Below are 115,343 nucleotides of genomic sequence, written 5' to 3'. Positions count from 1 at the left end.
GCCGGTACGCCGGACAGCCGGAGGCGGTGCACGATCAGGGATCGGGCGAACGTCGCGGCGGCGATGACCGGCTCAGAATCGCTCGCGGCCCGCACGCTCAGCAGCAGATCCAGATGCCGGTCGCCGCCGAGCAGGCCGAGCAGCGAGGCCGCCCGGATGGCCACGGTCTCCTCCAGGCCCTGGCGGGACAGGACGTCCTCCAGTTCCCCGACGGCCAGCTCGCCCGGCAGCCGCCGCAGGGCGAGCACGGACAGCGCGCGGACCGGCGGGGCGAGCCCGGCGTTGCCCAGCGCCTCCCGGAGGATCGAGTGGTGGCGCTCCAGGGTGATGTCGAGGTGCGGGAGCATGGCGAGCGCGGCGGAGGGCGGGAGGCCCTCGACGCGTCCTTCGAGGGCCGGGAGCACGAGCTCCGCCCTCTTGAGCCGCTCCGGTATCTCGATTTGCGCCATCACACACCTACCAGCGGGACGAATCGGGAAAAGTCAATGGAGGAAGCAATGGGTATTCATCCTTCGTCCCTGTGATTGGGTGAGTTTCTTGCCGTTGGGGACCGTGTAGTGCATCAGATTGCTTTTGTCGTATTCGTCGTCGTCCAGCCCGAGGTAGTGGCCGATCTCGTGCGCGAGAACGTTGCCGGTCGACGGTTCCGACAGTTGCATGACCACGCCGCTGACGAACACGCATCCGTACTTCTGGCAGGTGCCTCCTATGGGCGAGGCGCCCAGCATCCAATCGGCGGTCGCCGACACGACGAACACGTCGATGGCCCGGCCGGGGGCGGTCCACTTCTTGGTCAGTTCGAACGCCTCGTTCTTATCCCTTATGACATTCATTCCGGCTATGTGGTGCGCAGGGACATCGAAGCGCTTGACCTGTCCGAGCGATATGTTCACCTGCGCGAAGATGTCGTTGGTGGTGGCCAGCGCCCTCTGGATGATCGGATCGGCCGGATCGCCGACGCCCACGCGGATGATGTTGAGATCGATTCTTCGCACCGGCCCCCCTCGTCGATCCCATGCATGCTCCTGCGGCGAGAACGCGGCGTCAACGACGCGTCATGGCCGAATGTGGCCACACGGGTGACCGCCCGGTTTCGGGGGAGGAGAAAACGGTTTTCGGGCGGACAAAATGGGGGTTCGATGTCGTCTTCGGGACGGCGGGGCGGCGCCGCTCAAGATTTTCCCGGCCGCGAAAAAATATCGGCCGGAACTCCAGGGGAGCTGTCATACTGCATTTGTTCTCCATGTGCAGGCGGCCCGGATCTTCGCGGGGGGCGGCCGTCGCCGTTATGGAGAGGCGTGATGGAGGTGAATGGAGGTGACGCCGCTCGTCCCGGGGGACCCCTGGCGATTGGGGGAGTACGCCTTGGCCGGACGCTTGGGCGCGGGCGGTCAGGGGGTGGTTTACGAGGCGTACGACCCGTATGGCCGCCGCGTCGCGATCAAAATGCTGCGGGCCGACCTGCTCACCCGGCCGGACCTGCGCGCCAGATTCGTCAAGGAGGTCCTCGCCGCCCAGCGGATCACGCCGTTCTGCACCGCCCGCGTGATCGCCGCCGAGTTCGACGGCGACCAGCCGTACGTGGTCAGCGAGTACGTCGAGGGCCCCACGCTGCAGCAGGCGGTGCGGGATCACGGCGTCTACCGTGGGGGCGAGCTGTACCGGCTGGCCACCGGCATCGCGACCGCGCTGGCCGCCGTGCACGAGGCGGGCGTCATCCACCGCGATCTCAAACCGGGCAACGTCATCCTCGGCCCCGACGGCCCGCGAGTGATCGACTTCGGCATCGCGCGTGTCGAGGGCACCACCCTCACCGACAACGACGGGCAACTGATCGGCACGCCGCCGTACATGTCCCCCGAGCAGGTGAACGGCGAAGGCGGCCCGGCGTCCGACGTGTGGGCGTGGGGCGCGGTCGTCGTGTTCGCCGCCACGGGGACGCCGCCGTTCGGCACCGACACCCCGGCCCTGCTCCACCGCATCCTGACGCAACGGCCCGACCTGTCGAAGCTGGACGGGCCGCTGCGCGAGCTGGTCGGCGCCGCCATGGCCTACGACCCGCGCGACCGGCCCACCGCCAGGACCCTGCTGCTGCGCCTGGTCGGCGGCCGGGACCCCGCCACGCCGCTGCTGGAGGCGGGCAGCGCGACGGCACGCGGCGTGCGCGTCTTCCCGCAGATCCACGCGAACGAGCCGGGAACCCGCGCGAACGGGCCGATATACCGTACGGGCGGGCCGGTGAACCGCGCCGACCCCTCCCTTGGCGATCTGGCGGAGGCCGTCTACGCCCGCCTCGCCCCCGCCGACCAGGCGCTCGTGCCGGGGCTGCTGCTGCGCCTGGTGTCGCCGGGCGACGGCGCGGACGTCGACCTCCGCCGCGTGCACATCGACGACCTGCTCGCCGACGGGACGGGCCCGGCCGACGTGGCGCGGGTGCTGGCCGCTTTCGCCGACGCCGGAATCGTGGTACGCGACGGCGACCAGGTACGCCTGGCCAGCATCGCGGTGATCCCCGCCTGGCCCCGCCTGCGCGCCTGGTGGGAGGCGTCCCGTGACCTGCTGCGCGTGCACAGCCCGCTGGGCCGGGCGGCGCGGGCGTGGCAGGCCGGCGGCCGCGACCCCAAGGACCTCTACCGGGGCGCGGCGTTGCGCGCGGCCCTGGAGCTGAACGGCGGGCACGCCGGCGACCTGCTCACGCTCAATCGCCTGGAACGGTCCTTCCTCGACGCCTCCGTCGCCCGCGAACGCCGCCAGGAGCGCCGTCGCCGCCAGATCAAGGCCGGCGTCGCGCTGCTGGTGGCGCTGACGCTGGTGGCCGCGGGCGTCCTGATCCGGCGGGGCCAGCTCCAGCGCAACGTGATCGCGGCGCAGGGCGCCGCGAAACTCGCCGACACCCTGCGGGCCACCGCGCCCAGGGAGGCGATGCTGCTCAGCGTCGCCGCCTGGCGGCTGGCCCCGCGGGAACCGGAGGCCGTCGCCGCGCTCTACCGCTCGGTCGCGCAGCGGGAGCTCGACGTCTTCAGCCGCCCGTCGGGCAGCGGCGCCGCCTTCGCCCTCGGCCCCGGCGACCGGCTCGCGGTGGCCGACGTGGGGACGGCGACGCTGTGGGACGTGGCGTCGGGCCGGCGAAGCGGAGGCGCCGAGGGCATCGGGCGAGGGGACGTGGAGATCGCGCTGAGCCCGGACGGCCGCAGGCTCGCGGTCGGGTCGCGGCGCTCCATCCGGCTGTGGAACCTCGGCACGGGACGGCCGGTGGGCCCGCCGTTCGGCGTGGGCGCCACGCGGCTGTCGTTCAACGCGACCGGATCCGCGCTGGTCGCGCGGACCCCGGCGGACGCGTGGCAGGTGTGGGACGTGTCCGGCGTTCCGGCGCTGCGCACGGCCCGGGAGGCGAGCGCCGACGTGGTGGGCCTGGAGGTGTCCGGCGACGGGCTCACCACGGTCGACGTCCGCTACGACGGCGGTTACCTCCTGAGCTCCCCGCTCGCGCGTGCGCCGCTGGTCGTGCCGGGGGCTCCCGACCCCGCCGAGGGAAGGATCGCCGCGCTCAGCCCCGACAACCGCACCCTCGCGCTGGCCGACGGCGCCGACGTGCGGTTCTGGGACATCCCGACCGGCGAGTGGAGCGAGGTGACCCTGGTCGCCGCCAACGCGATCGCCGTCAGCTACAGCGCGAACGGCGACTACCTGGCCACGTACGACGGCGCGCAGATCAGCCTGTGGACCTCCGGCGGCATCCGCCTGCTGCGCCACGCCGCGCCCGTGCTCAAGAGCGACGTGCGCTTCGGCGCCCGCAACCGCACGCTGAACTACCTGTCCGGCGACGGCACGGTGACCAGGCTGGACATCGCCGATCTCACCCGGCGCGGGGTCCTCACCCCGCGCGCGGAGATCGCCGCCCTCAGCCCGGACGGGCGGTACGCGGTCACGGCCGGCCGTACCGTCGAACTGCTCGCCGTCTCGCCCCGGCGGCGGCTCAGGACCCTGCGGAACGCGGCCGGGACCACCCGCGCGCTCGCCTTCAGCGCGGACGGCCGGTCGCTGGCGGTCGGCGGCGTGGACCCGGCCCGGGTGACCGTCTGGAACGTGCCCGCCGGCACGCTGCGCACGTCGATCGAGATCGACGCGGCGGTGGTCGGCGGCCTCGCCTTCAACCCCGTGGACGGCACGCTGGCCGTCGCGCCCCTGGATCGGAACTGGCACAAGGTGCAGATCTGGGATCCGAGGCGGGGCCGCATGCTCAGGGAGCTTCCGTACGCGGGCGGCGGCCGGATGGCCTTCAGCCCGGACGGGCGGACGCTCGCCGTCAACGGCGGCGACAACGGCGCGGTCATCGACCTGGCCACCGGCAAGGCGCGACCCCGGCCGTTCGGCGTCAGCGAGGACGGGGTGCTCGGGCTCGCGTACGGCAGGACCGGCGGCGTGCTGGCGACCGGCTGGACCGGCACGGGCGTGGATCTGTGGGACGCCGCGACCCTGCGGCCGCGCAAGCGCCTGCGGCTGCCGCCGGGGGACGCCGACCAGTTCGGCGTCGTCGCGTTCGGCCCGGACGACCGGCTGCTGGCCGCGGGAGGACCCACCGGACGGGTGTGGCTGTGGGACACGGCCGTGGACGAGCCCGTCGGCATCCCGCTGCCCGCGCACGCCGGCGACCTGCTGGCGCTGGCCTTCGCCCCCGACGGGGGCAGCCTCTACAGCCTGGGCGTGGACGGCGTGCTTGAGCGGCACGACATCGATCCCGAGCGGGTGGCCGCCGCCGTCTGCGCGCGGGCCGCGTCCACGCTCACCGAGCGGCAGTGGGAGCAGCGCATCCGTGACGCCGCGTACATCAAGGTCTGCTGAGCCGACACCAACGAAGGAGAACAATGTCGCGGACGCAGCAAGCGCCGGACGAGACCGAATCGTCCCTCGAAACGCCGACCCCTCCAACGCCGGCCCCCTCGACGCCGACTGCCGAAAAGTCGTTCCTCGAAACCATCAGGATCCTGCCGAATCCGATCATGCTCGACGGCCGGAAGGCGCATGTCGTCATCGAGGTCGTCACGATCGACGGCCGGCCCGCCGAGGGACGTCTGGTGGCGCCGGACGACTCGTCCCGGGCGCTTCGGTTCAAGCGGTGGCGGGGCGGCCGGACCTGGCGGGCCGAGCACGACTTCCAGCCCGGCGACCCGCCCGGGCCGTGGCTCCTGGAGGCGAGGGTCGGCGAGGAGGTCGCCGAAGCGCTCCTTCACGTCATCGGCCGGCGGCCCGCCGCGTCCGTCTGGTTCGCGGACGATCTCACCGTCGAGCCCGCCACCGTCCTGGAGGGGGAGCCGGTCGCCGTCTCGGGGCGGCTTGAGCTGGTGGACGAGGACACGACGCTGCCGTTCGGCGACCAGCTCGTGCTGCTCGCCTTCCGCGAGCGCGGCACCCAGACCTGGGACTACGTCGGCGAGGCGCGGACGGAACGCGACACCGGGCGGTTCACCGCCGAGATCGGCCTCGGCACGTCGGGGGAGATCCGTGCGGAGCTGCGCTTCGTCGACGGGCACGTGGACAGCGAGGCCGTCGAGGTCCAGGTCCTGGGCCTGATAGACAACGTGCGCTTCATCCCCGAGCGTCCTTCCCCGGTACGAACGACCCACGGCGGCAGGTCCTGTTATCGCTTCTCGCTGAAGGTCAGAAGGCAGGACACGAACGGCTTCGTGCCGTCGGGCCGGGTCTACATCCAGTACCGGCCGAGCAGCGGCGGCACGTGGCGGTCGGCGAAGGCGCACACCGGCCGCGGAGTGGCCGAAGCGCAGATCAACAACGGCACGGCGGACGTCTTCACCTATCCGCACACGGGGGTCGGGGGATGGAGGGCCAGGTACCGGAACTGATCGGCGCACTTGATCAGCGCGACATCGGTGCGACGTCGGTGCGCCACCGGTGCCCCACCCGTACGCCGTCAGGGCGACGCAGCGCGGGCAGCGGGCCGACCGGTCACCCGGAGGGCAGATAGACGGTGCGTGACTCCGTGCGGGCGCGCCGAGCGGCCGGGAGACGGGGCGAGGTGGCGGCGGAGAGCATCCCGGCGGCCTCGGACCAGGGGAAGAAGCCGTAGTCGTCCAGCTCCGACTCCTGCAGCGTGATCGGCGTGTCGGCGGGGATGACGCCGCCGTCGAAGAGGAAGTTCACCATGCTCTTGGGCCGATCCCCCTCGGGCAGCGACCAGTGGACGACGAGCAGGTGACGGGCCTGGACGCTGAGGCCGATCTCCTCCTCGACCTCCCGCTCGGCGCTGCGGTGCGGGAGCTCGTCGGGTTCCATGATGCCGCCGGGGATCAGCCAGTACGAGCGGTAGTTGGGCTTGACGAGCAGGACCCGATCCTCCTCGTCGGTGATCAGCATGCAGGCGGAGGCGTAGAAGTCGGGCAGGGTCGCGAACCACTCGGCGGCGGGCTTTAAAAACGTCTTGCTCACCCCGTTCACGCTACAGCCACCGCCTTCTCGCACAGGCCGCGCGGGACCCCTGGGATCCCGTCCCGCGCGGCCGTCGATCGCGAGGGCGTCGATCGTGGGGGCGTCGATCGCGGGGCGTCAGGCCGGCAGGGCCGGAGACGTCACCGTGACCTCCGCGGTCATCACCCGGTCGAAGCCGACTTCCCGCCGAGGGCCGGTCATCTGGACGGTGATGGTCTTGCGGATGTCGGCGCTGGAGGCGCCGACGCGCAGCTCCACCTCACCCGGATCGACCTGGCGGCGTCCGGCCGCCCCCGTGTAGGAGGTCTGGTCGGCGTGCAGGGTGATGGTGACCTCGCGGGTCTCGCCGGGGGCCAGGTCCACGCGGGGGGCGGCGAGCAGGGACTGCACCGGGCGGGCCACCTCGGCGACCGGGTCGTGCAGGTAGACCTGGACGACCTCGGAGACGGGGGTGGCGGCGTCGTTGCTCAGCACGACCCGCACGTCGAAGGTGCCGTCGGTCGCCCACGCGCCCCCGGCCTCGCCGGAGATGTCGCCCCAGGTGGCGGGGGCGTACGAGAGCCCGTGGCCGAAGGGGAACAACTGGGTGGGGTCGCTGGTGCTCACCTGGCTGCGCTGCCCGAGCGGCGCGGCGAGGTAGGTGGAGGGCTGGACCGAGCCGTCGCCGGGGAAGCCGACCGGGAGCCGGCCGGACGGGTCCACGCGGCCGGACAGCACGTCGGCGAGCGCCCGCGCGCCCTCCTCGCCGGGGAAGAAGGCGCAGACGGCGGCCGCGAGCCGGTCGGCCTGCCGGGCCAGCTCGTACGGCCGGCCCGCCAACAGCACGAGCACGACGGGCGTGCCGGTGGCGAGCACCGCTTCGAGCAGTTCCTCCTGCCGCCCGGGAAGCCGCAGGTCGGCGGAGTCACACCCCTCCCCGGAGGTGCCGCGCCCGAACAGCCCCGCCTCGTCCCCGAGCACGGCCAGGCACACGTCGGCGTCCGCCGCGAGCCGCGCCGCCTCGGCGATGCCCTCGTCGTCGCCTCCGACCACCGGGCAGCCCTGGGCGTACCGCACGTCGTACCCGGCCGGGTCGCCCCGCAGCGCGTCGACGACGGTGGGCACGTCGATGCCGACCCCGACCTCGGGGTGGTGCACGCCGACGTGCAGCGGGAACGAGTAGCAGCCCATCATGGCGTTCGGCGTGTCGGCGCGCGGCCCGACGACGGCGAGCCGCAGCCCCGGCCGCAGCGGCAGCGCGCCGGTGTTCGACAGCAGCACGACGCTGCGCCGCGCCACCTCGGCGGCGATCGCCCGCGCCTCGGCGTCGTCGAGCACGACGTCCTCGAAGTCGGGGTCCTCGGCCGCCGCGCGGGCGGCCTCCTCCAGCACCTCGGGCTCGGGCGTCCAGCCCTCGTCGAGCAGGCCGAGCCGGCACTTCTGCAGCAGCACGCGGCGCAGCGCCCGGTCGACGAGCGCCTCGTCCACCTCCCCGGACTGCACGGCCTGCACGAGGTCCTTGCCGAAGCAGTTCACCGTGGGCAGCTCGACGTCGACGCCGGCCTGCAGCGCGAGCCTGGCCGCCTCGGTGGGGGATCCGGCCACGTTGTGCAGCGACTGCAGGAACGGGATCGAGAAGTAGTCGGCCACGACGGTGCCGGTGAAGCCGTAGGTGTCGCGCAGCAGGTCGGTGAGGAGCCGCCGGTCGGCGGCGACCGGCATGCCGTCGATGTCGGCGTAGGAGTTCATCACCGAGTCGGCCCCGGCGCGCAGCGCCATCTCGAACGGCGGCAGCAGTACGTCGGCGATCTCCCGGGGCCCGGCCGACACGGGGGCGAGGTTGCGTCCGGCGCGGGAGGCGGAGTAGCCCACGAAGTGCTTCAACGTGGCGATCACCCCCGCCGACTGCACGCCGCGCACGTAGGCGCTGCCGATCGTGCCCACCAGCAGCGGGTCCTCGCCGATGGTCTCCTCGACCCGGCCCCAGCGCAGGTCGCGGGCGACGTCGAGGACGGGGGCGAGGCCCTGGTGGACGCCGAGCCGGCGCATGGCGGCGCCGATCCGCGCGCCCATCCGCTCGATCAGCTCGGGGTCGAACGTGGCGCCCCAGCACAGCGGCGACGGGTAGACGGGGGCCTTCCAGGCGGCGAGCCCGGTGAGGATCTCCTCGTGCACCAGGGCGGGGATGCCCCACCGGCCCGCCTCGACGATGGAGCGCTGCGCGGCGGCGAGCGTGGTCGCGCCCTTGACGACGGCGACGGGCGTGGTGCCGAAGGGCCGGGTGAGCTGGCCGATGCCGTCGCGCACCAGCTCGTCCCAGCTCACCGTGAGCAGGCCGAACTCGTGCTGGTGCGGGGCCATCTCGCCGTCTTCGTTGTCGATGCCCACCCACACCCCGTAAAGCTGGGCGATCTTCTCGGCCACGCTCATCCGGGACATCAGCGCCTCGACGCGGACCTCGTCCGGCAGGCTCGCGTCCTTCCACACCTCGGAGGAGGTGCCGCTGTTCTCAGCCATGGGTCAGTCAACTCCGTTCGGTCGGTCCAGCCGCCCGCCGTGCGGCGCGCCGGGTCCGGGCCGGTGCCGCCTCATCGCGCCACCGATCCGGATCGCGTCAGCGCCTCGCGGGCGCGGTGGTGGGCTTCGACCAGCCGGTTCAGGAGCGCGTCGGCGGTGGGGTCCGGGCGGGCGTGCCCGGCGTGGGCGGTGCGCCACGCCTGCGGCCGCCGGACTCCGTCCGACCAAATGATCACGGGCCGGTACGACGGGACAAAACGTTTTACCTTGCTGTTGTCGAAAACGGCGCTGTGCGCCGGATCGCCGAGGATCAGGCCCGACCGGGGCCGGTCCGCTCCGACGGCCTGCGGGTTGACCGGGAAGCCACGCTCGTCGTAGGCGCGGCGCAACGCGTCCTCGGCCGCGATCTTGTTCCGGTCCACGGTCGCCGCCGCGTCCCGCTCGGTGCAGCCGAGGAAGTCCACCACGCGGTCGAAGTCCGCCCCGCCGTGGGCCGCGCGCACCGCCTCGGGGTCGCGCGCGTCGGCGACGATCGGCCGGACGCCCGGCGGAGGCGGCCGTCTGCGGACGGTCCGGCCGCGGGTGAGCACGTGGACGTCGTGGCCGCGGGCGACCGACCCGGCCACACAGGCCGAGCTGATCGCGCCGGTGCCGCCGATGCAGAGGACTTTCACTACCGGGCTTCGATCTGAGCCATCGGCAACGGTTGCTCCTTCCGGCGGGTCTCGACCCGATGCCCGGGCGCCGAGGCGGGAAATGCGACGGACCGGGTCGAAAGTTTTCGGCGTACTTACGAAAACTTCAGCATCGCGGCAACAAGGTAGAACGGCACGTCGGTAGACGTCAAGGTCGATCGCATCACCCCAGCGCGGATGCGGTTCCGCATCATGGCCCGATAGTGCTGACCGAAACCCGGGCAGCCCCGAAGACCCTGCCCGTTCGGCGCCCGTTCGGCGTCCCGCACGCCCCGGCGCGCCCGCCCGCGCCGCCCGTCCGGACGGGCCGTCGATGAAATGCCCTGCTCGTGGACGTCCGCCCTCGTGATCTCGCCCTCTGGGGGCAGGGGGACGGTCGGGCGTACGGTGGTTTGACGGCTACAGAATCTCAGAGCCAGGGAGAGCGGTATGAGCGAGAACCGCGCTGTTCACGAAGGCGCCGACCGTGAGCGGGAGATCGTGGACCGGGTGCCCAAGGAACTGTTCGTCGGCGGGACGTGGCGGCCCGCGACCGGGGGCCGCACGTTCGACGTCGAGGACCCGTCCACCGGCGAGGTGCTGTGCGCGGTGGCGGACGCGACGCCCGAGGACGGCCTCGCCGCGCTCGACGCCGCCGCCAAGGCCCAGGAGTCGTGGGCGCGGCACGCCCCCCGGGCGCGGGGCGAGATCCTCCGCGCCGCCTTTGAGATGATCATGGCGCGGCAGGAGGACCTGGCCGTGCTCATGACTCTGGAGATGGGCAAGCCGCTGCCGGAGTCGCGGGCCGAGGTCGCGTACGCGGCCGAGTTCTTCCGGTGGTTCGCCGAGGAGGCCGTACGCGTCGAGGGGGGCTACGCCGTCGCGCCCAACGGCCAGGGGCGGCTGCTGGTGATGAAACAGCCGGTCGGGCCGAGCCTGCTGATCACGCCGTGGAACTTCCCGATGGCGATGGGCACCCGCAAGATCGGCCCGGCGGTGGCGGCCGGCTGCACCATGGTGATCAAACCGGCGCGGGACACGCCGCTGTCGATGCTGGCGCTCGCTGACATCCTGCGCGAGTGCGGCCTGCCCGACGGCGTGCTCAACGTGATCACCACGACCTCGACGGGCCGGGTGATGGAGCCGCTCATCCGCGACGGCCGTACCCGCAAGCTGTCGTTCACCGGCTCCACCGAGGTCGGCCGCAGGCTGATCGAGCAGTCGGCCGGGCAGGTCCTCCGCACCTCGATGGAGCTCGGCGGCAACGCGCCGTTCCTCGTCTTCGACGACGCCGACCTCGACGCGGCGATCGAGGGGGCGATGATCGCCAAGATGCGCAACATCGGCGAGGCGTGCACGGCGGCGAACCGGTTCTACGTGCACTCGGCGGTGGCCGAGGAGTTCGCGCGGCGGCTCGCCGACCGCATGGGATCGCTGCGGATCGGGCGGGGCGTCGAGGAGGGCGTGCAGGTCGGGCCGCTGATCAACGCCGACGCGCGGGAGAAGGTCGGGGAGCTCGTCGCCGAGGCGGTCGGCCGGGGCGCCAAGGTCCTGGCGGGCGGCGAGAAGATCGACGGGCCCGGGCACTTCTACCGGCCGACGGTGCTCACCGGGGTGCCGCGCGAGGCGTACCTGGTCCACGAGGAGATCTTCGGGCCGGTGGCGCCGGTCCTGACGTTCGAGGACGAAGACCAGGCCGTCGCCGACGCCAACGACACCGAGTACGGGCTGGTCTCCTACGTCTACACCCGCGACCTCAACCGGGCCGTGCGGGTCTGCGAGCGGCTGGAGACCGGGATGATCGGGCTCAACCAGGGGCTGGTGTCGAACCCGGCCGCGCCGTTCGGCGGGGTGAAGCAGTCCGGGCTGGGGCGCGAGGGCGGACGCGTGGGCATCGAGGAGTTCCTGGAGACGAAGTACGTCGCGCTGAACCTGAGCTGATCGGCGGCTGATCGGCGGCTAGATGTGAAAAAGCGAGAAAGGGGCGGGACCGCAACGGCGTGATCACGCCTTGCGCCCGCCCCTCGGGCCGGACCAGGCCGGTTCTCCAACGTCCCGACCGGCTTGGTCCGGTGCTGCACGCCTTCGGGTCAGGCCCGCTGGCGGGTCAGCCGGAAGGACGGTCTGCCCTGGGTGCTGACCTCGGCGTCGAGGGTCTTGTCCTCGACGATGCGGGCGGCGTCCGGGGCCAGGAAGACGCGGACGTCCTCGCGTGAGATCACCTCGTCGCCGGTCTGCGGGCCGCTGGTCAAGGACAGCTCCAGCGAGCCCGGGTCGCTCTCCACGGAGGCGATGCGCATTCCGGCGTCCTGCGGCAGGTCCTCGCCGACCATGAGATCGCGGATTGCCTGGACGGCGTCATCGGTCAACGTCAGCACGAGCGGCTCCTTTGAGCTGATGGTGGGTTGGCAATGGGCCCGGCCGCCGTACATCGGCGGTCCGAATTGCCCGGCTCGGGCGACCGTGTCACGATTCTGCTGATCGTCCCCTGCCGGTTCGCCCCTTTTCTTCATCTCTCCTTCAGCGCGTGCCCTCATCGCCTTGGCCCAAACACGCCCCCCGTACGTGAAACGCCACCGAGGTGCAGGCCATGAACGATTTACTGTGGGTGCAAGGCGCTCCTACTGGCTGAAGGCAGGACGGTGTGCTCCAGATTCCGCTCGCAGAATCGTTCCGGTATGTCCATGAGCCGCTGCATGTGGACGAGACGGCCGTGCCGCTGCTCGGCAACGAGACCTCGATCGAGCAGCTCAAACAGCGGCTGCGCAGGTCCCGGGGCGGCACCTTTCTGATCACCGGATTCCGGGGCGTGGGCCGGAGCACGGTCGTGACGCGAGCGCTGGAGGAGATCGCGCGAGAGGGCGGCGGGGACGAGATCATCGTCCCGGTCGTGGTCGACGCGTCCCGGCCGTCCACGCCGGAGGAACTGCAGTCGGTGCTGGTACGGCGCGTGCAGGAGGCGCTGCAGGACCAGGGCGCGCTCCCGGTGATCGGTGCGGCCGCGCGGCAGGCGCTGCTGCCCGCGCGGACGGGCGACGCCCACGACCTGGCCAGGATTCTCGCGCTGCTGAACGGGCGGGTCCTGCCGCCGGAGCCGCCGCGCGGCGTGTTCCGCGGGCGCGGCGCCGTGGAGCGCAAACGCGTCCATATGGTCATCGTGCTGGACGAGTTGGACAGGCTCACGGGCCCGGACGGATTCCTCCAGGTGCAGAGCCTGTTGTCGGGCCTGAAGAGCACGCTGACGGCGGGGGACGCGCACTTTCTCGTCATCGGCGGGCCCGACCTGCACGATCACGCGATCGGGGAGGCGGGCCGGGGCAACGACGTCTTCGAGAGCGTCTTCGCCTGGCGCATGTACGTGCCGTGCACGTGGGACGCGCCCGAGCGGCTGGTCCACGCCGTCACCGGGCTGCCGCCCTACGGCGGCGGGGACCCGAACGTGGAGCGGCTCGTACGGTATCTGCGGTTCAAGGCGCGCGGGGTGCCGCGGAGGCTGCTGCGGGAGTTCGGCGACCTGGTGGTGTGGCGGGACGGCCGGCCGCTGCTTGAGGCGTCCGGGCCGGACCACGACCGGATCACCTTCTACGCCAGGCTTGAGGAGCTGATCGACGAATACTTCCGCCAGGGCGGGCGGCAGCGGCTGTTCCCCGTGGCGCTCGACGAGGATCGCTGGCGGCTCGGCGGCTACGCGGTCATGGACTGGATTCTGCGCAGCGAGGGTGAGCCGTTCACCGCCCGCGACATCGCGGCCTCGCCCGAGCGCGGCGGACCCTTCCCGCTGCCGCGGATCGCCCAGCCCGCCGTCGAGCGGCTGCTGCGTCACCTGGCCCGGCACGGCATGCTCACCGTGCTGCGCGAGCCGGGCATCGACTCCACGCTGTACGGCGACGCGGAGGTGTCCCGCCTCGCCTCCTACAAGCTGGCCGACGACCTCAAGGAGACCCTGCTCGGCATCGCCTTCGGCAACGAGACCGAACGCGCGGCGCTCGATCTGTCCGCACCGCCGGTGGCCGTCACGCAGACCGGCCCCATCGTGGTCCGGCCGGGGGAGGCCGAACCGGTGACGACGCCTCCGGGATACGCGGCCTACCACCACGCGTGGGCCTCGCCCGCCCCTGCCGTACCCCCAGGCCCGGTCCCGACCCCGGTCCCGGCTCCGGCCCCGGCGATCGCGCCGTCGCGTGGCGGCCCCCCGGACCCGCGATCCACGGGGTGGTTCGCGGCGCAGCGGGCGCAGGCCGCCCCGTCCCCCGGCATCCGGCTGCAGCTCCGGGCCCCGCACCGTACGCTCGCCGACCGGTACGACCTGCTGGAGGTCATCGGGCAGGGCGGGATGAACACCGTTTACCGCGCGTACGACCGGCATCTCGGCCGGGACGTCGCCGCCAAGCTGCTGCGGGCCGATCAGCAGGACAACGCGGGGATGGCGCGGCGGTTCCGGCGGGAACTGAAGATCGCGCAGCGGCTCGACCATCCCGGCGTCGTGCGGACCCACGAGGTCGTCGAGGACGCCGAGGTCGGGCCCGTGCTGATCATGGAGTTCGTCGAGGGCCGTACGCTCAGCGAGGTGGTGCGCGCCGACGGCCCCCTCTCCCCGGCGCAGGCGGTGCGGCTCGTGGCCACGCTCGCCGAGACCCTGGAGTACCTGGAGGCCGAGAACCTGACCCGGCTCGACCTCAAGCCGTCCAACATCATCATTCACCCGTCGCGCGGGCCGGTGATCATTGATTTCGGGATCGCCAAGAGCGCGGTGGACGCGACCGTCGCCACGGACGCCGGGGAGCTCGTCGGCACGCCCTCGTACATCTCGCCGGAGGCCGTACGCGGCGATCGCGTCGACATCAGGTCCGACATCTACGCCTTGGGCGTTATCACCCACTATGCGCTCACCGGACGCCTGCCGTACCCGGCCGACTCGGTGGCCGCGGTGCTCCACGCGATCGTCAACGGCGATCTCGACCACACGCGCCTTCCGGTCACTCCCGAACTGCGGGATGTCGTCCGCCGCGCCACCGCGAACCTGCCCGAGGACCGCTACCAGCATCCCGCCGACCTGCGCGCCGCCCTGCTCGCGACCCCCGAGGCCGACGAGGAGCCCCCGACCCAGGAGATGCCGAACCGCAAGGACGCGATGATCGACGCGGTCGTGCCCGCCGTGTCGTCCGGGGCGGAGGGGCCGGAGGAACTCGGCGAACCGTTCCCCGACGACATGCCGACCCGCAGCGTCCCCCGCAACATCCTGCCCTTGGCGATGGCGGAGCCGGAGGCGCTCGCGGAGGAGGCCCGGGACCTCGCGGAAACGCGAGAACCGGCCGAGGAGCCGGGACCGCCTGTGGAAGAGTCCACGGATCCGGACCCGGCGACAGACGTCATGACCGACGAGCCGCAGGAAGACCACGAGCCTTCCGGCGTCATGGGCGGCGTGCCGTCGGCCGACGACGGCGAGGCGGAGGAACCGGAGGCGAGCGGGGACCACGCGCCCGCCGAACCCGAGCCCGAACCCGAGCCCGAGCCCGAACCCGAGCCCGAGCCCGAACCCGAGCCCGAGCCCGAGCCCGAACCCGAGCCTGAGCCCGAACCCGAGGCCGCGGGCCCGTCGGTGTCCGGCGTGGTGTGCGAGGAGGGGCACTTCAACGACCCGCGCCTGTCGTACTGTGCCGTCTGCCGCAAGCCGATGCCCGCGCAGTCCCTTCCCGTGCAGGGGCCGAGGCCGCCGCTGGGCCTGCTGTGGCTGGACGACGGTCAGGTGCTGTCGCTGACGCGGAACTACGTGATCGGCCGCTGGCCGGAGGAGACGCCGGAGGCGACGACCGGCGGGTACGCCCCCTTCGCGCTGGCCGACGAGGGGCAGTCGGTCTCCCGCCGCCACGCGACGATCACGCTGAACGGCTGGGACGTGCTGCTCACCGACCTCGGCTCGGTCAACGGCACCTACGTTCAGGTGCCCGGCGACGAGAACTTCTACGAGATCCCGCCGAACGAGAGCGTCCCCGTCGGCCCGGGATGCACGATCCGCATCGGCATCCGGCGCACCCTCTACTTCGACGACCGGCGCGAGCCGGGGAACCCCCGTTAACAGCCTCCCCACCTGGGCAGGGGGTCGATGACCGAAGATCGGGGAGGGACGCCGTGAGCAAGAACACGCCGGAGCACGACCCGTACTCGCGATTCGAGGACGAGGGAATTCCGGATCTGCAGAGCGGGACGCCCGGGCAGCAGTGGGCGGTCGATCCGGAGGAGGAGCCCCTGCCGGGCGACCGTCCGGTGGCCGTGGACGACTTCGGCACCACGATCGAGGAGCAGCTCGAAGGGGAGCCGCTCGGCGGACGCCTGGCCCGCGAGATGCCGGAGGAGCAGGCCATGTTCGGCCCGGACGAGCGATTCGGCGGTGGCACCCGCGTGCCCGAGGAGGCCGAGGACGTCGAGTATGAGCCCGCCCCGGGCGCCGAGGAGGGCTGGGCGGCGCAGCCCGAGGAGCCGTCGGGCGCCGTCTGGGACGAGCCTCGCCGCGCGGGCCGCCTCGTCGCCCCCGACGAGGGCGCGCGTGGCGATGACGAGTCCGATGAGATCGCCGAGGAGGTCGGCCCGGACGCGGGCGGCTACACGGCCGAGGAGGCCGCGATGCGCATCGAGCCCGAGTAGCCCGGGCGGACCGGGTAGCCCGGGTGGTCCGGGTAGCGGCCTGGGTGATGGGGGCTGAGCCGTTCAGGCCGGACCCGGCGCGGCCTGCGGCTGCGCGTCGAGGCGTGCGACGAGGGTCTTGGGGGCCACCGTCCGGTAGGCGTCGGTGACGATCTCCTCGATCTCCGCCCAGTCCACGGGGACGTCGAGGTAGACGCCGAGCCAGCCCCGATGGCCGACGTACGGCGGGCGGAAGAACCGGTCGGGCGCCGAGGCGACCAACGCCTCCTGGGCCCCGGGCGGCGCGGCGCACCAGAAGGCGACACGGTCGTCATGGTGATGATCGGCGAAGGTGACGAACGTCTTCTTGTCGCGGATGAACCAGGTGGGTTCGCCGTGGCTGAGCCGTTCGGTCGTCTCCGGCAGCGCGCGGCACAGGCGGCGAAGGGTCTCGAGCGGGTCCACGACGCCACCATAGGACATCGATCGTGCGTTCGAAAGGCATGTCGGCGTGCGTCGGGCGTACGGCGCGACTATTTCCGGCAAATACCCCTCACTGGGGTTATTCCATGATCTTTCACTGTCAGTTCGGTTATCATCTGAAATAAGATCTTTACTGCTGGATGGAGATGGCCGAGTTGGACCGTGAGCCGGCACCGCGAGGTGTCGATCCGACCGTCCCGAACGTGGCCCGGATGTACGACTACTACCTCGGCGGTAAGGACAACTTCGCGGCCGATCGCGAGGCGGCCGAGGAGGTAATGAAGATCGCCGCGCGGCACGGCGCCGACGTCCGGCACATCGCCCGCGCCAACCGCGCCTTCCTGGGCAGGGCCGTGCGGTACCTGGTCGAGTCCGGGATCACGCAGTTCCTCGACATCGGCGCGGGGCTGCCGACCCAGGAGAACGTCCACCAGGTGGCCCGGCGGGTCACCCCGGACGCCAAAACCGTCTACGTGGACCATGATCCGGTCGTGCTCGTCCACGCGCGCGCCCTGCTCGCCGACAACTCCGGCACCATCGCCGTGCACGGCGACGTGACCGACCCGCAGAGCATCCTGGACGCCCCCGAGGTGCGCAACCACCTCGACCTCGACCGGCCGTTCGCCATCCTGCTCGCCGCCATCCTGCACCTGCTCCCCGACGACGCGCAGGTGGAGCGCATCGTCGCCGTCCTCCGCGAGGCACTGCCGCCCGGCGGGTACCTGGTGATCACCCACGCCTACACCGAGACGCCGCCCGCCCCGGGGGAGAGGCAGGAGGAGGCCGCGAAGGTCTACAACAGGACCAGGCTCGGCTCCATGAGACTCCGCACCGCGAAGCAGGTCGAATCGTACTTCTCCCAAATGGAGCTCATCGAACCCGGCGTCGTCCCCGTCCAGTTCTGGCGCAACGACGACCCGTACATCGACCCCGGTCTGAAGCCCGGCGGCGTCCTCGGCGGGGTCGGCCGGGCCCGCTGAGGACGCCGCGGTCAGGACGCTGCGGTCAGGACGCCCCGGTTAACGGTTAAGACGCCGACGGCTGGTAGCGGTAGTAGCCGGCGACGGTACGGCCGGCGAGCTTGTCGACGCGGACGAAGGTGCCGGTGCGGGCCGCGTTGATCATCTGGCCGTTGCCGATGTAGACGCCGACGTGATGGGTGTTGATCGTGCGCGAGTTGATCGTTCCGAAGTAGACCAGGTCGCCGGGGAGCGCGTTGGCCGCGGTGACGCGGGTCAGCTTGCGGACCTGGCTGTTGGTGTTCCCCGCGCCGAGCACGTCGGAGCCGAAGGCGAGCCGGTAGACCCATCTGCTGAGGCCGGAGCAGTCCACGCCCACGGTCTTGTCGGCCGGGCAGGGGCGGATCGAGCCGGTGTACCCGGTGCAGGTGCCCTTGGACGGGCCGGGGACGCGCCCGTGCCCGCCTCCCCAGGAGTACGGCACGGCCCCACCGGGCCACGGCGGCTGCGCCTGGCCGTTCATGATGCTCTGCGCGAGCGGCACGAGCCTGGCCCTGGCGTTCGCCGCCGTCCGCAGGTCGGCCTCGCAGGAGGGCTCGGCCGTACCGAAGAACGGGGCGTCGTGCGTCAGGACCGCGCCGTCGCGGGTGAGCTGCCAGTAGCCGGAGCCGGTGGGCGTGCTCGTGATGCCGATCACCTGGCCGGATCCGGCGGGGGCGCCGGGGGCCGGGGCGTCGCCCCGCGCGTGGACGGCGCCGTCGGCGGTGGTCAGCCAGAGGCCGTGGGTGTTCCCGGCGCGCGTGGCGGCCACCACCGGCTGGGACGGCGGGAGGGCGGCGTCGCCGGTGATCGGGCGGGCGTCGCCGAAGGCGAGGACGCGTCCGTCCTGGGCCACCAGCCAATAGCCCTTGCCGCTCGGACTGGAGACGATCGCGCTGATCGGCCGGGAGAGGCCGGTTCCGGCGGCGGAGCCGTACAGGGCGGCGCCGCCCCTGGCCCGTACGGTGCCGTCGGCGGCGGCCAGCCACAGACCTCCGGACGTTCCGGCCCGCGCGGCGGCGACGACGGGCGCGGCCGACGAGGCGTCGGACGGCCCGGCGGCCGCCTTGGCGGCGTCCCCGTAGGACACGACCTGGCCGTCGCGGCCGACCAGCCAGTACCCCTTGCCCGTGGCGCTGGGCACGAGCGCGACGACCGGGGCGCTCGGGCCCGTCGTGGACGCCGTGCCGTACAGAGGGGCGTCGCCGAAGGCCGTGACCTCGCCGTCGGCTCCGGCCACCCAGTACCCCGCGCCGCCGGGCGTCGGCGCGAGCGCGACGAACTCCCCGGGTGAGCACGGCACGCCCTGCCGTACCACCGAACCCTGCTTCACTGAGACCTGCTCCGCCTGCGCGGCGGCGGGCGACGCCCCCACCCCGAGCGGCGCCAGCAGAAGCGGCAGCAGTGGCACGAGCATCCTGCCCAGCGATCGGCGCGAACGGGGCGATCGGCTCGCGCGGCGGTCGGCGGGCATGCTGACGGGGTCGGTGTTCACGAACGAGCTCCGAGGGACGGGGACAATTGTCAAAGCACGCATGTTTCACCACATGAGTGGAAATTGTCCCCATCAGTACCAATTGCTTAAGAGGGTTGCGCCCGCACCGCGCCGACTGCTACGAGCCGACTGGTACGAGCCGACCGGTGCGCCGGAGACGTCAGGGACGATCCCAGGGAACCGAATCGTACGTTTCGGATAAAAGTGCAATCAGATCCGAATCCACCGCGAAACGCACGTCGTCGATCGAGGCGATCGGACGGCCCGGCGTGATCGAGTTGACCGCGAACGCCGACCGCAACTCCGGCAGATCCCCCAGCCGGATCTCCCGGAACTCGCAGCGGCCGTCGAGCGCCTCGCCGAGCAGGCGCATGGTGATCCCGGTGAGCATCGGCGCGTCGGGCCAGATGATCCGCTCGCCGTCGAAGAAGCCGACGTTCCAGATCGAGCCCTCCGACACCCGTCCGCCCGCGTCGGTGAAGAGCACGTCGTCGAAGCCGTCGCGGCGGGCCATCCGCCGCTCGTGCATGAGCCCGAGCGTCCCCATGTGCTTGAGGTGGGGGAGCACCCGCTGATGGACGGCCGAGCGCACCCGCATAGGCGAAAAATCCGGATATATCGGTGTGGATGTCGTCACGAGCACCTCCGGCGCGACCCCCACCCCCGCCGTCGCCGAACCGCCGCGATCGAACACCGTGATCCGCACCGTCACCTCGGGCGCGACCCGATCCAACGCCCACCGCAGCCGGTCGCACACCAGCTCCCGGTCGATGCCCGTGCCGAACAGCTCCCGATTCGCCCCGTCCAGCCGATCGAGATGATGCGCGAGCCCCCGCACCCGCCCGCCCCTGGCCTGCATCGTCGTGTAGTGCCCGTAGTTGACCAGCGCCGGCCGCAACAGCTCCTCCGCGGTGGCGGGAGCCGTACCGACCATCGCCACCTCAACCGGCAAACCGCCCACTTCACCCGATTCCACCGCCATAACCCGCATCATGGCATGCCCGCCCGCCCACTACCCTTCCGTGTGTGGCATCGGACGTGACCGTGGTGGTCCGCTATCGCAAGGCCGTGACGTACGGCGTACACGCGCTGCTCGCCGCCCTCGACACCGCCGCCGTGGACTGCGAGACGCTCCTCGGCGGCACCCCCGAGGAGACCGCCGCCCACATCGCCGCGAGCGACGCCGACCGCGTGCTCGTGCTGTGGTCGTTCTACTCCCCGGACGCCGACGCGATGGCCGCCGAACTGGCCGCCGTCCGCCGGATCGCCGACGGCGACCACGTCCTGCACATCGCCGGCGGCGTCCACGCCACCGCCGAACCCCAGCACATCCTCGACTCCGGCTGGGACCTGGCCGCGATCGGCGAGGGCGAGTCCACGATCGTCTCCCTCGTCACCGCCCTCCGCGACGACACCCCGCTCACCTCGGTCCCCGGCCTGGCCCTGCGCGACGCCGACGGCGTCGCCCTGCGCACCCCACCGGCCCCGCAGCTCCCGCTGGACGCCTTCCCGTCCTTCCCCGGCCGCCGCCGCCACTTCGGCCCCATCGAGATCACCCGCGGCTGCCGCTACACCTGCCGCTTCTGCCAGACCCCCTTCATGTTCGGCGGCAGATTCCGCCACCGCTCCCCGGCGAGCGTCCGCGAGCACGTGCGCCTCATGGCCGACCACGGCCTGCGCGACGTCCGCTTCATCACCCCCACCTGCCTGTCGTACGGCTCACCCGGCCCCGACCCGTCCCTCGACGCGGTCGAGGAGCTCCTCGCCACCGTCCGCGCCGAACTCCCCCCGAACGGCCGCGTCTTCTTCGGCAGCTTCCCCTCCGAGATCCGACCCGAGCACGTCACCCCCGAGGCGATGCGCCTGCTCAAACGCTACGTCGCCAACGACAACGTGATCATCGGCGCCCAGTCCGGCTCCGACCGCGTGCTCGCCGCCGCCGGCCGCGGCCACGGCGTCCAGCCCGTACGCGACGCCGTCCGCATCGCCGTCGAACACGGCTTCCGCCCCAACGTCGACTTCATCTTCGGCATGCCCGGCGAAACCGAGGAGGACCTCCAGTCCTCCCTCCGCCTCGCCGCCGACCTCACCGACCTCGGCGCCCGCATCCACACCCACACCTTCATGCCCCTCCCCGGCACCCCATGGCGCGACGCCGACCCCGCCTTCATCCCCCTCGACACCATGCGCCACCTCGACCGCCTCGCCCAGCGCGGCGACGCCTACGGCCACTGGCGCAAACAGGCCGACCACGCGGTACGCCTCGCCGAGACCGCCAAGGCATACCCGCGCCGCGCCCGCCGTCGCCGTACCGGCGAATAGCGGCCACCGTATCGTCGGGGCGACGCCGAACGCGGGAGTGGCCATCCGCGGGCTCTCATCGAGTTCTCATGTGCGGACCCTAGCCTGGGGGAATGGGCGACGGTGCGGCGGCCAGGCTGCTGGTGGTGGACGATGAGCCGGCGTTGCGTGAGGCGTTGCGGAGCAGTCTGGAGTTCGAGGGCTACCGGGTGGATCTCGCCGGGGATGGTGCGGAGGCGCTGGAACTGCTCGCGCGGGGGACGTACGGCGCGGTGCTGCTCGACGTGATGATGCCGCGGCTGGACGGGCTGACCGCGTGCCGCCGGTTGCGGGCGGGGGGTGATCAGGTGCCGGTGCTCATGCTGACCGCCCGGGACGCGGTCGGCGACCGGGTGTCGGGGCTCGACGCGGGGGCGGACGACTACCTGGTCAAACCGTTCGAGCTGGACGAACTGCTGGCCCGGGTGCGGGCGCTGCTGCGCAGGGGGGCGCTGAGCGTCCCAGCCGACGACGGCGTGCTGGCGTACGGCGATCTGCGCATGGACACCGCCACCCGCGAGGTCGTCCGGGGCGATCGGGTCCTGGAACTGACCCGCACCGAGTACCTGTTGCTGGAGTTGCTGCTCGCGCATCCGCGCCAGGTGCTGACCCGCGAGCAGATCCTCGGCGAGGTGTGGGGGTTCGACTTCGAGCCGTCGTCGAACTCGCTCGACGTGTACGTGATGTACCTGCGGCGCAAGACCGAGGCGGGCGGCGAGCCACGGCTGATCCACACCGTGCGCGGCGTCGGCTACGTGTTGCGGAACGCGCCGCGATGAGCGGGGCGCGGCGGGCCCTGCGGCCGCGGCTCACGGCGGTGATCGCGGTCACCGTAGCGGTCGCGATCGCGGCGGCGGCCCTGGGGTGCTGGTTCATCGTCCAGGGCCAGCTCATGCGGCAGGTCGACGCGTCGCTGCGGCACTCGGGGCCGCCGAAGGACCTGGACACCGCCCCCATCGTGGAGACCTGCGGGCGTCCGCCGCCGCCGGACGAGTGGTCGCGTGACTTCGCCAGGCCCGTCCAGTTCGTCAAGGCGGACGGGACGCCGTGCCGTGCCGGGCGGGCCGGGGTGCGGGTGACCGAGGTGGACACCGAGGTCGCCCGTACGCCGGGGTCGCTCGTGATCCGGGACGGGGTGACCGAGGACGGGGAGTCCGTTCGGGTGATGACCCGGAATGTGGGGGCCGGGCTGGCCGTCAGCGAGTGGCGCGGGTACGGCGACGTGACCGACACGCTGCGGGTCATCGCGATCCTGCTCGCGGGCGTGGCCACCCTCGGCGTCGCCGTGGCCGCGACGGCGGGGACGGTGATCGCCCGTACCACGCTCCGGCCGGTCGAGAACCTCACCGCCGCCGCGGAGCACATCGCGCAGACCGAGGACCTGCGGGTCAGGATTCCGGTCGAGGGCGAGGATGAGATCGCCCGGCTGAGCCGCTCGTTCAACGCGATGACGGCCGCGCTGGCCGCCGCGCGGGAGCGTCAGCAGCGGCTCATCGCCGACGCCGGGCACGAGTTGCGCACCCCGCTCACCAGCATGCGTACCAACGTGGATCTGCTGTTGCGCAGCGCGGCCACCGGCAGGGAGCTGGCGCCCGGCGCGGGGCATCGGCTGCTGGTCAACGTGAAGGCCCAGCTCGCCGAGTTGTCCGACCTCGTGGGTGACCTGCTGCAACTGTCCCGCCCGGTGCGGGCGGCCGGCGCCGCGGAGGTGGTCGGGCTGCACGACGTGGTCGAGGCGGCGCTCGGGCGGGTACGGCTGCGCGGGGGCGGGTCGCGCTTCGAGGCGGACCTGCGGGAGTGGTACGTCCACGCCGACGAGGCGTCGCTGGAACGCGCGGTCGTCAACCTGCTGGACAACGCGGTCAAGTTCGGCCCGCCGGGCGGCACGATCACGGTACGGCTCGCCCCCACCGACGCGGGCACGGCCGAACTCGTCGTGCGGGACCAGGGGCCGGGCATACCGGAGGAGGACCTGCCGCACGTGTTCGAGCGCTTCTGGCGGTCCCCGGCGGCGCGTGGCATGCCGGGCTCCGGGCTGGGCCTGGCCATCGTGGCGCAGGCCGTACGGGACGCAGGGGGCACGGTCGAGCTGGCCGGCGCGCCGGGCGGGGGGACGCTGGCCCGGGTGCGTCTGCCCGGTTCCGCGACGCCCGGCCGTCTCTGATCGGTCTGTGCGGCGGAGGCGACGGGCGCGCCCAGCCCGGCTTCGACGCGGCCTGCCGACGCATTTTCTCATCCGGCCTTCATGAACGCCTCAGAGTCGTTCAACGGTGGCCGTGGAGCGTGGCGGGCATGAAAGCGGATGAACAACTCACCGGGGTCCACCCGGGAGGGGACGGCCGGTCATCGGCCCGGCTCGCGCAGGCGCCGCCGCGTACGCGGCTGGTCGAGGTCGTGGTGCCCGTCCACAACGAGGAGCGCGTGCTCGCGGACAGCGTGCGCAAGCTGTACGACTATCTCGCCGCGACCTTCCCGTACGCCTTCCGGATCACCATCGCGGACAACGCCAGCACCGACGCCACCTGGGCCGTGGCCGGACGGCTCGCCGGCGCGCTTCCCCAGGTGCGCGCGGTGCGCCTGGACCGCAAGGGGCGGGGGCGGGCGTTGCGGGCGGTGTGGTCGCGGAGCGACGCCGACGTGGTGGCGTATATGGACGTGGATCTGTCCACGGGCCTGGAGGCGTTCCTGCCGCTGGTGGCGCCGCTGCTGTCCGGGCACAGCGACGTGGCGATCGGCACCCGGCTGTCGAAGGGCTCGACGGTGGTGCGCGGGCCGAAGCGGGAGTTCATCTCGCGCGTCTACAACCTGCTGCTGCGCGGCACCCTGGGCGCCCGTTTCTCCGACGCCCAGTGCGGGTTCAAGGCGATACGCGCCGAGGTCGCGCAGGCGTTGCTGCCGGCGGTCGAGGACGAGGAGTGGTTCTTCGACACCGAGTTGCTGCTCCTCGCCGAGCGTCACGGCCTGCGCATTCACGAGGTGCCGGTGGACTGGGTGGACGACCCCGACAGCCGGGTGGACATCGTCAGGACCGCGCTGGACGATCTCAAGGGGATGTGGCGGGTGGCTCGGGCCGCGCTGTCGGGAGCGGCCCGCGTTCCGGTGCCCGCGCGCGGGGCGAAGGGCAAGCCGCGCGGGCTGGCGCGCCAGCTTCTCAGCTTCGCGGGGATCGGCGTGATCAGCACGCTGGCGTACGTGGTCCTGTTCTGGCTGCTGCGCGGCGGGCTGCCCGCGTTCGCCGCGAACGCGGTCGCGCTGCTGGTGACGGCGATCGCCAACACCGCCGCCAACCGGAGGTTCACCTTCGGCGTCACGGGCGCGGCGGGCGCGGTCCGGCACCAGTTCGAGGGGCTTGTCGCGTTCGTCACCGGGTTGGCGCTGACCAGCGGGATGCTCGCGCTGCTGCCCGGCACCGCCTCCCGGCTCACCGAGCTGGTGGCGGTCGTGGCGGCCAACGGCGTGGCCACCGTGGTCAGATTCATTCTGCTTCGTGCTTGGGTGTTCCACCCTCGCCGCTCTGGAGGGCCGATCCGATGAACTCGCGCGACTCGTATGCGGGCTGCGGGCCGATCCCGGTCGTGGCCGTCGCGCCGGTCGGCGCCGGTGGCTCCGATCGGCGCGGCGGTCACCGCGATCAGGACGAGGCCGCCGGGGGCGGGCGCTCGCCGTTCCGGGACACCGGGCCGGAGACGGCGGCCGTGGAAGCCAGGGCGGGCCGTCACGCCGCGCGCCGCCGAGGGCCGGGGCGGCTCCTGTTCGGCCCGCCGGAGGATCCGCGCTGGGCTCGACCGGCGCTGTGGGCGGTGCTCGCGGTGGCGGCCGTGCTTTACACCTGGGCGCTTGGCGGCAACGGGTACGCCAACCAGTACTACGCCGCCGCGATCCTGTCGGGCACGGAGAGCTGGAAGGCGTTCTTCTTCGGCGCCATCGACTCGGGGTCGTTCATCACGGTGGACAAGCCGCCGTTCGCGCTGTGGGTGATGGGGCTGTCCGCGCGGATCTTCGGGTTCGGCGCGTGGAGCATGCTGCTGCCGCAGGCGGTCGCGGGGGTGGCCGCGGTCGGTCTGGTCTATTCGGCGGTACGGCGTGCCCTCACCGGCGGCGTCGCGGGGCCCGCCGGGGCCGAGCCCGGCGCATGGCGCGGCGGGCCGGTCCTGGATCGGGCCGGGGCCTGCGCGGCGGCGCTGGTAGCGGCCGTCGTGATGACCCTGACGCCGATCACCGTGGCGATCAACCGGGACAACAACCCCGACACGGTCCTGGTGCTGCTGCTGGTCGCGGCGGCGTGGTGCTGCGGGGAGGCGGTCAGGACCGGCCGGGTGCGCACGCTGGTGGCGTCCGCCGTGCTCGTGGGGTTCGCGTTCAACACCAAGATGCTGCAGGCGTACCTGGTGGTGCCCGCGCTGGCCTCCGTCTACCTGTACGCGGCGCCTGGCGGGGTGGCGCGGCGGCTGGGTCGGCTGCTGGTGGCCGGGGTCGCGCTCGTGGTGTCGAGCGGGTGGTGGATGGTCGTGGTCGACCTGTGGCCCGCGTCCGGCAGGCCGTACGTCGGCGGGAGCGAGGACAACACGGTATGGGACCTCGTGATCGGCTACAACGGGCTGGGCCGGGTGTTCGGCCAGGGCGGCCCGGGCGGCGGCGGGGCGGGCTTCGGGGGCGAGGCCGGTGCGGGGCGGCTGTTCAACGACATCATGGCGGGCCAGATCTCCTGGCTGCTTCCGTTCGCCGCGGTGGCCCTGGTCGCCGGATCGGTGTTGATCGGGCGACGGCCGCGTACCGACCTGACGCGGGCGGCGCTGCTGCTGTGGGGTGGGTGGCTCGGAGTCCACTTCGCGATCTTCAGCTTCTCCTCCGGTACCTTCCATCCGTACTACTCGACGGCCATGGCGCCGGCGGTCGGCGCGGTGACCGGCATCGGCGGGCTCCTGGCGTGGCGGGCCTCCCGCCGGTCGCGGGCCTGGACGTGGGTCCTCGCGACGGGCGTCGTGATCACGGGGGCGTGGGCGTTCACGGTGCTTCGCCGTACTCCGGACTGGGTGCCCTGGCTGCCCTGGGCGGTCGCGGGCGCCACGGTCGTGGCGGTGATCGGCCTGATCCTGGTACGGCCGCGCGACCGGCTCGCGACGGGCTTGACGGCGGTCACATTGGTCGCGGTCGTGTTCGCGGGACTCGCCGGCCCGGCCGCGTACGCCATGACGCCGCTGTCCGGCGGGGTCAACGGCACCAACCCGACGGCAGGCCCGGCGGGCGGCGGCGGTTTGGGCCGCATGGGCTTCCCCGGCGACCCGGCTGCCGGCGGTGACCGGATGGGTGGTTCTCCTCGCCGCCTGCCGAGCGGCGGAGACGCCGCGCCAGGGCAGGGCGTGGGCGACGCGGTGGGGCGGACTCCCGGCGGCCCGGGAGGATCCGGCTTCGGCGGCGGCCCCAATGGGGGTGTGAGCGACGAGTTGATCGCCTATCTCAGGGCCAACCGGGGCGACGCCAGGTGGCTGGTGGCCGTCGGCAGCGCCCAGAGCGCCTCGTCGATCATCCTGGCCACGGGCGGCGAGCCGGTCATCGCCATGGGCGGTTTCACCGGCGGCGACCCCGCGATGACCGTCGAGAAGCTCAAGGGGTACGCGGCCTCCGGCGAACTGCGATACGTGCTCGTGGGCGGCGGGCGGGGCGGTCCCGACCGGGGCGGCGACGAGGTCACCGAGTGGATCGAGGCCAACGGCACCCGCGTCGACGCCGCCGACTACGGCGGCACCGACGACACCGGCCAGACCCTCTACAGGCTGGCGGGCTCATCGGAGTGACGCGTCGCGTGGGCCGGTCACCGAGTCGGGGCGGGAGAGGGAGGTCAACTAGAGCGCTGGTGGGAGTAGAGTGCCAGAAACTAAAGTGACCGTGGCGGGGTGGAGGCGAAGATGGGCGTGCACCGGCCGTTTTCCGACTGGGCGTACGCGCGATTCGGCGAGCATGTCGACGAGGTGCGGCAGGCGGTCGCCGAGGCGCTCGTCGAGGCGATGAACGATGCGCAGGACGCGCAGCGGTCCTCTCGTAGCGACAAGCAGTACGCCTATGGCGCCACGCTCATGGCCCGGCGGTACGAGACGATCGCCGCCCGGCTCGGCAACCGGTCGGACGTGCAATTCGTCCGCCCGTACGGATCGCCGCACGAGTTGACCATCGTCGACGGCAACCTGCTGTTTCCGTTTCGGTACTCCAAGGACGGGCGGACGCCCATCTCCGAGGCGCGCGTCGGGGACCGGCGGGTGTCCGGGCTCATCCGCGAGCTGTTTCGCCGCTTCAGCCCGGAGCCGACGTACGAGCAGGAGGCGCTGGCGCTGTTCGCCGAGGACGAGACCGATTTGGCGCCGCTGCGGCCCGCGCTCGAACAGCTTCCCGACAGCACTCACCTGGTGCTGATCGCTTACGCGGGGAACGCGCAGGCCGGGCTGTTCAACGTCTACTGGGGCGAGGCCGAGCTCATCGACGAGTTCGGCCGCATCCGGTGGACGCACCATGAGCCCATACCGCTGCTGATCCCCGTGCCGCACAGCGGACGGCATCTCGCCGTCGTCGACGCCGATGCCGCCGCCGGTGTTGCTGGGGCGGGCGACGGCGGGCGCATGCCGACCGTTGCGATGACCTCCCGCCCTGCGGTCGCGCCGGGCGGGTTCCCGCTGGGCGAGGAGCCCGCCTCGATGGACGCCGGTCAGGCACGAGAGATTCCGGCTGTCGGCGGCGATGAGCGTCGATGACCAGCTCCCGCTGTTCGGCGTCCCGGGCGGGCGTACGCCGACGGGCGGGCCGAGCCCGCAGGTCGTCGCGGACGCGTTCGACCAGGCGCGGCTGACGCAGGCCCGGCTGCTCGCCGGGCTGACCAAGAAGGAGCTGGCCGAGCGGGTGGGGGTGACGGCGGCGGCGGTCGGGCAGTACGAGACGGGCATGACCCGGCCCCGGCCCGAGCTGATCCCGCGGCTGGCCGAGGCGCTCGCCGTACCGGCGGCGTTCTTCCTGTCCGGGCGCCCGCACGGCAAGCTCGACGGGTCGATGGCGCACTTCCGCAGCCTGCGCTCCACGCGGGCGCATCAGCGGGCCAAGGCGGTCGCGTTCGTCGAGCAGGTGTGGGAGCTGACCCACGCCCTGGAGCGCCGGGTACGGCTGCCCGCCGTGGATTTGCCCGGTTTCTCCGGCGGTGAGGTCCACGTCGAGACCCCCGGCCACCCGGCGCAGGCCGCCCGCGCCCTGCGCGCCCGCTGGAACCTCGGCACCGGCCCGATTCACCACCTGGTGCGGCACATGGAGGCGCACGGCATCGTCGTGGTCGTGCCGCCGCCCGACCCGGACGCCGACACCGTGGACGCCTTCTCCACCTCGCACCTGCCGAGGCCCGTCGTGGTCCTCACGGCCAACCGCTTCGACGACATCCACCGCCACCGCTTCACCGCCGCCCACGAACTCGGCCACCTGGTGCTGCACGGCGACGTCGCGCCCGGCGACAGCCAGCAGGAACGCGAGGCCGACGCCTTCGCCGCCGAGTTCCTCACGCCGCGTGACAGCATCCTGCCGCGCCTGCCCGGCCGCGCCGATCTGCGCCGTCTCGCCGAGCTCCGCGACGTGTGGGGCGTCTCGGTGGACTCCCTGCTCTACCGCTGCCGCGAACTCGGCCTGCTCTCCGACTCCTCGGCCGGGCGCGCCTACCAGCGGCTGAAGTCCCTGCGCGGCCAGCCCGGCTTCACCGGCGAACCCGTCAGCCTCTACCCGGGCGAGCAGCCCATCCTCCTGCGCCAGGCCTTCGACCTGGCCGCCAGGGAGACCGGGCTCACCGAGCACGTCCTCGCCGCCGAACTCGCCTGGCCTCCCGCCCGCGTACGCGAACTCCTGGGCCTCCCCGACCCCCGCCCCACGCTCCGCCTGGTGCCATAGCCAAGCCGGATCTCCTCTGGCCTCCCGCCCCCGCGCGCCCGCGACCTGCTGCGCCGCAGCTCGATCCGCTCGATCAAACCGCTTCGCTCCGCCGGTCCGGCGGTGTCTTCGCCCGCCCATCCGCGAGCCGCCGTCCGCCGGAGCAGGGGAGCCGCGCCCAGACCGTCTTTCCGCCGGTCGGCGGCCACCGCACGCCCCAGCCCGCGCACAACGACTCGATCAGCCACAGGCCGCGCCCGCCCTCGTCATAGACATCGACGTCCCGCCGCTTCGGAGCCTCGTGCTTCGGATCCCACACCTCGACGACCAGGTCGTCCCCGTCGAGGAAAAGGCACAGACAAATCACTTCAAGCCGGTCGTACAGCTCCGGATAGCCGACCGGCCCGGTAATCATGTTGATCGCCTTGATCGCGTTCGTCACCATCTCGCTGACGACCACCTCGGCATCGTCCACCACGATCATCCGGTCCCATTTCTCCATAAGCGCCCGCGTGTGCACGCGCGCCGTCGCGACCGATGACGCCATCGCCGGAAGGGCGACGCAGCTCACGAACCGACCGTTGACGCTCCCACCGAAGCCGCTCACGAGTTCTCCCGCCTGGTACGCCGGGCCGCCGCGCTCCCGGCAACCCACCGCTCGCGCTACTGCGACCACCATGTGCATGATCACCTGTGTCGCTCATCCGGTAACCTCCCGATCGGTATTCGACATATGAAATTCGGGCGCATTGCCCAAATTTCACAACAGTTGTCCGTCGGATGCCCGCGACACTTCGAATCCTGCGGGTAAAGCGCTTGTCAAGCCCGAGAGTAGTCGGCAAGATGGCGCACAAAGATTTTCACGTGCTGGGGCTATGCGTAGTAACCCGCGAGTACGCGTGCACCCCGTACCGAAGGCTTCGGGGAAAATCATGGCAAACGACATCGACCCACGCCTGACGCCGGCCCAACGCTTCGGCCGCGAACTAGCGCGAATCCGGAAAGATACGGGTTTGTCCCAAGTGGCACTCAGCAAACACTTGGAGTGCTCGTCCTCCCTGGTCGCCCACGTCGAACTCGCCGCCCGCAACCCCAGCGCCGACTTCGCCAGACGCTGCGACGCCTACTTCGGCACCGACGACCACTTCACCCGCCTCCAGCGCCACATCGCCTCAGCGGGTGCAGCGCCAGGCTGGTACATCCGCTGGTCAACCGAAGTCGAGCCTCGTGCCAGGGCCCTCCGCAGTTGGGATCCCCTACTGATCCCCGGCCTGCTCCAGACCGAGGACTACGCGCGAGCTCTCTTCGCCGGAGGACTGGCCAAGAGCATGGATGAGATTGAGGCGAAGGTGACCGCGCGGATGCGACGCCAGTCGATCCTCGAAGGTGACAACCCTCCCGTAGTCTGGGCGCTCATCGAAGAAGGCGTATTGCACCGCCGGATTGGCGGACCAGAGGTCATGTTCGGACAGATGACTCATCTCGCGACCATGGCTGAACGGCCAAATATAACGATTCAGTTGGTCCCTTCAGACACACAATGCACAGTGGGCTACTCGTCGGGCTTCATCCTCGCCGAGCTGCCCGACTCGCCAACCGTGGTATCGGTGGAGTCGCTGGAACGAGGAGTGGTTTCGTGCGAACATGACCATGTCTGTCACGTCTGGGATAGGTATGACAAACTGAGGTCCGAGGCGCACCGTGCTCCGGAGTCGCTCAACCGAATCAGAGAGGCCCAAGACCAGTGGAAGGCAAAAATGTGATTCAGGTGGATCTGGCGGCAGTGGTCTGGAGAAAGAGCAGCCATAGCGGCGAGGAGGGCGGGAACTGCGTCGAAGCTGCCGCGCTTGCGAATGCGGTCGCCGTCCGTGACAGCAAGAACCCGTCCGGTCCTGTCCTGATGTTTACCCGGGATGAGTGGAAGGACTTCTTGTACACCGTGATGCGCGGATAGCCCGATTCACAACTCTGACCACCCTGCCTGGGCAAGGGAGGTGATGCATTGGCCGACTTGGACTTGATCGCGGTGAGGTGGAGGAAGAGTTCTCGAAGCGGGGAGAACGGCGGGAACTGCGTAGAGGTTGCCGTGATCTCGAAGGTTGTGGCTCTCCGCGACAGCAAGAATGCTGCCGGCCCTGCCCTGTTGTTCTCATTCGAGGAGTGGAAGGGCTTCCTCCAGAGCGTCAGAAGCGGGCAAACCAATCCACAACTCTGACAACTCTTCCTCACCGACCCACCTGGCGAGGCGGCTTCAGTCGCCTCGACCGACACCGCGGTCGGGTGCGCTCATGTCCCCGGTCCCAGGCGTCCCATCGGCCAGCCCGTAGCGCAGGTACACGGTGCCCTTCGTGCTGGCCACCGGCGGTTCGAGGAGCGTGACGTTCGTGGGCACCGCGCCACCGTCGAACACCTTCTTCCCGACGCCGAGCACGTTCTCCCGGTCGGAATGTAGACCCGTGGGCACAGCGAAACTCATCGCCGCGACGACACCGACACGACGACGGCCGACTTCGTACTCGTCGACCGCTCGCCGGGATTGCACGGTCTTGGCTGGACACGCCCCGTGCCGGTGGGGATGCGGGCGTCGCGGCAGTCGTTGGGGGTACGGCGCGAAAATTTGTCGCGCGGGGCGGGAACATGTGGGGACCGTTGTTGGTTGTGATAGACGTGGCCGGTGTGCTCAGTGTCCCCGGGCCTCACCTAATTTGCCTTCGCGGACTACCGTTCGGCTGGAGCCGCGTTGAGCCTTCGCCGCGAGGCGACACGCACACCGGTACGCGAGCGTACGAGGGCCTCACCGACTCGGTGGGGCCCTCGGCGTGCTTTCGGGCGCATGTGGTCTAGGGCATGTGCTTCAGGGGGTTTGGTCTCTAGGGTCTGTCGCCTTCGAGGGCGGTGAGGATCGAGGCGGCGATGCGTTCGGGCGGGGAGGCGGAGACGTCGAAGGCGAAGTCGGCGACGGCCTGGAAGGCGGGGAGGCGGCGGGCGCGCTGTTCGATGAGCATGAGCTTGAGGTCGTCCTTGTAGTGGGGACGGTGGCCGCTGGAGAGCATGCGCTGGGCGAGGACCTCGGGTGGGCCGTCGAGGAAGACGACGGCGGCCGACTCCATGGCCTTGCGGGCCTTGGCGTTCTCGACGGTGCTGGCGGCGGCGGCGATGACGGGGGCGGGGCGTTCGGTCAGGGCGGAGCAGAGCAGGGCCGCCTCGCGGTCGTGAAGGATGTCGGCGCCGTGCCGGGCGGCGATCTCGGCGGCGGTCATGCCGTAGCGTTCGGACAGGTCCTCGTCGCTGTCGCGTACGCGCCGGTCGAGGGCCGTGGCGAGCAGGTTGGCGATCGTGGTCTTGCCGGCGCCCATCAGGCCGACGACCACGATCGGGGTCTCTCCTGGGACGTACGTCAGCAGCCGCTTCATCCTGATCCTTTCTGCCCCCGCCACCCGGCTGGGGGTCAAGGGCCGCTCCAAGATGACCAAGGACGAGCTCGTCGAAGCCATCAAGAAGGCGAATCGCCAAGCCACCGCCAAGGCCCGCTGATCCTCGTGCCCGCTACGCGGTCCAGCGGAAATACGACCGGTGCGGCGCGGTTCATGGAAGAGCCGAGGGTCAGAAAAGAGGTCCGGCCGACCGGAGAGGCCGGTCGGCCGGACGCCGTGATCAAAACAGGTTGTGATCAGGACAGGTTGTGATCAGGACAGGTCGTGATCAGGACAGGTTGTGATCAGGACAGGTTGTGATCAGGACAGGTCGAACCGGTCCGCGTTCATGACCTTGTTCCACGCGGCGACGAAGTCGTTGACGAACTTCTCCTTCGCGTCGTCGCTCGCGTACACCTCGGCGAGGGCGCGCAGCTCGGAGTTCGAGCCGAAGACGAGGTCGGCGCGGGTGCCCGTCCACTTGACCTCGCCGGTGGCGTAGTCGCGGCCCTCGAAGAGGTTGGCGTCCTCGCTCGTCGCCTTCCAGGTCGTGCCCATGTCGAGCAGGTTGACGAAGAAGTCGTTGGTGAGGACGCCGGGGGTGTCGGTGAGGACGCCGTGCGGCGTGTTCTTGTAGTTGGCGCCGAGGACGCGCAGGCCGCCGACGAGCACGGTCATCTCGGGGGCGGACAGGTTGAGCAGGTTGGCGCGGTCGAGCAGCAGGTACTCGGCGCCGAGCCGGTGGCCCTTGCCGACGTAGTTGCGGAAGCCGTCGTACGTCGGCTCCAGGGCGACGAACGACTCCACGTCGGTGTGCTCAAGGGTCGCGTCCGCGCGGCCCGGCGTGAACGGCACGACGACATCGAAGCCCGCGTCCTTGGCGGCCTTCTCGATCGCGGCGGAGCCGCCGAGCACGATCACGTCGGCGATCGACACCCGCTTGTCGCCGGTCTGGGCGGCGTTGAACGCCTCCTGGACCTCCTCAAGGACGCGCAGCGCGTTCCGCAGGCGGTCGGGGTCGTTGACCTCCCAGTTGATCTGGGGCTCCAGGCGGATGCGGGCGCCGTTGGCGCCGCCGCGCTTGTCGCTGCCGCGGAAGGACGCGGCCGACGACCACGCGGTGTACACCAGGTCGGACACCGACAGGCCGGAGGCGAGGATCCGGGCCTTGATGTCCGCGATGTCGTCGGCGTCCACGAGCTCGTGGGTGACCTCGGGCAGCGGGTCCTGCCAGATCAGCACCTCGTCCGGGAGCTCGGGGCCGATGTAGCGGGAGATCGGGCCCATGTCGCGGTGGGTGAGCTTGTACCACGCGCGGGCGAAGGCGTCGGCGAACTGGTCGGGGTTCTCGTAGAACCGCCGGGAGATCGGCTCGTAGATCGGGTCGAACCGGAGCGCGAGGTCGGTGGTGAGCATCGTCGGCGCGTGCCGCTTCGACGGGTCGTGGGCGTCGGGGACGGTGCCCTCGCCCGCGCCGTGCTTCGGCCGCCACTGCTTGGCGCCCGCCGGGCTCTCGGTCAGCTCCCACTCGTAGCCGAACAGGTTCCAGAAGAAGTTGCTGGACCACTTGGTCGGCGTGGTGGTCCAGGTGACCTCCAGGCCGCTGGTGATCGTGTCCCCGCCCTTGCCGGTGCCGTAGGTGCTCTTCCAGCCCAGGCCCATCTGCTCGAGCGGGGCGGCCTCGGGGTCGGGGCCGACGTTCTCGGCCGGGCCCGCGCCGTGGGTCTTGCCGAAGGTGTGGCCGCCCGCGATCAGGGCGACCGTCTCCTCGTCGTTCATGCCCATCCGGCGGAACGTCTCGCGGATGTCCCGGGCCGCGGCGAGCGGGTCGGGGTTGCCGTTCGGGCCCTCCGGGTTGACGTAGATGAGGCCCATCTGCACCGCGGCGAGGGGGTTCTCCAGCTCCCGGTCGCCGGTGTAGCGCTCGTCGCCGAGCCAGGTGGTCTCCGGGCCCCAGTACACGTCCTCGTCGGGCTCCCACACGTCCTCGCGGCCGCCGCTGAAGCCGAAGGTCTTGAAGCCCATCGACTCCAGGGCCACGTTGCCGGCGAGGATCATCAGGTCGGCCCACGACAGGTTCTTGCCGTACTTCTTCTTGACCGGCCACAGCAGGCGGCGGGCCTTGTCCAGGTTGGCGTTGTCCGGCCAGCTGTTGAGGGGCGCGAAGCGCTGCTGACCGGCGCCGGCGCCGCCGCGGCCGTCGTGGATGCGGTAGGTGCCCGCGCTGTGCCACGCCATGCGGATGATAAGGGGGCCGTAGTGCCCGAAGTCGGCCGGCCACCAGTCCTGGGAGGTGGTCAGCACCTCGGCGATGTCCCGCTTCACGGCCGCCAGGTCGAGGCTCTTGAACGCCTCGACGTAGTTGAAGTCCTCACCGTACGGGTTGGCCGCCGGCGGGTTCTTGGCAAGGATCTTCAGGTTGAGCCGATCCGGCCACCACTGCCGGTTTCCGCCGCCCTGCGTGGGGTGCGGGGCGCGGTGTGCCACCGGGCAGCCGCCTTCGCCTTCCGACTTGGCGTCTGTGACGATCGCGTCATGGTTCTCGGACATGGGAATCCTTCCGGACTGGGCATCGCGGTATTTTTATCGGCAAATAGGGCAAAGAAGCTTAAGTACGGCCTTGCGCGGTGGCCGTCGAGCAGTCAGGGCACAGACCCCAGTAGATGACCTCGGCCTCGTCGATCGTGAAACCCTGGGCGTCGGACGCGTCCAGGCACGGCGCCTCGCCCACCGCGCAGTCCACGTCGGCGACGACACCACACGACCGGCACACGATGTGATGGTGGTTGTCGCCCACGCGCGACTCGTACCGCGCCACCGAGCCGGACGGCTGGATGCGGCGCACCAGCCCCGCGGCCGTCAGCGCGTGCAGCGAGTCGTAGACGGTCTGGTGGGAGACCTCGGGAAGTTCCTGACGCACGGCACGGATGATCACATCCGTCTCGGCGTGCGGATGCGCGTACACCGCGCGAAGCACCGCGACCCGGGGCCGGGTCACGCGCATCGCCGCGCCGCGCAACATCTGCTGGAAGTCCGAGCTTGTGGCCACGTCGCACAGACTGGCCCATTTTCTGGAATCAGTCAAGAATGAGATGTCGCGTGGCGGAAACAATCTTCGCACGGCGCGGGCGGACCACCGACCGTGACGGCGTGTTCGCCCTGTGAGAAAACCCGCGCGTCAGGACGTGGCGACGGCCAGCAGGTCGTGGACGGCCTCGCGGATGGCGGCGTGGTCGATGCCCGCGTCCCTGAGCTGCTCCTCGGTGGTCGCCGAGCCGGGCATGACCCGTACGGCCAGCTTGACGACCTTGGCGTCCATGTCGGCGAGCGCGTCGAGCACGGCGTCGCCGAGGCCGCCCTCGGGCCAGTGGTCCTCCACCGTGATGACGAGCCGGGTACGGTCCGCCGCCTCCCGGATCGTCGCCGCGTCGAGCGGCTTGACGGAGTACGCGTCGATCACCCCCGCCGCCACGCCGTCCCCGGCCAGCGCGTCGGCGGCGGCGAGCGCCTCGTGCACGGTGATGCCCGCCGCGACGATCGTGACGACGTCGCGCCCGGAGCCGCGCAGGACCCGGGAGCCGCCGACGGGGAACTCCTCGCCCGGCCGGTAGATGACCGGGGTGGCGTTCCTGGTGGTGCGCAGGTACGAGACGCCCGTGATGTCGGCCATCGCGGCGGTGAGCGCGGCGGCCTGGTTGGCGTCGCACGGGTAGAGCACCGTGCTGCCGTGCACGGCGCGGAACGCGGCCAGATCCTCCAGCCCCATCTGCGAGGGGCCGTCGGCGCCGATGGACACCCCGGCATGGGATCCGACCAGGCGCACATCGGCCCGGCTGATCGCCGCCATGCGCACGAAGTCGTACGCGCGGGTGAAGAAAGCGGCAAATGTCGCCACATAGGGGACCCAGCCGCGGCGCTGCATGCCGATCGCCGCCGCCACCATCTGCTGCTCGGCGATGTAGAACTCGAAGAACCGCTCCGGATGCGCCCCGGCGAACGCCTCGGTCCGCGTCGAGTCCGCGACCTCCCCGTCGAGGGCCACCACGTTCCCGCGCGCCGACCCGAGCGCCTCAAGCGCCGCCCCGAACGCGTCCCGCGTGGCGACCACGCCCCCGATCTCGTACGCCGGCCCCCGATACGGCCCGCCGACGAACCGATGCGGCCCCCGCGACGACTCCGGCGGCGGCGCGACCCGCACGACCATCTCGCGCACCTCGCCCAGTTCCTCGATCGCCTGCTCGGGGTCCTTCAGCGGCTTGCCGTGGAACCCCTCGCGGTCCTCGACCGCCGAGACCCCCATGCCCTTGCGCGTACGCGCGATGATCGCGGTGGGCCGCCGCCGCGACATCGCCGCGTCGGCGAGCGCGAAGTCGATCTGCCCGGGATCGTGCCCGTCGATCTCGATGGTGTGCCACCCGAAGGCGTTGATCCGGGCCGCGTACGCGGCGAGGTCCCAGCCGTGCCGCGTCGGCCCGCGCTGCCCGAGCCGGTTGACGTCCACGATCGCCGTCAGGTTCGACAGCCCCTCGTGCCCGGCGTGCTCGAACGCCTCCCACATCGACCCCTCGGCGAGCTCGCTGTCCCCGCACAGCACCCACACCCGGTACGGCAGGCGGTCCAGCCGCCGCCCGGTCAGCGCGAGACCCACCCCGACCGGCAGCCCGAACCCGAGCGACCCGGTCGCCACGTCCACCCACGGCAGCCGCGGCGTAGGATGCCCCTCCAGCCGGCTGCCGTGCCGCCGGAAGGTCAGCAGCTCCTCGTCGGTGATCGCCCCGGCCGCCTTGAGCATCGCGTAGTACAGCGGCGAGGCGTGGCCCTTGGAGAAGATCAGATGGTCGTTGGCCGGATTGCCGGGGTCGTCGACGTCGTAGCGCAGGTGGCGGGCGAGCAGCACCGCCATCAGCTCGGCCGCGGACAGCGAGGAGGTCGGGTGCCCCGACCCGGCCGCGGCGGAGGCGCGGACGGAGTCCACGCGCAACTGCGCGGCCAGCTCGCACAGGAATTCCAGATCCTCGACGACCATCGGGTCCTCACTCCTTCGGGTCTTCGTTCGGTTCAGCGGCGGGCCAGGGGCACGGCGGTGCCAGGAGACCGGCTCCGCAGGCTGAGAAATCCCTTTCGTCGGGATCGTCGTCGGCTATTCGAGCCCGTCCGCGCTGCCGCCCATGCGGCGCTGCCGCCGTACGGCGAGGACGATGTCGATGATCACGAACAGGGCGATCGCCCACAGGACGATGCTGAGCACCGGTGCGCCGATGACGAACGCCAACGCTCCGAACGCGAGGGTGAACAGGAGGACGAACGACCCGAGCCGGATGTGCACGACGTCGCGCGGGGTGGCGGGGACCATCGGCTTGCCGGTCTCGGAGCGTTCCTCTGGAATCTGGCTCATGGTCGCCTCCAAAAATGGGCTGGCGGACATATGAAGCGGACATCTCGGTTCACTAGGCGATAGGAGACCTCCCACTACCCCCGCCGCCCGCCCCTATGTGCGTTCCCGGATGCGATTGACGATGGCGGTGGTGGAGCGGTCCGGCACGTACTCCAGCACCCGCACCGTGCCGCCGAGCGCGCGCACCAGCTCCGCCTCGGGGAGCAGGTCGGGGTGGTAGTCGCCGCCCTTGACGTACACGTCCGGCCGCACCAGCCGGATCAGCTCGCCCGGATCGTCCTCGTCGAACACGACGACGTAGTCCACGCAGTCGAGCGCCGCGAGCACCGCCACGCGATCCTCGCAGGCGTTGATCGGACGGTCGGGCCCCTTGAGCCGGGCCACGCTCGCGTCGGCGTTCACCGCGACGATCAGCACGTCGCCGAGCGACCGCGCCTCCTCCAGGCACGCCACGTGCCCGCGGTGCAGCACGTCGAAGCAGCCGTTGGTGAACACCACGCGATCGCCCTGCTCGCGGTGCTCGGCCACCTTCTTGACCAGGATGTCGGGCGGTACGGCGAGCCCGCCGGAGCCGAGCTCCTGGATGAGCTCGTGCCGGGTGCAGGCGGCCGTGCCGGGCCTGCGCACCACGACGCGGGCGGCGGCCTGCCCGAGGTCGGCGGACTCCTCCGGGGTGCCGCCGGCGGCGAGGCCGAGCGCGAACGCCGCGGTGAAGGTGTCGCCCGCGCCGGTGCTCATGTGGTCGGGGGCGGGCACCGCATAGGTCCGGTACGGCTGCCGCCCCCGCCGGTGCAGCAGCGTGCCCTCGCCGTCGAGGGTGGTGACGACGATGTCGGCGCGGGCCGAGTCGAGGATCCGCTGGGAGCTGCGGGTGAGGAACCCGATCCGGTCGGCGTGGCCTGCGGCGCCGTTCCCGGCGGGGGCGCCGTCGCCGAGCAGCCGCGACACCTCGGCGAAGTTCGGCAGGATGGCGGTGGGGCGGCAGTCCGCCCAGGGCCGCACGTCGTGCGCGTCCACGACCAGCAGCGGCAGTCCGCACAGGGCCGCGCGCACCGCCTCGGTGCACACGCCCGCGCCGTAGTCGCAGGCCACGACCACGTCGGCGCGGGGCGCGAGACGGCGGAGCCGGTCGATCAGCCGGCGGGCGAGGTCGTCGGGGATCGGGCTTCGGTCCTCCTCGTCGTACCGGGCGACGAGCTGGTGCCCGGCCATGATGCGGCGCTTGACGGCGGTGCGGCGGTCGCCTTTGAGCAGCCCGGTGACGCCGTGACGGCGCAGGACGCGGGTGAGCAGCGCGCCCGGCGGGTCGTCGCCGACGACGCCCAGCATGTGCACGTTCGCTCCGAGCGCGGCGAGGTTCACCGCCGTGTTCGCCGCGCCGCCGGGGGCGTCCTCGCTTCGCTCGACGCTGACCACCGGTACGGGGGCCTCCTGCGCCATGCGGGTGGCCGGACCCTGGAGCCAGGAGTCGAGCATCACGTCCCCGACGACGACGACCTTCAGCTTCGTGAAGCGCTCGATCATGAGAAGCGGCTACCCGGAGAAGTAGCAGGAAAACGGATCGGAGCCGCTTCTCCCCGAGGCTTGGTCCAAAACGGAACAAAGTGCATGGACTAGGACAAGGTGCACCTCCTGCACGGTGGCCGTGCCCGCCGCCTCGACCGCGATCGCGTCGTCACAGGCCGCGCCCAGCGCGTTCGGGGCCGGGCCGGTCATCGCCCACGTGGTCATGCCCACCTCGCGCGCCATCGCGGCGGCGGCGACCACGTTCGGGCTCGCACCGCTGGTGGACAGGCAGACCAGCACGTCGCCGCGCCGTCCGTGCGCCCGCACCTGCCGGGCGAACACCTCGTCCGGCCGGTAGTCGTTCACGATCGCGGTGAGCGAGGAGGTGTCCACGTGCAGCGGGATCGCCGAGAACGGCCGCCGCTCCTTCTCGAAGCGGCCCACCAGCTCCGCCGTCAGGTGCTGCGCCTGCGCGGCGCTGCCCCCGTTGCCGCACGCCAGCAGCCGGCCGTCGGCGTACAGGACCGACGCCAGGCGCTCGCCCCACGCGCCGATCGTGGCGAGCGCGGGGCGGATGTGCTCAAGCGCCGTCTGCAGTCGATCGATGCACTCTTCCATGACGGACTAGTACCGCTCAATTTGTACAACAAACTGCGCCAGGGGAGTTTGCTCGTCACCACCATCGGACGTGGTTTTCTCCCCACAGGGAAATTCCGCCCGGCGCGCAGGCGACCGACGCGACGCACGCGATAATCACCAGGATCCGGCGTATTACGAAGTAAACGCCTGGAAAAACCACGCGGACCATGGCCGGGCCGCAGGGTAATGACCGTGTTGCCTGGTTTATCCAGGTGCCCCAGGGGTAGCCGAGAGCCGTGTTCGCGATGCCCCGCCTCCAGACCGACGGGCAGACCGACGGGCAGACCGACGGGCAGACCGACGGGCAGACCGACGGGCAGACCGACGGGCGCCGCCCCGACGGCCCGGGCGGCGATATCGCCCAGGCCACCTGCGTCGATGTGCTCGTGCCCACCCGGGACCGGCCCGACGCGCTGGCCGTCACGCTGACCGGGCTGGCGGCGCAGAGCGCGCCCGGGTTCCGGGTGATCGTGTCGGACCAGTCCACGGCCCCGGTGCGCGAGGAGCCCGTCGTGGCCGCGGCCATCCGCATCCTCGAACACCACGGGCATCCCGTGGAGGTGCACCGGCACGTGCCGCCTCGGGGCATGGCCGAGCAGCGCGCCTTCCTGCTCGCCCGCGCGGACCGGCCCGCCGTGCTCTTCCTCGACGACGACGTCTGGCTCGACCCGCACGGCGTCGCCGTGCTCGCGCACGCGCTCGGGGCGCTCGAATGCGGGTTCGTGGGCTTCGCCGTGCAGGGGCTGTCGTATCGGGACGATCTGCGGCCGGACGAGCTGGTGCCGTACGAGGAGTGGCGGCACGGGGTGCGCCCGGAACGAGTACGCCGGGGGAGCCCGGCCTGGGCGCGGCACCGCCTGCACAACGCGGCCAACCCGCTGCACCTGGCCCGCAAGCACCGCCGCGACGAGCGGTCGTGGTGGGCGTACAAGGTGGCCTGGATCGGCGCCTGCGTGCTCTACGACCGGCGCCGGCTCGTCGAGTGCGGCGGCTTCGGCTTCTGGCCGAGGGTGCCGCCCCGGCACGCGGGCGAGGACGTGGTCGCCCAGCTCAGGGTCATGGAGCGGTACGGCGGGGCGGGCCTGCTGCCCAGCCGCGCCTACCACCTGGAGCTGCCCACCACGATCCGCGACCGGGACGCCGAATGCTACGACTACGTGATCGCGGACGAGGGGCCGTGAGGACACGCCACTGGGTACCGGAGGTGCGCAGCATCGCGGTGCTGCGGGCGAACGCGATCGGCGACCTGCTGCTCGCCTACCCGGCGTTGGAGGCGCTCAAGGCCGCCTATCCGCAGGCCCGGCTGACGCTGCTCGCCCGCGAGTGGCACGCCCGCTTCCTGCGCGGCCGCCCGGGACCGGTGGACGAGGTGGTCGCCCTGCCGCCGATCAAGGGGGTCTCGCTGCCCGACACCGAGGAGGGCGAGGCGCCCGAGGAGTTCTACGCGGGCCTGCGCCGCCGCCGCTTCGACCTGGCGCTGCAGATGCACGGCGGCGGCCGGTACTCCAACCCGTGCGTACGCAGGCTGGGGGCCCGCGTCACGGCCGGGCTGCGCGCCGCCGACGCCGAGCCGCTGGACCGCTGGGTGCCGTACGTCTACTACCAGCACGAGACGATGCGCTACCTGGAGGTCGCCGGCCTGGTCGGCGCCCGGCTCGACGGCCCGCCCGAGCCCCGCCTCGCCGTCACCCGCGACGACTGGGCCCAGCTCGCCCGGGTGCTCGGCCCGCTGCCGCGCGGCCTGGTGGCGGTGCACCCGGGCGCGAGCGACCCGCGCCGCCGCTGGCCCGCCGAACGCTTCGCCCGCGTCGCCGACCGGCTCAACCGGCCCGTCGTCGTCACCGGCACCGGGTCCGAGCGGGACGTCGTCGCCCGCGTCGTCGCCGCGATGCGCACCCCCGCCCGGGCCGTCGTGGACGAGCTCGGCATCGGCGGCCTCGCCGCCCTGTACGCCGCCTGCGACCTGCTGATCAGCAACGACACCGGGCCCCGGCACCTGGCCGCCGCCGTGGGCACCCCCACGGTTGGCATTTACTGGTGTGGAAACCTCATCAACGCGGGACCGCTGACCAGGGCACAGCACCGCCCGCTGCTCTCCTGGACGCTCGCCTGCCCGGCGTGCGGCGGAAACCGCGTCGACATCGGCATGAAGGACTGCGGGCACCGGGTCTCGTGGGTGGCGGACATCCCGGTGGACGCGGTGGCCCGGGAAGCGGCCGACCTACTGACATGAGCCAGCCATGAACACCTCACACCTTATAGAGATCTTCGAACCGGCCCCGATCGACCTGCGTCCGAGCAACCCGGCCGAGCCGGGCATCGTACGCCGCCGCCGGGGCAGCGGGTTCAGCTATTACGACGCCCGGGGCCGCCGGATCCACGACCACCGGACCATCAGGCGGATCAAATCCCTGGCGATCCCGCCCGCGTGGACCGACGTGTGGATCTGCGCCGACCCCACCGGGCACATCCAGGCCGTCGGCACGGACGCGGCGGGCCGCCGCCAGTACCGGTACCACGACGAGTGGCGCCGGCAGCAGGACCGGGCCAAGTTCGACCGCGTCCTGGAGATCGCCGAGCACCTGCCGGACTTCCGCGCCCGCGTCGCCGAGCACCTTGATGGCCGCGGCCTGACCAAGCGGCGCGTCATGGCGACCGCCGCCCGCATGCTCGACGTCGGCTTCTTCCGCGTCGGCGGCGAGGAGTACACCGACTCCTTCGGCCTGGCCACCCTGCGCGTGGAGCACATCACCTGCGCCAACGGCACGGTCACCTGCTCCTACCCGGCCAAGGGCGGCAAGCAGCGCGAGCAGGTGCTCGCCGACGAGGGGGTCTGCGCGGTCGTCCGCGCGCTGTGCTCGCGCGGCGAGGGCGAGCTGCTGCGCTTCAAGGAGGACGGCCGGTGGCGGGACGTGCGCAGCGCCGACATCAACGCCTACCTCAAGGAGACCTTCGGCGAGGAGGTCACCGCCAAGGACTTCCGCACCTGGCACGCCACCGTCCTCGCCGCCGTCGGGCTCGCGGTCTCCTCGCCCGCGCGGGGGAGCCGGGGGCAGAAACGGGCGGTGTCGCGGGTGATGACGGAGGTGGCCGAGTACCTCGGCAACACCCCCGCCGTGGCCCGCGCGTCGTACGTGGATCCGCGGGTCATCGAGCTGTACGAGCACGGGCACACGATCGCCCCGGCGCTGGGGCACATCGGCGACGACACCGCGACGCTCGCCACCCACGGCGAGGCGGAGAAGGCGGTCATCGAGCTGCTGCGCCGTACGCGGCGGCGGACCTGACGGCCGGTCAGCCCGCGCCGACGTAGAGGCGGCCGGTCCTGGCGTCGTCGAGACGCCGGAACCTCGCCGCCGCCGCGCGGCGTGCCGCGAGGCGGTCGCCCACGTGATCGCGGGCGTAGTTGCGCAGGGGCTCCTGGTAGCGGTAGCGGTCCGGACCCGCGGATTCGAGCAGGTGCACGTCGACCAGGGACTCCAGCAGGACCGCGGCGGCGGCGTGGGGCAGGTTCAGCACGGCCGACGCGGTGGCGAGGGAGAAGTCCGGCTCATCCAGCAGGGAGAGGAAGTAGAAGGCCTCGACCTCGGCGAGGGAGAGCCGCTCCACCGCCGACTCGTACGGGCCCACGATGGCCTCGCACTCCGGCGGGACCGGCAGATCCGGGCCGGACGGACCGAGACGGCCGACCGCCTCCGCGATGCCCCAGCCGGGGCGGGACGCGATGCGCGTGCCGACCGCCTGGATGATGTGGGGGTGGCCGCCGGTCCGCCGGATCAGCTCGCGGACGGCCGCCGGCTCCCGGCGCGTCCGGTCGGGGCCGATAAGCCGCTCCAGCATGGGCGATCGCGTCGTCCGAATCATGCGCCGTGCACGACGCGCCGGCTCCTCGCGCATCGGCTCCTCGCGCGCCGGTCATCACATGATCTATGCACCCGAACAATTACTATGCACGTTCGCCTACTATGCACGTTCGCCGGCACCATGCGTTATATGGCCGAATGTTCGGTAATGGCAGGACCGCAATTTCGATGTCTTCTGGGAGTGGAGCGGGCGCGTGTCCTCAGTTTTGTCGTTTTTAATCACTTCCGGCGCTTGAAATGGTGGCCGGAGAGTTCTTGAAGGTTTCCGCCCCGATCCGTCGCCGCGGCGAGCACCTCGGCGACGGTGACGGCGCGCGGGTCCGGGCCCCTGTGCAGGACGCGGTGCTGCGGCCGGTCCGGGGGCGGGCCCCAGCGGGACGGGGACTCCGGGCCGAAGACGACCACCGAGGGGGTGCCGTACGCCGTGGCCAGGTGGGCGATGCCGGTGTCGGTGCTGACCAGCAGGTGGGCGTCGGCGACCAGGGCGCACAGCTCGCGCATCGAGGTGCGGCCCGCCAGGGCCGTGCTCAGGGGGAGACGGGCGGCGGTGGCGACCTGGAGGGCGAGGGGGCGTTCCCGGGCGTTGCCGGTGAGGACGACGGGATGGCCGCGGCGGCTCAGCTCGCGGGCGACCTCGGCGAAGCGCTCCGGCGGCCAGCGGCGGGCGGTGCCCTTGCCGCCGGGGTGGACGACGACGGTGCCCGGTTCGGGGCGGCGCAGGCGGGGGCGGCGCAGGGTGAGGTCGCCGGGGTCGGCGGCGAGGCCGTACCAGGTGAGCAGGCGGCACCAGCGGGCGACCTCGTGTTCTTCCTCGTCCCATTCGGGGCCCTTGACCTCCGGTACGTCGGGGTGGGCGTAGGCCCAGAGGCGGTCGGGGGCGAGGGCGAGCAGGCGCTCGTGGCTGCGCGGGCCCTTACCGTGCAGGTTGACGGCGAGATCGACGGGTCCATGCCACGATAAATCCGTCATGTCGGCGGTGGGGAGCAGCACGCTGACCGCGTCGGTGAGGTCGGCGATCTCGCGCAGCCATGTCGGCGCGGCGAGCACCACGCGCATGCCGCTCCGCCGCAGCGCGCGCAGGGCCGGGACGGTGGTCAGCAGGTCGCCGAGGCCGAGCGCGCGCAGCGCCAGGGCCGTCACGGCCACGAGGTCTCCTGGTCCGAGCAGATCACCAGCTCGCGCAGCTCGCACCCGGCGGGACGGCTCAGCGCGAACATGACGGCCTCGGCGACCTCGCGGGGATCGTTGAGCCGCAGGTCCGGCGGCGGCTTGTACCTCTCCTCGCGGTTGTCGAAGAAGGGCGTGTCCATGCCGCCCGGCACCACCAGCGTGACCCCGACGCTTCCGGCGGTCTCGGCGGCGAGGGCCCGGGTGAAGCCGACCACGCCGAACTTGGACGCGCAGTACGCGGTGGCGTCGCTCACCGCCCGCAGGCCCAGCGTGGAGGCGACCGTCACCACCCGGCCCCTGCTCTCGCGCAGGTACGGCAGCGCCGCCCGCACCACCGACGCGGTGCCGAACAGGTTGACCCGGATCACCCGCTCCCACTCGGCGGCCGGGACGTCCTCCAGCCGCCCGCAGGCGTCGATGCCCGCGGCGGTGACCACCGCGTCCAGCCCTCCGGCGGCGCGGGCCAGGTCGTCCACGGCCCGCTCGGCGGCGAGCCGGTCGGCGAGGTCGGCCTGCACCTGTTCGACCATCACCTGCCCAACCACCTGCCCGGCCATCTGGTCGGCCACCTGCCCGACGGGCGAGCGGTCGATGACGAGGGGACGGCCGCCGTCCTTGGCGACGGCCTCGGCGACGGCGGCGCCCAGGCCGGACGCGCCGCCGGTGATCAGCACTCTCATGATGCCCTCCGTTCCGGTCGGCGGCCTCGCGCGGCCAGCACTCTGCCGTACGCGGCCAGGGTCTCGGCGGCGATGCGCGGCCAGCCGTACCGGGAGCGGGCCCGGTCGGCGGCGGCGATGCCGTACGCGGTGCGCTGCAGCGGCTCGTCGAGGAGCCGCTTGGCCGCGCGGGCGACCGCGGCCGGATGCCGGGGCGGCACCAGGATGCCGGTGACGCCGTTGACGACGGTCTCCTTGTGCCCGCCCACGGCGGAGGCCACGACGGGCACGCCGCACGCCATCGACTCCAGGGCGACCATGCCGAACGGTTCGTACCAGGGCACGCAGACGGTCAGCGCGGCCGAGCGCAGCAGCTCGGGCACCCGTTCCCGGGGCACCCGGCCGAGGAAGCGCACCCGCGAGGCGACGCCCGCCGCCTCGGCGACGGCGCGCAGCCGGGCCACCTCCGGGTCGCGGTCGAGCTCGCCCGGCTCGGGACCGCCGGCGACGACGAGCTCGGCGTCCTTGATCCCGCACAGCGCCTCGATGACGGTGTCGAGGCCCTTGCGCGGCACCAGCCGGCCCACGCTCACCAGGCGGCGGGGCTTGGGCGTGCTCTTCGCCACCGGCTCGGGCACGAACAGGTCGGTGTCCACGCCGCACGGCACCACGCACGCCCGCCGCCGCGGCACCCGCATGCGCAGCAGCTCGGTGACCTCGTCGCCGCAGGTGGCGATCACCGTGTCCACGTTGCGGCCGATCATGGTCTCGGCGTTGATCCGCTCGGGCGGGCTGGTGTCGTCCGCGCCCTGGTGGCGGCGCTTGACCGCGCCGAGGGCGTGGTAGGTGTGCGCCACCGGCAGATCGAGCTCGCGGGCGGCGGCGAGCGCGGCGAGCCCGCTCATCCAGAAGTGGCTGTGCAGGATGTCCGGCGGGTCGGCGGCGAGGTCGGCGGCGAGCCACCGGCCGAACTCCGGCACGTACGGCAGCATGCCGTCCTTGCCGACCGGCTCGGCGGGCCCGGCGGGCACGTGCACGACCGTCACCCCGTCGCCGAGCGGCACCCGCTCGGCCAGGCCGGGATCGTCGCGGCGGGTGTAGACGCGCACCTCGTGGCCCTTGGCGGCGATCGCCGCCGCGAGCGAGGCCACGTGCACGTTCTGACCGCCCGAGTCGACGCCGCCGAGCGCGGCGAGCGGACTGGCGTGTTCCGAGATCATCGCGATCTTCACCGGGTCACCTCCAGGAGCAGCCGATCCCAGTCGCCCAGGAAGCGGTGGAGCGAGTAGCGTTCCAGGGCCGCCGCCCGGGCGGCCTTGCCCGCCTGCCGGGCCAGGGCCGGGTCGGCGATGTAGGCCCGCACCGCCTCCGCCAGCACGTCGGGCCGGGTGGACAGCACCCCGGCCTCGGGCGGGACGGCCTCGACGGCCTCGGTGGCGGCGAGCACGACGACCGGCATGCCCATCGTCATCGCCTCCAGCAGCGACAGGCCGAGCGAGGTCCACCGGTTGGGGTGCACGTACACGCGACGGCGGGCCAGCTCGCGGTGCATGCGCCGCTGCGGCAGGTCGTCCTGCGGGGTCAGGCCGTACTCGGCGAGGGGCGCGGTCCGCATGCCGAACACGTCCACGGGGGCGAAGCGGGAAAGCAGGTCCGTGCCCGCCACCCGGAAGCGGCGGATCGGCTCGTTGATCACGGCGGCGGCGCGGGGCAGCTCGCCGGTGTAGAGGTGGCCGGGGTCGGGGACGCCGTGCTCGATCACCGTCGCCGGCGTACGGCCGGAGTCCCAGAACAGGGCGTTGAAGTGGGTGACGTGCACCAGGACCACATCGTCCCGGTCGGCCATGGGGTGGCGGCTCTCCGGCACGTCGCCCTTGGGGGTGTTGTGCTCCACGTAGATCATGGGGACGTCGCGCCCGAGCCACTGCCGGGCCAGGTCGATCTCGTGCGGCCGCTGCAGCACGACGACGTCGACGTGCTCGTCGCGGAGCCGTTCGGGGGGGACCTCCAGGGCGTTGTCCGGCCACTCGTAGGTGGTGGCGCGGCCGAGCCCGTTCGGGCCGCGGTTGGGTGTGACGGGAACGAGGTACTCGTGCCGGCCATGCACGAACGCGGTCATCCAGGAGCCGTGCACGTGCCAGACCAGGATTCTCACGCGGCCTCCTTGACTAGTCGGACCACAGCGGCGAGTACCTGGCTCGGGGTCACGGAGCTCAGGCAGGGATGCCCGGGAACCGGGCAGGTGCGGGCCCTTGACCCGGCGCACGGCGCGTCCGGGTCGCCCAGGAGCACGCACGGCACCCCGTACGGCGCCCACCGGGCGGCGGGAACCGTCGGCGCGAACAGCGACACCACCGGGGTGCCCACCGCCGCGGCCAGGTGGGCCGGGCCGGTGTTGCCGGCGATGAGGGCCGACGCCCCGTCGAGCACGGCGGCCAGCTCGGCGAGCGTCGTCCCGCCGCCCAGGTCCAGCCCGTCGTCCCCCGCGACGAAGGCGGTCAGGTCGCGGTCGGCCGGCGCGCCGGTGACGACGACCCGGAAACCCGTCCGGGCGAGCAGGCGTACGGCCTGCGCGCAGTGGCCGGGCGGCCAGGCCCGGGCCGGCACCGAGGTACCCGGGTGAAGCACGACATACCCGTCATCTCCGACAAGATGCCGGACGTCGGGTAGGGGTTTCCTCACGGCGGGTAGACCATCGTCACAGCGGGGGAAGCCGGCCGCGGCGGCGAGCGACAGGGCGCGCTCCACCTCCGGCGGGTCGCCGTCCACGTGATGGCGCAGGTCGAGCAGGGAACCGGGGTAGTCCTCGCAGATCGCCCCGATCCACTCCACCCCGGCCAGCCGCAGCAGCAGCGCCAGCGGCAGCGGGGACTGGTGGAAGGAGGTGAAGATGAGCGCCGTGCGTACGCCCTCCGCCTCGATCTCCTCGATCAGGGCGCGGACCTTCGGGCGCTCGACGGGCTCGGGCTCCTGGTCGATCCAGGGGGCGTGCCAGGTGATGACCCGGTTCACGCCGGGGAGCAGCTCGGCCGCGTCCCGTCCCCGGGGGCCGGCGAGCATCACGACCCGGGACGAGCGCGCGGCGACCGCGCGGATCGCGGGGCCGGTGATGAGGACGTCGCCGACGTTGTCCAGGCGGGCGACGAGAACGGGCGGTCCGACTCCGGCCACGGGATCGAGAACGGGCAACGCGACACCTCACTCAGGCAGCTCAAAGCCGAGGGAGGTGCCTGCGTCTTAGGCACCGGCTCTCTGCTGTCCGTTTTTCCGCCGTTTATGCGCCTCAAACCTGGGCGCTTTGCGCGACCCGGATGTACGGCGCGGTTTCACCGGGCGGTCAACGGGCAGGCGCAGGCCGTACCAGGGCCCGGAACACGGGGTCCCGAACGCGGGTTCCGGACGGGGTTCCGAACGCGGGTTGCGGACGGGTTGCGGACGGGATCTCGAAAGGGGGGAGCGCCATGCCCAAGCAGGCGCACCAGGAGAGGACGCAGGACGCGCCGCACTACGTCGCGGCACGCGTGCAGCAGGCGCTCGCCGAGGACGAGCGCACCAACGAGCTCGGCATCAAGGTGGACGTGCACGGCGACCAGGTCTTCCTGCGCGGCAGGGTGGGATCGGTGGAGCGGCGGCGTCACCTCACCGAGGTGGCGAAGGAGGCGGCCCCGGGCGCGCACGTGCACAACGAGGTCGATGTGGTCAACATTCGTGCGGCGGAGGAGGACGAGCGACTGTGAGCCCGGTGAGGGTCGCCGCGGTAGGTGACGTGCATCTCGGCAAGGACACCAAGGGGTGGTACCGGCCCCGGCTCGACGGCATCGAGGAACGCGCGGACGTGCTGCTGCTCGCCGGCGACCTGACCCGGCACGGCACCGTCGAGGAGGGCAAGGTCGTGGTCGGCGAGTTCCGCGACCTGCCGATCCCCGTCGTCGCCGTGCTGGGCAACCACGACTACCACTCCGACGTCCAGGGCGAGATCGCCTCGATGCTGCGTGAGGCCGGGATCTCGGTGCTGATGAACGACTCGGTCGTGATCAAGTGCGACGGTACGAGGCTGGGCATCGTCGGCGGCAAGGGCTTCGGCGGCGGCTTCGCGGGCAAGTGCGCCAGCGAGTTCGGCGAGCGGGAGATCAAGGACTTCGTCGGGCACACCAGACGCATCGCCGGGGAGTGGCGCGAGGCGCTCAAGAACGTCGTCGCCGACCGCAGGGTGGTGCTCAGCCACTACTCCCCGGTCAAGGACACCCTGCTCGGCGAGCCGCCGGAGATCTACCCGTTTCTCGGCAGCTACCTGCTCTCCGAGGCGGTGGACGCGGTGGGGGCCGATCTGATCGTCCACGGGCACGCGCACGCGGGCGTCGAGAAGGGCATGACCCCCGGCGGCGTACGGGTGCGGAACGTCGCGTTGCCGGTGATCCAGCGGGCGTACACGGTCTATCGGCTGCCGGAGGACGAGTCCGAGGAGAGCTGGATCGAACCGTGAGCCCGGAGCGTGCGGGCGGTTGCTGAGAGGGCCAGCTCGACGGCGGCGCGCAGGTCGGGAGCCGTCTCGGCGGCGGCCTCGACCTCGGCGGGCAGGGTGACCGGGGTCGGGACCAGGATGCCGCGCGCCCCCGCGCGGGCCGCCGCCTCCACGTCGCGGCCGATGTCGCCGATGACGACGCAGCCGGACGGCGCGACGCCGAGGCGGCGCGCGGCCCGCAGGATCATGCCCGGACGCGGCTTGCGGCAGGGGCAGCCGTCGGCCTCGCCGTGCGGGCAGATCTCCCACACGTCGAAGGGGCCGAGCAGCTCCTCCACCCGCCGGTTCACCGCGGCGAGCCGCGCGGGGGAGATGACGCCCCGGGCGATCCCCGACTGGTTGGTGACGACCGCGATCGGCACCCCGGCTCGCCGTACCCGGTCGAGAGCGGCCGCCGCGCCGGGCATCGGCCGTACCTCATCCGGATCCCGGTTGTACGGCACGTCCAGGATCAGGGTGCCGTCGCGGTCGAACAGGACGGCCGCGGGGCGGGTCACCCGCACGGGTTAGGGGTTGAAGATGCTGACGCCGCCGGGGCCGACGAGGAAGCCCACGACGATGAGGACGATCCCCCAGAGGATGTCCCTGCGGGCCAGGATCACGTAGATCCCGGCGATGACGAGTACGACTGCGATGATCCAAAGCAAAGTGGCCATGGCCCCGCCACTGCCCTGGCGAATCGCGATCTAACGCGGGCAACCCTTCCTGTGCCGTCGCTTGACCATCGAGGCGGGATGTCCTGCCTGGTCAGCGGGCCCGATGAGCGGGTCGGGCAACGCGGCGGACGTTTGCCGGTTTCCCCTCCGGATAGTGGGGTGACACGACGGCCCGTCCCGTCGGAGAGGGGCGCCACCAGGGCGAATGCTGGGACGACGTGGAGTTTGACCTTGATTCGTGCGGGTAGACAGGCGTCCGCCGATGTCAGGAGGCCGGATACATGGGCAGTCACAGCCACGAGGTGACCGACGCGATCCTTGAGACGCTCAAGCGCGCCGGTACCGGGCTCAAGGACGTCGGCGTGCGCTTCGCCCTCGCCGGTGGCTGCGCCGCCTACGCGCGCGGGGCGGCCCCCTCGCTGCATGACGTCGATTTCGTGCTGCCCGAGGAGGACGTTCCCACCGCCCTGGGGCGGCTGCGCGAGCTCGGCTTCCGTACGGTCAAGCCGCCGGAGGACTGGCTGGTCAAGGCGTACGACGAGGGGGACAGGCTGGTCGATCTGATCTTCCGGATCGCCGAGCGGCCGATCACCTCGCTCATCGTCGAGCGGGCCGAGCTGCGGGCCGCGGCGGCGGTGAACCTGCCGGTGCTCGAGGCCACCGACCTGGTGGTGAGCTGGCTGCTGCCGCTGTCGGAGCACGGCTGCGATTTCGGCGCGCTGCTGCCGATGGTCCGCGCCATGCGCGAGCAGGTGGACTGGGACCGGGTGGCGGCGGTCACCGCGGAGTCGCCGTACTCCTATGCGTTCCTCACGCTGCTGGATCGGCTCGGGATCGCCAACCCCAAGCTGCCGCCGCCGTACACGGCGGAGTGGCCCTGAAGCGACCGGGCCGCGATGTGGTCCGGCGGAAGCCGCCGAGAAGAACGCGCAGATTTTCGGTGCCGCGGTATTTGATGGCGATTCTGTGACAGAACATTCACAGGCAGGACTTGGACCGGTAACATTGTGGGAGCGCTCCCATTCCCCTGAGGAGGAGCTGTGACCTGCTTCCTGGCAGCGGATCAGCCGCGTGAGGCCGGCGTCTCGGTCTCGTCCCGGACCGCGGTTCCGCTGCGCACGTACGATCGCCCGCTGGCATGCGACGCCGCGAGCGCCGGCGAGGCGCGTCGCGCCGTCCGCCGGGAGCTGCGCGACTGGGGCGCCGCGGACCTGGTGGACGACTGCTCGCTGATCGTCACCGAGCTGGTCACCAACGCCGTACGGCACGGCGACGGCGTCATCCACTTCCGGCTCGGCACCAACGGCTCCTGGGTGTACGGCGAGGTGTTCGACGAGGGGACCGCCCTGCCGCGGGTGTGCCAGGCCGACTCCGACTCGCCCGGGGGACGCGGGCTCGTCATCGTCGACAAGCTCGCCGACGAGTGGGGCGTGGCCGAGCTGCTCGGCGGCGGAAAGATCGTCTGGTTCCTCCTCGGCACGCGCGCGGGCCTCCGCCTCCTGTAGCCCTCCCCTAGCCCCTAGTAGCCCTCCTGCGGCCTCCTGTAGCGTCCTGTAGCCGCGCCGCCCGATCGGCTTCCTCGCCCGCGCGCCGGCCGCGCGGCAATTTTTTCCACTGCACCCGCAACTTCGGCCGCCTTTTGTGCATCTACTGATGTGACGGAGGTTCGCCTCGGCGTAATCGGGGGGTGTCGGGCGGGCCTCCGATCCGTATGCTCAGCGGCGGATGCGAGGAAGGCCGACCACGATGCCCCAACTCCCCGAGCCCTCCTTCGGCTATGGCCTACCGAGGGCTTTTCCCTTCTATATCGTGTGCGACGTCAGCCACAGCATGCACGCGCCCCGCCCGGACGGCCGCCAGACCCCCTTCGACATCCTGTCCAACTGCGTCGGCGAGCTGCTGTTCCAACTGGAGGTGGGCGACCCCGGCGTGAGCGAGGCCGCGCACGTGGCCATCCTCGCCTTCCACGACCGCGCCGAGCTGGTGCTGCCGCTCACCCGGCCGTGCGACGCCGGAGCGATCCCCGCCCTCCCCAAGGGCGGGCAGACCAACTACGAGCAGGTGTTCATCACGCTGCGGCGGCTCATCGAGGCCGACTGCGCGCGCCTGTCCGGGCAGTACCAACTCAAGACCCCCGTCGTGTTCTTCATCACCGACGGCGACGCCTACGTGGGCAAGAGCCGCCAGCCCGCCGAGGTGTGGATGCGGGCCCGCGGCCTGCTCACCGACCCCGCCTTCGCGTACCGGCCGCACATCACCGCGATGGGGTTCGGGCGGGTCACCCAGCAGACGCTCTGCCAGGTGGCGACCGAGTTCAACGGCGAGCCGCTGGCGTTCGTCGCCGACGAGTCGATCCAGGCGGTGAAGGTCGTCGAGGCGATCGCGCAGGCGGTGCAGGACAGCATCGGCAGCTCGGTCCGCAGCTCCGACTTCGTGCTGCCCATCCCCTCCGGCATGCGCCGCCTGCGGCCCAGGGCCGTCTGATGCGGGCACGCCACGGCACGCGACGCCTCGCCCGCGCCGCGGGGCTCTGCGGCCTGATCTGCGGGATCCTTCTCCTGGGTACGGCGACCGCCGTCGCGGCGAACCCCGCCAAGGAGAAGATCTACGTCAAGTCGGGCGGCGGTGAGACCGAGCGGCTCGTCGCCGAGATCTACGCCGCCGCGCTCGACGGGCCCGCGACCGACGGCATCGTGCAGAAGGTCGCGAACGACCAGGAGTTCTCCGTCCAGGGCGACAGCGCGTCCGTCGTCGTCGCCTACGACGCCAACCTGGTCGCGGCCAACCCCGCCCTGCAGGGGCAACCCGGCACGATCGCGGAGAAGGCGGCCAAAGCCGTCGCCGGGCACCGGCTCGTCGGCCGGACCCGAATTCAGGACCGGCCCGTGATGGCCTTGGGCGCCGCGCTCGCGAACCGGCTGAGGGGCGCGGGCAAACCGGTCACGACGATCGCCGACTTCGGCCGGGCCGTGCGTGAGAGCCGGGCCGAGCCGACGATCCTGGTCTCCCCCGAGTACGGGCGGATCTTCGACGGCGCCCTGATCGGCATGGGCCTCAGCGCGACCGTCTCCAACTCGAGCGGCGACCTCGACAAGCTGGTGAAGGACCCCGCGTTCGACCGGGCGGTGCTCGTGCCGGCCGGCGACCCGCGTCTGGTCGCCGCCGGCGCCACCCCGGCCGTCGGCACACTGCAGCCCCTCGCCGACACCGAGAACGCGCTGCCGTCGCGTACGCTGATCGTCCTCGCCTCCGACCAGATGGCGCAGCGCGACCCGGAGGGCAGGCGACTGCTGGAGGAGGTGACCGGCAAACTCACCCCCGAGGAGGTGCGCAAGGTGCGGCAGCGAGCCGGATCCGGCGACCCGGCCAAGGCGGCGCGGGACTGGGTGCAGCGCGCCGGCCTGCGGCGCTCGGCCTCGTCCTCGCCCACGCGGCCGAACCCCACGCCGACCGAAACCGAGACGGGCGGGGGGGACCAGGTGGACTCGGGCCTCTCCCTGCCGTCCCTGCTGCTGGCGCTCGCGGTCGGCGGCACGCTCGCGGGCGGGCTGCTGTGGACGTTCGGCTGGCGGCCCGCGCCGGTGGGCGCGGCCGGGCGCGGCCGGATGCCCGGCGGCCGGGGACCGCGCGGCGAAGCCCCCGCCCCGGGCACCTGGGCGGACGCCGGCGCACCGGGCGAGGCCGGGCCGACCCGCCGTTACCGGACCGTGTCGCCGCCACCGGCGGGGGCGGCGGCGCCGTCCGGCGCGGAAGGACCGCTGGTGGTCGGCCCGGAGCCCCGGCCCATCGCCGTCCACCTGCCGCGCCAGGCCACCTCGACCGCCTGCGGCCTCGCCCTCGACGGCGGCCTGCTCGGCGGCCTCACCGTGCGGGCCGCCAGCGTGCGCGGCCGTACCCACAGCTACCGGGGGGAGACCCGGCAGGACGCGTACGGCGTGCGCCTCAGCGGCGACGAGCAGTGGGTGATCGCGGCGGTCGCCGACGGCCTCGGCAGCGCCCGGCACGCCGACGTCGCCGCCGCCACGGCGATCCGGGCCGCGCTCGACGGCGTCGACGGCGCGCTCCGGTCCGGCGGGTCGCCGCACACGTGGGGCTGGCGGCCGCTGATCACCTACGTCTCCGACGAGATCAGGCAGGCGACCGAAGCGCTCGGCCCGGCCCGCCAGGGCACCAACACCAACCGCACGCCGATCGCCCGGCCCGCCACCACCCTCACGGTCGCGGTCCTGCCCGCCGACGGCGCCGGCACCGGCGTCTGCGCGGCGGTCGGCGACTCGCCCGCCATCCGGGTCGACGGCGGCCGGTGGCAGGCGCTCGTCGGGGCGGTGCACCGCGGCGGCCTCAGCGACAACATCACCACCGCGCTGCCGGGCGACCCCGGCAACGTGGAGGTCCAGACGTTCGAGTGGGGCCACTCCGACCTGCTGATCCTCACCAGCGACGGCTTCGCCGCCGGGATCGCCGGCGGGCACACGCCGCTCGCCCAGCGGCTCGCCGAGACCTGGCGCACCCCGCCGAGCCTCACCGACTTCGTCCGCGAGGTCGACTTCCGCCTGTCCACCTTCGACGACGACCGCACGGTGGTGGCCCTGTGGGCCGGACGGCACGATACGGCGGTGAGATGACGGGCCATGACGAGGGGATCGCGGAGCGGGAGAAGGCGAGCCGCGACGCGACCGCGCCCGGCGCGGGACGGCGGGAACTCCCGCTGATCGTGCCCACGGCGGAACTGAACATCGTCGATAGCGGGCCGGCCCTGCGCGACGGCGGCCAGACGGACGGCCTGCGCCTGTGCGTGGCCCCCGACCTGGAGACGTACCTATTCAAACGGTACAACTCCGCCACCGCCGAGCACGTCCGCGTCCCACCGCTCCTCGACATGATCCGCTGGCGGCGGGAGCTGCCGGACCACGAGCGCGCGGAGCTCGACGCCAGGTGCGCCTGGCCGATCGCCGCCGTCGGCACGCCCGACCGGGTCGAGGGCATCCTGATACGGCTCGCCGACCCCGCCATGTTCGAACGCCGCGTCGCCCCCACCGGGACGGTCACCGATACCCCGCGCCACCTCGACGAGCTGGCCCGCGGCCCGGAACGCGCCCGCCGCATCGCCGAACGCTACGGGATCAAGAAGGCCTACTACGAGCCGCCGTACAAGCTCGCCGTGCTCGGTGAGCTGCTGGACATCGTCACCTGGCTGCACCGGCACGGGTACGCGGTCGGCGACCTGCAGTTGCGCAACGCGGTCTTCACCATCGAGCCGCGCCCCCGCGTCTTCCTGCTCGACTGCGACTCGTGCGTGCCGCTGGAGGGCGAGGGGGCCATGCCGCCCGTCGACCCCGAGCAGTGGAAGCTGCCCGCCGAGCAGCAGGGACGGCCGTTCGACGCCACCTCCGACCACTACAAGTTCGCCTGGGCGGTGGTGCGGTGCGTGCAGGAGACGATCGAGACCTGGCATCCCGACCGCGAGGTGCTGTGCCGCGTCATGCGCTCCGACACCGTCGACATGCTCATCGAATGCGCTCGCACCCTCCCCCCGCCGGGCGTCGGCGAGCGCCTGCGCGAGGCCGCGGCGCTGTGGCCGCGCATGGTCATCGGCGACCGCATGTACGTCAGCGTGGACGACTACCTCAAAAAGCCCTGGCCGGCGGGCGAGTCCGCCGTCGCCGCAGCGTCGGGCGAGCCCGCCGTCGCCGCGGCGTCGGAGCCGTCGCCGCCCGCCCCGACGCGACCGGCCGAGGTCGCGGCCCGGCCGTCCGGGAACAACAAGTGGCTGGTGGCGGCCATCGTCCTGGCCTGCGTGCTCGTCCTGCTCCTCCTGCGCGCCGTCGGAGGCGGAGGGTGAGCCGCCCCGTGATCGAACCGCTGGGGCCCGAGGACCCCGGCCGCGTCGGCCCGTACGAGCTCCTCGGGCGGATCGGGCGCGGCGGTCAGGGCCGGGTCTACCTGGGGCGGCGTCCAGGCGGGCCCGAGGTCGCGGTCAAGGTGCTCGGCGTGACGCACAGCACGCACGACACCAAGGCGCGGCAGCGGTTCGCCCAGGAGCTGATGGCGGCGCGGCGGGTGCCGCAGGCGTGCACGGCCGTGGTCCTCGACGCCGACCTCGCGGGGCGGTTGCCGTACATCGTCAGCGAGTACGTGCCGGGGCCGTCGCTGCAGCAGACCGTGGACGACGGGGGAGTGCTGGCGGGGGCCGCGCTGGAACGCCTGGCCACCTACACGGCGACGGCGCTCGCCGCGATCCACGGGGCGCGGGTGATCCACCGGGACTTCAAGCCGGCGAACGTGCTGCTCGGCCCCGACGGGCCGCGGGTCGTGGACTTCGGCATCGCGCAGGCGCTGGAGAGCACCTCGGTGCACACCACCGGCATCATCGGGACCATCCAGTACATGGCCCCCGAGCAGATCCACAAGGAGCTGCTCGGGCCCGCCGCCGACGTCCACGCCTGGGCGGCCACCATGGTCTTCGCCGCCACCGGCCGCCCGCCCTTCGGCGAGGGCGAGGTCGCCGCCCTGATGTTCCGCATCCTGCACCAGCCGCCCCGGCTGGACGGCGTCCCCGAGCCGCTGCGCACGCTGGTCGCGCGCTGCCTCGCCAAGAACCCCGACGACCGTCCCACCGCCCTGCAGGCCCTGCAGTTCCTCATCGGCCACGACACCACCGCCGACCCGGCCCCGGCCCAGCTGTGGCTCCCGCCCGCCCCGTCCGGCGATTCCGGCTCGTCATCCGGTGACTTGTCCGGTGGCTCGTCCGGTGGCTCGTCCGGTGGCTCGTTTGGCGGATCGTCCGGTGGATACGGCCAGAGCCCGGTCGAACACTCGGCCTCGGCCGGCCCCTCGCCCACAAAACGACTTCCGGATGCGTCGCCGGGCTCGACGAAGCGGTTTCCGGACGCCCCAGGATCGACGAAGCGACCTCCGGATGCGTCGCCGGGCTCTACGAAACGGTTTCCGGACGCCCCAGGATCGACGAAGCGACCTCCGGACCCGTTGCCGGGGTCCACGAGCCGGTTGCCGGACACGCCGCCGGAGGTGACCGAACGGGTCCCCGCCCCACCGGTGCCGTCGGCGGGACGCCCTCCCGACGCGGACCCGGCGATACGCCCGCCGGACGCGGATTCGGCCTCGCCTCCGCCTCACCCGCATCCGACGGCCGGGATCGCTCAGGCTGCCGCGGATCACGTCCGCCTGCCCGGGGACCAGCTCCAGCCGCCCGCGTCGTCCCCGGACCAGCCCGCGACGGCCGATCGTCCGCCCTCGCTGCGGCCCGGCGCGCCGCTCGCCCATCCTCTCTACGTCACCGTGGGCGACGTCGTCCACACGCTCGACGGCGACCAGGCGTACACGATCGGGGGACCCGGCAGCACGATCCCGGTGCCCGGCCTCGCGGCCCCCGACGACCTGATCTACATCCGCCACCGCGGCGTCTGGCGGCTCAACGTCCGCCTGCCCGGCGCGGAGATCAGCGTGACCGACGCCAGGCGCGACGACCGCACGGTCGCGTTCCCCGAGCCGTCCGGCCTCTGCGTCGTGCGCGGCGAGGTCGGCGGGGTCCCAATCGAGGTGCGGATCTCCCCCACCCCGCCTCCAGCCCGCACCGGCCCTCGCTTTTCCCACCATCCGACCTCATCCGACACGGGACCCGGCTCACCGGCCGGGCCCGCTCACGTCGGGGGTGGCCTCGCCCGACCCGCCCGCGCCGCCCCTGCGTCACCGTCCGGAGCGGTCGCCCGCCACTCCATCGGCGCGGTGACGGTCCTCGGCAGCGGCGCGGGCGCGGACATCCTCGTGACGGGCGTCGACGTGGCGGCCGAGCACGCGACGCTGCTGCGCACGGCGAGCGGATTCCGGCTGCGGGACCACGGCAGGGGCGGCGGCACGTACGTGCGGGGACGCTCGGTGCTGTGGGCGTCGCTGGCCGTCGGGGACGACTTCGCCATCGGCGGGACCATGTTCCGGCTGGTGTCGCAGGACACGCTGGAGACGCGTCCGGAGCCGCGGGCCGACCTGCTCGTGCACGAGCTGAGCGCCCGGTACGGGAAACTGCCCGCGCTGTCGGGGCTGTCGTTCGCGCTCGGCGACGGCCAGTTCATGGCGATCGTGGGCCCGTCGGGGTCGGGCAAGTCGTCGCTGTTCCGCGCGCTGCTCGGACAACTGCCGATCACCGGCGGCACGCTGGTGTTCCGGGGACTCAACCTGGTGACCGACGCCGAGCGCATCCGGCACCTGCTGGGCTACGTGCCGCAGCAGGATCATCTGCACCGTTCGCTGACGGTCCGGCAGAACCTGCGGTACGCGGCCCGGCTGCGTCTCCCCGCCGACCTGACCCGCCGGGCCCGGGAGGAGCGCATCGCCGAGGTCTGCGAGCGGCTCGGCCTCGGCGACCACCTGGACGCGCGGGCCGACACCCTCTCCGGCGGCCAGCGCAAGCGCCTGTCCATCGCCCTGGAGATCCTCTCCGAGCCGCTGCTCCTGCTGCTCGACGAGCCCACGTCGGGCCTCGACCCGGGCCTGGACCAGGAGGTCATGCGCCTGCTGCGGGAGATCGCCGACCGGGGCTGCTCGGTCATCGTCGTCACGCACACCCCGGACAACCTCGCGCTCGCCGACCAGGTGCTCGTCATGGGCAACGGCGGCCGGGCCGCCTACGTCGGCCCTCCGGACGGCGTCCTCGCCGCGCTGTCGGCGCGGGACTTCCCCGAGCTGATGCGCGAGCTGGCCGCCCGGCCCGCCGTACCGGGGGATCCGGGAGACACGGGGGACACGGAGGATACGGGGGCGCGCTCCGCCGCCACCGCCCCGACCACCCCGCCGATGCCCGCTCTGCCCACCGGCGACACGGTACGGCCCCGCCGCCCGGGAGCGCCCGCGCCGCGCCAGTTCCGGGTGTTCGCGGGCCGCGAGGCGGCGCTGCTGCGGGCGCGCGGAGCGGTGGGCCTGCTGATGCCGTTCGCCCTCGCCGTGATCGGCGCGTTGATCATCGCGGCGCTGGCGGGCGGAAACACCGAACCCGCCGGGCTGAACCGGGGACAGGTGCTCACCACGCTGGTGATCGTGAGCGCGCTCGTCGGGCAGGCCCTCACCTACAACAACCTGGTGTCGGAGTACGAAATCACGGCCCGGGAGTACCGCACCGGCCTGTCGCCCGGGGCGCTGGTGCTCGGCAAGTTCGCCGTCTTCGCCGTGGTGGCGATCATCCAGGGAGCGCTGGCCGCCGTCGTGTACAGCGCGGCACGGGGGAGCCCGCCCGCGGGCCTGCTCCCCATCGAACCGCTCGCCGAACTGGCGATGCCGCTCAGCGCGGTCGCCCTATGCTCGATGGCGCTCGGCCTGGCGCTGTCCGCCCTCGCCCCGACGACCGAGAAGGCGGTCGGCCTGGTCACCGCCGCCGCGATCGTCCAGGTCGCACTGAACGGCTTCGCGTTCACCCTCACCGGCCCCCTCGCCATCATCGGCGCGATCGTCCCGAGCCGCTGGGGCGTGGCGGCGGGCGCAGCGTCGCAAAACCTGCGCTCGGGCGTTCGCGACGACCCTCTATGGACGCACACGACCGAACAGTTCGCCGTCGACCTGGCCGTGCTCGGCGTACTCACCGTCGTCTTCACGATCGCCGCGTGGCTGATCCTGCGCCGCCGCCTCTCCCACGCGCGATGAGGCCGGCGACGGTCAGCGCCTCCAGGGGGCGTAAGCGTCGATCAGCGGGATCTCGGCCGACGGCTGCCCGGACCTGGCGGCCTCGGCCGCGTCGCCGGTTCCACAGACCGCGCCGAAGGTGTGAATAATCCAGGCGTTCTGTCCCGGCTCGCTGCCGGGATGCCACGTCGTGTTCAGCCCGGAGGACGCCTGCCTGCCGCCGTCCAGCGTGGCGACGGAGAGCGTGACCATCCCGATGACCCCGCCGTCGTGGCCCCACAGCCTCCCGCACGGCACGTCGTAGGCGACGAGCCCGAGCCCGTACTCGAACGTGTCGGTGACTCCGGCCCCCGGGGTGATGGGCACGGTCGTACGCATCTCGGCGAGCCGGGCCTGGCTGATCAGCCGACCTGCGAACAGCGCCTCGAAGAAGCGGTTGAGGTCCTCCATCGTGGAGACCATCGCGCCCGCCGTCCCCGCCCAGGACATGTTGAACACGCTGAAGTCGCGCAGCGGGAAGGAGCCGAAGGCGGACGTGTACGCCTTCGAGTGCGGCTGCGGCAGATGGGAGGTCCGAGGGAAAAACGTGTGACGCAGGCCCGCCCGCTCAATCACATGGCGGGTGATGTAACGCTCGGCGGACATTCCGGTGACCTTGTCGAGCAGGAGCCCAAGCACGATGTAGTTGGTGTTGGAGTAGCTGCCCGGCAGCTGTCCCGGCTCGCCGGTCGGACCGGCCTCAAGCCCGAGACGGACGAGTTCCTCATCGGTGAACTGGCGAACGCGCAGCTCTTCGAGGCTGTCCGGGCTGGTGAGGAGAACGCCGTCATAGTCGCCCAGGTGGCTGGTGTGGTTGAGCAGCATCCGCACAGTGATGCGCCGGTCGGGCAGAAGGCCCGGCTGGTACGTCTCGACCGGGGCGTCCAACTGAATCCTGCCCCGCTCGACCTGCTGCAGAACGGCGGTGGCGACGAAGGTCTTGGTGATGCTGCCAATCCGGTGGTACATGTCCGGGCGCGTGGGCCGCTTCGTGTCCAAATCGGCCAGTCCCGCAGCCCCGCGCCAACGCTGCCATCCGTCCCGGACGGCGGAATACGCCCCCACGATGCCCCCCTTGGGGATCTCGTCAAGGCTACGCTGCAGCTCCCGCCGATCGAGACGCGGCCCCTGCGCCTGCGCGTCCGGCGCAAGACTCGTCATGACCAGCAGCGTCCCAAGGCCCAGCGCCGCGACCCTCCTCGCCCGCCGACGTACCGTTCCCCCACGGCGAACGCGCTCGCCGACTTGGTGGATCACCACCAGAGCTCCCGACGGAGACAGGGCCATCAATCCTCCTTGAACGCCGACGAATCCGGTCAGCAGGTCAGCGACAACGGCACAACAAGAAATCTTCGCGTCAAGATCCTTCTAGCTGCGACGTCACAGCCCTGTCAAGTGAATAATGGCCCTAATCACCTCCTGAACCGCGATAACCGAGACAGCCGAATCGGCACAACGGCACCCCTCGACGAGCACACCGACACTCAAAATAATGGCCGAATTCTGCGATAACGGGATATTTCCGGAAATCCCCGATAACAACGAGCGGCCATATGCTGACCCCGACAGAGATTAAGGCGCCCCTTGGCGGGGCGAGACCCGCCCATGCGGCCGCGAGGTCAGACGCCCGCAAGCCCGAACTCCATTCGAAGTGCATCGACAGCCATCCGACGGTGGGAGATCGCGTTCTTCTGCTCGCTGGACATCTCCGCGAAGGTGAGATCACTCCCGGCGGAGCCGCCGACGTCATGACAGGATGATTGCACCACTATATGATTGCGTCATGCTGTTCCCAACTCCTGCGCTTGACGATGCGGACCGGAGAGTCCTCGACGAGATCGAGGTGGCGCGCCGGGATCTGCGTCACCAGGTGAGGTCCACACCCGCCAAGTGGACCGACGGATTGCGCAAGTTCCTCACTGCGGATGCCGTCGCCGCGTCCAACTCGATCGAAGGATTCAAGGTGTCCACGATCGATGTGGAAGATCTCATCGAAGGTGAGCGCGACGTGGACGTCTCCGACGAGAACCGCGAGGAGACCCTTGCCTGCCAGCGGATGATGACCTACATCCAGACCCTCCACGATGTGGAGGACTTCTGCTATACGCCGGGCTTCCTGAACGCCTTGCATTGGATGCTCCAAGGGCACCGGCACACACCGCGCAGGCCTGCGGGGCAGTGGCGCCGTGGGCCGGTCTACGTCACCGACGCCCGCGACCCCACCATTGCGGCCTATACGGCTCCGGACGCGGAGGCCGTTCCCGGGCTGATGCGCGAACTGGCCGACTGGCTCAACGCCGACGACGGCTCACACCCGCTGGTCAGGGCGGCGATGGCCCACCTCCATCTGGTCTCCATTCACCCATGGGCGGACGGCAACGGCCGCATGTCGCGTTCCCTGCAAACCTTGGTGATCGCCAGGGACGGAGTGCTCGCTCCCGAATTCTCCTCGATCGAGGCCTGGCTCGGGCGTCCGGGCAACACCTGGGAGTACTACGCCGCCCTCGCCAGGCGCGGCTCCACCTACCGGCCCGATCAGGACGTCTCCGACTGGATTCGTTTCAACCTGACCGCCTACCACCAGCAGGCCCAGACCGTGAAGCAACGTCTCGACCGCTCCACCCGCGTCTGGACGCTGCTCGGTGAGATCGCGAAACGGCGGGGCATGGACGAGCGGGTCATCACCGCCCTGCACGATGTGGCCATCTCGGGCCGCGTCCGCCGCAGCCGCTACGAACGAGCCGAGGGATTGAGCCTGCAACAAGCCCAGCGGGACCTACGCGACCTGGTCACCGCACAGTTCCTCACCCCGGTCGGCCGTACCCGTGCCCGGTTCTACACGGCCGGCCCCAACTTCCCGGCAGCCGTACTGGAGATAGCCCGCACACCTCAGTCCCTGAGCAATCCCTACGAACAATGACGAGATCCGAGCCTGTGACCGGCCCTCCTCGCGCAGCGCAAGCGATCAAAAGGACATCGGCTCATGGATCGCCCTCTCACACGGCTCGGAGCGATGCGCTTGAGGCGGCGAGGGTGGCGCGCAGCTCTTGGGCGGCGGGCAGGGTACGGGCCTTCTCGGGTAGGCCGTTGATGACCTGCCCGGTCATTTGGCGGCGTGCGGGGGTGATCGGCGGGCCTTGCAGGCTGGTCATCGCGTGGTCGAGTCCTTGCGGGACGTCGTGGTCGCGGATGAGGGTGTACGCCTGGATGAGCCGGAGGTTGGCGAGGCCGTGCACCAGTTCTGGCGGGTACAGGACGAACGCTTGCGCTATCGCCTGCTCCGCCTCTCGCTTGTGACCGGTGAGCGCGAACGTGTGCGCCTCGCTGAAGCGCAGGGCGCGCTCGGCGAAGCCCCAGATGGAAAGCTCGTCCTCTGTCGCGCTGCCGGGCAGTCGCTCGAATACGTCGCGGAGGTCGTGCAGCGCGGCGACGGCGGCGTCCTCGTCGCTCCTCCCCGCGGCGGCCTGTGAGGCGAGCACGAACGCGCGCCCCGCGTGGGCGTTGGCGAGGCCGGCGCTTGGTGCGCCACCGGCGATCCGTAGGGCGTCGTCGAGCCGCCGGAGAACGATCCGCGGATGCTCGCCCGACGCGAAGGCGTTCCACGCCTGCCCTGCGCGTACCGCGACACGCAGGTCGCGATCGCCGGACGCGTCGGCGGCGCGGCGTGCCGTCGCGTGTGCCTGGCGGGCCTCGCTCGGCGCCTGCATGTGGGTGAGTTCTCCCGCCAGGACCTGGTTGAGCCCGGCGATGGTCCGGAGCAGCCCGGTGCGCAGCGATGATGTCGGGTTGCCGTCGAGCAGGCGTTTGACCTCGACGATGTCGGCCGTCACCTCACCGATCAGCGCGCCGAGAGGGCCGGAATTGGTGCGGAAGCCGTACTCCCAGACGGTCCGTTCCCACTCGTCGAGGCCGAAGTCGTCCCGGTCGCCGATGGCGCGGTTCACGCCGGAGAGAATCGTCTGAATCGCGCTCGGCGGGACCACCGCCGTGGTCCCGAGCGCGGCGAGGACCTGCATGGCCGCGCGGCGTTCCATCTCGTCGTCCTTTGCGTTCTGGGGCGTCGCGGGCAGCGTACGTCCCTGCAACCGCCGGATCTCTCCCCGTAGCCGTTCGACTTCCATGGCCTGCGCGCGCAAGGCCACCTCCGTCAGCTCCCCGCCCGTGTCCAAGGCGCCCTCAAGCGCCTTGATCGCGTCGGCCGACGGCGGATTCCTGCCCTGCTCCCACCTGGCGATCACCGAGTGATCCCACCTGATCTGCTCGGCGAGCCGCCGCAGGCTGATCCCCCGGCGATCCCGCCAGATCCGCAGAACCGCCCCGAACGCGGCCCAAGGGGTTTGACCGCTCGTCACCGATTGTCCGCCCATGTCCCCTCGCGATCCGTTGCAGCACGTCGCGTCCACGACAATCGCAACGTAGTGTGTCCTGCTCATCACACAGAGCTGATCCAACTATGGCACCACGCCAGGGCAATGACACGGGAAAACGAGATGACGAATGTCGATCAGCGGCGCGCGGGAGCCAACATGGTGGAGTCGCGGTCGTTGCAGGAGGACGGCAGTGCGGCGGGCGCGCGGGATGCGTAGGGTCGCCGCGTCGGTTTGCGGTCAGCCGCGCAGTTTGCCCGCCAGGCGTTTGGTGACGCGGTCCCACTCGCTGCCGAACGGGTTTTCCTGGACGAGGTAGGTCCAGGTGGCCGTGGGGCGCTTGAGGCCGTTGGCGGCCAGGTCGACGCCGTTCTCGGTGATCGTCGCCTCTTCGAAGGTGGCGACCGAGCGGCGGGCTACCTCGTCCATCAGGTTGGCGTAGGCGCGTACCGCCTCCTTGTGGAACTCGTCGAGCGGGTTCTGCCTGCCGAGTACGCGCAGGTGGATGCCCTCGCGCAGGTCGGCGAGGAGTGCCAGGTGGTCGGCCCAGCACTCGTCCAGGTGGTACAGGACGATCTGGCGGCAGACGTCCGACAGGATCTGTTCGCCCACCGACTCGCGTAGCTCCGCGTAGCGCTCGGGGGCGGCGCCGGCGAGGGCCTCGGCGCCCGCGTCGCCGTTCAGGACCTTTTCGCGGTTTTCCAGGACCTGGGCGCGTTGGAGTTCGAGGAGGCGGGTGTAGCGCCAGGTGTTGCGGTGGATCTCCAGGTTGGCGCCCTCGGCGACGCGCTGGGCGTGGCCGACGACGTACTGGGCGTGCTTGTGCCGGACGACGCCGTCCTCGTCGGGCGGGGGCGGGGTCTCCTCGGGGGCGAACTTGGTGCTCAGGTCGTCCTCGGTGCTGACGTAGAACACCGAGCCGCCCGGGTCGCCCTGCCGTCCGGCCCGGCCGCGGAGCTGGTCGTCCAGGCGGCTGCTGGTGTGGCGGCCGGAGCCGATGACGTACAGGCCGCCGAGCTCGGCGACGCCCTCGCCGAGGCGGATGTCGGTGCCGCGGCCCGCCATCTGGGTGGAGACGGTGACGGCGCCCTTCTGGCCGGCCCGGGCGATGATCGAGGCCTCGGCGGCGTCGTTCTTGGCGTTGAGCACCACGCAGTCGACGCCGTCGGCGGCGAGCACCTCGGCGAGGCGCTCGGACTCGGCCACGTCCAGGGTGCCGATGAGGATCGGGCGGCCGGTGGCGTGCACGGCGGCGACCTCCTCGGCGAGGGCGCGCTCCTTGTCGGTCACCGTGGCGTAGATGCGGTCGGGCTCGTCGACGCGTACGCACGGCTCGTTCGGCGGGATCACCGCCACCTTCAGGTCGTAGAACTCGCGCAGCTGCTCGCCGACGGCGACGGCCGTGCCGGTCATGCCGCACACCTTCGGGTAGCGGTTGATCAGCCCTTGGACGGTGATCGAGTCGAGGATGCGGCCGGTCTCGCTCGGCGGCAGCGCCTCCTTGGCCTCGACCGCCGCCTGCAGGCCGTCCGGCCAGCGCTGCAGCAGCGCCACCCGGCCGCGGGAGGTGTTGATGAGCTGCACCTTGCCGTCGCGGACGATGTAGTCGACGTCGCGGACGAGCAGGGCGTGCGCGTGCAGCGCCAGGTTGATCTCGGTGAGTTTGTCGGCGTTCTCCTCGGCGTACAGGTCGATGCCGTCGAGCATCTTCTCGACCGCGTCGATGCCCTTCGGCGTGAGGTAGACGTTGCGGTGCTCGTCGTCGATCTCGTAGTGGTAGCCCTTGACGAGCCGGCGCACCAGGGCCGCGACCTCCGGCACGCTCGCGCCCGGCTCGGCCGCGCCCGCCAGCACCAGCGGCACGCGCGCCTCGTCCACCAGCACCGAGTCCGCCTCGTCGATCAGCGCGACGCCGGGCTCGGGCACGACCAGGTCGCCCGGCTCGGTGACCAGCCGGTCGCGCAGCACGTCGAAGCCGATCTCGCTGACCGAGCCGTAGGCGACGTCGGCCCGGTAGGCGGCCTTGCGCTCCTCGCGGGTGGAGGTCTGGCCGATCCAGCCCACCGAGACGCCGACGGCCTCGTAGAACGGGCCCATCCACTCGGCGTCGCGGCGGGCCAGGTAGTCGTTGACGGAGATGACGTGCACCCGGTGGCCCTGCAGCGCGTAGCCCGCGGCGGCGAGCGCGCCCGCCAGGGTCTTGCCCTCGCCGGTGGCCATCTCGGCGACGTGCCCGTTGAGCAGCGCGAGCGTGCCGGCGAGCTGCACGTCGTACGGCCGCAGGTCGAGGGTACGGCGGGCCGCCTCGCGTACCACGGCGCAGAACTCCGCCAGGTCGTTCACCGGCGGCGTCGGCAGCTCCTCCAGCGCCTTGACCCGCTCCTCGCGCCGCCCCGCCTCGGCCACGATCTTGGTGAACGGGCGGATGTCCACGCTGCCGGGTCGCTCCAGCAACCGTCTGAACACTTGCTTGATGGCCACGAATCCTCCGCACTCACGATCGGCCGCCCGTCCCGGCCGCGTCGGCTCGACACTTCAACGCCCGATATGGGGTCCACGTTCCCATACGCGGGCCGGGCGAGCGAAACCCCCGCGCCTGTGGAGAGTCCGCCGGCAGCCCGGAACGACACGCCCGCAGGACTCCTCGCCGATCTCGACGGTCTCGACGAGCTCAGGCGTGCCGCGGGGGGATTACGTGGTGACGTATCACCGTCGAGCGGTCCGCTGAGCGGACCGAACATTGCCCGACCCCCTCCCACCCGCACAGCATGAATCCGTGATGTCAACGAATGGTCGCTTAGAGCGACGAAGCGAAGGGCGACGTGTCAGCGTCGCGAGGGCTCTGTGCCGGACGCTGATCGCGGTGGTGGCGGCCGGCGCGGCGACGATGGCGCCGGGCCTGGCCGGTGCGAGCGCCGCGGCCGCGGCCGACCCGACCTGTGGTAGCTGGGTCTCCAGCCTCGTCTTCCCCGGATTGTCGGCCCGGGCCTGCATCTGGGGGGTCGGCGCCACTTGGAAGCAGGCCCAGACGGAGGTCTTCAACGGTACGGGCTTCACGCTGGACGTCGAAACCCTGACCGCCGGCCTTGATCCCCTCCCGGCGAGCGCCCGGTGCACGAACATCCGGCTACAGAGCGGGCAGACGGCGTTCTGCGGCACCCGCGCCGTGCCGGACAACAACCCCTTCCAATTCGATCGCGCTACAGGCACCGTCCAGGTCACCGACCTGGCCAGGCGAGAACAGTTCGCCTTCTCCTCCCCCAGGGTGGGCTGACCGGGAATGGGTGGTGCAGACGTGACCGGCCCCGCGGATGAGCCGGCAGGGGTCCGCCTGATTCGCACCGTGGACCTGGCGGACCTGCGCTTCGGCTTCCTCGGCCTGTCGTTCAAGCGCCCGGCGGCGGGCCGGATCCTGGTCCGGACCGCGCCGGAACGCGACGGGCTGATCGTCGTCACGTTCCCCGCGCAGCACGTGGTGGAGCAGACGTTCTTCGAATCGGCGGGGACCGGGCTGCCCGACCCCGTCCCGGTGCAGCCCCACCCGCCGCCGCCCGTCGTCTCCCGGATCGGCGGGCGCAGCATGCTGGTCTTCGTCGTGGGACCGGACGACGAGGTCCCGTACACCGCCGAGGGCCTGCTGGAGGCCATGGGCCGGCTGCCGCTGCGGACGGTGGGCGACGAAGGCCCGGCGAACCCGCTGCGCGACCCCGCCGGCGATCCCCGGACCGCGATCGAGCTGCCGTACCGGCTGCTGCTGTCGCCGCCCCCGGACGTACGCTGGACGCACCGCACGCCACCGGCGGATCCGGCGGGCGACGCGGGGCGCGTGGAGCTGTGGCACACGCGGGCGCGCGGCACCCGGGCCAGGGCCGTGTGGACCCGGGACTTCCCGGGCGACACACCGATCGACCCGCCGCCCGACCCCCTGACCACGTCGCTGACGCCCGCCGACCGGGCCGCGCTCGTCCATCTGACCAGCAATCGCGGGCTGTTCACCGAGCCGGGTCATCGGCCGTACGTGCCGGTGCCCGTCGATGTCGGACACCTGATCCTCTCCGCCCTGGGCGGCTGGCTCGACGCCCTCGGCCGCTGGGATCCGCGACCGACGATCACGAACATCAGCGAGTGGCGGCACCGGGCGGCCATGGGCCGCGACCATTACGTGCGGGTGCTCTACTCGGGCTTTCTCTGCCCCTTCGGGCAGCGCGCCGACCTGGTGAAGGTGACGGAGCGGAAGTTCGATCCGGAGCGGCCGGAACATCCCGCCTACCTCGCCCAGCGGATCTTCATCGTCTGCCGCGAACCGGTCAGGGAGTTCCGGCCCGGCACCGTGCGGCGCGACGCGGCCGGTGAACGGCTCGACGCGCTGTTCCCCTTCCGCCGGATCGAACTGCTGACCCTCCTTACCCCCGAGCTTTCGCCGCCCGAGCACATCCTGCCGGTGCGGGAAGGGCAGTACGCGTTCTTTCCCGCCGTCCGCGACGAGGATCCGTTCCTGTTCAGGGTACGTGCGACCGACCTGGCCGGGCGGGAGACCGAATTCCGCACCCCGCTGCTGTTCCTCACCGAGAACTTCAACAAGGGCGCCGAGCTGGTGGCGGTGGCCGGGGCGTACAACGCCCTCGACCCCGAGCCGGTGAACCCCGAGGCGCCCCCGGCGAAGCTGAGCGCCGCTCTGCGCGGCGCCCGGGTCGCGGTCGCGGCGTCCTCCGCGCCCGACGACACCACGGTGGAGGCCGCCCACCTGGTCTGGGGGACCGCCCTGCCGGAGGACCGCGACGATCAGTTCTACCAGCGGATCCCCGGCTTCCTCCCGGTGGTGCGGTGGGCGTCGGCACAGGTGCCCGCGGTGAGCCGGCTCACCGGGGCGCTCGGGCCCCGCCCGGTCCGGTACGCCCGGCGTTACCGATTGGCCGGCTTCGACAAGACGCCGGCCAGGCCGGGCGATCCGATCAACCCCGGCGAGGTCTTCCTGGAGCTGATCCCGGACGCCGGGGCATCCCCGCTGGTGATGGACTTCGACGACCAGCGGGACCGGTCCGGCGGACTCGCCGCGCCCACGCTCACGGTGGCGGGCGTGTCCCGGCTGACCGGAGCGGTCAGCGCTGCCAAGCCGCCCCCGGCCGGAGCCAATGGGGCCGTCGATGGAGCCGCCGGTGGGGCCGCCGATGGGGCCGCGGCGGCGGACGCCGATCCGCTGGGGACGGTGGCCGACGGCGTCTTCCGGCCCTCGGACTTCTTCGACGCGGTCGGCGCGAAGCTGTTCGGCGTCATTCCGCTGTCCGCCCTGGTCAAGGCGGCCGGTTTGGACAAGGAGCTCAAGGCTCCGCGGTTCGTCACGCAGACCGTCAACGCCGCCACCGGCTTCCTGGCCGACCTGCGCCGGATCGAACGTCAGCTGATCGGCGTCGCCGCCCGTTTCCCGGCCGTCGCCGCTGCGGTCGAGCGGGTGCGCGCCACCGCCCTCACGCTCGTCACGACCATCGAGGCGTTCATCGCGGGATCCGGCACCCTCGACCAGGTGGAAACGGCGTTCAGGGACTTCAGCGCCGCCCTGGACGCGCTCGGCGCCGGGCTCCCCGCCGAGGTCGATCACGCGGTCGTCGCACTGATCGATCATGTGAGGCAGGCGAGCGCCATCTGGGACAGCGCCCCCGCCGGGGTGCTGCCGCTGCGGCAGGCGATCGAGGCGGCGAAGGCGGGCATCCGGCTGCCGGAGTCCATCGCGGCCCGGCTGGAGTGGGTGCCCGACATTCAGCCCTGGTCCCTGCGGGAGGGCGACCCGCCGGTCTTCGTGCCGCACGACGGCGACGGTGATCCGGCGCGGGCCGGCCGCTTCTCCGTGACCGTCGATTTGCGCGGCGCGCTGCGGCCGGACGTCCGCCCGGCCGCCGACGTGACCTGCACGCTGGAGGAGTTCGACCTGGTGCTGCTGCCGGGCGTGCTGGAGGCGATGCGGCTCGACTTCCAGCGGGTCAGGTTCACCGTACGGGCCGGCGAGAAGCCCGACGTCGAGGTGGCGTTCCGGGACGTCGAGTTCATCGGGGCGCTGTCGTTCGTCGAGACCCTGCGTAAGATCATTCCGCTTAACGGGTTCAGCGATCCGCCGATGCTCGACGTGTCCCCGCAGGGGGTGCTCGCGAGGTACGGCATACCGCTGCCGAACCTCGCGATCGGCGTGTTCAGCCTGGAGAACATCTCCCTGAGCGCCTATCTGGACCTGCCGTTCGCCGGCACCCGGCCGCTGGAGATCGGATTCGCGTTCTGCCGTCGCGACGCGCCGTTCCGGCTCACCGTCTCGCTGTTCGGCGGTGGCGGCTGGTTCGGGATCGTGGTGTCGCCCGACGGGGTCCGTGCGCTTGACGCGGGCCTGGAGTTCGGCGCCGCCGCGTCCATCGACTTCGGCGTGGCGAGCGGCAGCCTGTCGGTGATGGCCGGGATCTATTTCCATCTGGACGCCACCGGAGAGGCCGTCCTGTTCGGCTACTTCCGCGCCCGCGGCGAGGTGGACGTGCTCGGCCTGGTCTCCGCGTCGATCGAGCTCTACCTGGAGCTGGGGTACGAGGGCGGCGACGCGGTCGGACGAGCGAAGATCACGATCACCATCGAGATCGGCTTCTTCGAGGAGTCCGTCGAGATCAGTTGCGAGAAGCGGTTCGGCGGCGCCAGGTCCCTGCGGTCCGCCGCCGGGGGAGCGGGTGGGCCGGATGGCGCGGGGATGGATGTCGCGGGGATGGATGTCGCGGGGGTGCTCGGGGCCGCGGCGACCGGTTCGGCCCCGACCTTCGCCCAGATGATGGCGCCGTACCAGGACCCGGTGACCGGCGTGCGGCGAGACCCGATCGCCGAATACTGCGCCGCCTTCGCGGAGGTGGGCCGACCGTGAGCGAGCGGACCGAGCGGATCGAGCCGAGCGAGTCGCATGAGCCGAGTGAGCCGAGTGAGCGGAGCGTACGGACATGAGCGCGTTCAAGGTTCTGTGGACGGCGTTGCCCGCCGGTGTGGCCGGGCCGGCCGAGGTACGGCTGTCCGTCGCGGTCGGCCCCCGGCTGGAGGCCCCGCGCGGGCGGCTCGACGACGTCGCAGAGTTCGTCGACTGGCCCAAGACGCTGCGCGAGACGGTGCTGCCGGCGCTGCGCGTCGTGTGGGACGGGCACGCCGAGCCGGTGGTCCCGCACCTCGACCCCCGGTCGCCGGCCCCCGACTCGGACCTGTGGGGGACGATGTTCCCGCCCGCCTCGCCGGTACGATCGCGTTCCCTGGCGGCCGCCGCCTCCGGGCCGCCGCCCGTGCGGCTGCTGCGCTCGTTCCCCGCGGCGCTGGTCCATGAGCGGGTCGCCACGCTGTACGACGAGATCGGCAAGGCCGTGGTCGCCGAGCGCCTCACGCCTCCCGGAAACGGCGATGGCGAGTACGGCGCCGGGAATGGCGGCCTCGCCGACCCTCCGCCCCGGCCCTGGTATCACCCGTACACCGGTCTCGTCCGCGGCATCCCGGTGGTCGCGGACATGCGCAGGTTCACCGGCGACCCCCAGGCCGCCTACCAGGCCATCGACGGCCTGATCGGCCGGTCCGGCGGCGGGGACGCCGTGGCGCCGTACGCCCGCACCTCCGGCCCCCTCGCCGCGCAACTGCGCCCGGGCACCGTCGATCGGGCGAGCGACGCCTACCAGGGCGACGAGACGAGGTTCGCGCTGGCGGAGGCCGTCCGGTTCTACGACCGGCCGAAGCCCACGGGCGGCGACGGCGGCCCGGAGGCCGTCGCCCCGCCCCGGCCGGACCCTCCCGACGTGGAGTTCCACGGCGTCTGCGGCTTCCTGGCCGACTATCCGGAGCTGTGCCGCCGGCTCGGGCTCGTACTCGATCTCGTGGTCCCCGTCCCCGCCGGGCTCGCCGCGACCGGCAGGCTCCGGGTGGCGTTCAAGGACATCGCCGCGCCGTTCGACACCGATCGGCTGCGGCCGTGGACGCTGTTCGACTACGCCGCCGGCCTGCGCTTCACCGCCGCGTCACCGCCGGGGCACCCCGTCCAGCACGGCTGGCTCGGTCTCGGCGGCCAGGACTGGATGGTCACCGACCTCGACATCGACGGCGCGGCCATCAAGGCGGCCGACTTCACCGCGCTGATCGAGCGCATGCACGGGCTGTCGGGGCCGAGCGGCCAACCGAGCGCGCAGCACCTGGGCACCGGCACGACGGCGCTGCAGGGCGCCGGGCTCACCGTCTTCCACAAGGGGCGGGACGCGTGGCTGGCCGCGCGGATCGGCGACGACGCCGCGCACCGGGCGGGAGCGGGCGGGGCGGTTCCCGAACTGCACGCCGGGCACCTGGTCCGCGGGTTTCGCGTCGATGTCGGGACCGTCGGCCCGGCGGGCACGGTCACCGGCTGGCTGTCCCTGTGCCGCCGCCGGGGCTCCTACCTCATCCGCCGGGGTGGGCAGCCGCCGTACCGCATCGAGGGGATCGCCGACGACGAGGGCGCGGTCCGCGCGAGCGCCGTCAGCCGGGACGCGATGAGGGCCGACGAGCTGTACGTGCACCAGGCGCTGTTCGGCTGGGACGGCTGGAGCCTGGCCGCCCCGCCGCCCGGCCGGACGCTCGACCGGTTCGGCAGGCCGGTCGTCGCCGACCCGGAGGTTGACGCGGACTTCCCGCTCGACACCAAGTTCACGCCGGTGCCGGGCTCGCTGCCGGCGCTGCGGTACGGGCACACCTACCGGCTGCGGGCCCGCGTGGTGGATCTGGCGGGCAATGCCCTTGGGCCCACCGCGACGGCGCCCGAGTCCGCGCTGTCGCCGCCGATCACCTACTCGCGGTGGGAGCCGGTCCCGCAGCCGGTCATCGTCGAGAGCAAGGCGTTCAACGAGGGCGAATCCAGCCAATGCCTCGTCATCCGCAGCACCGTCACCGCCGACGGCCGGGACGTGCCCGCCTGGCAGTGGGCGCTGGAACGCCGGGACGTCCCCGGCCACACGGACCGCCCGCCCGCCACCGACGGGCTGAGCCGCCGGTACGCGGACTTCGACGAGCGGTTCGTCGCCCCGCCCAAGACGTCGCTGCAGATGGCCGAGCGGCACGGCCGGTTCGACGACGCCATCGGCGGCGAGCGGCCGCAGGAGGTGCGCGAGAGGTACTTCGCGGCGGCCTCGCGCGAGGCCGGCACGTTCCTCGACACCGTGGTCAGCCACGCCGACGATCCGCGCCGGACCCGCGACCTGCTGTTCTTCAAGGAGATCGCCGTCGCCAAGCACGACGCCTCCGACCCGGAGCCGGTCACCCCGCTGCCGGTGACGCGCGGCGCCGGGCTGAAGTCCGGCGAGTTCGTCGTGCACACCGGCGCGGAGCTCATCCTGCCGTACCTGCCCGACGTCCTCGCCCGGGGCGTGACGCTGTACGGCCTGCCGGGCGCGCCGCCGATCTATCCGATCCCGTTCTACGACGACTTTCACGAGACCTGGCCGGACGCCGCGCCGTTCACGCTGCGGATCGAAGAGGGGGACGGGGAGCCGCGGTGGCGAGGCATTCCCCGGCGGCTCACCGTGTTCCTGCCCAAGGCCGAGATGGTCACCGTACGGCTCAGTTGCCGGCTTGAGGCGGGCGACCTCGGCCTCTTCCCCGTCTGGCGGCGGTTGCTCGCCTCGGATTTCTGGCGGGACCTGACCGACGCCCAGCGGGCGCTGATCGCCGAGGAGACCGCCGCCGGGTTGAACTGGCTGCTCAGCCCGTACACGGAGATCCGCCTGGTGCACGCCGTGGAACGTCCGCTGCGGCCGCCCGCGCTCGACGCGCTGCGCTTCGCGCGGGAGCCGGAACAGACCTTCGCCGATCTGGGCGGCACGCTGCGGGCGCATGCCCGCAGCACCGGGCACGTCGACATCGATGCCACCTGGACGCGCTGGATCGACGATCCCGCCGAGCCGGCCCCCCGTCGGATCGAGGAGCACGCCCACGTCGGCAGGGTGGAGCTGTCGTACTTCGATGAAGACGAGGTACGGCTGCCGCGCTCCGGGGGCCGGGTCCGGCACGACTTCGGCGACACGCTGCATCGCAATGTCGCCTACCGGCCGACCGCCACCACCCGGTTCCGCGAGTACTTCCACCCGTCGATCACCGGCAGGCCCGAGCTCGTCACCAGCGTCGGCGAGCCGAGCACGGGACCGTCCGGCCGGGGCTGGCCGGTGCCCGCCAGCAGGCGGCCGGAGCCGCCGACGCCGTCGTACCTGGTGCCCACCTTCCGGTGGAGCCGGCAGGAGGACCGCGAGAACGGGCGGCTCGTGACGGTGCGCGACGGGGCCGGGGTACGGATCTACCTGGATCGGCCGTGGTTCTCCTCCGGCGACGACGAACTGCTGGCGATCGTCCTCGACCCGCCCGAAGGAGACCCGCTGCCCGGTCATCTGACGACTCGCTGGGGCACCGATCCCATCTGGTCCGACGCCACCGTGCTGCCCCCACCGGCCCCGGTGAACTTCCCCGGCCCCGTCGCCGCCCCCGCCGGGCTCCGGCTGGCGGAGTCCGGGGCGGGCCGTGAGCTGATCGCGGCGGTCGTGGCGTACGACCCGTCGTTCGATCCGGAGAAGGGGCTGTGGTTCGTCGATGTCGACATCGACCTCGGCCCGGCCGGGCGGGAGTCGGCCTGCTACCCGTATCTGCGGCCGGCCCTGGCCCGTTACCAGCCGCACGCCCTGACCGGCCTGGAGCTGTCGGCCGTCGTGCAGGCCGAGTTCGCCCAACCGGTGCCGCGCCGTACGCTGACGGTGGAACAGACCCCGGACGGAGGGCTCGGCGTCACGCTCCTCGGGCCCGCCGCCGCCACCGAGTCAGGCGCACAGGCCGGTTCCGGCCTTCCCGCCGTCGCGGCGAGCCACCGCGTCACCGCGACCGTCCAGCGGCGCCCCTTCATCAGCGACGAAGATCTCGACTGGGCGGACACCGAGATCAAGGCCGAGCTGACCTGCGGCGCGGCCGGGGCCGGTTTCCAGTGGTCCGCGACCATCCCACCGGCCGAGGTGGACATCGGCCTGCGCTACCGGCTCCTGGTGGAGGAGCGGGAGCGCTACCGCACCGACCCGGGGACGGCCGAGGAGACCATGGTCGTCGAGGAGTCCACGCCGACGCCGGGCGGCCGTCCGCGCACGATTCCGGTGGCCGAGCGGCTCGCCTACGCGGACGGCGTCCCGCTCCGTGCCCGTCTGGGCAGGCTGGTCATCGACTTCGACGCGTAGCCGGGCGGCACGCCGCGCCCGGCGGGCACTCCCGCCGGGCCGCGTGTTCGTGCGCGGCCGACGGGATCAACGCCCGGTCAGCGGGCTCAACGCCCGGTCAGCGGGCTCAGCGCCCGGCCCGCTCCCGGTACGCCGGTCAGGTTGGCGCTGATGCGCGCCGCGGCGTCCCGCACGGCGTCCGCCAGCGAGGGCAGGCGGCCCGTACCGAGCACCACGAGGGCCGCCGCGGCCACCAGGGCTCCGGTCGGCGCGCGTACCGGTGCGGCCACGCATCCGAGGGGCGGCGGGGTCGCCTCGAAGCCGACGGCGATTCTCCGGGCGGTCGCGTCGTCGACCCGGCGCGACCGCGCGGCCCCGGGACGCCACTGCGGCCCGCTCCGGCCGGGCGGGGGTACGGCCGACGCGGGATCCCACGCCGCCAGCATGACCTCGGCGGTGCCGGTCGCCGGCAGGGCCACCCCCGGACGCAACCGCAAAACCTGGTCCACGGCCGGGTCCGCGATCCCCGCCACGACGATGACATCGTCGCCGTCCCTGACCACGACCACCGCGCTGCCTCCGGCGGCGGCGAGCCGCCGCAGGGGGCGCACGGCGGCCGCGCCCAACACCTGGCCGGGTGCCCAGCGTTGGCCCCAACGGAACGTCCGCGCTCCGATCCGGTAGCGCCCGCCGTCCTCGCGGTGCACCACGCCCAGGTCGGCGAGCCGGCCCAGCAGCCGGTGGGTGGTCGTCTTGGGCAGGCCGGTGGCCATGGCGAGCTGCGTCAGACCCGCCTCCTCCAGCCGAGCCAGCTCCTCCAGCACCGCGAAGGCCCCGTGCAGCACCCCCCGGCCGACGCAGGCCCCACGCTCGCCCCCACGCTCGGCCGCACCCTTATGGCCACTCCCGCCGTTCAGGCCGACGACATCTTCCGCCCCGGGCCCCATCGCCCACCCCCCCAGCCGCGGCCGCCCCACCCGTTCCTACCACCAGGGTCGAGGGGAACCCCAGGGCCACCGGAGCCATAGGTGACTTACCGATCACGTGGAGTCATCGATCCTCGTGTGAGGCTCGCCCGCCGCTCGCGCCGGGTTCTCCGGCCTCCGCGGCGCGAGGCAGGTGACCGCGACGAGCAGGGCGGTCGCGCCCGCCGCGCCCGCCGGGGTCAGCCGCTCGCCGAACATCAGCACCCCGAGCGCGGTGGCGGCGAGCGGCTCGATCAGGGACAGCACCGAGGCGGTGGTGGCCCGGATCGCGGAAAGGCCGCCGAAGAACAGCCCGTAGGCCAGCGCCGTCGGGACCGCGCCCAGGTAGGCGATGAGGGCCGCGGTCTCGGCGGCGGCGCGGCCCGGCAGGAGCCCCTGGACGGCGGCGACCGGGAGCAGGACGACCGCGCCGACGACGAAGCTCCACAGGGCCGTGCCGTACGGGTCGGCGGGGAAGGCGCGGCTCAGCAGCGTCACCCCGCCGTAGGTGACGGCGGACAGCAGCGCGAGGCCGACCCCGAGGGTCGGCGACGCGCCGGGCGCGGGGGCGGCGGGCACGCCGGGGGTGATCAGCAGGAGCAGGCCGCCGATGGCGACGGTCATGCTCACCGCCCCCGTACGGCCCAGCCGCTCTCCGAGCAGGACGCGCGCCCCCGCGGCGACGACCAGCGGGCTCGCGCCCAGCGTGATCACGGTGGCGACCGCCACGCCGATCTCCGCGATCGCGGCGAGGTACGCCGCCTGGGACACGGCCATGCCCAGCCCGATCAGCAGCAGCATGCCCCGCCGCCTGGGGGCGGGCCCGACGGGGGAGGCGGCGCCTGGTTGGGCGGCACGCGCGGTGAAGGGCAGGGCCGTGGCGAGCAGCAGCGCGCCGCAGACGAAGCGCCAGAACGAGACGGTCACGGGGCCGAGCCCGCTGGTCTGGTAGACCATCGACGCCGCGGGGCCGCCCGTTCCCCAGGCGGCCGCGGCGATACATACATAGACAAACCCCCGCCGGACGGATAGGGGTGACTGCACACGAGTCATGGATCTCTCTCCGGGAGAGTGGTCGGCCGGCGAACGCTGTGCGCGGGCAGCAACCACTCACCGGACCGACGACCGGCCCGGCTTCATCGAGAGATTCCGCCCGCTAGCGGGCGGGCGGCGGAGAGATCGGCGGGGACATGATCGAGCGCATGCGGTCAGGCTAGCCGACCACCGTTTCCCGGAACCACCGGTTAACGCCGTCAGGGACGTACCGGCTCTGGGTCCGGCGCTGAAATTTCAGGCGGCTTACCTGACACTCCTTGGCAGGTATGACCGGCAGCATGGCCCGCATGACGACGAAAGCGAAGCTCCTCGCGGTGACGATCGACTGCGCCGAGCCCAGGCGGCTGGCCGAGTTCTACTCGAAGGTCACCGGTTTCGAGATCCAGTACGCCGAGGACGAGTACGCCGGCATCACCGACGGCGCGATGAACATCTACTTCGGCCGCGTCCCCGACCGCAGGCCCGCCGAGTGGCCCGGTCCCGGCAAGCAGTTCCACCTCGACTTCCGCGTCCCGGACGTGGACAAGGCGGTCCAGGAGTACCTGGACCTGGGCGCGACCAAGCCCGATTTCCAGCCGGGCGGGGACCGGTGGACCGTCCTCGCCGATCCCGAGGGCCACCTCTTCTGCGTCTGCCCCGAAAAATCCTGACATCGAGCGGACGGGCGGAAACCCCGTGCCTGGCGGGAAAGGAGCAATGTCACCAGGTCACGAATGGGGTAGGGAGTCAGCCGTTCCACCCTGAAGAGCGGGATCGAGCCCGTAAGCTTTCCCCATGACCCGATCGAAGTCCCTTTGTGCCTTCGTGCCCGCATTCCTCGATGAGGGATGCCGATGATGCTGCTGGGGATAACGATCGCTCTGGTCGGCGCCTTGGGGTACGCCCTCGGCGCCGCCCTCCAGCAGCACGTCGCGGTGGCCGACGGCGCGACGCTCCAGTTGGTGAAACGACCGCGCTGGTGGATCGGCGGTGCCATCGGGTTCGCGGGGGCCACGTTGCACGCGGTGGCGCTCAGTTTCGCGCCCCTCATCGTGATCCAGCCGGTCAGCGTGACCACGCTGGTGTTCGCGGTCCCGCTCGCCGCCATGCTGTACGGCAGACGCCCTCACCGCCTGGAGATCATCGGATCGATCGCGGTCACCGCCGGGCTGCTCGGCCTGATGATGCTGGTGCCCACGCACAACGTCACGCCGGTGCTGACCAACCGGGAGGCCGTGGGGTTCATCGCGGTCGTGGGTCTGGTGGTCGTGGTCTGCTACCTGTTCGCCCGCCGGTTGACCGGCGCGGCCAAGGCCCTCGCCCTGGCCGTGCCCGCCGGGGCGGTCACCGCGTCGGTGTCCACGTTCGTCCGGGTCGTGGGCGGCGGCCTGGAGGGCGACTTCAGCCGCCTGCTGCACTGGTTCACCCTCGCCGTGCCGGTGCTGCTCGTCTGGGCGGTGGTGCTGCTGCAGAAGTCGTACGCGGTCGGCTACTTCGGCGTCGCGTACGCCGTGGTCCAGGTCGTGGACCCGGTCACCTCGATCCTCGCCGGCGTCCTGCTCCTCGGCGAGCCGGTGCCGACCGGCGTCGGCAACGTCATCCCGGCGATCCTCGCCTCGGGCGTCCTGATCGTCGGCACGGTCATGCTCGGCCGCATGGCCCCCGACCACCTCCACGCCCAGAAGACCACCGCGACCCCCGTTCCCGTCACGGTGCCGTAAGCGGCGTCGATCCCGCACCGGGCCCCCGCTCCCGCGCCGGGAGGACGGGGGCCTCGCGCTTTCCGCGGCGCCGCGCTCAGGCGGGCGGACGCCAGGTGAAGGCCTCGTCGAGTTGCCGTACGGCCGCGTTCGCGGCGAGCCGGGCGGCGGTGGACAGGGCCAGGTCGCGGGCCGCGACGGCGATCGGGTTGGACCAGCAGGCCAGCCGGCCGATGCTCCGGGAGCGGCGGGCGATCCTGGTGACGCGGGGGAGCCGGGCGGCCGTGTAGCCGGGCAGGCCGTCGCCGCCGGAGGCGGCGTGGGCGAGCACCATGGCGTCCTCGATCGCCTGGCAGGCGCCCTGGCCCAGGTGCGGGGTCATCGCGTGGGCGGCGTCGCCGAGCAGCGCGATCCGGCCCTGGTGGAAGGCGGGCAGCGGCGTGTCGACGCAGAACAGGTCGGTGCGGATCACCGTGTCCGGCGTCGCCGACGCGATCAGCCGGGGGACCGGGTCGGGCCAGCGGGCGAAGAGGCGGGCCAGCTCGGCCTGCTCGTCGGGGGCGGTGGCACCGGCGGGGGCCGGGGCGGTGGCGTAGCAGTACATCATGCCCCGGGCCAGCGAGGCCATGCCGAAGACCAGGCCGCGGCCCCACAGCTCGCCCAGCGCGAAGGGGGCGACGTCCGGCCGCGGCACCACGATGCGCCAGCTCGTCTGGCCCGAGTAGACGGGCCCGGGGTGATCGGGGAACAGGGCCGCGCGGGTCGGCGAGTGGATGCCGTCGGCCGCGACGACCAGGTCGGCGTCGAGGTCGCCGTGGTCGGTCCGCACCCGGCCGGTGTCCGGGTCGGCGTGCCGTACGGTCGTGCCCAGGCGGAGCGCGCCGGGGGTGAGGCGGTCCAGCAGGAGCCCGACGAGCTCGGACCGCATGAGCAGCACGGTCGGCTGCCCGAAGCGTTCGAGCATGGCCTCGGCGCTGGTCCGGTAGATCCACCGGCCGTCGGCGCGGCGGAACCCGGTGTCGCCCTGCAGCGCCGACAGCTTGCGCACCCCCTCGCCCACGTCGAGCGCGTCCAGCGCGGTGAGCGCGTTCGGCGCGACGGCGAGCGCCGCCCCCACCGGTTCGAGCGTGGAGGCCCGCTCGCAGACCGTCACCTTCCAGCCGCGCCGTTCGAGCGCGACCGCCGCCGTGAGCCCGCCGATCCCGGCGCCGATCACCACCGCGTGTTTCATGATCCCTCCTATTACTACACCTGTAGTCTACTACAGGTGTAGTCTGAGGCCGTGATGACCCCTCGGGCGGAACTCATCGCCGACACGGCCATCGCGCTCCTGGCCGAGCGGGGCATGCGCGGCCTCACCCACCGCGCCGTCGACGAGGCGGCCGGGCTGCCGCCGGGCTCGACCTCCAACCTCGCCCGGACGCGGGCCGCCCTGCTGGAGCTCACCCTCACCCGGATGACCGAGCTGGAGTTCGCCCGCATCGCCGCGATCGGCGCCCCGGAGACGGCGCCCGACCTCGACGCGCTGGCCGCGATGATGGCCGAGTTCACGCACCTGCAGCTCACCGCGGGCCGGGTCGCCACCGTGGCGCGCTACGAGCTGGCCCTGGAGGCGACCCGGCGTCCCGAGCTGCGGAAGGTCTACGACGAGGCCGGCCGCTCCTACCGCCGGATGGCCGCCGATCTGCTGGCCGCCGCCGGATCCGCCGACCCCGTACGGCACGGCCACCAGCTCGTCGCCTTCCTGGACGGCCTGCTCTTCGACGCCATCGCGGGCGCGGGCGAGACGTTCGGCCGTGACGACCTGCGCCGGGGCATTCGCGAGGTGCTCGCCGGGATGCTGGGCCGCTGACCGTTCCCCCGGCCCGTATCGGGTACCCCCGTATCGACAGCATACCGTCCGGTCGGTACGCTCACAGGGAGCGTCGGGAAGCAGGGAGCGGCATGTCGCACAATCTGCCGGCGGATCCGCCGGGACTCGATTTGGCCCGTTTGGGGGCGTACCTGGAGCGGGAGGGCATCGCCACCCCGCCGATCGCCGCGCAGGTGATCCAGGGCGGCATGTCGAACCTGACCTACCTGGTGCGCGACGCCGCCGGAACCGTGCTCGTGGTGCGCCGCCCGCCGCTCGGCCACGTGCTCGCGACCGCCCACGACATGGGCCGCGAGTACCGGGTCATGACCGCCCTGGCCGGCTCGGGGGTGCCCGTGCCCCGCACGTACGCGTTGTGCCGGGACGAGGAGGTGGTGGGCGCCCCCTTCTACGTCATGGAGTACGTGCCCGGCCGGATCCTGTACGCGGGCGCCCCCGACATGTCCGGGCGGGCCGAGCCGGACCCCGAAGCCACCGGCGACGAGGACGTCAGGAAGATCGTGCTCGACCTGGCGGACGTGCTGGCCCTGCTGCACTCGCTGGACTACGCGGCCCTCGGCCTCGCCGACTTCGGCCGCCCGGAGGGCTACCTGGAGCGCCAGGTACGCCGGTGGAAGCGGCAGCTGGACGCGTCCCGCAGCCGTGAGGTGCCCGGCATCGACCACCTGCACGAGCGCCTCGCGGCGACGATTCCGGCGCAGGACGCGGGCCATGCCTCGATCGTCCACGGCGACTTCAAACTCGGCAACACCCTCATCGGGGACGGCGGCCGGATCAACGCCGTCCTCGACTGGGAGATGTCCACCCTCGGCGATCCCCTGACCGACCTGGCGCTGTTCCTGCTCTACAGCGAGATGGCGGGCCTCGGCGAGGGACTGGCCGACCGCTACGCGACCTCGTCGGGCAGGGATCTGTCCAGGCTCGGCTGGTATGTCGGCATGGCGTGCTTCAAGCTCGCGGTCATCTCCGAGGGCATTTACTTCCGTTTCACCCAGGGTCTGACGGTCGGCGATGGATTCGACACGGTCGGCGACCAGACCGTCCCACTTGTCGATCGGGGCCTGGACGCCCTGAAGGAGGACTGACAATGGACTTCGGCTACGACGCCACCACCGAGGAGCTGCGCAAACGCCTCCTGGAGTTCATGGACGAGTGCGTCTACCCGGCGGAGGCGGAGTTCGACGCCCAGGCCGCCGAGTCGGGCTGGAGCACGCCGCCGCTGCTGGAGGACCTCAAGGCCGAGGCCCGCAGGCGCGGCCTGTGGAACCTGTTCCTGCCGGGCGAGCACGGCGCGGGGCTCACCAACCTCCAGTACGCGCCGCTCGCCGAGATCACGGGCCGCAGCCCGCGCATCGCCCCGCCGGCCACCAACTGCGCCGCGCCGGACACCGGCAACATGGAGGTGCTGGCGATGTTCGGCAACGAGGAGCAGCGCCGTACCTGGCTGGAGCCGCTGCTGCGCGGCGAGATCCGCTCGGCGTTCGCGATGACCGAGCCCGACGTGGCCTCCTCCGACGCGACCAACATCGCCACCCGCATCGAGCGCGACGGCGACGAGTACGTCATCAACGGCCGCAAGTGGTTCATCTCCGGCGCGATGAACCCCAACTGCGCGATCATGATCGTGATGGGGAAGACCGACCCCGAGGCCGCCTCGCACCGGCAGCAGAGCATGGTGCTGGTGCCGCGCGACACCCCCGGGGTGACGGTGAAGCGCGGCATGCACGTGTTCGGCTACTCCGACGCCGATCACGGCGGGCACGCCGAGGTGCTGTTCGAGGACGTACGGGTGCCCGTCGCGAACCTCATCGGCGAGGAGGGCGGCGGGTTCGCCATCGCGCAGGCCCGGCTGGGTCCCGGGCGCATCCACCACTGCATGCGGCTGATCGGCATGGCCGAGCGCGCGGTGGACCTGATGTGCGAGCGGGCCCTGGCGCGTACGGCGTTCGGCAAGCAGCTCGCCCGGCAGGGGGTGGTGCAGGACTGGATCGCCGAGTCCCGGGTCACGATCGAGCAGTTGCGGCTGCTGGTGCTCAAGACCGCCTGGCTGATGGACACCGTGGGCAACCGGGGGGCGCACACCGAGATCCAGGCCATTAAGATCGCCACTCCGAAGGCGGTTCAGGAGATCCTGGACCGGGCGATCCAGGTGCACGGCGGGGGCGGGGTCAGCCAGGACTTCCCGCTGGCCGGGCTGTGGGCCGCGGCCCGTACGCTGCGCCTGGCCGACGGGCCGGACGAGGTGCACAAGCGCTCGCTGGCGTGGCGGGAGCTCAAGAAGCACATGGCGTCGTGATCTGGGGCGTGAGCTGGGGAGACGCACCTTCTCGCGAGAAAAGGCGGATATGTCGTGACATGGGATGAGACGGCGATCAAGGATCGGGTCCGGGCGTTCCTGGACGGGCACGATCCCGAGCGCATGGAACGGCTGGAGTTCCTGCGCGCCCGCTTCGACGCCGGGCTGGCCTGGGTGCACTTCCCCGAAGGCCTCGGCGGCCTCGGCGCACCCCGTGAGCTGCAAGGCGTCGTCGAACGCGAGCTGTCGGGCACCCCGCAGCTCGACGTCGGGCGGCAGTTGATCGGCCTGGGCATGGCCGCCCCGACGATCCTCGCCTTCGGCACCGAGGAGCAGAAGCGGCGCTTCCTGCGCCCGCTGTGGACGGGCGAGGAGATCTGGTGCCAGCTCTTCAGCGAGCCCGGCGCCGGCTCCGACCTCGCCACGCTCGCCACGCGCGCCGTACGCGACGGGGACGAATGGGTCGTTGACGGCCAAAAGGTGTGGACGTCGTCGGCGCACCACGCGCGCTGGGCCATCCTCGTCGCCCGCACCGACCCGGACGTGCCCAAGCACCGCGGCCTGACGTACTTCGTGTGCGACATGACCGCGCCCGGCGTGGACGTGCGCCCGCTGCGGCAGATCACCGGCGAGGCCGAGTTCAACGAGGTGTTCCTCACCGGCGTGCGGCTTCCCGACACGCTGCGCCTCGGCGCGGTCGGCGAGGGCTGGCGGGTCGCGACGACCACGCTGATGAACGAGCGCGTCGCCATCGGCGGCGGGAGCGCGCCCCGGCGCGGCAGCGGGGCGATCGGCATCGTCGCCGACGCCTGGCGCGCCCGGCCCGAGCTGCGCACCCACGACCTCCACCAGCGGCTGCTGCGGCTGTGGGTCGAGGCCGAGGTCACCCGCCTGGCCGGGGTACGGCTCAGCCAGCAGCTCGCCGCCGGGCAGCCCGGCCCCGAGGGGTCGGGGGTGAAGCTCGCCTTCGCGCGGATCAACCAGGCGCTGACCGGACTTGAGGTCGAGCTGCTGCGCGAGGAGGGGCTGGAGTACGACGACTGGACCTTCCGCCGCTCCGAGAGCGTCGACTTCCTCGGCCGCGGGTCCGGCTACCGCTACCTGCGGGCGAAGGGCAACTCGATCGAGGGCGGCACCTCCGAGATCCTCCGCAACATCATCGCCGAGCGCGTGCTCGGCCTGCCCGCCGAACCCCGCGTCGACAAGGACGTGCCCTGGAAGGACCTTCCGCGATGAACGCACCGACCGAGGGGGCGAGCCCGGAGCGCTCGGCCTCCCTGCTGTACGGCGAGATCGAGGAGGAGCTGCGGGCCGCCGTGCGCGACCTGCTCGCCGACGCCTGCGCCCCCGCCGACGTGCTCGCCCGGGTGGAGGACGGCCCGTCCGTCGACACGGGCCTGTGGAAGACGCTCGCCCGCGACATCGGCGTGGCCGGGCTGCTGGTGCCGGAGGAGGCGGGCGGCGCTGGGGCGTCGTCGCGTGAGGCCGCGGTGGTACTGGAGGAGCTGGGGCGGGCCGTCGCGCCGGTGCCGTTCCTGACCAGCTCGGTGCTCGCCACGGTCGCGCTGCTCGGCTCGGACGCGGCCGAGGCCGGGGAGCTGCTGGGCGCGGTGGCGTCCGGGGAGGTCACGGCGGCGGTGGCGGTGCCGCTGGCGGCCTCGCCGTACCGGGGGGTGCCGGAGAGCGTGGAGGCCGGGCCCGGCGGGGCGCTGACCGGGCGGGTGACCGGCGTGGCCGGGGCGGACGCGGCCGACGTGCTGCTCGTGCCCGCCGCCGGGGCCGTGCACGCGGTGGACCGCGCCGCCGTCGCCGTCGAGCCCGTCACCTCGCTCGACCTCACGCGGCGCGTGGCCACGGTGGCGCTGTCGTCGGCGCCCGCCCGGGTGGTCGCCGACGCGCAGGCCGTACGGCGGGCCCTGCTGGCGGGGGCGGGGCTGCTCGCCTCCGAGCAGCTCGGCGTGGCCGAATGGTGCCTGACCACGACGCTGTCCTACGTCAAGGAGCGCCACCAGTTCGCCCGGCCGATCGGCTCCTTCCAGGCGATCAAGCACCGGCTCGCCGACCTGTGGCTCGCGGTCGTCCAGGCCCGCGCCGCGGCGCGGGCCGCCGCCGACGCCCTCGCCGGCGGCGTGCTGTGGTCGGATGGCGCGTCGGAGGAGTCCCGTGTCGAGGTCGAGACGACGATCGCGGTCGCCGCCGCCTGGTGCGGCGACGTGGCCGTGCAGGCGGCCGAGGAGTGCATCCAGTTGCACGGCGGCATCGGGATGACGTGGGAGCACCCCGCCCATCTCTACCTCAAGCGCGCCAAGGCCGATCAGATCGCCCTGGGTACGCCGGGCGACCACCGCGCGGCCCTCGCCACGCTGGCCGACCTGCCCGCCCCGGCCTGATCGGTTCGGTCAGGGGCGCAGGGAGGCGAGCAGGAGGTCGGCGAAGTGGCGGCCCACCTCGGCTCCGGAGAGCGGGCCGTCGGGGTTGTACCAGGTGCCGAGGTGGTGGACCGACCCGAAGAAGAAGTCGACCACCATCTCGGCCGGTACGGCGTCGCTGAAGACCCCGGTGCGCTGGCCCTCGATCACCAGGTCGCGGAAGCGCTCGTGGTAGCGGCGGCGTTCGGCGCGGACGGTCTTTTGCACCTCGGGGGCGAGCTGGTGCATGGAGAGGAAGAAGATCTTGGTGTCGTCGAGGTTCTCCACGCTGGTGATCACGACGTCCATGGCGGCGGCGTGCAGGCGCTCGGCGACCGGCCCCTCGGCGTCGGCGAACATGGTCAGCCGCTCCATCTGGAGGCGCAGCACCCGGCCGTAGATCTCCTTCAGTAGATCGTCTTTTGAATCGAAATAGTGGTACATCGCGCCTTTGGTGACGCCGACCGCGGCCACGATCTCCTGGACGGACGTGCGCTCGAAGCCGCGCTCGGCGAACAGCCGCGTGGCCTCGCCGAGCAGGCGCTGCCGTACCGGCTCGTCCGTGCCCGGGTCCCGCCGGGAAACCCGTGCCGTGCTGCGCGCCATAATGACCTCCTCGTGCCCCGTCCCCTAAGCATACCGACTGGTCGGTTAACAAGAGGGTGATATGCGATGTGGCGCCGAGGGGCTTCTTCTGACATCGGACCCTAGCCTTGTAGGCTGTGTTTTATCACCTTGGCTGTCCCACTTTGTTGTACGGGGTATTTCTGCCCCATCACGCGAATGAGCCCTAGGCGAGGAGGGCCCGCCGTGCCCGGTGGATCGATCTATGTGTCGCGCGATGACAAACTCGACGGCACGGAGCAGTGGAACTACGAGAAGCTGTGGGCCGAGGCACGCGAGGCGCGGCTGAAGCGACGCGGTGTGATCGCCGGCGTCGGGTTCGTCTGCGGCATCCTGCTCGCGATCCGCTTCTCCCTGAACCCCTTCTGGATGGCGCTGCTCGGCGGGCTCGCCGCGGCGGGGGCCGACTTCTACCTCGCCTGGCGCGCCCACGAATCGACCGCCGTGTGGCGGGGCAAGCGCCGCGGCGAGGTGCTCACCGGGCGGCTGCTGCGCCGCACCCTGGCCCGGCGCGGCTACCGGGTGCTCGCCGGGCGGTCCATCCCCGGCAAGGCGTCCATCGACCACCTGGTCATCGGGCCCGGCGGGATGTGGGTGATCGACAACGAGGCGTGGGCGCCCGACACCGAGATCGCCCGGTACGGCTCGAAGCTGTTCCTTGGCGAGCGGACCGGCGGGAAGGTCGCCGAGGAGCTCATCAAGGTCGCCGACGAGCTGTCCGACCTGCTCGAACAGGAGACCGGGGTGCCGGTGCGGGCCGACGCGCTGCTCGCCGTGCACGGGGGCAGGATCACCGACGGCGAGGAGGCGCGGGGCGTCGTGGTCGCCGAGGGCATCACGGTGCTGTATCCCCGCCGGATCGCCCGGTGGATCATGAGCCACCCGAACGACGAGCTCAGCGACGAGCAGGTGGAGCTGCTGGCCCGCACGGCGGCCCGGGTCCTGCGCCACGCCTAGGGGCGGCCGGGGTCGTCTGGGGGGCTAGGCGAGGTCCTCGATGAACGCCGAGAGCTGGACGACGTTCCGGCATTCGTACATCGGGACGACGCTGCCGTAGGCGGTCGCGGAGGAGTCTCCGGTGTCCCACTGGGAGCGGGGCTCGGGGTTGAGCCAGTAGGCGTGCCGGGCGCGCTCGGCCAGCTCCTTCAGGACCGGCAGGGCCGGCGACTGGTAGTTGGAGCGGGCGTCGCCGAGGATCAGCAGGGACGTCTTCGGCCCGACGGCCTCGCCGTACCGTTCGGCGAAGCGCCGGAACACCGTGCCGTAGTCGCTGCGGCCGAAGCGGCTGATGTCGGCCTCGGACGCCAGGCGGCCGATCGCGTCCAGCACGTCCGTCCCCGGCGCGAAGAGCCGGGTGATCTCGTCCACGGCGTCCACGAACGCGAACGCCCGCACCTTGGTGAACTGCTCCCGAAGCGCGTACGTCAGCAGCAGCGTGAAGTGCGAGAACGCGGCCACCGAGTCGCTGGCGTCGCACAGCACCACCAGCTCGGGCCGATGCGGGCGGCGCGGGCGCAGGTGCGTGACGACGGGGACGCCGCCGGTGGACAGCGAGGTGCGAACCGTACGGCGGAAGTCGAGCCTGCCCCGGTGGCCGAGCCGGTGCTTGATCGCCAGCCGGGCGGCGAGGCGGCGGGCCAGCGGGTGGACCTCGCGCCGCAGCCTGGCCAGCTCGTCCTTGGTCGCCCGCAGGAAGTCGACCCGGTCGATCGGCGGCCGTACGGCCGAGCGGGCGATCCGCTCCACGCCGGTGTCCTCGGCGATGCGCCGCCGCACGTCCGCCGCGACGGCCTCCTCGAAGCGCCGGATGCCGGTGGCGATCCGCCGCCGCGCGACCTGCTCGGCCATGCCGCCGCGATCCGCGCCGACCAGCGCCTGCAGCAGTCGCGCGACGAGCGTGTCCGGCGACAGCGCCCGCAGCACCGGGAAGGAGAACCACGCCTGCCGCCCCGGCAACGCCTGCTGCCCGCCGAACCGCTCCACCATCGCGCGGGCGAACCGCCGCAGCTCCGGGCTGTCCGGATCGCCCGCGAGCAGCCGGGCCAGGTGGTCGCGCAGCTCGGACACCTCGGCGGTGGCGAAGTCCGGCTCCCGGAGCTCCAGATCCTCGGACGCTTCCCGACCGTCCCGACCGTCCTGATCGTCCTGATCGCCCGCCTGCGGCCCGGCGGCGAGCCCCGACACCACGGGCGGGAACCACAGGTCGAACAGCGTGTCGAAGCCCGCCCGGTGCACCGGCCGCTTGATCAGCGTCGCCGCGTACGCCTCCCGGAGCGACTCCCGATCGGTCAGGTCGATCACCCGCAGTGCCTGCGCCGCGTCCAGCCCCTCGGCCAGCGACACCGGCACCCCCGCGCGCCGCAGCGCCGCCACAAACCCGATATGCCTGTCGAGAAGAGACATCGAAGCTCCCTCGCCGCGCGCCGGCCCCGGCTCAGCCCGTGACCGCCGGCAGGCCCAGTTCCTTGGCCGCCCGCTCCTGGTCGGACACGTGCTTGAGCACCACCCCGAGCGTCGCCGCCACCGTCGCCTCGTCCAGCGTGTCCCGCCCGAGCGCGATCAGCGTGTGCGCCCAGTCCACCGTCTCGGCGATCGACGGCGACTTCTTCAGCTCCAGCCCGCGCAGCGTGGCCACCGTCCGCGCGAGCTGCTCGGCCAGCCCCTCCTCGATCCCGGGCACTCGCGCCAGCACGATGTCCCGCTCCCGCTCCGGCGTCGGATAGTCCAGATGCAGGTACAGGCACCGCCGCTTCAGCGCCTCCGACAGCTCCCGCGTCGCGTTGGAGGTGAGCACCACGTACGGCTTGCGCACCGCCCGCATCGTCCCCAGCTCCGGAATCGTCACCTGATAGTCGGACAGAATCTCCAGCAGCAGCCCTTCGACCTCGACATCCGCCTTGTCCGTCTCGTCGATGAGCAGCACCGTCGGCTCCCGCCGCCGCAACGCCGCCAGCAACGGCCGCTCCAGCAGGAACTCCTCGCTGAAGATGTCCTCGTGCGTCCGCGCCCAGTCCTGCTCCCCGGACGCCTGGATCCGCAGCAACTGCTTCTTGTAGTTCCACTCGTACAGGGCCCGCGCCTCGTCCAGCCCCTCGTAGCACTGCAGCCGGATCAGCCCGGCCCCCGTCACCTCGGCCACCGACTTGGCGAGCTGCGTCTTGCCCACCCCGGCCGGCCCCTCGGCCAGCAGCGGCTTCCCCAGCGCCCCCGCCAGGAACACCGACGTCGCCGCCCGCTCGTCGGTCAGATACCCGACCTCGCCCAGGCGCGTACGAACCTCACCCGGCGAAGCGAACCACGACGTCATCCCGACTCCCGCCACACCCGACCCGAATGATGTTCTAGCCTAACCTCCCCGAGTCTGGTTCAAGCACTCTGCCCGGTGCGCTACGCTTTCTGTTGTTCGCGCCGCTAGCTCAGTTGGTCAGAGCAGCTGACTCTTAATCAGCGGGTCCGGGGTTCGAGTCCCTGGCGGCGCACTCGCTTTCCCGCTGGGCGGTTCGCGTACCTCGCGAGCCGCCCAGCGGCGCTTCTGCCGGTTTGTGGCCGGTGCCAGGAGGGACGCTGCAAGGCCGGGGCCGGGCCTTGCCATCGGTGACGTTCTTTTTGTGGCCACGTGAGTTGTTTTATGACATCACCTGCGCATTCATGGGGGCGTTCCGGGCAGGCCCGACGAGATAGGCCCCATAGAGCCCCATAGAGAAGGAGGCGATCCGTTTGGGTGAGTTCCCCGACTATCTGAAGTCTGAGTCGTTGGACAGACGCCGACAGCAACTGACCGAGGCCGAGCGGCGGCGACTGGACGAATTGCTGCGCGACGCGAGGCGCACCAAGCGGGAACGGCCGGCAGAGGGCCTTCGATGATCGGATGGTGAGCATGGACGGCGATGGCCATGCTCACCATCTTTCGGCTCACCCTCCGGAGCGGGTGGTGTCAATCCACGAGGCGGGCGGGCGTATCGGCGCGGTGCTCGCGCGACTCGGCCTGGAGCCGGAACTGACCGAACTGGGCGGAGGCGGCGACCCGACCGCGTATTCGTGCCGGCTCCTCGCAGCCGACGGCGACATGCCGCCGATGGCCCGAGGCATGGGGAAGGGGCACCCCGAGGAGGCGCGGGTGGGTGCGCTGTTCGAGGCGCTGGAGCACTACCTGACGGGTCCTGCCCGGTACCGTCCCGAGACGGTCGAAACGGTCGAGCCCGCGCGCATCGCGGCCGGGCCGCTGGGCGAGGAGGCATGGAGTCCGCTGCTGGCCGGGCTGCGGGGGAGGCTCGCCTGCCACCGCTACCGGCCCTTCGGTCAGGGGCCGGGGATACTCGTGCCGCTGTTCCTGTTCGCCCCCTGGTACGTGGAGCACCACGCCGGGCGACTGCGCGAGCAGGCCGCGGACACCTGTGAGTACGACGCGTTGATGCGCTATAGCTGCAACAGCGGCTCGGCCATCGGCGTCACCGCCGCCGAGGCGCTGCTTCACGCGCTCAACGAGGTCATCGAGCGCGACGCCCTCTCGCTGCTCCTGGTACGGGCCTTCCTGTGTCCGGGCGAATCGCGCCTGCGCCTGATCGATCCCGCCACGCTGCCCGCCGAGGCGGCGGTCGCGTTCTCGGCCGCCGAGCGGGCCACGGGAACGCCTGTGCACCTGCTGGACATCAGCGGCGATCTCGGCGTGCCCACGATGCTCGCCTACACCCCGCCGACCGGGAGCCGCCCGCCCCGGCGCGGCTCGGGCACGTCGCTGAGCCCCGGGTACGCCGCCTGGCGGGCCCTCACCGAGTTGCTGCAGGCCGCCCTGGGGGAGACCCTGCCCGGGGCCCACGTACGCGGGCCGGACCTAACCGGGCTCGCCGCCTACCCGGAGTTGCACGCCTGCGGACGGTTCGACCTCACCGAGCACCTGCGCGAAGCCGTCACGGTGCCTTTCGCCGCGGGCGCCGGGCCGCCTCCGGAGCATCCCCGCGCCCAGGTGCGCAGGCTGGTCGCCCTGTTGACCGCACGCGGACATCCCCCGTACCGCCGTACCGTGGCCGCGCTTCCCGGCAGGGTCGTCGCGGTGCACGCCGTCGTGCCCGGCCTGGAGCGTTTCATGCTCGTCACCGACGGCAACCTCGTCCTGCCCGGCCTCCGTGGGCGGCGGTGGTGCCGGGCCGCGCGGGTGCGCTGAGAACGGCGCCTTTGCCTATTCCTGGATTCTCCTGTTCATAATTCGTGGTTGACTTGCTGATTTTTCTCTTTATCGACCTTGCGCTTTTGGGTCGGTTAGTTTACGTATCGGCGGAGAGCGACCTAGTAATGGTTGTATGGCAGGAAGAAGAGTGGCCCCGCGCTTGAGCCGCTTGACGCCCGGGAAGGCCATAACGCTGGGCGTCCTGCTCCTGCTGCTCGGCGTCGTGTTCTGCATTGTGGCGCTGCAGGGCAGGCTGCCTCTGAGCCAGACACTGGGCGGCGCCCTGAGCCTGGTGTCGTCGGCGGCCGGCGTGGTGTCGGTGGCGGACTCGCTGTCGCGGAAGTTCATCAAAGCCCCGCCGGCTCCCACGACCGATGAGATCGAGAAGGCCAAGGAGGCGCTCGCGGGCCTGGTGACGGAGCAGTGGAAGTACGAGACCGTGCTGTGGGCGCACGGGGACGAGCTCATCCCGGTCCCGTGGCGCTCGACCGAGCACGCGGAACTGATGGACCATCCCCGGCTCATCGCCGACGGGGACGCCGAGGTCATGGGCTTCGCCGACCACGTGTCCGCCTTGGCGGAGAAGTTCCGTTCCCTGCGGTGCCGTCGGCTGGTCATCCTCGGCGGCCCGGGGGCGGGCAAGACGACGCTGGCCGTACGACTGCTGATGGAGCTGATCCGCACGCGCGGCGCCGAGGATCCCGTGCCGGTGCTGCTGTCGGTGGCGCGGTGGAACACCGAGGTCACCCCCCGGCTGCAGGATTTCGTGGCGGACTGCCTGCGCACGGACTATCCCGCGTTGCGCGCCGACGCCTACGGGGCGGACGCCCCCGGCGCGCTCGCCGCGCGCAGCCACATCCTGCCCGTCCTGGACGGGCTCGACGAACTGCCCAAGGACGCCCGCGGCAAGACGCTCGTCGCTCTCAACACCTCGATGTGCGAGTCCGACCAGTTGATCATCACGTCCCGGACGCAGCAGTTCGCGGAGTCCGTCGAGATCGCCCATCACGTGCTCAGCTCGGCCGCGGTGATCGAACCGCGTCCCCTGTCCGCCGACGCGGCGGCCGACTATCTGGAGCAGTGCCTGCCCCAGCGACCGCCGTACAGCTGGACCGACCTCCTCAAAGCCCTGCGCGGCGGATCGGCCCCCGCCCTGGCCGAGGTCACCTCGACGCCGATGGGCCTGTGGCTGGTCCGCGCCACCTACATCGCCTCCGGATGCCCCCCGGAGCGCCTGCTCATGCTCCAGGATCCGGCCGTCCTGCGTGCCCACCTGTTCGACGTGCTCATCCCCGCGCTCATCGACACGCACCCGCCCGCCGACGACGCGCATCAGCCGTTCCACCCGCAACGCGTCTGGAAGCCCGACCAGGTACGCCGGTGGCTCACCTACCTGTCAACGCTGCTCGTCCGCGACGGCACCCACGATCTCGGCTGGTGGCACATCACGCGTCATGCTCCGCCACGCCGCGTCCAGTGGGGACTCGCCGTCCTGTACGGGCTCGCGGTCGGCGTCGTGGTCGGCGGGGCGCTGGAGACGCCCTGGGCCGGGGTGGTGGCGGGCGTGGGATGCGCACTGCTCATCAAGCTCGCCATGAGATCGTGGTTCACCGAATCGCCGGGCTACGCCGACTTCCGGTGGGGAAGGCGGAGTCTCGTCCTTGTGCGCTCCCTCAAAGAGGGGCTGCTGATCGTGGTCCTGGGGACTCTCGTGGGCACGGTCTCATCCGTTTGCGTGGCCTTCGAGAAAGGAATTCCGCCCGACCTGCTCAGGGCGCTGGGGGCTGGATGCCGGGTGGGGATTCCGGCCGCGCTGGGGTTCGTCTTCGGGGTCGGCCTCATCAGGTGGGCCGCACACCCCACGGCCACCACGACGCCGAGATCTCCGCGCTCAAGCTGGCACGCCGACCGGAACCTCACCCTCATCCGGGCGTTCGGCGGCTTGATGGTCGGTCTCATAGCCGGTTGGGTGGGTTATTGGGCCCGGCTGGAGCCCGTGCCCACGCTCATCGCCGGGGCACTGCTGGGGGTGCTGCTCGGGCTCATGTTCGGCAACCACCACGCCTGGCTGGCGTACCGCCTGACGATCCCCGAACTCGCCACCGCCGGGCGGCTGCCGCTGCGAACCCTGCAGTTCCTCGACGACGCCCACAAGCTCGGCCTGCTACGCGCCGAAGGGCCGTTCTACCAGTTCCGCAACGCCGAGTTCCGAGATCATCTCGCCGGTCACTCTCAGGCACCGCCAACGCCCCGCCTGTGACGCGCCGTTGCTGGACAGACCGCGGTCCATGACGCTGCTCGCCCTCAACGTCTCCACGTGCACCTTCGAAGACGGGTCCGAAGCCCGGCCCACCCTCCTGGCTGATCGGCAACACCATGATCAGGACCGGTACAGATCGTCCAACCCGACCAACTCGACCTCGCCCCGCGCCGCCGCCCGCGTCAGATCGTCGGTGAAGCCGGAGCCGGAGTAGCACACCAGCCGTGTCCGCGAGCTGTCGTACTTGTCGTTCCCGCTGATCAGTTCGCGGATCCGCCGGAGCCGCTCCAGGTGCCCGATCCCCATGACCTCCCCCCACTTGACCTCCCCGATGGCGAGCAGCGGCGCTCTGCCTCCGTCGGAGTGACCGACGGCCGCGACGTCGACTTCATGAGTGGTACGGCCGGCGGGGTCGTTGACGGTCCCGGCCGTCACCTGGACGGGCCAGTCGCCAAAACGGTCCTCGGCGAAGTGCAGTGTCCATTCCCTGCACACCCGCTCGAAGTGCGGGCCCAGCACGTTGTCGGTGAATCTCCGCTTGGAGCGCTGCCAGATCCGGTCGGTGGCCGTGCCGCGCAAGAGCTGGGGCCAGTAGGGGCGCATGATCGCGTGGTAGAAGGTGAGCAGCGGCTCCTTGATCCGGAAGTCGGTGCGGTTGCCACGAAAGGCGTCGCGTTCCCGCTCAATGAGCCCGGCGTCCTCCAGCACGGTCAGCGGATGGGCGAGCTCGTTGCTCTTGCGCCCGACGTATCCGGCGATCCCGCCCCGCCCGCTGTTGCCTTCGGCGATGGCGCTGAGCACCGAATGGTAGAGAGCGCTGTCCCGGAGATCCGGTTCCTCGGCGAGCAGGTACCTCGCCTCCAGGAACATCGGGCTGCCCGGAGACAGGATGGCCCGCACCACCCAGTCGTCGAAGTCGTTCATGTCCCGGGGCGCGTCGTACCGGATCATCTCGGTGCGGTAGGCGGGCGTGCCACCCACGACCGAGTGCACGAGCAGTGCGAGCCGGGGATCCTCTAGCTGCCAGAATCGCGCCGCGAGTCGGTAATCGAGGGTGTTGACCTGCAGATCCAGCGACGCCCGGCCACGCAGCGGCGCGTTGCCCGAAAGCAGTCCCCCCATGAACGACATCGCCGAGCCGCACAGCAGCAGCCGGGTCCGCGAAGCGGTGCGTTCCGTGCGCCGCGAGGCGTACGCGCCCTGAATGATCGAGGGAATCGCCGGATTCGCCCTGGCCAGATAGGGAAACTCGTCGATCACCACCGGAACCGGCCGGTCCTGCCCCATCCGGAGCATCACATCAACCACGGCGGCCCAGTTCGACGGCGTGAAGGGGACAACCGGCCCAAGGTGCCGGGTCAGCGCCTCCCCGGCGACGGACAGCGACTCGGCATCGGTCGCCTCCTGAGCGGAGAAGTAAAACCCCCCCGTCTCCTGACACAACGCCTCAAGCAGAAAGCTCTTCCCCTGCCGGCGACGACCGGAAACAACCCCCAGCGTGGCCCCGGGCTGCTCATCGGTGGCGAACCGCACCAACGCCGCCCACTCCCGATCCCGGTCGAACATGTCCGACGGCTTGCGCACCCTGCCTCCCTAAGAGAAGTGTACTTATCATAACTACGCTACTCTCGCCGACGGTCTTGTGACGCACCGGTCGCGGCGCGCGGACGATCAGGAACGGTCAGAATTCCCAGGTGTCCGTCATGGGGACCTGGTTGTGCCAGGTGCAGAAGACCGACGAGCCGTGTTCGCCCTGGATGAGGTCGACGCGGATCCAGCCGACGTTGCCGCTGACCTTGGCCTCGTAGCCGGCGGCGGGGGTGGCCGAGAGCAGGCGGCATTCGTTGTTGTCGGTGGCGAAGGAGACCTGACCGCCCTTGACGGTCACGACCTTGACCTGGCCCGACTGTTCGGGGGCGGACGTCGTGGTGGTGTGTGACGGTTTCGGGCTTGTTGTGGGTTTTCTCGGTACGCGTGACGCGGTGGGCTTGCGGGTCGGCGAGGGCCGGGCGGCAGACGTGGCGGGGGGCCGGGTGGTGACGGGCGCGGCGGACGGTCCGGCGGGCCGTCCGGTGGCCTTTCTGGCGGGGGTGGCGGACGAGTCGGATGTGGGCGTCGGCGTGGATCCGGGCGTGGGCGTGGCCGGGGTGGTGGCGGGTGCGGGGTCCGGGGGGCGGCCGGTGCGGGCGACGGCGATCGCGACGCCCGGGTACGGCTCGTCCGTGACCTCGGCGCGCAGGACGTCGCGCACGCCGAACCAGGCCAGGGAGATCGCCAGGACGGTCGCGCCGCACCAGATGGTCACATAGCCCAGCGCTCGACGCATGCGGTGAATTATGGGGAATCGCGGGGCTCGGTGTCCTACGGTTGGGTCGCATGGCGACGGTGCTCGTGGTCGAGGACGACGACTTCGTACGCGCGGCGATCATTCAGGAGCTCGCCGAGCGGCACGCGGTGCGGAGCGCGGGGCGGGCGCTCGACGCGCTCAGGGACATCGCGCAGCATCCGCCGGACGCGGTCGTGCTCGACCTCGGGCTGCCGGACCTGGACGGGGCCGAGGCGCTGAAGATGGTACGCGGCATCTCCGACGTGCCGGTGATCGTGGCCACGGCGCGGGACGACGAGGCCGAGATCGTGCGGCTGCTGCGGGCGGGGGCCGACGACTACCTGGTCAAGCCGTTCTCCGGCGACCATCTCAACGCGCGGCTGGACGCGGTGCTGCGCCGTACGCGCGCGGGCGGCCGTGCGGGAGGCCCGGCCGCGCCCGCCGCGACGCTGCGGGTGGGCGGGCTCGCGCTGGACCTGAACCGGCGGGAGGCGACGCTGGACGGGACGCCCTTGTCGCTCACGCGGCGGGAGTTCGACCTGCTCGCGTACCTCGCGGAGCGGGCGGATCGGGTGGTGTCGCGGCGCGAGTTGCGCACCGAGGTGTGGCGGCAGGCGTACGGGGAGGACCAGACGATCGACGTGCACCTGTCGTGGCTGCGGCGCAAGCTCGGGGAGAGCGCGGCCAGCCCGCGCTACCTGCACACGGTGCGCGGGGTCGGCGTGATGTTGTCCGCGCCTCGGGACTGACGGTCCCGCCCGATGAGACGTTCGCTCGTCCTGCTCGCGGTCGCGTGCACCGCCATGGTCACGCTCGCGTTCCTCGTGCCGCTCGCGATGGTGGTGCGGGAGGCGGCGCGGTCCCGGGCGATCGCCGAGGGGGAGCGGCAGGCCGCCGCGCTCGTGCCCGTGCTGGCGATCACCACCGATCCGGGTCGGCTCGACCATGCGCTGGCCAGCTTCGGGGACGGCCGGCGGGTCGCCGTCCATCTGCCGGACGGGGGCACGCTCGGGACCCCGCGCGCGTCCGCGTCCTGGCTGGCCGAGGCGACGCGGCGGAACCGGGCGGTCACCGTCGAGTTCGGCGGGGGACGGCTGCTGCTGCGGCCCGTCGTCCTGGGCGGGGGCCGCGGCGCGGTCATCGAGGTGTACGTGCCGCCGGAGGCGCTGACCCGGGGGGTGGGCCGGTCGTGGGCCGTGCTCGCCGTGCTCGCCGTCGTGCTCGTGGTCGGGTCGGTGCTGGTCACGGACCGGCTGGGGACGCGGCTGGTCCGGGCGACGCGGCGGCTCGGAAGCGCGGCGGCCTCGCTCGGCGCGGGGGACCTCAGCGTGCGGGTGGAGCCGGCCGGGCCGCCCGAGCTGGTGGCGGCCGGGCGGGCGTTCAACGCGATGGCCGACCAGGTGGTGGCGCTGCTCGCGGCCGAACGCGAACTCGCCGCCGACCTGTCGCATCGGCTGCGTACGCCGCTCACCGCGCTGCGCCTCAGCCTCGGCAGGCTCGGGCCGGACGCCGAGCCGAGCCGGCAGGCGCTGGACCGGCTCGAACACGAGGTGGACGCGATCATCGCCGCGACCCGGGCGTCGGCGCGACGGGCCTACGCCACCGGAGCGGAGGGGGCGGCGGGGCGGACCTTGGGAGGAGGTGACCGGGCCGACGCCCGAGACGGTGGTGCGTACGGGGCGGGGAGCGGTGCCGTGCGTCATGGGGGGAGGAGCGGGTCCTCGGGCGGGAGAGGTTCCTCCGGTGGGGCCGGGGGCGGGCTCGTTGACGGGATGGGCGTCTCCGAGGGAGCGGTGAGATGGGCTGGTGACGGTCTGGGGAACGCGCTCGGGTCGTGTGACGCGGCGGAGGTGCTGCGGGAGCGGCTGGAGTTCTGGTCGGCTCTCGCCGAGGATCAGGGGCGGCCCTGGGATCTCGTCGGCGTGGGCTCGCCGGTCCGCGTGCCGGTGCCCGCGACCGAGCTCACGGCCGTGGTGGACGCGCTGCTCGGGAACGTCTTCCGACACACGTCGGAGGGCACGGCGTTCACGGTGACGCTGCACGAGGGCACGGACACCGTGGGCATCCTGGTCGCCGACGCCGGGCCGGGCATCCCCGACCCCGATGCCGCCCTCCGACGCGGGGCCAGCGGCGCCGGATCCACCGGCCTCGGCCTCGACATCGCCCGCCGCCTCGCCGAGTCCACGGGAGGCTCGGTGAAGATCGATCGCTCCCCCGTGCTGGGCGGCGCCACCGTACAACTGTGGCTCCGCACCGCGCCTCCCGACGCCTCCGGCCCGCGCCGGGCCCGCCGACGGGTCCGCTCATAGCCGGGCCCGCCGGAGGCCCGTTGGTGACCGGCCTGCCGCAGGCGTGCAGGCGGGTCCGCACGTGGCCGGACCGCCTGTACGCCCAGGGCCGCGATGGCGGCGCGGCGTTGCAGGCGGCCGTTGACTGTCGAAGCGCGCTCTGCCGTTCGGGCGCGAATCGGTGCCGAAGGTAGGCTTGTCGGCATGGCCGAACCGGTCTTGCAGCGTGTCACGGCGGACGAGGGCGGGCTGGATGCCTCGTGCGACGTGCAGTTCCTGCATGTGTTCAAGGTGCTCGGCAAACGCTGGAACGGCATGATCATCGTCGCGCTGATGCAGCAGCCGGCGCGGTTCAGTGAGCTCGCGAAGAAGATTCCCGGGATCACCGACAGCATCCTGGTCGGCCGGTTGCGTGAGCTGATGGCGGCCAACCTCGTGGAGCGGCGGCTCGCCGAAGGCGAGAGCACGGCGGTCCTCTACCGGCTCACCCCCTTGGGCGAGGATCTGCGCCCGGCCTTCCTGGAACTGCGCGCCTGGGCCGCCCGCAACGGGATCGAGAATTGCCGCCCCTGAGCTCGGGCGGCGTGCCGGCTATCGGCGGGCCAGTTCGATGAGCTCGGCGTAGAGGGCGATCGCCTGGTCGATATCGCCCTCCGGCTGGGCGCCCAACAGGACGTGGTCGACTCCGGTGCCCTCCAGCCCCGCCAGGTCGTCGGCGATCTGGCGCGGCGAGCCGCCGAGGAACGGCCGGCCCTCGCCCATCGGCTCGGCGGTGAGCGGCACGTTGGCCCGGGGCACCACGATCATCGAGTCGGGGTCGCGGCCGGCCTCCTTGACGGCGGACCGGTAGGCCTCGACCAACTGGAGCAGCGCTTCGCGGGAGAACGCCATCGGGTTGATCCCGTCGGCGACGCGGGCGGCGCGCCGGATGCCGCCCGGCGTCACGGAGCCGAACACGATCGGCACGTGGGGCTGCACCGGCTTGGGGTTGATCTCCGACTCGGCGATGTGGGTGAACTCGCCCTCGTAGGAAACGGGGTCCGGACCCCAGCACGCCCGCAGGGCGGCGACGACCTCGTCCATGCCGCGCCCTCTCCGGCTCATCGGCACGTTGGCGGCGGCGAACTCCTGCGGCATCCAGCCCTGGCCGAGCCCGACCACCAGCCGGCCGCCGCTGAGCTGGTCAAGGGTGGCGAACCGCTTGGCCAGCACGGCCGCCGGGTGCAGCAGGGCCTGGACGATGCTGGTGCCGAGCTGCACCCGCTCCGTGATCGCGGCCACGTAGCTCAGCGTCTCCAGCGGGTCATAGGCGAGCCGGTAGATCTCCGGCACCGGCTGCGGCTCGCCTCCGTCCATCGACACGGGGGCGGTCGGCCGCAGGATTCGTTCGTAGGTCCACACCGAGTCGTACCCGAGCCGGTCCGCCTCGCGTGCGACGCGGGCGATGTTGTCGGCGCTGGCCAGAGGCCCGGAGGTGGGCAGTGAGATACCGAGTTTCATGTGTCGAACCTTACTATGTTCCTAGTAGTTGACTAGCAAAATACTAGTAGACCGTCCGTGTCGGTGAGCGTCGTCACTCATCTTTTGATCAAGGTCTGAAGGGGCGCATAAGCGAACCTTAAATACACCTAAAGGCTGAAATTTCAGGCTCGGTGGCGGAGCAGGCTGTGGGGCATGACGATCACCGGTAATGCCCGTCGTACGGCCTCTCTCGCCGCTCTCGTCGCGGCGTCCACCTTGCTGCCGCCGGCTTTCGCGGGGCCGGCGTACGCGCACGGCACGATGAACAACCCGCCGAGCCGGGCGCTGGTCTGCTACAACGAGAACCCGGAGAGCCCGGACTCGGCCGCCTGCAAGCAGGCCATCGCCATGGGCGGCACGCAGCCGTTCTACGACTGGAACGAGGTCAACATCGCCGACGCCGCCGGGCGGCATCGTCAGATCATCCCCGACGGGAAGCTGTGCAGCGCGGGGCGGGACAAGTACCGGGGGCTGGACCAGGCCCGCGCCGACTGGCCGGCGACGCCGATGCCGGACGGCGGGCGGTTCACCTTCACCTACCGGGCGACCGCGCCGCACCGGGGCTCCTTCGAGCTGTACATCACCAAGGACGGGTACGACCCGACCCGGCCGCTGCGCTGGTCGGACCTGGAGAGCAGGCCGTTCGCGACCGTCACCGACCCGCCGCTGGCCAACGGCGCGTACACGATCGAGGCCACGTTGCCCTCGGGCAAGCGGGGCCGCCACCTGATCTACTCGATCTGGCAGCGCAGCGACAGCCCCGAGGCGTTCTACACCTGCTCCGACGTGGTCTTCGGCGGCGGGAGCGGGTCGTCCGCGCCGGGCAACGGCCAGGGGAACCCGACGGCGAATCCCACCTCGGCACCCACCGCCGTCCCGACCAGCGCGCCGACGACGGCCAAGCCGGTGACGCCGCCGCCGACGACCGCGCCGACGCACGACCACGAGCACCCGCTGCCGAGCCCCACGCCCACGTCCGGCAAGCCCGCGCCCGCCGACCCGCTGAGCCGCATCGCGGTCGGCGCGGGTGTGCAACCCGCCCGGGTGACGCGCGGCCAGGCGGTCACGGTCACGGCGGTCTGCGCCGGCAGCCGGGTGGTGTCGGTCGCCTCCAACGCGTTCGCGCGCCGTACCGTCGCGGCCACCGCCCGTTCCGCCACCTGGTATCCGACGGTGAGCGTCTCGAACAGGGCCAGGTCCGGGGTCTACGCCGTGTACGTGCGGTGCGCCGACGGGGGTTTGGCCAGGGCCGCGCTCACGGTCGGCTGAGGCCGGGCCGCCGTCGGCGCCCGCAGGGTCCGCCACCCCGTGCTCGTCCACCCCGTGCTCGTCCACCCTGTGCCCGTCCACCCTGTGCCCGTCCGGCCCGTGCCCGTCCGGTCGGCCCGGTCATCGTCCGTGACGTCGATGGCCGGGCCGTCGGCGTATCGGCCCTTATGGGACGGCGTGTGGTCGGTGGCGTTCCATCCGTCCGGCACCATGTCGACCGCGTGCAGTGTGGAGCCGAGGATCCAACCGCTCACGAAGACCGGCTGACCGCCGTCGATCCGGACGTCGGCGGCACCGCAAGGCCGCCCGTACGACCCCCACAAAGGCGTGGCCCGCTCGGATGGCGTACAAGAAGCGCGGCATACTGCTGCGATTGAGGCATGTAGTGCGTAATGATGCACAGTCATAGGCCGCCTGCCGGTGCACACTGACAGCGCCGGGAAGCCGCCCCGGCGACCAAGATGATCACCGCGGCGTGATGCCGAAGCGGTTATGGCTCAGGAGGTTCGCATGACTGCTGCCGGGCAGCGTCTGACCCGCGCGGCGGTGCCCCCAAGCACGCTCGCGCTGTGGGCGCTCGGGACGTTTCTCGTGGTGAACCTCTTGATCGTGGAGGCGTTGTTCCTCACGTCGGGCACGGGCAAGAACCCCGAGCTGACCGTCGCCAAGTTCTTCGGCCTGCACGCCGCGCTGCTCATGATGCTGCAGCTGCTGCTGGTGGCCCGCCTGCCGTGGCTGGATCGGCGGCTCGGCATGGACCGGCTCACCTCCTGGCACCGGTGGGTCGGCTTCGCGCTGCTGTGGACGATCGTGCTGCACGCCGTCCAGATCGTGTTCGGGTACGCCACCCTGGACCGGACGTCGATGGTGCGGACGTTCCTGGCGCTGGCGGGCGTGCCCGCGTCGCTGCTCGGGATGTGCGCCGCCGCCGTCATCATCGCGATGGCGACCGTGTCGATCCGGGCCATCCGCCGCAGGCTGTCGTACGAGGTGTGGCACGCGCTGCACATCCTGCTGTACGTGGCCCTCATGCTCGCCCTCACGCACCAGTTCCTTGAGGGCACCACGTTCACCGTCACCCCGCTGTCGACCGCGTACTGGTGGACCCTGTGGGCCCTGGTCATCGGCGCGCTGGTGGTGGGCCGGATCGTCGTGCCGCTGCGTCGCAACGCCTACCATCGGTTCCGCGTCGCCGCCGTCGTGCCGGAGTCGCCGAAGGTGACCTCGGTCTACGTCACCGGCCGGAACCTCGACCGGCTGCCGGCGCGGGCGGGCCAGTTCTGCATCTGGCGCTTCCCCGGCCACAACCACTGGTGGCAGGCGAACCCGTTCTCCCTGTCGGCCGCGCCCGACGGGCGCTCCCTGCGCCTGACCGCGAAGGCCGTCGGCACGACCAGCGCCGGGCTGCGCGAGCTGCCGGTCGGCACCCGCGTCTTCGTCGAGGGCCCGTACGGGGCCTTCACCACCCTGCATCGCAGCAGGCCGGGCACCCTGCTCATCGCGGGCGGCGTCGGGATCACCCCGATCCGCGCCCTGCTCGAAGAGCTCGACGGCTCGATCGTCGTCCTGTACCGCGTTCCCACGGTGAACGACGCCGTCCTGCTCAACGAGCTGCAGTCGCTGGCGCGGGGCCGCGGCGCGCAGCTGCACCTGCTCACCGGCCGCACCGGCGAGGGCTCGCCGCCGAACACGCCGTTCGCGCCGCAGAACCTCTACAGCCTCGTTCCCGACATCGCCGAGCGCGACGTGTACGTCTGCGGCCCGCCGGCGATGACCGAGGCCGTCGAGGAGAGCCTGCGCGCGCTGAACGTGCCGCGCGGCCAGATCCACGCCGAGAAGTTCGGCTTCGCCTGATCCGGGCGTACGGCGGCCCGGAGCCGTGCGCGCGGTGCGCGAGCGGCCCCGGGCCTCCTCGGGACGCCGGGTGCTGCGCGGCCTGCTCGACCTCGGTCGGCCCGCCGACGACCTCGCCGCGGCAGTCGTCGGCAGCCCGGCCCGGCTGCTGCTCGGCGACGCCTGACGCGGGAGAGCTGAGATCGGGAAGCCTGACGGTCTCAGGCCACCAGGCCCCTGCGGTAGGCGTAGACCACCGCCTGCACGCGGTCACGCAGGTCGAGCTTGGTGAGGATGCGCGACACGTACGTCTTGACGGTCTCGTGGCTGATCACCAGCGTCGCGGCGATCTCGCTGTTGGATTGCCCGTCGGCGATGAGGCGCAGCACCTCCAGTTCGCGCGGGGTCAGCGCGGGGTCGTCGGGCGCGTCCTCGGTGGGACGGATCCGCGCCGCGTACCGGCCGACGAGCTGCCGGGTCACCTCGGGCGCCAGCAGGGCGCAGCCCGAGGCGACGGTGCGGATGCCGTGCAGCAGTTGCGGCGGCGGCGCGTCCTTGAGCAGGAACCCGCTCGCGCCCGCGCGCAGCGCCTTGTAGACGTACTCGTCCAGGTTGAACGTGGTCACCACGAGCACCTTGACGGGATGCTTCACCCCGGCGCCGGCGAGCAGGCGGGTCGCCTCGATGCCGTCGAGCAGCGGCATCCGGACGTCCATCACCACGATGTCCGGCCGCAACCGGCGGGCGAGATCGACCGCGGCGCGGCCGTCGCCGCACTCGCCCACCACCTCCATGTCGGGCTGCGCGTCGATGATCGTCGAGAATCCCGTGCGGATCAGCGGCTGATCATCGCAGACCAGGACCCGGATCGGCGCGGTCACGACGCGCCGCCCGCCGGGATGCGCGCGGTCACCGCGAAGCCGCCGTCATCCCGCCGGTCGGCACTGAACTCGCCGCCCAGGGCGGCGACCCGCTCGCCGAGCCCGGTCAGGCCGCGTCCGCTGCCGCCGGGGGAGCGGGTGCGGGTGCTGGGGGCGTCGGTGCCGACCTCCACCGTGATCTCTCCCTCGTCGTACCGCACGTGGACCACCGTACGGCTGCCATAGGCGTATTTCAGGGCGTTCGTCAGAGATTCTTGTACGACCCGGTAGGCCACGGATTCGGCGCCGCCGGCCGAGTCGGGCGGTGTGCCCTCCTCGGTGAACTCCACCGGCTGCCCGGCCTGGCGGGTGTGCTCCACGAGCGTGCGCAGGTCGCCGATGGCGGGTGACCTGACGTCGGCTTCGTGGTCGGGGTTGAGCAGGTCGAGCAGGTGCCGCAGGTCGGTGATGGCCCGCCGCCCGGCCTCGCCGACGGAGGCCAGGGCCTCATCGAGGCGGTCGGGGTCGGCGGTCAGGTAGCGTGCCGCCTCGGCCTGCACGACCATCGCGGTCACGTGGTGGGTCACCACGTCGTGGAGTTCGCGGGCGATGCGGGTGCGCTCGGCGGCGCGGGTGGCCTCGGCGACGTGGCGGCGGCGCTCGGCCTCGGCGGCGCGGGCGGTACGCAGCCAGTGGCCGACGCGCCACGCCAGCGCCAGCACCAGGTAGAACACCACGACCTCTGTCGGGGTCTCCCCGGGGCCGATCAGGCTGAAGGTGACCACCAGCGCCGCGAACGCCACGGACGCGAGGGCCGCCGTGACGCGCCGGTGCCGCTCCAGATGGGCGCCCGCGCTCATCAGCGCGACGAGCAGGCCGGTGCCGCCCAGCGTGTGGTAGCCGCGGAGCTGGTCGAGGGCGAAGCCGATCGACACCAGGGCGAGGCAGACGGCCGGCCATCTCCGCCGTACGGCGAGCGGAAGACACTGGAGGGCGACCGCCAGGACGGCCGGCGCGTCATAGGGACGGGTCGGCAGTCCGCCGAACTGCGTCCCGTCGCCCTGCAGCGTCGGCATGAGGGACACGACGGCCAGCGCCAGCCCGAAAGGAAGATCGCGGACCGTGACCGGAGACCGCCACCACACATCCGAGAGCAGCCGGAAATCGATCACCGTGAGAGGGTAGCGTTCACGCCCGTCCGCACGCCGCCCGACGACAAACCAGGCCGAATCGGCCGTGGGCGGGCGACGCGAACGCGCCTCGCCGGGCGGCGGCCGGGTTTCCGCGGATCGCGGTGCCGGAGGAGACCCCGTCCGCGAGGGCGAGGTGATCGCCGTCATCGGCCCCGGCCGCTCACCCCGACCTGCTCCAGCGGGCGAAGCGAGGCCGGCCCCGGTGCCGGCCTCGGTGCGGTGGACGGGCTCGTACGTCGGCTCCTTCATGACCAGGCCGGCCTTCGCCATCATCGCGCCCAGCGTGACCCAGTCTGCAGGAGCATCCCGGCCGGGGTCCTGGCCGAGCAGGGGGAATTCTCACCCTGTGGCCGAAACGCTCATCTCGAACCAGACCACACGACCATGGTCTTGTACGTGTGAGCCCCATTTGTCGGCGAGAAGATCTACCAGGCGGAGCCCGCGCCCGCCCTCGCTGTCTTGGTCCGCATTCAGGCGCGGTCGCAGGTCGTCCGCTGCCGACCCGTCATCGCACACTTCGACGCGTACCAGGTCGGCCCTGGGTGCGGACAGGGTCACCCTTACGGTGCCGTCGGGGAGTCGGCCCGAGTCCGAGTGCCTGACCGCGTTGCCGACCAACTCGCTCACCAGCAGTACGGCGTCTTCCACGGACGTTCCGTAACGCGAGATGAACGCGCGCCTCACGAACGCACGGGCCTTGGCCGCCGACTTCGGGACGCCCGGAAACTCCGCCTGGGCGATCAAACCGGGAACGATCACCGAATCACCACCAAGAGGTGAAGTGCTCCCGGCCGTGGCGGACGTGAAATCGCTATTGGCCTGATCTGCCTCGATCCGGTCGTGATCAGAATAAGCGGGGTGATTCTATGGCGATAAGGTACGGTTTTCCATTGCGTCAAGGTGCGCATCGGTCATTGCCTCTCGTGATTCGCAATTCTTCGCGCGGTGTCATCTCGGCGCACCGCATCTCACGAGCCAGACTGACCGACTTGTGCTGCTCTTTGTAATTGTTTTGTTACGACAATGGCCCCGCAGTGGCGGTTACGGTTCCTGTAGGACTGTTCCAGGTGCTTGTAGGACGACCTGAAGGAACCTCTGATGCCCGCCCCAAAACCTCTCAATCCAGAGGAAAGCATCCTCTCCTATTTTGGGTCTGAGTTGCGGAGGTACCGCGTGGGCAAGGGATGGAGTCAGGAGGAGTTGGGCAAACGTATGTTGTACTCAACTTCGCTCGTCGGACTAGTTGAAACGGCGAAGAGGCCGCCCTCGATCGAGTTCGCCCGCAAATGCGCGGAGGTATTCGGTACCGACACGTTCGTTCGCCTTCATGCATTGATCGGCAAGGAGTGCTATCCGTCCTGGTTTCGTCCCTTCTTGGAGTTGGAGCGAGAAGCAAGTGCGTTGCGTAGCTTTCAGCCGCTGATAGTTCCTGGCCTCTTACAGACGAGGGAGTACGCCTATACTCTGGTTCGTGCCGCATGTCCCCGCTGGACCGAGGATCAGGTCAACGATGCCGTGGACAAGCGCATGGGACGGCAAGAGATTTTGGAGCGGGCCAGCCCTCCCGCCTTCCTGGCGCTACTGGACGAAGCCGTCCTCGGTCGCCAGATCGGCGGCGCAGAGATCATGCGTCAGCAATTGGACAAGCTCGTCCGGATCTCGGAATGTCCGCACGTCACGATCCAGGTCGTTCCGTTGTCGGCCGGCGTCCATGCCGGTCTGGAAGGACCCATGGTCATTACGTCCTTTGTCGGACGTCCCGACATCGCATACCTCGAATCTCACGCTCGTGGTGAGATCATCTCGGACCCGGAGGAGGTGGAAGCGCTGACGGGGCGCCTGGACGCCATTAGAGCGCTGGCTTTGCCGCAGTCCACGTCGATAGATCTGATCAGGAGGATGGTGTAGTTGAGCCCCACCAACGCGCTGTGGCGCAAGTCCTCGTACAGCGGCGGGAGCGGAGGCGACTGTGTGGAGGTGGCCACGAACCTGCCCGGTATCGTCGCCGTCCGCGACAGCAAGAACCCCACAGGCCCCGCCCTCGTCTTCACGTCCGCTGAATGGAACGCGTTCCTTGATGGCGTCAGGAGAACTCGGCGCCTGCAGTAGTCGATAGGTACGCACAACACCTCTCCACGTCCACGTGATGTGGGTGACCGGCGCGGAGACGACCCGGGCGTGGTCAGGAGGGAGTGGACCGAGCCAACGACGGAGTCTACGACACCCCCTGACGGGCAGGGGGGCTCAGGCGTCGGGGGAGGCGGAGGTGAGGCGGCGGATCAGGGCGACGGAGGCGTCGATCAGCTCGTCCGCCTCGGCCTCGGTCTCGCAGACGGCCACCTCGCGGGAGGCCTCGGCGATCGCGACGGTGAGGACGGCGGTGGTGAGGCGGTCGAGCGGGGTGTCCTCCGCGCCGAGCAGGACGGCGTTCTGGCGGACCCACTCGCGTCCGCGGGTACGGCGGACGAGCTCGAAGCCGGGCGGGGCGTCGCCGTCCATGAACAGCCGGGTGAGGTCGCGGCGCTGCCACGATCCCCGCAGGTAGGCGCGGGCCCCGGCGATGAACAGCTCGACGGGGTCGGTCACGCCCGCCTGGCGGGCCTCGGCCACGCCGGACGCGGCGGCCTCCTCGGAGGCGCGGTGATGGTCCTCCCAAAGCGCCAGGTACAGCTCCGTCTTGCCGCCGAAGTGGTGGTAGAGGCTGCCCACGCTGCAGCCCGCCCGCTCGACCACGTCGGCGATGCCCGCCTCGGCGAAACCGCGTTCGGCGAAGACCGCGCGGGCGGCGTCGAGCATGCCGCGGCGGGTCTGGGCGGTGCGGTTCCACTCCCAGGCGCCGCTCCTGGCGGCGGACTTGCGGACCATCGCGGCTCCCTGCGGTCGGTGGCGTCCCCGGACGCACACTCTAATTTTTGGAATCGCGTTCTGCTATCGGTTGACAGGGCTCTGGCCTGCGCCTCATTCTGGAACCCATTCCTAGATGATGATTCTAGAAACGAGTTTCCCCCATGGACTTCTCCCTCAGCCCCGAGGAGCGGCAGATCCGCGACACCGTCCGGTCCTTCGTCGAGAAGGAGGTCATGCCGCTGGAGCCGGAGGTGCTGCGCAACGAGCGCGAGGGCCGTCCGCCGCTGGAGCCCGGCGTGCTGCGCGACCTGCGGGAGAAGGCGAGAAGGTCGGGCCTGTGGGGCATCGACACCCCCGAGGAGTACGGCGGCGCCGACCTCGGCCCGATCATGTCCGCGATCATCACGATGGAGCTGCGCCGTACCTTTGTGCCGTTCACCTTCGGCGGCAGCGCCGACAACATCCTGTTCGCCGGCGCCGAGGAGCAGAAGGCGCGCTACCTGATCCCGGTCATCGAGGGCGAGCGCCGCTCCTGCTTCGCCATCACCGAGCCGGGCGCCGGCTCCGACGCCCGCAACATCCGCACCCGGGCCGTCCGCGACGGCGGCGAGTGGGTGATCAACGGCGAGAAGACGTTCATCACCAACGGCCACGAGGCCGACTTCGCCATGGTCTTCGCCCAGGCCGAGGGGTACGGCGTCACCTGCTTCCTCGTCGACCGGGAGATGGGCTGGACCTCCGAGCCCATCCCGACCATGGGCGAGTGGGGTCCCGCGTCGCTGGTGTTCCAGGACGTACGCGTGCCGGAGGAGAACGTGCTCGGCGAGCTCGGCGGCGGGTTCGAGCTGGCCATGCGGTGGATCGGGCAGGGCCGGTACCGGATCCCGGCGATGGCGGTCGGGGCGGCCGAGCGCCTGCTGCAGATGGCGATCGACTACGCCAAGATCCGCAAGTCGATGGGCCAGCCGATCGCCGAGTACCAGGCCATCCAGTGGATGATCGCCGACTCCCAGGTGGAGATCGAGGCCGCCAAGTGGCTCACCCTGTACGCGGCCTGGCGGGTGCAGCAGGGCATGGACGCCCGGCACGCCATCTCGATCGCCAAGCTCGACGGGGCCGTGATGGCGAACAAGGTGGTGGACCGGGTGCTGCAGATTCACGGCGGCATGGGGTACACCAAGGAGCTGCCCATCGAGCGTTGGTACCGGGAGCTGCGGGTGATGCGGATCTTCGAGGGCACCGACGAGATCCAGCGGCGCACGATCGCCCGCAACCTGCTCAAGGGCCACGTACGGCTCGGCGGCATCGGAGAGTGACCACCCGCGACCGCCGTACGCCCGCCCGGCGCGGGTAGACCGGGCGGGCCCGGGGAGTCACGAGGGGAGTCGCGCGGGGAGTCGCGCGAGGAGTCACGGCCTGAAGCGGGCGGTTCCTCTGTCGATCACGATCGTCCCGTCGTCCTTCGCGGTGCGGAACAGGGCCGTGTCGCCGTCCACCCACATCGACACGGTCAGCGACTCGCCGGGGAACACGGGCGCGCTGAACCGGGCGGACATCGCGGCGAAGCGGGCCGGGTCGGAGTCGGCGAGGGTGTGCAGCAGGGCGCGGCCGGTGAAGCCGTACGTGCACAGGCCGTGCAGGATCGGGCGGGGGAATCCGGCGCGGGCGGCGAACACCGGGTCGGAGTGGAGCGGGTTGCGGTCGCCGGAGAGGCGGTAGAGCAGCGCCTGCTCCGGGCGGGTGCGGTAGGTGACCTGGTGGTCCGGCGACCGCTCGGGCGCCTTCCAGTCCGAGGCCGGGCCGCGGGATCCGCCGAAGCCGCCCTCGCCGCGGATGAACACCGAGCTGCGCGAGGTGATCACGGGGTCGCCCGACTCCGGGTCCACCGCGCGGGACTCGATGACGACGAGGGCCGCCGAGCCCTTGTCGTACATGCCGGTCACCGTCGAGGTGATCCGCACCGTGCCGGCCGGGGCGAGGGGGCGGTGCAGCTCGAAGCCCTGCTCGGCGTGCACGAGCATCGCCGTGTCGAAGTCGCCGAGCTCGGTGGAGCGTCGGCCGCCCTGCGAGGCCAGCACCGCGAACGTGGGCAGCACCCGCTGCTCCACGCCCGCGGAGTTCTCGGTCGTGAAGGCCAGCTCGGCGGTGGGGTCGTCCAGACCGGCCCCGACGCCGACCGCGTAGAGCAGGGTGTCCTTGCTGGTCCAGCTCTTCTCGACCGGCTCGGACTCGACGCCGATCAGGTCGTGGTTCAGCGCCATGCGCTCTCCTTGGTTGAATTGAATACTAGAATTCGATTCTAGGGGTGGTCATCCGGCTGTCAACAATCCTCTTCCGCCGACGCGGGCCTCGTGTTATTCTCGACTTGAGATTGTCTCAGAGTGAGAAGGATTCCCGATGGGTGAGCCCGAGGAGCGGTACCTGGACGCCTACGATCCGCGCGACTACGACCCCGTCTCGGTCACGGTGGACGTGGTGGCGCTGACGATCCGCGACGGCGTCCTGCATGTCCTGCTCGTACGCCGGGGCCACCCGCCGTACGAGGGACAGTGGGCCCTGCCCGGAGGTTTCGTCCGAGGCGTGCGCGACGCCGAGGACCTGCCCGACGCGGCGGCGCGCGAGCTGGCCGAGGAGACGGGCCTCAGCGCCAAGACGATGACGTCCCGCATGCACCTGGAACAGCTCGCCACCTACGGCAAGCCCGGCCGCGACCCGCGCATGCGGGTGATCTCGGTCGCGTACCTGGCGTTCGCCCCCGAACTGCCCGACCCGGAGGCGGGCAGCGACGCGGCCGACGCGGCGTGGGTGCCGGTGGAGTCGCTGGGCCTGACCGAGTCGGGCGGCCAGCGCCCCGGCACGACCCGCCGCCTGGCGTTCGACCACGCGCGCATCCTCGCCGACGGGCTGGAGCGGGCGCGGTCCAAGCTCGAGTACACGCCGCTCGCCTCCGCCTTCTGCGACGCCGAGTTCACCATCCCCGAGCTGCGCGCCGTGTACGAGGCGGTGTGGGGCGAGGAACTGCACGCGGGCAACTTCCACCGCAAGGTCCTGTCGGTGCCCGGCTTCGTGGAGAGCACCGGCGAGATGACCGAGCGCGGCGGGCGGCGCGGCGGCCCGCGCGCCCGCCTCTACCGCGCCGGCGACGCCCGGCTGCTGCACCCGGCGCTGCTGCGGCCCAGCCGGGAGGAGGAGATCAGATGAACCCCGACGACCTGCTCCGGGCGCTCACCCGGCTCGCCCGGGCGCGCACGCCACAGGAGCTGTTCGGCCACTACCCCGCCGCCGACCCCACCTACGACCCTGCCTACGACCCCGCCGACGACGACACAGGCGCCGCCGACGGGCACGTCTACCGGCTCGGCGCCGAGATCGCCCGGGGCGACCTGGCCACCCTGTACGCGGCCGAGCGCGCCGGAACCGACCCGGTGCTGCTCAAGGTCCCCCGCGACCCCGCCGACAGCGACCTGATCGACCGCGAGGCCGTGGCGCTGCGCCAACTCGTCGCGGACGGCGACGAACGCTTCCGGCCGTACGCGCCGACGCTCGTGGAGAGCTTCCGGCACTACGACACCGCGACCGGCGCCCACCGCCAGATCAACGCGATCGCCCGGCTGGAGGGCTTCCACAGCCTCGCCGAGGTGCGCGCCGCCTACCCGGACGGGCTCGACCCGCGCGACGTCGCCTGGATGTGGCGGCGGCTGCTGGTGGCGCTCGGGTTCGCCCACCGCGCCATGGTCGTGCACGGCGCCGTGCTCCCCGAGCACGTGCTCATCCACCCCGAGCAGCACGGTTTGGTGCTGGTCGACTGGTGTTACTCGGTGCCCGGCTGCTACGCCGGCGTCGATCCCAGCCGCCTGGTCCCCGCGATGATCGACCGCTACGCCGCCTGGTACCCCGAGGAGGTGCCCGGACGGCGGCCCGCGAGCCCGGCGACCGACATCCACATGGCCACCCTGTGCATGGCCCATCTCCTGCCCGACGAGGTGCCAAGGCCGCTGGGGCGGTTCATCCGGGGCTGCACGCTCGCCGACCAGCGGAGCCGGCCGTACGACGCCTGGGGACTGCTCGCCGAGCTCGACGAGATCTTGGAGACCCTGTACGGCCCACGCCGCTTCCGTCCCTTCCGCTTTCCCCAGGACCTCCCCCAGGACTTCCCCCAGGATTTCCCCCAGGACGCAGCATTGAAGGAGAACCCTCATGGGTAGCGGAGTTTGGTCCACCGACGTCTACGACGCCGCGCGCAGCTACCGCGCGGCCACCGGCGCCAGCGCGTTCGCGTACAGCGAGAGCGGCGCCGTCAGCACCCACCCGGACCTCGACCCGCACGGCGTCGCCTTCCGGGAGAGCCGGGACAGCGACGAGCACCCCGACTCCCTCGCGATCGCGGTCCTGTTCGACGTCACCGGCTCGATGGGCACCGTGCCCCGGGTGCTGCAGACGAAGCTGCCGAACCTGCTCGGCCTGCTCATCCGCAAGGGGTACGTCGAGCACCCGCAGATCATGTTCGGCGCGGTCGGCGACGCCACCTGCGACCGGGCGCCGCTGCAGATCGGGCAGTTCGAGTCCGACAACCGGATGGACGACGACCTCGGCAAGATCCTGCTGGAAGGCGGGGGCGGCGGTCAGATGACCGAGTCGTACGAGCTGGCCATGTACTTCATGGCCCGCCACACCTCCATCGACTGCTTCGAGAAGCGGGGACGGCGCGGCTACCTGTTCATGATCGGCGACGAGTTCGCCTACCCGAAGGTGGACCGAAAGCTGGTCTCCAAGGTCATCGGCGACCGGATCGGCGAGAACATCCGCACCGAGGACATCGTGGCCGAACTGCGCCGCATGTACGAGGTGTACTTCATCATCCCCGAGGGCGGATACCACTCCGGCGACTCCCGGCTGCGGGACTACTGGCGGCGCCTGCTCGGCCAGCACGTGCTGTTCCTGGACGATCTGGACGCGGTCTGCGAGACGATCGCGCTCACGATCGGCCTGTCGGAGGAGGCCATCAACCTGAGCGAAGGGCTGGAGCACCTGGAGGAGGTCGGCTCCGACGCCGGCTCCTCGGTCGCGCGGGCCCTGGCCGGCCTCGACACCCGCCGCGACACCGCACGCGGGGCCGCCAAGGAGGGGAGCGGCCCCGCCCCGAACGGCCACTCATCGGACGGCCGGACCGCGAACGGTCGTCCGATGAGTGGTCCCACCGCCGGCAGGCCCACGCGCCCCGCGCTCGACCGCGCCCGCCGCGAAGGACACACCCGGCTGCGGTGACCCCGCGCCGGAACCCCCATGAACAACAACGAACCCCCACAACGAACCCCCACAACGAACCCCCACAACGAACCCCCACAACGAACCCCCACAACGAGCACCAAGGAATCACCATGAACCACCGACGGATCGCCCCGGGCCACCTGCGGCCCGCGGCGAGCCGCCGACCGCCGGCCGGCGGATCCACGACGGGCCCCCGATGAGCCACCGCATCGTCGTCGATCTCGGCTTCGGAGACGCGGGGAAGGGCACCGTCGTGGATTGGCTCTGCGCGCGGGGGCCGGAGCCCGTCCACGCGGTGGTCCGCTTCAACGGGGGCGCCCAGGCCGCGCACAACGTGGTCACCCCCGACGGACGGCACCACACCTTCGCCCAGTTCGGCTCCGGCACCTTCACCCCCGGCGTGCGTACGCACCTGTCCCGTTTCATGCTGGTCGATCCCCTCGCGCTGGCCGCCGAGGCACGCCACCTCGCCGAGGTCGGCGTGCCCGACGCCCTCGACCGGCTCACCGTCGACGCCGACGCCCTGCTCACCACCCCCTACCACCGGGCCCTGGGCCGCGCCCGTGAACTCGCCCGGGGCGCGGCCCGGCACGGCTCCTGCGGCATGGGCATCGGCGAGACGATGGCCTACTCCCTCGCCCACCCCGACGCCGCGCCCCGCGTCGCCGACTGCCGCGCACCCGCACGGCTGCGCCGCCGCCTGGCCGCCCTGCGCGACCACTACCACGACGCGTTCCCGAAGGCGGCCGAACAGGCACCGGACGTTCAGGCCCTGGACGTTCAAGTGCCGGACGTTCAGGTGCCGGACGTGGACGACTGCGTGGCCGCATTCGCCGCCTTCGCCAAGCGGGTCCGCGTCGTCGGCGACGATCACCTGGCGACCCTGCTGCGGGCCGGGCCGGTGGTCTTCGAGGGCGCCCAGGGCGTACTCCTCGACGAGTGGCACGGCTTCCACCCCTACACCACGTGGTCCACGACCACCTACGCCAACGCCGAGACCCTCCTCGCCGAGGCGAACGCCGCCGGGTCCGCCCGCCGCCTCGCCGTCGTCCGCGCGTACATGACCCGGCACGGCCCCGGCCCCTTCGTCACCGAGGACCCCGTGCTCA

At 71.9% G+C, this 115,343-nt stretch carries 99 protein-coding genes, 1 tRNA gene and 1 pseudogene (2 of these 101 running past the window's edge); 57 read left to right on the top strand and 44 right to left on the bottom strand.

The genetic code is table 11. The annotated features are described in order from the left end of the window. Both AB0K60_RS09355 and AB0K60_RS09350 read right to left on the bottom strand, forming a co-directional pair. Window positions 1-449, bottom strand: the 5' end (the start) of a protein-coding gene (locus tag AB0K60_RS09355) for a hypothetical protein (RefSeq protein ID WP_364050451.1). The gene continues 571 nt to the left of window position 1, outside the view; only the first 449 of its 1,020 coding nucleotides appear in the window; it begins with the start codon at window positions 447-449; its stop codon lies off the left edge, out of view. Between the two features lie 33 nt (window positions 450-482). Further along, complete coding sequence (locus AB0K60_RS09350; RefSeq protein WP_364050448.1) at window positions 483-995, bottom strand: hypothetical protein; 513 nt, start codon at window positions 993-995, stop codon at window positions 483-485. A 316-nt stretch (window positions 996-1,311) separates the two neighbouring features. Here AB0K60_RS09350 and AB0K60_RS09345 point away from each other — a divergent pair, with 316 nt between their 5' ends. Together AB0K60_RS09345 and AB0K60_RS09340 are read left to right on the top strand one after the other, a co-directional pair. Next, window positions 1,312-4,842: a WD40 repeat domain-containing serine/threonine-protein kinase gene (locus AB0K60_RS09345; RefSeq protein ID WP_364050445.1), complete on the top strand. Its 3,531-nt coding sequence runs from the start codon at window positions 1,312-1,314 to the stop codon at window positions 4,840-4,842. Window positions 4,843-5,000: 158 nt separating this feature from the next. Continuing rightward, window positions 5,001-5,861, top strand: a complete 861-nt coding sequence (locus AB0K60_RS09340; RefSeq protein WP_364050442.1) for a hypothetical protein — start codon at window positions 5,001-5,003, stop codon at window positions 5,859-5,861. A 103-nt stretch (window positions 5,862-5,964) separates the two neighbouring features. On the opposite strand, the gene AB0K60_RS09335 is transcribed toward AB0K60_RS09340, so the two are convergent. The 3 genes from AB0K60_RS09335 to AB0K60_RS09325 all read right to left on the bottom strand — a co-directional run bounded on the left by AB0K60_RS09335 (window position 5,965) and on the right by AB0K60_RS09325 (window position 9,614). Further along, a complete protein-coding gene (locus AB0K60_RS09335) occupies window positions 5,965-6,444 on the bottom strand; it encodes an NUDIX hydrolase (protein ID WP_364050439.1) in 480 nt (159 codons plus the stop codon). A gap of 117 nt (window positions 6,445-6,561) precedes the next feature. Continuing rightward, window positions 6,562-8,940 carry a glycoside hydrolase family 3 N-terminal domain-containing protein gene (locus tag AB0K60_RS09330; RefSeq protein WP_364050436.1) on the bottom strand — a complete coding sequence of 793 codons (2,379 nt, stop codon included), beginning with the start codon at window positions 8,938-8,940 and terminating at the stop codon, window positions 6,562-6,564. Window positions 8,941-9,011: 71 nt separating this feature from the next. After that, a complete protein-coding gene (locus AB0K60_RS09325; protein ID WP_364050433.1) occupies window positions 9,012-9,614 on the bottom strand; it encodes a hypothetical protein in 603 nt (200 codons plus the stop codon). 450 nt (window positions 9,615-10,064) lie between these two features. Between AB0K60_RS09325 and AB0K60_RS09320 the strand changes: the two genes are divergently transcribed. Next, window positions 10,065-11,555 carry an NAD-dependent succinate-semialdehyde dehydrogenase gene (locus AB0K60_RS09320; RefSeq protein ID WP_364050430.1) on the top strand — a complete coding sequence of 497 codons (1,491 nt, stop codon included), beginning with the start codon at window positions 10,065-10,067 and terminating at the stop codon, window positions 11,553-11,555. Between the two features lie 149 nt (window positions 11,556-11,704). On the opposite strand, the gene AB0K60_RS09315 is transcribed toward AB0K60_RS09320, so the two are convergent. After that, window positions 11,705-11,992 carry a Fe-S cluster assembly protein HesB gene (locus AB0K60_RS09315; protein ID WP_364050427.1) on the bottom strand — a complete coding sequence of 96 codons (288 nt, stop codon included), beginning with the start codon at window positions 11,990-11,992 and terminating at the stop codon, window positions 11,705-11,707. 320 nt (window positions 11,993-12,312) lie between these two features. Between AB0K60_RS09315 and AB0K60_RS09310 the strand changes: the two genes are divergently transcribed. Further along, complete coding sequence (locus AB0K60_RS09310; protein WP_364050424.1) at window positions 12,313-15,690, top strand: protein kinase; 3,378 nt, start codon at window positions 12,313-12,315, stop codon at window positions 15,688-15,690. A gap of 53 nt (window positions 15,691-15,743) precedes the next feature. Beyond that, window positions 15,744-16,256, top strand: coding sequence for a DUF5709 domain-containing protein (locus AB0K60_RS09305; RefSeq protein WP_364050421.1), 513 nt, complete (start codon window positions 15,744-15,746; stop codon window positions 16,254-16,256). A gap of 63 nt (window positions 16,257-16,319) precedes the next feature. Here AB0K60_RS09305 and AB0K60_RS09300 read toward each other — a convergent pair whose 3' ends face one another. Beyond that, window positions 16,320-16,700, bottom strand: coding sequence for an MmcQ/YjbR family DNA-binding protein (locus AB0K60_RS09300; protein WP_364050418.1), 381 nt, complete (start codon window positions 16,698-16,700; stop codon window positions 16,320-16,322). Between the two features lie 158 nt (window positions 16,701-16,858). Between AB0K60_RS09300 and AB0K60_RS09295 the strand changes: the two genes are divergently transcribed. Then, window positions 16,859-17,698, top strand: coding sequence for an SAM-dependent methyltransferase (locus AB0K60_RS09295; protein WP_364050415.1), 840 nt, complete (start codon window positions 16,859-16,861; stop codon window positions 17,696-17,698). 46 nt (window positions 17,699-17,744) lie between these two features. On the opposite strand, the gene AB0K60_RS09290 is transcribed toward AB0K60_RS09295, so the two are convergent. Both AB0K60_RS09290 and AB0K60_RS09285 read right to left on the bottom strand, forming a co-directional pair. Beyond that, window positions 17,745-19,211, bottom strand: a complete 1,467-nt coding sequence (locus AB0K60_RS09290; RefSeq protein ID WP_364050412.1) for an NlpC/P60 family protein — start codon at window positions 19,209-19,211, stop codon at window positions 17,745-17,747. A gap of 160 nt (window positions 19,212-19,371) precedes the next feature. Then, complete coding sequence (locus tag AB0K60_RS09285; RefSeq protein ID WP_364050409.1) at window positions 19,372-20,193, bottom strand: aminotransferase class IV family protein; 822 nt, start codon at window positions 20,191-20,193, stop codon at window positions 19,372-19,374. A gap of 44 nt (window positions 20,194-20,237) precedes the next feature. On the opposite strand from AB0K60_RS09285, the gene AB0K60_RS09280 reads away from it, so the two are divergent. The 7 genes from AB0K60_RS09280 to AB0K60_RS09250 all read left to right on the top strand — a co-directional run bounded on the left by AB0K60_RS09280 (window position 20,238) and on the right by AB0K60_RS09250 (window position 29,462). After that, window positions 20,238-21,533, top strand: a complete 1,296-nt coding sequence (locus AB0K60_RS09280) for a TIGR04013 family B12-binding domain/radical SAM domain-containing protein (RefSeq protein ID WP_364050406.1) — start codon at window positions 20,238-20,240, stop codon at window positions 21,531-21,533. Between the two features lie 92 nt (window positions 21,534-21,625). Next, window positions 21,626-22,330, top strand: coding sequence for a response regulator transcription factor (locus AB0K60_RS09275; protein ID WP_364050403.1), 705 nt, complete (start codon window positions 21,626-21,628; stop codon window positions 22,328-22,330). Then, window positions 22,327-23,715: a HAMP domain-containing sensor histidine kinase gene (locus AB0K60_RS09270; RefSeq protein ID WP_364050400.1), complete on the top strand. Its 1,389-nt coding sequence runs from the start codon at window positions 22,327-22,329 to the stop codon at window positions 23,713-23,715. The genes AB0K60_RS09275 and AB0K60_RS09270 overlap by 4 nt, the downstream gene beginning before the upstream one ends. Window positions 23,716-23,843: 128 nt before the next feature. Next, on the top strand, window positions 23,844-25,085 hold the full coding sequence (locus tag AB0K60_RS09265) for a bifunctional glycosyltransferase family 2/GtrA family protein (protein WP_364050397.1): 1,242 nt from the start codon (window positions 23,844-23,846) through the stop codon (window positions 25,083-25,085). After that, a complete protein-coding gene (locus AB0K60_RS09260) occupies window positions 25,082-27,346 on the top strand; it encodes a glycosyltransferase family 39 protein (protein ID WP_364050394.1) in 2,265 nt (754 codons plus the stop codon). The genes AB0K60_RS09265 and AB0K60_RS09260 overlap by 4 nt, the downstream gene beginning before the upstream one ends. Before the next feature lie 111 nt (window positions 27,347-27,457). Beyond that, window positions 27,458-28,294: a hypothetical protein gene (locus AB0K60_RS09255; protein WP_364050391.1), complete on the top strand. Its 837-nt coding sequence runs from the start codon at window positions 27,458-27,460 to the stop codon at window positions 28,292-28,294. Beyond that, window positions 28,281-29,462, top strand: a complete 1,182-nt coding sequence (locus tag AB0K60_RS09250) for an XRE family transcriptional regulator (protein WP_364050388.1) — start codon at window positions 28,281-28,283, stop codon at window positions 29,460-29,462. Before AB0K60_RS09255 ends, AB0K60_RS09250 begins: the two co-directional genes overlap by 14 nt. Before the next feature lie 73 nt (window positions 29,463-29,535). Here the strand turns inward: AB0K60_RS09250 and AB0K60_RS09245 are convergent, their stop codons facing one another. After that, window positions 29,536-30,120, bottom strand: coding sequence for an ATP-binding protein (locus AB0K60_RS09245; protein WP_364050385.1), 585 nt, complete (start codon window positions 30,118-30,120; stop codon window positions 29,536-29,538). A gap of 253 nt (window positions 30,121-30,373) precedes the next feature. On the opposite strand from AB0K60_RS09245, the gene AB0K60_RS09240 reads away from it, so the two are divergent. The 3 genes from AB0K60_RS09240 to AB0K60_RS09230 are packed head-to-tail and all read left to right on the top strand — an operon-like array spanning window position 30,374 to window position 31,656. Then, on the top strand, window positions 30,374-31,204 hold the full coding sequence (locus AB0K60_RS09240; protein ID WP_364050382.1) for a helix-turn-helix transcriptional regulator: 831 nt from the start codon (window positions 30,374-30,376) through the stop codon (window positions 31,202-31,204). A 5-nt stretch (window positions 31,205-31,209) separates the two neighbouring features. Continuing rightward, window positions 31,210-31,395 carry a DUF397 domain-containing protein gene (locus tag AB0K60_RS09235; protein ID WP_364050379.1) on the top strand — a complete coding sequence of 62 codons (186 nt, stop codon included), beginning with the start codon at window positions 31,210-31,212 and terminating at the stop codon, window positions 31,393-31,395. 48 nt (window positions 31,396-31,443) lie between these two features. Beyond that, a complete protein-coding gene (locus AB0K60_RS09230; protein WP_364050376.1) occupies window positions 31,444-31,656 on the top strand; it encodes a DUF397 domain-containing protein in 213 nt (70 codons plus the stop codon). Between the two features lie 36 nt (window positions 31,657-31,692). Here AB0K60_RS09230 and AB0K60_RS09225 read toward each other — a convergent pair whose 3' ends face one another. Together AB0K60_RS09225 and AB0K60_RS09220 are read right to left on the bottom strand one after the other, a co-directional pair. Further along, window positions 31,693-31,917, bottom strand: a complete 225-nt coding sequence (locus AB0K60_RS09225) for a hypothetical protein (RefSeq protein ID WP_364050373.1) — start codon at window positions 31,915-31,917, stop codon at window positions 31,693-31,695. Between the two features lie 394 nt (window positions 31,918-32,311). Beyond that, window positions 32,312-32,854, bottom strand: a complete 543-nt coding sequence (locus tag AB0K60_RS09220) for a shikimate kinase (protein WP_364050370.1) — start codon at window positions 32,852-32,854, stop codon at window positions 32,312-32,314. A gap of 19 nt (window positions 32,855-32,873) precedes the next feature. On the opposite strand from AB0K60_RS09220, the pseudogene AB0K60_RS09215 reads away from it, so the two are divergent. Then, window positions 32,874-32,975 (top strand): annotated as a pseudogene (locus tag AB0K60_RS09215) (Rho termination factor N-terminal domain-containing protein); the annotation flags it as partial. Between the two features lie 200 nt (window positions 32,976-33,175). Here the strand turns inward: AB0K60_RS09215 and katG are convergent. The 6 genes from katG to AB0K60_RS09185 all read right to left on the bottom strand — a co-directional run bounded on the left by katG (window position 33,176) and on the right by AB0K60_RS09185 (window position 40,373). Then, window positions 33,176-35,404: a catalase/peroxidase HPI gene (katG, locus tag AB0K60_RS09210; protein WP_364050367.1), complete on the bottom strand. Its 2,229-nt coding sequence runs from the start codon at window positions 35,402-35,404 to the stop codon at window positions 33,176-33,178. A gap of 58 nt (window positions 35,405-35,462) precedes the next feature. Next, complete coding sequence (locus tag AB0K60_RS09205) at window positions 35,463-35,903, bottom strand: Fur family transcriptional regulator (RefSeq protein ID WP_364050364.1); 441 nt, start codon at window positions 35,901-35,903, stop codon at window positions 35,463-35,465. Between the two features lie 129 nt (window positions 35,904-36,032). Next, window positions 36,033-37,880, bottom strand: a complete 1,848-nt coding sequence (locus tag AB0K60_RS09200) for a transketolase (RefSeq protein WP_364050361.1) — start codon at window positions 37,878-37,880, stop codon at window positions 36,033-36,035. 114 nt (window positions 37,881-37,994) lie between these two features. Then, on the bottom strand, window positions 37,995-38,249 hold the full coding sequence (locus AB0K60_RS09195; RefSeq protein WP_364050358.1) for a hypothetical protein: 255 nt from the start codon (window positions 38,247-38,249) through the stop codon (window positions 37,995-37,997). A gap of 93 nt (window positions 38,250-38,342) precedes the next feature. Then, window positions 38,343-39,773, bottom strand: a complete 1,431-nt coding sequence (gene rfaE2, locus AB0K60_RS09190) for a D-glycero-beta-D-manno-heptose 1-phosphate adenylyltransferase (protein WP_364050355.1) — start codon at window positions 39,771-39,773, stop codon at window positions 38,343-38,345. A 9-nt stretch (window positions 39,774-39,782) separates the two neighbouring features. Then, a complete protein-coding gene (locus tag AB0K60_RS09185) occupies window positions 39,783-40,373 on the bottom strand; it encodes an SIS domain-containing protein (RefSeq protein ID WP_364050352.1) in 591 nt (196 codons plus the stop codon). Window positions 40,374-40,580: 207 nt separating this feature from the next. Between AB0K60_RS09185 and AB0K60_RS09180 the strand changes: the two genes are divergently transcribed. The 4 genes from AB0K60_RS09180 to AB0K60_RS09165 are packed head-to-tail and all read left to right on the top strand — an operon-like array spanning window position 40,581 to window position 43,681. Next, on the top strand, window positions 40,581-40,823 hold the full coding sequence (locus tag AB0K60_RS09180) for a PT domain-containing protein (protein ID WP_364050349.1): 243 nt from the start codon (window positions 40,581-40,583) through the stop codon (window positions 40,821-40,823). Beyond that, window positions 40,775-41,575, top strand: coding sequence for a glycosyltransferase family A protein (locus AB0K60_RS09175; protein ID WP_364050347.1), 801 nt, complete (start codon window positions 40,775-40,777; stop codon window positions 41,573-41,575). Before AB0K60_RS09180 ends, AB0K60_RS09175 begins: the two co-directional genes overlap by 49 nt. After that, on the top strand, window positions 41,572-42,627 hold the full coding sequence (locus AB0K60_RS09170; protein WP_364050344.1) for a glycosyltransferase family 9 protein: 1,056 nt from the start codon (window positions 41,572-41,574) through the stop codon (window positions 42,625-42,627). Before AB0K60_RS09175 ends, AB0K60_RS09170 begins: the two co-directional genes overlap by 4 nt. Window positions 42,628-42,634: 7 nt before the next feature. Continuing rightward, entirely contained in the window at window positions 42,635-43,681 is a 1,047-nt protein-coding gene (locus AB0K60_RS09165) for a DNA topoisomerase IB (protein ID WP_364050341.1), read from the top strand. A gap of 7 nt (window positions 43,682-43,688) precedes the next feature. Here AB0K60_RS09165 and AB0K60_RS09160 read toward each other — a convergent pair whose 3' ends face one another. The 6 genes from AB0K60_RS09160 to AB0K60_RS09135 all read right to left on the bottom strand — a co-directional run bounded on the left by AB0K60_RS09160 (window position 43,689) and on the right by AB0K60_RS09135 (window position 49,275). Continuing rightward, window positions 43,689-44,234: a hypothetical protein gene (locus AB0K60_RS09160; RefSeq protein ID WP_364050338.1), complete on the bottom strand. Its 546-nt coding sequence runs from the start codon at window positions 44,232-44,234 to the stop codon at window positions 43,689-43,691. Between the two features lie 242 nt (window positions 44,235-44,476). Further along, entirely contained in the window at window positions 44,477-45,403 is a 927-nt protein-coding gene (locus tag AB0K60_RS09155) for a glycosyltransferase family 9 protein (RefSeq protein ID WP_364050335.1), read from the bottom strand. Further along, entirely contained in the window at window positions 45,394-46,107 is a 714-nt protein-coding gene (locus AB0K60_RS09150; protein WP_364050333.1) for an SDR family oxidoreductase, read from the bottom strand. Before AB0K60_RS09150 ends, AB0K60_RS09155 begins: the two co-directional genes overlap by 10 nt. After that, complete coding sequence (locus AB0K60_RS09145) at window positions 46,104-47,318, bottom strand: glycosyltransferase (RefSeq protein ID WP_364050330.1); 1,215 nt, start codon at window positions 47,316-47,318, stop codon at window positions 46,104-46,106. The genes AB0K60_RS09150 and AB0K60_RS09145 overlap by 4 nt, the downstream gene beginning before the upstream one ends. After that, window positions 47,315-48,241 carry a glycosyltransferase gene (locus tag AB0K60_RS09140; RefSeq protein ID WP_364050327.1) on the bottom strand — a complete coding sequence of 309 codons (927 nt, stop codon included), beginning with the start codon at window positions 48,239-48,241 and terminating at the stop codon, window positions 47,315-47,317. The genes AB0K60_RS09145 and AB0K60_RS09140 overlap by 4 nt, the downstream gene beginning before the upstream one ends. After that, window positions 48,238-49,275 carry a glycosyltransferase family 9 protein gene (locus AB0K60_RS09135; RefSeq protein WP_364050324.1) on the bottom strand — a complete coding sequence of 346 codons (1,038 nt, stop codon included), beginning with the start codon at window positions 49,273-49,275 and terminating at the stop codon, window positions 48,238-48,240. The genes AB0K60_RS09140 and AB0K60_RS09135 overlap by 4 nt, the downstream gene beginning before the upstream one ends. A 272-nt stretch (window positions 49,276-49,547) precedes the next feature. Here AB0K60_RS09135 and AB0K60_RS09130 point away from each other — a divergent pair, with 272 nt between their 5' ends. Together AB0K60_RS09130 and AB0K60_RS09125 are read left to right on the top strand one after the other, a co-directional pair. Then, window positions 49,548-49,823, top strand: a complete 276-nt coding sequence (locus AB0K60_RS09130; RefSeq protein WP_364050321.1) for a BON domain-containing protein — start codon at window positions 49,548-49,550, stop codon at window positions 49,821-49,823. Beyond that, a complete protein-coding gene (locus tag AB0K60_RS09125) occupies window positions 49,820-50,569 on the top strand; it encodes a metallophosphoesterase (RefSeq protein ID WP_364050318.1) in 750 nt (249 codons plus the stop codon). The genes AB0K60_RS09130 and AB0K60_RS09125 overlap by 4 nt, the downstream gene beginning before the upstream one ends. Here the strand turns inward: AB0K60_RS09125 and AB0K60_RS09120 are convergent. Beyond that, complete coding sequence (locus AB0K60_RS09120) at window positions 50,521-51,105, bottom strand: HAD family hydrolase (RefSeq protein WP_364050315.1); 585 nt, start codon at window positions 51,103-51,105, stop codon at window positions 50,521-50,523. The two genes, AB0K60_RS09125 and AB0K60_RS09120, sit on opposite strands and share 49 nt — an antisense overlap. 9 nt (window positions 51,106-51,114) lie before the next feature. After that, window positions 51,115-51,264: a GPGG-motif small membrane protein gene (locus AB0K60_RS09115; protein WP_364050312.1), complete on the bottom strand. Its 150-nt coding sequence runs from the start codon at window positions 51,262-51,264 to the stop codon at window positions 51,115-51,117. Window positions 51,265-51,545: 281 nt separating this feature from the next. Between AB0K60_RS09115 and AB0K60_RS09110 the strand changes: the two genes are divergently transcribed. The 6 genes from AB0K60_RS09110 (at window position 51,546) to AB0K60_RS09085 (ending at window position 60,915) form a co-directional block, all read left to right on the top strand. After that, on the top strand, window positions 51,546-52,145 hold the full coding sequence (locus AB0K60_RS09110) for a nucleotidyltransferase family protein (RefSeq protein WP_364050309.1): 600 nt from the start codon (window positions 51,546-51,548) through the stop codon (window positions 52,143-52,145). A 159-nt stretch (window positions 52,146-52,304) separates the two neighbouring features. Then, the gene (locus AB0K60_RS09105) at window positions 52,305-52,769 is read left to right on the top strand and encodes an ATP-binding protein (RefSeq protein WP_364050306.1); all 465 of its coding nucleotides are present in this window, start codon (window positions 52,305-52,307) and stop codon (window positions 52,767-52,769) included. A gap of 304 nt (window positions 52,770-53,073) precedes the next feature. After that, on the top strand, window positions 53,074-53,748 hold the full coding sequence (locus AB0K60_RS09100; RefSeq protein ID WP_364050303.1) for a vWA domain-containing protein: 675 nt from the start codon (window positions 53,074-53,076) through the stop codon (window positions 53,746-53,748). Then, the gene (locus tag AB0K60_RS09095) at window positions 53,748-55,889 is read left to right on the top strand and encodes a protein phosphatase 2C domain-containing protein (RefSeq protein WP_364050300.1); all 2,142 of its coding nucleotides are present in this window, start codon (window positions 53,748-53,750) and stop codon (window positions 55,887-55,889) included. The genes AB0K60_RS09100 and AB0K60_RS09095 overlap by 1 nt, the downstream gene beginning before the upstream one ends. After that, a complete protein-coding gene (locus AB0K60_RS09090) occupies window positions 55,886-57,106 on the top strand; it encodes a hypothetical protein (RefSeq protein ID WP_364050297.1) in 1,221 nt (406 codons plus the stop codon). Before AB0K60_RS09095 ends, AB0K60_RS09090 begins: the two co-directional genes overlap by 4 nt. 8 nt (window positions 57,107-57,114) lie before the next feature. Beyond that, the gene (locus AB0K60_RS09085) at window positions 57,115-60,915 is read left to right on the top strand and encodes an ATP-binding cassette domain-containing protein (protein ID WP_364050294.1); all 3,801 of its coding nucleotides are present in this window, start codon (window positions 57,115-57,117) and stop codon (window positions 60,913-60,915) included. A 12-nt stretch (window positions 60,916-60,927) separates the two neighbouring features. On the opposite strand, the gene AB0K60_RS09080 is transcribed toward AB0K60_RS09085, so the two are convergent. Both AB0K60_RS09080 and AB0K60_RS09075 read right to left on the bottom strand, forming a co-directional pair. Beyond that, complete coding sequence (locus AB0K60_RS09080) at window positions 60,928-62,220, bottom strand: serine hydrolase domain-containing protein (RefSeq protein ID WP_364050291.1); 1,293 nt, start codon at window positions 62,218-62,220, stop codon at window positions 60,928-60,930. 332 nt (window positions 62,221-62,552) lie between these two features. Further along, window positions 62,553-62,699, bottom strand: coding sequence for a non-canonical purine NTP pyrophosphatase (locus AB0K60_RS09075; RefSeq protein ID WP_364050627.1), 147 nt, complete (start codon window positions 62,697-62,699; stop codon window positions 62,553-62,555). Between the two features lie 17 nt (window positions 62,700-62,716). Between AB0K60_RS09075 and AB0K60_RS09070 the strand changes: the two genes are divergently transcribed. After that, the gene (locus AB0K60_RS09070; protein WP_364050288.1) at window positions 62,717-63,853 is read left to right on the top strand and encodes a Fic family protein; all 1,137 of its coding nucleotides are present in this window, start codon (window positions 62,717-62,719) and stop codon (window positions 63,851-63,853) included. Between the two features lie 76 nt (window positions 63,854-63,929). Here AB0K60_RS09070 and AB0K60_RS09065 read toward each other — a convergent pair whose 3' ends face one another. Continuing rightward, window positions 63,930-65,285, bottom strand: coding sequence for a helix-turn-helix transcriptional regulator (locus tag AB0K60_RS09065; protein ID WP_364050285.1), 1,356 nt, complete (start codon window positions 65,283-65,285; stop codon window positions 63,930-63,932). Window positions 65,286-65,540: 255 nt separating this feature from the next. Continuing rightward, window positions 65,541-67,775, bottom strand: a complete 2,235-nt coding sequence (gene secA2 / locus AB0K60_RS09060; protein WP_364050624.1) for an accessory Sec system translocase SecA2 — start codon at window positions 67,773-67,775, stop codon at window positions 65,541-65,543. A gap of 388 nt (window positions 67,776-68,163) precedes the next feature. Between secA2 and AB0K60_RS09055 the strand changes: the two genes are divergently transcribed. The 3 genes from AB0K60_RS09055 to AB0K60_RS09045 all read left to right on the top strand — a co-directional run bounded on the left by AB0K60_RS09055 (window position 68,164) and on the right by AB0K60_RS09045 (window position 76,525). Beyond that, entirely contained in the window at window positions 68,164-68,574 is a 411-nt protein-coding gene (locus tag AB0K60_RS09055) for a hypothetical protein (protein WP_364050282.1), read from the top strand. A gap of 21 nt (window positions 68,575-68,595) precedes the next feature. Next, the gene (locus AB0K60_RS09050) at window positions 68,596-72,186 is read left to right on the top strand and encodes a hypothetical protein (RefSeq protein ID WP_364050280.1); all 3,591 of its coding nucleotides are present in this window, start codon (window positions 68,596-68,598) and stop codon (window positions 72,184-72,186) included. Between the two features lie 73 nt (window positions 72,187-72,259). Then, window positions 72,260-76,525, top strand: a complete 4,266-nt coding sequence (locus tag AB0K60_RS09045; protein WP_364050277.1) for a hypothetical protein — start codon at window positions 72,260-72,262, stop codon at window positions 76,523-76,525. An 86-nt stretch (window positions 76,526-76,611) separates the two neighbouring features. Here the strand turns inward: AB0K60_RS09045 and AB0K60_RS09040 are convergent, their stop codons facing one another. Both AB0K60_RS09040 and AB0K60_RS09035 read right to left on the bottom strand, forming a co-directional pair. Further along, on the bottom strand, window positions 76,612-77,349 hold the full coding sequence (locus AB0K60_RS09040) for a helix-turn-helix domain-containing protein (protein ID WP_364050274.1): 738 nt from the start codon (window positions 77,347-77,349) through the stop codon (window positions 76,612-76,614). Between the two features lie 195 nt (window positions 77,350-77,544). Next, window positions 77,545-78,522 (bottom strand): DMT family transporter, encoded by a 978-nt coding sequence (locus tag AB0K60_RS09035; RefSeq protein WP_364050271.1) that lies wholly within the window; start codon window positions 78,520-78,522, stop codon window positions 77,545-77,547. Window positions 78,523-78,812: 290 nt separating this feature from the next. On the opposite strand from AB0K60_RS09035, the gene AB0K60_RS09030 reads away from it, so the two are divergent. Together AB0K60_RS09030 and AB0K60_RS09025 are read left to right on the top strand one after the other, a co-directional pair. Then, window positions 78,813-79,175: a VOC family protein gene (locus tag AB0K60_RS09030; protein ID WP_364050268.1), complete on the top strand. Its 363-nt coding sequence runs from the start codon at window positions 78,813-78,815 to the stop codon at window positions 79,173-79,175. A gap of 186 nt (window positions 79,176-79,361) precedes the next feature. Further along, on the top strand, window positions 79,362-80,225 hold the full coding sequence (locus AB0K60_RS09025; protein ID WP_364050265.1) for a DMT family transporter: 864 nt from the start codon (window positions 79,362-79,364) through the stop codon (window positions 80,223-80,225). A 76-nt stretch (window positions 80,226-80,301) separates the two neighbouring features. Here AB0K60_RS09025 and AB0K60_RS09020 read toward each other — a convergent pair whose 3' ends face one another. Beyond that, complete coding sequence (locus tag AB0K60_RS09020) at window positions 80,302-81,435, bottom strand: FAD-dependent oxidoreductase (RefSeq protein WP_364050262.1); 1,134 nt, start codon at window positions 81,433-81,435, stop codon at window positions 80,302-80,304. A gap of 54 nt (window positions 81,436-81,489) precedes the next feature. On the opposite strand from AB0K60_RS09020, the gene AB0K60_RS09015 reads away from it, so the two are divergent. The 5 genes from AB0K60_RS09015 (at window position 81,490) to AB0K60_RS08995 (ending at window position 86,763) form a co-directional block, all read left to right on the top strand. Further along, a complete protein-coding gene (locus AB0K60_RS09015) occupies window positions 81,490-82,056 on the top strand; it encodes a TetR family transcriptional regulator C-terminal domain-containing protein (RefSeq protein WP_364050621.1) in 567 nt (188 codons plus the stop codon). A gap of 92 nt (window positions 82,057-82,148) precedes the next feature. Next, window positions 82,149-83,162 carry a phosphotransferase family protein gene (locus AB0K60_RS09010; RefSeq protein WP_364050259.1) on the top strand — a complete coding sequence of 338 codons (1,014 nt, stop codon included), beginning with the start codon at window positions 82,149-82,151 and terminating at the stop codon, window positions 83,160-83,162. Window positions 83,163-83,164: 2 nt separating this feature from the next. Beyond that, complete coding sequence (locus AB0K60_RS09005; protein WP_364050256.1) at window positions 83,165-84,373, top strand: acyl-CoA dehydrogenase family protein; 1,209 nt, start codon at window positions 83,165-83,167, stop codon at window positions 84,371-84,373. A gap of 54 nt (window positions 84,374-84,427) precedes the next feature. After that, complete coding sequence (locus tag AB0K60_RS09000; protein WP_364050253.1) at window positions 84,428-85,609, top strand: acyl-CoA dehydrogenase family protein; 1,182 nt, start codon at window positions 84,428-84,430, stop codon at window positions 85,607-85,609. Further along, window positions 85,606-86,763 carry an acyl-CoA dehydrogenase family protein gene (locus AB0K60_RS08995; protein WP_364050250.1) on the top strand — a complete coding sequence of 386 codons (1,158 nt, stop codon included), beginning with the start codon at window positions 85,606-85,608 and terminating at the stop codon, window positions 86,761-86,763. Before AB0K60_RS09000 ends, AB0K60_RS08995 begins: the two co-directional genes overlap by 4 nt. Window positions 86,764-86,772: 9 nt before the next feature. Here AB0K60_RS08995 and AB0K60_RS08990 read toward each other — a convergent pair whose 3' ends face one another. Further along, window positions 86,773-87,387: a TetR/AcrR family transcriptional regulator gene (locus AB0K60_RS08990; protein ID WP_364050247.1), complete on the bottom strand. Its 615-nt coding sequence runs from the start codon at window positions 87,385-87,387 to the stop codon at window positions 86,773-86,775. 204 nt (window positions 87,388-87,591) lie between these two features. Between AB0K60_RS08990 and AB0K60_RS08985 the strand changes: the two genes are divergently transcribed. After that, window positions 87,592-88,362: a nuclease-related domain-containing protein gene (locus AB0K60_RS08985; protein WP_364050244.1), complete on the top strand. Its 771-nt coding sequence runs from the start codon at window positions 87,592-87,594 to the stop codon at window positions 88,360-88,362. A gap of 24 nt (window positions 88,363-88,386) precedes the next feature. Here AB0K60_RS08985 and AB0K60_RS08980 read toward each other — a convergent pair whose 3' ends face one another. Beyond that, window positions 88,387-89,808 carry a VWA domain-containing protein gene (locus AB0K60_RS08980; protein ID WP_364050241.1) on the bottom strand — a complete coding sequence of 474 codons (1,422 nt, stop codon included), beginning with the start codon at window positions 89,806-89,808 and terminating at the stop codon, window positions 88,387-88,389. Window positions 89,809-89,839: 31 nt separating this feature from the next. Beyond that, window positions 89,840-90,712 (bottom strand): MoxR family ATPase, encoded by an 873-nt coding sequence (locus tag AB0K60_RS08975; protein ID WP_364050238.1) that lies wholly within the window; start codon window positions 90,710-90,712, stop codon window positions 89,840-89,842. Between the two features lie 98 nt (window positions 90,713-90,810). On the opposite strand from AB0K60_RS08975, the gene AB0K60_RS08970 reads away from it, so the two are divergent. The 3 genes from AB0K60_RS08970 to AB0K60_RS08960 all read left to right on the top strand — a co-directional run bounded on the left by AB0K60_RS08970 (window position 90,811) and on the right by AB0K60_RS08960 (window position 94,829). Further along, a tRNA-Lys gene (locus AB0K60_RS08970) sits at window positions 90,811-90,884 on the top strand. A 452-nt stretch (window positions 90,885-91,336) separates the two neighbouring features. Further along, on the top strand, window positions 91,337-92,566 hold the full coding sequence (locus AB0K60_RS08965) for a YcaO-like family protein (RefSeq protein ID WP_364050235.1): 1,230 nt from the start codon (window positions 91,337-91,339) through the stop codon (window positions 92,564-92,566). Between the two features lie 163 nt (window positions 92,567-92,729). Beyond that, window positions 92,730-94,829 (top strand): NACHT domain-containing protein, encoded by a 2,100-nt coding sequence (locus AB0K60_RS08960; protein WP_364050232.1) that lies wholly within the window; start codon window positions 92,730-92,732, stop codon window positions 94,827-94,829. Between the two features lie 120 nt (window positions 94,830-94,949). Here AB0K60_RS08960 and AB0K60_RS08955 read toward each other — a convergent pair whose 3' ends face one another. Both AB0K60_RS08955 and AB0K60_RS08950 read right to left on the bottom strand, forming a co-directional pair. Beyond that, window positions 94,950-96,413 carry an ATP-binding protein gene (locus tag AB0K60_RS08955; RefSeq protein ID WP_364050229.1) on the bottom strand — a complete coding sequence of 488 codons (1,464 nt, stop codon included), beginning with the start codon at window positions 96,411-96,413 and terminating at the stop codon, window positions 94,950-94,952. A 97-nt stretch (window positions 96,414-96,510) separates the two neighbouring features. Beyond that, window positions 96,511-97,155: a hypothetical protein gene (locus AB0K60_RS08950; protein ID WP_364050223.1), complete on the bottom strand. Its 645-nt coding sequence runs from the start codon at window positions 97,153-97,155 to the stop codon at window positions 96,511-96,513. 50 nt (window positions 97,156-97,205) lie between these two features. On the opposite strand from AB0K60_RS08950, the gene AB0K60_RS08945 reads away from it, so the two are divergent. The 3 genes from AB0K60_RS08945 to AB0K60_RS08935 all read left to right on the top strand — a co-directional run bounded on the left by AB0K60_RS08945 (window position 97,206) and on the right by AB0K60_RS08935 (window position 100,016). Continuing rightward, the gene (locus AB0K60_RS08945; protein WP_364050221.1) at window positions 97,206-97,904 is read left to right on the top strand and encodes a response regulator transcription factor; all 699 of its coding nucleotides are present in this window, start codon (window positions 97,206-97,208) and stop codon (window positions 97,902-97,904) included. A 12-nt stretch (window positions 97,905-97,916) separates the two neighbouring features. Next, entirely contained in the window at window positions 97,917-99,464 is a 1,548-nt protein-coding gene (locus AB0K60_RS08940; protein WP_364050219.1) for a HAMP domain-containing sensor histidine kinase, read from the top strand. Between the two features lie 183 nt (window positions 99,465-99,647). Beyond that, window positions 99,648-100,016, top strand: coding sequence for a helix-turn-helix domain-containing protein (locus tag AB0K60_RS08935; protein WP_364050217.1), 369 nt, complete (start codon window positions 99,648-99,650; stop codon window positions 100,014-100,016). Between the two features lie 18 nt (window positions 100,017-100,034). On the opposite strand, the gene AB0K60_RS08930 is transcribed toward AB0K60_RS08935, so the two are convergent. Then, window positions 100,035-100,943 (bottom strand): TIGR03619 family F420-dependent LLM class oxidoreductase, encoded by a 909-nt coding sequence (locus AB0K60_RS08930; protein WP_364050215.1) that lies wholly within the window; start codon window positions 100,941-100,943, stop codon window positions 100,035-100,037. Window positions 100,944-101,117: 174 nt separating this feature from the next. Between AB0K60_RS08930 and AB0K60_RS08925 the strand changes: the two genes are divergently transcribed. From AB0K60_RS08925 to AB0K60_RS08915, 3 genes are all read left to right on the top strand, one after another. Continuing rightward, window positions 101,118-102,233, top strand: a complete 1,116-nt coding sequence (locus AB0K60_RS08925) for a lytic polysaccharide monooxygenase (protein ID WP_364050213.1) — start codon at window positions 101,118-101,120, stop codon at window positions 102,231-102,233. A 510-nt stretch (window positions 102,234-102,743) separates the two neighbouring features. Continuing rightward, entirely contained in the window at window positions 102,744-104,087 is a 1,344-nt protein-coding gene (locus AB0K60_RS08920; RefSeq protein WP_364050211.1) for a ferredoxin reductase family protein, read from the top strand. A 34-nt stretch (window positions 104,088-104,121) separates the two neighbouring features. Then, complete coding sequence (locus tag AB0K60_RS08915) at window positions 104,122-104,253, top strand: hypothetical protein (protein ID WP_364050209.1); 132 nt, start codon at window positions 104,122-104,124, stop codon at window positions 104,251-104,253. Between the two features lie 34 nt (window positions 104,254-104,287). On the opposite strand, the gene AB0K60_RS08910 is transcribed toward AB0K60_RS08915, so the two are convergent. The 3 genes from AB0K60_RS08910 to AB0K60_RS08900 all read right to left on the bottom strand — a co-directional run bounded on the left by AB0K60_RS08910 (window position 104,288) and on the right by AB0K60_RS08900 (window position 106,878). Continuing rightward, the gene (locus AB0K60_RS08910; protein ID WP_364050207.1) at window positions 104,288-104,947 is read right to left on the bottom strand and encodes a response regulator transcription factor; all 660 of its coding nucleotides are present in this window, start codon (window positions 104,945-104,947) and stop codon (window positions 104,288-104,290) included. After that, entirely contained in the window at window positions 104,944-106,098 is a 1,155-nt protein-coding gene (locus tag AB0K60_RS08905; protein WP_364050205.1) for a histidine kinase, read from the bottom strand. Before AB0K60_RS08905 ends, AB0K60_RS08910 begins: the two co-directional genes overlap by 4 nt. A gap of 360 nt (window positions 106,099-106,458) precedes the next feature. Continuing rightward, window positions 106,459-106,878, bottom strand: coding sequence for an ATP-binding protein (locus tag AB0K60_RS08900; RefSeq protein WP_364050203.1), 420 nt, complete (start codon window positions 106,876-106,878; stop codon window positions 106,459-106,461). A gap of 339 nt (window positions 106,879-107,217) precedes the next feature. Between AB0K60_RS08900 and AB0K60_RS08895 the strand changes: the two genes are divergently transcribed. Next, the gene (locus tag AB0K60_RS08895; RefSeq protein WP_364050201.1) at window positions 107,218-108,027 is read left to right on the top strand and encodes a helix-turn-helix transcriptional regulator; all 810 of its coding nucleotides are present in this window, start codon (window positions 107,218-107,220) and stop codon (window positions 108,025-108,027) included. Then, complete coding sequence (locus tag AB0K60_RS08890; protein WP_364050199.1) at window positions 108,028-108,228, top strand: DUF397 domain-containing protein; 201 nt, start codon at window positions 108,028-108,030, stop codon at window positions 108,226-108,228. Window positions 108,229-108,363: 135 nt separating this feature from the next. Here the strand turns inward: AB0K60_RS08890 and AB0K60_RS08885 are convergent, their stop codons facing one another. Continuing rightward, window positions 108,364-108,984 (bottom strand): helix-turn-helix domain-containing protein, encoded by a 621-nt coding sequence (locus tag AB0K60_RS08885; RefSeq protein ID WP_364050197.1) that lies wholly within the window; start codon window positions 108,982-108,984, stop codon window positions 108,364-108,366. Between the two features lie 143 nt (window positions 108,985-109,127). Here AB0K60_RS08885 and AB0K60_RS08880 point away from each other — a divergent pair, with 143 nt between their 5' ends. Then, a complete protein-coding gene (locus AB0K60_RS08880) occupies window positions 109,128-110,282 on the top strand; it encodes an acyl-CoA dehydrogenase family protein (RefSeq protein WP_364050195.1) in 1,155 nt (384 codons plus the stop codon). 93 nt (window positions 110,283-110,375) lie between these two features. Here AB0K60_RS08880 and AB0K60_RS08875 read toward each other — a convergent pair whose 3' ends face one another. Beyond that, entirely contained in the window at window positions 110,376-111,227 is an 852-nt protein-coding gene (locus tag AB0K60_RS08875; protein ID WP_364050193.1) for a MaoC/PaaZ C-terminal domain-containing protein, read from the bottom strand. A gap of 136 nt (window positions 111,228-111,363) precedes the next feature. On the opposite strand from AB0K60_RS08875, the gene AB0K60_RS08870 reads away from it, so the two are divergent. The 4 genes from AB0K60_RS08870 to AB0K60_RS08855 form a co-directional block, all read left to right on the top strand. Beyond that, window positions 111,364-112,167, top strand: a complete 804-nt coding sequence (locus AB0K60_RS08870) for an NUDIX hydrolase (protein WP_364050191.1) — start codon at window positions 111,364-111,366, stop codon at window positions 112,165-112,167. Then, entirely contained in the window at window positions 112,164-113,171 is a 1,008-nt protein-coding gene (locus tag AB0K60_RS08865; RefSeq protein WP_364050189.1) for a molecular chaperone DnaJ, read from the top strand. The genes AB0K60_RS08870 and AB0K60_RS08865 overlap by 4 nt, the downstream gene beginning before the upstream one ends. Beyond that, window positions 113,164-114,231: a hypothetical protein gene (locus AB0K60_RS08860; RefSeq protein WP_364050187.1), complete on the top strand. Its 1,068-nt coding sequence runs from the start codon at window positions 113,164-113,166 to the stop codon at window positions 114,229-114,231. Before AB0K60_RS08865 ends, AB0K60_RS08860 begins: the two co-directional genes overlap by 8 nt. Before the next feature lie 199 nt (window positions 114,232-114,430). After that, window positions 114,431-115,343, top strand: partial view of an adenylosuccinate synthetase gene (locus tag AB0K60_RS08855; protein WP_364050185.1) — the 5' portion only. 533 nt of this gene lie beyond the right edge of the window; 913 of the gene's 1,446 nt are visible here — the first part of the coding sequence; its start codon is at window positions 114,431-114,433; the stop codon falls past the right edge of the window.

This window comes from Thermopolyspora sp. NPDC052614 (genome assembly GCF_040678635.1).
Classification (GTDB): Bacteria; Actinomycetota; Actinomycetes; order Streptosporangiales; family Streptosporangiaceae; genus Thermopolyspora.
Note: the sequence above shows the minus strand (reverse complement) of the source record. Positions and strands in the feature narration are given on the sequence as shown.

Coding starts and splice junctions, on each gene's coding strand:
- AB0K60_RS08870 (WP_364050191.1), top strand. CDS start 111,364: ATGGGTGAGCCCGAGGAGCGGTACCTGGACGCCTACGATCCGCGCGAC.
- AB0K60_RS09200 (WP_364050361.1), bottom strand. CDS start 37,880: ATGGTCGTCGAGGATCTGGAATTCCTGTGCGAGCTGGCCGCGCAGTTG.
- AB0K60_RS09115 (WP_364050312.1), bottom strand. CDS start 51,264: ATGGCCACTTTGCTTTGGATCATCGCAGTCGTACTCGTCATCGCCGGG.
- AB0K60_RS09020 (WP_364050262.1), bottom strand. CDS start 81,435: ATGAAACACGCGGTGGTGATCGGCGCCGGGATCGGCGGGCTCACGGCG.
- AB0K60_RS09045 (WP_364050277.1), top strand. CDS start 72,260: ATGAGCGCGTTCAAGGTTCTGTGGACGGCGTTGCCCGCCGGTGTGGCC.
- AB0K60_RS08885 (WP_364050197.1), bottom strand. CDS start 108,984: ATGGTCCGCAAGTCCGCCGCCAGGAGCGGCGCCTGGGAGTGGAACCGC.
- AB0K60_RS09250 (WP_364050388.1), top strand. CDS start 28,281: ATGAGCGTCGATGACCAGCTCCCGCTGTTCGGCGTCCCGGGCGGGCGT.
- AB0K60_RS09265 (WP_364050397.1), top strand. CDS start 23,844: ATGAAAGCGGATGAACAACTCACCGGGGTCCACCCGGGAGGGGACGGC.
- AB0K60_RS09030 (WP_364050268.1), top strand. CDS start 78,813: ATGACGACGAAAGCGAAGCTCCTCGCGGTGACGATCGACTGCGCCGAG.
- AB0K60_RS09010 (WP_364050259.1), top strand. CDS start 82,149: ATGTCGCACAATCTGCCGGCGGATCCGCCGGGACTCGATTTGGCCCGT.
- AB0K60_RS09240 (WP_364050382.1), top strand. CDS start 30,374: ATGGCAAACGACATCGACCCACGCCTGACGCCGGCCCAACGCTTCGGC.
- AB0K60_RS09005 (WP_364050256.1), top strand. CDS start 83,165: ATGGACTTCGGCTACGACGCCACCACCGAGGAGCTGCGCAAACGCCTC.
- AB0K60_RS09285 (WP_364050409.1), bottom strand. CDS start 20,193: ATGGCGGTGGAATCGGGTGAAGTGGGCGGTTTGCCGGTTGAGGTGGCG.
- AB0K60_RS09095 (WP_364050300.1), top strand. CDS start 53,748: ATGCGGGCACGCCACGGCACGCGACGCCTCGCCCGCGCCGCGGGGCTC.
- AB0K60_RS08950 (WP_364050223.1), bottom strand. CDS start 97,155: ATGCGTCGAGCGCTGGGCTATGTGACCATCTGGTGCGGCGCGACCGTC.
- AB0K60_RS09080 (WP_364050291.1), bottom strand. CDS start 62,220: ATGGCCCTGTCTCCGTCGGGAGCTCTGGTGGTGATCCACCAAGTCGGC.
- rfaE2 (WP_364050355.1), bottom strand. CDS start 39,773: ATGATCGAGCGCTTCACGAAGCTGAAGGTCGTCGTCGTCGGGGACGTG.
- AB0K60_RS09090 (WP_364050297.1), top strand. CDS start 55,886: ATGACGGGCCATGACGAGGGGATCGCGGAGCGGGAGAAGGCGAGCCGC.
- katG (WP_364050367.1), bottom strand. CDS start 35,404: ATGTCCGAGAACCATGACGCGATCGTCACAGACGCCAAGTCGGAAGGC.
- AB0K60_RS09255 (WP_364050391.1), top strand. CDS start 27,458: ATGGGCGTGCACCGGCCGTTTTCCGACTGGGCGTACGCGCGATTCGGC.
- AB0K60_RS09220 (WP_364050370.1), bottom strand. CDS start 32,854: ATGAAGCGGCTGCTGACGTACGTCCCAGGAGAGACCCCGATCGTGGTC.
- AB0K60_RS08975 (WP_364050238.1), bottom strand. CDS start 90,712: ATGACGTCGTGGTTCGCTTCGCCGGGTGAGGTTCGTACGCGCCTGGGC.
- AB0K60_RS09320 (WP_364050430.1), top strand. CDS start 10,065: ATGAGCGAGAACCGCGCTGTTCACGAAGGCGCCGACCGTGAGCGGGAG.
- AB0K60_RS09260 (WP_364050394.1), top strand. CDS start 25,082: ATGAACTCGCGCGACTCGTATGCGGGCTGCGGGCCGATCCCGGTCGTG.
- AB0K60_RS09330 (WP_364050436.1), bottom strand. CDS start 8,940: ATGGCTGAGAACAGCGGCACCTCCTCCGAGGTGTGGAAGGACGCGAGC.
- AB0K60_RS09245 (WP_364050385.1), bottom strand. CDS start 30,120: ATGGTGGTCGCAGTAGCGCGAGCGGTGGGTTGCCGGGAGCGCGGCGGC.
- AB0K60_RS08990 (WP_364050247.1), bottom strand. CDS start 87,387: ATGGCGCGCAGCACGGCACGGGTTTCCCGGCGGGACCCGGGCACGGAC.
- AB0K60_RS09185 (WP_364050352.1), bottom strand. CDS start 40,373: ATGGAAGAGTGCATCGATCGACTGCAGACGGCGCTTGAGCACATCCGC.
- AB0K60_RS09275 (WP_364050403.1), top strand. CDS start 21,626: ATGGGCGACGGTGCGGCGGCCAGGCTGCTGGTGGTGGACGATGAGCCG.
- AB0K60_RS09270 (WP_364050400.1), top strand. CDS start 22,327: ATGAGCGGGGCGCGGCGGGCCCTGCGGCCGCGGCTCACGGCGGTGATC.
- AB0K60_RS08925 (WP_364050213.1), top strand. CDS start 101,118: ATGACGATCACCGGTAATGCCCGTCGTACGGCCTCTCTCGCCGCTCTC.
- AB0K60_RS08865 (WP_364050189.1), top strand. CDS start 112,164: ATGAACCCCGACGACCTGCTCCGGGCGCTCACCCGGCTCGCCCGGGCG.
- AB0K60_RS08940 (WP_364050219.1), top strand. CDS start 97,917: ATGAGACGTTCGCTCGTCCTGCTCGCGGTCGCGTGCACCGCCATGGTC.
- AB0K60_RS08935 (WP_364050217.1), top strand. CDS start 99,648: ATGGCCGAACCGGTCTTGCAGCGTGTCACGGCGGACGAGGGCGGGCTG.
- AB0K60_RS09195 (WP_364050358.1), bottom strand. CDS start 38,249: ATGAGCCAGATTCCAGAGGAACGCTCCGAGACCGGCAAGCCGATGGTC.
- AB0K60_RS09025 (WP_364050265.1), top strand. CDS start 79,362: ATGCTGCTGGGGATAACGATCGCTCTGGTCGGCGCCTTGGGGTACGCC.
- AB0K60_RS08860 (WP_364050187.1), top strand. CDS start 113,164: ATGGGTAGCGGAGTTTGGTCCACCGACGTCTACGACGCCGCGCGCAGC.
- AB0K60_RS09225 (WP_364050373.1), bottom strand. CDS start 31,917: ATGAGTTTCGCTGTGCCCACGGGTCTACATTCCGACCGGGAGAACGTG.
- AB0K60_RS09340 (WP_364050442.1), top strand. CDS start 5,001: ATGCTCGACGGCCGGAAGGCGCATGTCGTCATCGAGGTCGTCACGATC.
- AB0K60_RS09180 (WP_364050349.1), top strand. CDS start 40,581: ATGACCGTGTTGCCTGGTTTATCCAGGTGCCCCAGGGGTAGCCGAGAG.
- AB0K60_RS09345 (WP_364050445.1), top strand. CDS start 1,312: ATGGAGGTGACGCCGCTCGTCCCGGGGGACCCCTGGCGATTGGGGGAG.
- AB0K60_RS09160 (WP_364050338.1), bottom strand. CDS start 44,234: ATGCTGGAGCGGCTTATCGGCCCCGACCGGACGCGCCGGGAGCCGGCG.
- AB0K60_RS08980 (WP_364050241.1), bottom strand. CDS start 89,808: ATGTCTCTTCTCGACAGGCATATCGGGTTTGTGGCGGCGCTGCGGCGC.
- AB0K60_RS08880 (WP_364050195.1), top strand. CDS start 109,128: ATGGACTTCTCCCTCAGCCCCGAGGAGCGGCAGATCCGCGACACCGTC.
- AB0K60_RS09070 (WP_364050288.1), top strand. CDS start 62,717: ATGCTGTTCCCAACTCCTGCGCTTGACGATGCGGACCGGAGAGTCCTC.
- AB0K60_RS09130 (WP_364050321.1), top strand. CDS start 49,548: ATGCCCAAGCAGGCGCACCAGGAGAGGACGCAGGACGCGCCGCACTAC.
- AB0K60_RS09015 (WP_364050621.1), top strand. CDS start 81,490: ATGACCCCTCGGGCGGAACTCATCGCCGACACGGCCATCGCGCTCCTG.
- AB0K60_RS08875 (WP_364050193.1), bottom strand. CDS start 111,227: ATGGCGCTGAACCACGACCTGATCGGCGTCGAGTCCGAGCCGGTCGAG.
- AB0K60_RS08895 (WP_364050201.1), top strand. CDS start 107,218: ATGCCCGCCCCAAAACCTCTCAATCCAGAGGAAAGCATCCTCTCCTAT.
- AB0K60_RS09150 (WP_364050333.1), bottom strand. CDS start 46,107: ATGAGAGTGCTGATCACCGGCGGCGCGTCCGGCCTGGGCGCCGCCGTC.
- AB0K60_RS08995 (WP_364050250.1), top strand. CDS start 85,606: ATGAACGCACCGACCGAGGGGGCGAGCCCGGAGCGCTCGGCCTCCCTG.
- AB0K60_RS09165 (WP_364050341.1), top strand. CDS start 42,635: ATGAACACCTCACACCTTATAGAGATCTTCGAACCGGCCCCGATCGAC.
- AB0K60_RS08930 (WP_364050215.1), bottom strand. CDS start 100,943: ATGAAACTCGGTATCTCACTGCCCACCTCCGGGCCTCTGGCCAGCGCC.
- AB0K60_RS08920 (WP_364050211.1), top strand. CDS start 102,744: ATGACTGCTGCCGGGCAGCGTCTGACCCGCGCGGCGGTGCCCCCAAGC.
- AB0K60_RS09035 (WP_364050271.1), bottom strand. CDS start 78,522: ATGACTCGTGTGCAGTCACCCCTATCCGTCCGGCGGGGGTTTGTCTAT.
- AB0K60_RS09295 (WP_364050415.1), top strand. CDS start 16,859: ATGGAGATGGCCGAGTTGGACCGTGAGCCGGCACCGCGAGGTGTCGAT.
- AB0K60_RS09110 (WP_364050309.1), top strand. CDS start 51,546: ATGGGCAGTCACAGCCACGAGGTGACCGACGCGATCCTTGAGACGCTC.
- AB0K60_RS08945 (WP_364050221.1), top strand. CDS start 97,206: ATGGCGACGGTGCTCGTGGTCGAGGACGACGACTTCGTACGCGCGGCG.